Origin of the sequence: Streptomyces sp. BPTC-684 (assembly GCF_030028635.1) — a bacterium.
GTDB lineage: Bacteria > Actinomycetota > Actinomycetes > Streptomycetales > Streptomycetaceae > Streptomyces > Streptomyces noboritoensis.
Genome location: NZ_CP124863.1, coordinates 1,927,925 through 2,040,215, shown reverse-complemented (window position 1 = coordinate 2,040,215; position 112,291 = coordinate 1,927,925). Strand labels below are relative to the sequence as shown.

110 protein-coding genes (1 of these 110 only partly in view) are annotated in these 112,291 nt (G+C 71.1%); 56 read left to right on the top strand and 54 right to left on the bottom strand.

Translation table 11 applies throughout. From position 1 onward, the window contains the following. Positions 1–196 precede the first annotated feature (196 nt). A complete protein-coding gene (locus QIY60_RS09030) occupies positions 197–1,243 on the bottom strand; it encodes a DUF3987 domain-containing protein (protein WP_283141946.1) in 1,047 nt (348 codons plus the stop codon). 6 nt (positions 1,244–1,249) lie between these two features. On the opposite strand from QIY60_RS09030, the gene QIY60_RS09025 reads away from it, so the two are divergent. The 3 genes from QIY60_RS09025 to QIY60_RS09015 all read left to right on the top strand — a co-directional run bounded on the left by QIY60_RS09025 (position 1,250) and on the right by QIY60_RS09015 (position 3,772). Next, on the top strand, positions 1,250–1,651 hold the full coding sequence (locus QIY60_RS09025) for a hypothetical protein (protein ID WP_283141945.1): 402 nt from the start codon (positions 1,250–1,252) through the stop codon (positions 1,649–1,651). 328 nt (positions 1,652–1,979) lie between these two features. Next, complete coding sequence (locus QIY60_RS09020) at positions 1,980–2,621, top strand: RNA polymerase sigma factor (RefSeq protein ID WP_283141944.1); 642 nt, start codon at positions 1,980–1,982, stop codon at positions 2,619–2,621. Then, positions 2,621–3,772, top strand: a complete 1,152-nt coding sequence (locus QIY60_RS09015; protein WP_283141943.1) for a hypothetical protein — start codon at positions 2,621–2,623, stop codon at positions 3,770–3,772. The genes QIY60_RS09020 and QIY60_RS09015 overlap by 1 nt, the downstream gene beginning before the upstream one ends. A gap of 178 nt (positions 3,773–3,950) precedes the next feature. On the opposite strand, the gene QIY60_RS09010 is transcribed toward QIY60_RS09015, so the two are convergent. Next, a complete protein-coding gene (locus QIY60_RS09010; RefSeq protein ID WP_283141942.1) occupies positions 3,951–4,838 on the bottom strand; it encodes a L,D-transpeptidase family protein in 888 nt (295 codons plus the stop codon). Between the two features lie 95 nt (positions 4,839–4,933). On the opposite strand from QIY60_RS09010, the gene QIY60_RS09005 reads away from it, so the two are divergent. Next, a complete protein-coding gene (locus QIY60_RS09005) occupies positions 4,934–6,532 on the top strand; it encodes a methylmalonyl-CoA mutase family protein (RefSeq protein WP_283141941.1) in 1,599 nt (532 codons plus the stop codon). Between the two features lie 450 nt (positions 6,533–6,982). Here the strand turns inward: QIY60_RS09005 and QIY60_RS09000 are convergent, their stop codons facing one another. Beyond that, positions 6,983–7,621, bottom strand: coding sequence for a TetR/AcrR family transcriptional regulator C-terminal domain-containing protein (locus QIY60_RS09000; RefSeq protein WP_283141940.1), 639 nt, complete (start codon positions 7,619–7,621; stop codon positions 6,983–6,985). Between the two features lie 37 nt (positions 7,622–7,658). Here QIY60_RS09000 and QIY60_RS08995 point away from each other — a divergent pair, with 37 nt between their 5' ends. Next, positions 7,659–9,125 (top strand): FAD-dependent oxidoreductase, encoded by a 1,467-nt coding sequence (locus QIY60_RS08995; protein WP_283141939.1) that lies wholly within the window; start codon positions 7,659–7,661, stop codon positions 9,123–9,125. Position 9,126: 1 nt separating this feature from the next. On the opposite strand, the gene QIY60_RS08990 is transcribed toward QIY60_RS08995, so the two are convergent. Further along, a complete protein-coding gene (locus QIY60_RS08990; protein WP_283141938.1) occupies positions 9,127–10,446 on the bottom strand; it encodes an alpha-2,8-polysialyltransferase family protein in 1,320 nt (439 codons plus the stop codon). Beyond that, a complete protein-coding gene (locus tag QIY60_RS08985; RefSeq protein ID WP_283141937.1) occupies positions 10,446–11,432 on the bottom strand; it encodes a glycosyltransferase family 2 protein in 987 nt (328 codons plus the stop codon). Before QIY60_RS08985 ends, QIY60_RS08990 begins: the two co-directional genes overlap by 1 nt. Before the next feature lie 187 nt (positions 11,433–11,619). On the opposite strand from QIY60_RS08985, the gene QIY60_RS08980 reads away from it, so the two are divergent. From QIY60_RS08980 to QIY60_RS08925, 12 genes are all read left to right on the top strand, one after another. Next, positions 11,620–12,942: a DUF6716 putative glycosyltransferase gene (locus QIY60_RS08980; protein WP_283141936.1), complete on the top strand. Its 1,323-nt coding sequence runs from the start codon at positions 11,620–11,622 to the stop codon at positions 12,940–12,942. Continuing rightward, positions 12,942–14,156 (top strand): acylneuraminate cytidylyltransferase, encoded by a 1,215-nt coding sequence (locus QIY60_RS08975; RefSeq protein WP_283141935.1) that lies wholly within the window; start codon positions 12,942–12,944, stop codon positions 14,154–14,156. The genes QIY60_RS08980 and QIY60_RS08975 overlap by 1 nt, the downstream gene beginning before the upstream one ends. A 12-nt stretch (positions 14,157–14,168) precedes the next feature. Then, the gene (locus tag QIY60_RS08970) at positions 14,169–15,101 is read left to right on the top strand and encodes an N-acetylneuraminate synthase family protein (RefSeq protein ID WP_101389730.1); all 933 of its coding nucleotides are present in this window, start codon (positions 14,169–14,171) and stop codon (positions 15,099–15,101) included. Positions 15,102–15,115: 14 nt separating this feature from the next. Further along, positions 15,116–16,405, top strand: a complete 1,290-nt coding sequence (locus QIY60_RS08965) for a hypothetical protein (RefSeq protein WP_283141934.1) — start codon at positions 15,116–15,118, stop codon at positions 16,403–16,405. A gap of 260 nt (positions 16,406–16,665) precedes the next feature. After that, positions 16,666–17,898 carry an amidohydrolase gene (locus tag QIY60_RS08960; protein ID WP_283145868.1) on the top strand — a complete coding sequence of 411 codons (1,233 nt, stop codon included), beginning with the start codon at positions 16,666–16,668 and terminating at the stop codon, positions 17,896–17,898. 140 nt (positions 17,899–18,038) lie between these two features. Continuing rightward, positions 18,039–19,103, top strand: a complete 1,065-nt coding sequence (locus tag QIY60_RS08955) for a BMP family ABC transporter substrate-binding protein (protein WP_283141933.1) — start codon at positions 18,039–18,041, stop codon at positions 19,101–19,103. Between the two features lie 232 nt (positions 19,104–19,335). After that, complete coding sequence (locus tag QIY60_RS08950) at positions 19,336–20,871, top strand: ABC transporter ATP-binding protein (protein WP_283145867.1); 1,536 nt, start codon at positions 19,336–19,338, stop codon at positions 20,869–20,871. Then, positions 20,868–21,989 (top strand): ABC transporter permease, encoded by a 1,122-nt coding sequence (locus tag QIY60_RS08945; protein WP_283141932.1) that lies wholly within the window; start codon positions 20,868–20,870, stop codon positions 21,987–21,989. The genes QIY60_RS08950 and QIY60_RS08945 overlap by 4 nt, the downstream gene beginning before the upstream one ends. Then, complete coding sequence (locus tag QIY60_RS08940; RefSeq protein ID WP_283141931.1) at positions 21,986–23,272, top strand: ABC transporter permease; 1,287 nt, start codon at positions 21,986–21,988, stop codon at positions 23,270–23,272. Before QIY60_RS08945 ends, QIY60_RS08940 begins: the two co-directional genes overlap by 4 nt. Beyond that, on the top strand, positions 23,269–23,691 hold the full coding sequence (locus QIY60_RS08935; RefSeq protein ID WP_283141930.1) for a cytidine deaminase: 423 nt from the start codon (positions 23,269–23,271) through the stop codon (positions 23,689–23,691). The genes QIY60_RS08940 and QIY60_RS08935 overlap by 4 nt, the downstream gene beginning before the upstream one ends. A 117-nt stretch (positions 23,692–23,808) precedes the next feature. Next, the gene (locus tag QIY60_RS08930; RefSeq protein WP_283141929.1) at positions 23,809–25,086 is read left to right on the top strand and encodes a thymidine phosphorylase; all 1,278 of its coding nucleotides are present in this window, start codon (positions 23,809–23,811) and stop codon (positions 25,084–25,086) included. 36 nt (positions 25,087–25,122) lie between these two features. Beyond that, positions 25,123–25,434, top strand: a complete 312-nt coding sequence (locus tag QIY60_RS08925) for an STAS domain-containing protein (protein ID WP_283141928.1) — start codon at positions 25,123–25,125, stop codon at positions 25,432–25,434. Positions 25,435–25,613: 179 nt separating this feature from the next. Here QIY60_RS08925 and QIY60_RS08920 read toward each other — a convergent pair whose 3' ends face one another. Together QIY60_RS08920 and QIY60_RS08915 are read right to left on the bottom strand one after the other, a co-directional pair. Further along, positions 25,614–26,591 (bottom strand): sigma-70 family RNA polymerase sigma factor, encoded by a 978-nt coding sequence (locus tag QIY60_RS08920; RefSeq protein ID WP_190094057.1) that lies wholly within the window; start codon positions 26,589–26,591, stop codon positions 25,614–25,616. A gap of 92 nt (positions 26,592–26,683) precedes the next feature. Continuing rightward, the gene (locus tag QIY60_RS08915; protein WP_283141927.1) at positions 26,684–27,958 is read right to left on the bottom strand and encodes an MFS transporter; all 1,275 of its coding nucleotides are present in this window, start codon (positions 27,956–27,958) and stop codon (positions 26,684–26,686) included. A gap of 128 nt (positions 27,959–28,086) precedes the next feature. Between QIY60_RS08915 and QIY60_RS08910 the strand changes: the two genes are divergently transcribed. Further along, positions 28,087–28,974 (top strand): LysR family transcriptional regulator, encoded by an 888-nt coding sequence (locus tag QIY60_RS08910; RefSeq protein ID WP_283141926.1) that lies wholly within the window; start codon positions 28,087–28,089, stop codon positions 28,972–28,974. A 24-nt stretch (positions 28,975–28,998) separates the two neighbouring features. Here the strand turns inward: QIY60_RS08910 and QIY60_RS08905 are convergent, their stop codons facing one another. Next, positions 28,999–29,763 (bottom strand): alpha/beta hydrolase, encoded by a 765-nt coding sequence (locus tag QIY60_RS08905; protein ID WP_283141925.1) that lies wholly within the window; start codon positions 29,761–29,763, stop codon positions 28,999–29,001. Positions 29,764–29,877: 114 nt separating this feature from the next. On the opposite strand from QIY60_RS08905, the gene QIY60_RS08900 reads away from it, so the two are divergent. The 3 genes from QIY60_RS08900 to QIY60_RS08890 all read left to right on the top strand — a co-directional run bounded on the left by QIY60_RS08900 (position 29,878) and on the right by QIY60_RS08890 (position 32,349). Next, complete coding sequence (locus QIY60_RS08900; protein ID WP_283141924.1) at positions 29,878–31,032, top strand: adenosine deaminase; 1,155 nt, start codon at positions 29,878–29,880, stop codon at positions 31,030–31,032. Positions 31,033–31,166: 134 nt separating this feature from the next. Further along, positions 31,167–31,490: an ATP-binding protein gene (locus QIY60_RS08895; RefSeq protein ID WP_283141923.1), complete on the top strand. Its 324-nt coding sequence runs from the start codon at positions 31,167–31,169 to the stop codon at positions 31,488–31,490. Positions 31,491–31,629: 139 nt separating this feature from the next. Next, the gene (locus tag QIY60_RS08890) at positions 31,630–32,349 is read left to right on the top strand and encodes a hypothetical protein (protein WP_283141922.1); all 720 of its coding nucleotides are present in this window, start codon (positions 31,630–31,632) and stop codon (positions 32,347–32,349) included. Positions 32,350–32,353: 4 nt separating this feature from the next. Here QIY60_RS08890 and QIY60_RS08885 read toward each other — a convergent pair whose 3' ends face one another. Together QIY60_RS08885 and QIY60_RS08880 are read right to left on the bottom strand one after the other, a co-directional pair. Further along, positions 32,354–32,572 (bottom strand): PspC domain-containing protein, encoded by a 219-nt coding sequence (locus QIY60_RS08885; protein WP_283141921.1) that lies wholly within the window; start codon positions 32,570–32,572, stop codon positions 32,354–32,356. A gap of 76 nt (positions 32,573–32,648) precedes the next feature. Then, positions 32,649–33,113: a VanZ family protein gene (locus QIY60_RS08880; protein ID WP_283141920.1), complete on the bottom strand. Its 465-nt coding sequence runs from the start codon at positions 33,111–33,113 to the stop codon at positions 32,649–32,651. A 439-nt stretch (positions 33,114–33,552) separates the two neighbouring features. Between QIY60_RS08880 and QIY60_RS08875 the strand changes: the two genes are divergently transcribed. After that, complete coding sequence (locus QIY60_RS08875; RefSeq protein ID WP_283141919.1) at positions 33,553–35,295, top strand: recombinase family protein; 1,743 nt, start codon at positions 33,553–33,555, stop codon at positions 35,293–35,295. Between the two features lie 809 nt (positions 35,296–36,104). Beyond that, positions 36,105–36,539, top strand: coding sequence for an HNH endonuclease signature motif containing protein (locus QIY60_RS08870; protein ID WP_283141918.1), 435 nt, complete (start codon positions 36,105–36,107; stop codon positions 36,537–36,539). Here the strand turns inward: QIY60_RS08870 and QIY60_RS08865 are convergent. Beyond that, the gene (locus QIY60_RS08865) at positions 36,475–37,020 is read right to left on the bottom strand and encodes an Hsp70 family protein (RefSeq protein WP_283141917.1); all 546 of its coding nucleotides are present in this window, start codon (positions 37,018–37,020) and stop codon (positions 36,475–36,477) included. The genes QIY60_RS08870 and QIY60_RS08865 overlap by 65 nt on opposite strands. 679 nt (positions 37,021–37,699) lie before the next feature. Between QIY60_RS08865 and QIY60_RS08860 the strand changes: the two genes are divergently transcribed. Both QIY60_RS08860 and QIY60_RS08855 read left to right on the top strand, forming a co-directional pair. Beyond that, entirely contained in the window at positions 37,700–38,197 is a 498-nt protein-coding gene (locus QIY60_RS08860) for a phage terminase small subunit P27 family (RefSeq protein ID WP_283141916.1), read from the top strand. A 40-nt stretch (positions 38,198–38,237) separates the two neighbouring features. Then, entirely contained in the window at positions 38,238–39,173 is a 936-nt protein-coding gene (locus QIY60_RS08855; protein ID WP_349253909.1) for a major capsid protein, read from the top strand. An 84-nt stretch (positions 39,174–39,257) separates the two neighbouring features. Here the strand turns inward: QIY60_RS08855 and QIY60_RS08850 are convergent, their stop codons facing one another. Then, a complete protein-coding gene (locus QIY60_RS08850) occupies positions 39,258–40,610 on the bottom strand; it encodes a transcriptional regulator (protein WP_190089921.1) in 1,353 nt (450 codons plus the stop codon). Between the two features lie 517 nt (positions 40,611–41,127). On the opposite strand from QIY60_RS08850, the gene QIY60_RS08845 reads away from it, so the two are divergent. Together QIY60_RS08845 and QIY60_RS08840 are read left to right on the top strand one after the other, a co-directional pair. Next, positions 41,128–41,448 (top strand): hypothetical protein, encoded by a 321-nt coding sequence (locus tag QIY60_RS08845; RefSeq protein WP_283141914.1) that lies wholly within the window; start codon positions 41,128–41,130, stop codon positions 41,446–41,448. Positions 41,449–41,754: 306 nt separating this feature from the next. Then, a complete protein-coding gene (locus QIY60_RS08840) occupies positions 41,755–41,949 on the top strand; it encodes a hypothetical protein (protein ID WP_283141913.1) in 195 nt (64 codons plus the stop codon). A 44-nt stretch (positions 41,950–41,993) separates the two neighbouring features. Here the strand turns inward: QIY60_RS08840 and QIY60_RS08835 are convergent, their stop codons facing one another. Next, entirely contained in the window at positions 41,994–42,263 is a 270-nt protein-coding gene (locus tag QIY60_RS08835) for a winged helix-turn-helix domain-containing protein (RefSeq protein ID WP_283141912.1), read from the bottom strand. 542 nt (positions 42,264–42,805) lie between these two features. Here QIY60_RS08835 and QIY60_RS08830 point away from each other — a divergent pair. After that, positions 42,806–43,015, top strand: coding sequence for a hypothetical protein (locus tag QIY60_RS08830; RefSeq protein ID WP_283141911.1), 210 nt, complete (start codon positions 42,806–42,808; stop codon positions 43,013–43,015). Positions 43,016–43,079: 64 nt separating this feature from the next. Here the strand turns inward: QIY60_RS08830 and QIY60_RS08825 are convergent, their stop codons facing one another. From QIY60_RS08825 to afsQ1, 3 genes are read right to left on the bottom strand one after another with little or no spacing between them, the layout of a single operon-like run. After that, positions 43,080–43,727 carry a hypothetical protein gene (locus QIY60_RS08825; RefSeq protein ID WP_283141910.1) on the bottom strand — a complete coding sequence of 216 codons (648 nt, stop codon included), beginning with the start codon at positions 43,725–43,727 and terminating at the stop codon, positions 43,080–43,082. Beyond that, the gene (locus tag QIY60_RS08820; RefSeq protein WP_283141909.1) at positions 43,724–45,214 is read right to left on the bottom strand and encodes a HAMP domain-containing sensor histidine kinase; all 1,491 of its coding nucleotides are present in this window, start codon (positions 45,212–45,214) and stop codon (positions 43,724–43,726) included. Before QIY60_RS08820 ends, QIY60_RS08825 begins: the two co-directional genes overlap by 4 nt. Before the next feature lie 43 nt (positions 45,215–45,257). Then, on the bottom strand, positions 45,258–45,935 hold the full coding sequence (gene afsQ1, locus QIY60_RS08815) for a two-component system response regulator AfsQ1 (RefSeq protein ID WP_190094067.1): 678 nt from the start codon (positions 45,933–45,935) through the stop codon (positions 45,258–45,260). Positions 45,936–46,138: 203 nt separating this feature from the next. On the opposite strand from afsQ1, the gene QIY60_RS08810 reads away from it, so the two are divergent. Then, a complete protein-coding gene (locus QIY60_RS08810; RefSeq protein WP_283141908.1) occupies positions 46,139–46,888 on the top strand; it encodes a SigE family RNA polymerase sigma factor in 750 nt (249 codons plus the stop codon). A gap of 251 nt (positions 46,889–47,139) precedes the next feature. Here QIY60_RS08810 and QIY60_RS08805 read toward each other — a convergent pair whose 3' ends face one another. After that, entirely contained in the window at positions 47,140–47,850 is a 711-nt protein-coding gene (locus tag QIY60_RS08805; RefSeq protein WP_283141907.1) for a uridine kinase, read from the bottom strand. A 53-nt stretch (positions 47,851–47,903) separates the two neighbouring features. On the opposite strand from QIY60_RS08805, the gene QIY60_RS08800 reads away from it, so the two are divergent. Then, positions 47,904–48,248 (top strand): hypothetical protein, encoded by a 345-nt coding sequence (locus tag QIY60_RS08800; protein WP_283141906.1) that lies wholly within the window; start codon positions 47,904–47,906, stop codon positions 48,246–48,248. A gap of 188 nt (positions 48,249–48,436) precedes the next feature. On the opposite strand, the gene QIY60_RS08795 is transcribed toward QIY60_RS08800, so the two are convergent. The 3 genes from QIY60_RS08795 to deoC are packed head-to-tail and all read right to left on the bottom strand — an operon-like array spanning position 48,437 to position 51,727. Continuing rightward, the gene (locus QIY60_RS08795) at positions 48,437–49,336 is read right to left on the bottom strand and encodes an aldehyde dehydrogenase family protein (RefSeq protein WP_283141905.1); all 900 of its coding nucleotides are present in this window, start codon (positions 49,334–49,336) and stop codon (positions 48,437–48,439) included. Further along, positions 49,329–50,765: an aldehyde dehydrogenase family protein gene (locus QIY60_RS08790; protein WP_283141904.1), complete on the bottom strand. Its 1,437-nt coding sequence runs from the start codon at positions 50,763–50,765 to the stop codon at positions 49,329–49,331. The genes QIY60_RS08795 and QIY60_RS08790 overlap by 8 nt, the downstream gene beginning before the upstream one ends. A 5-nt stretch (positions 50,766–50,770) precedes the next feature. After that, positions 50,771–51,727, bottom strand: a complete 957-nt coding sequence (gene deoC / locus QIY60_RS08785) for a deoxyribose-phosphate aldolase (RefSeq protein WP_266988318.1) — start codon at positions 51,725–51,727, stop codon at positions 50,771–50,773. 243 nt (positions 51,728–51,970) lie between these two features. On the opposite strand from deoC, the gene QIY60_RS08780 reads away from it, so the two are divergent. Both QIY60_RS08780 and QIY60_RS08775 read left to right on the top strand, forming a co-directional pair. Next, positions 51,971–53,416: a hypothetical protein gene (locus QIY60_RS08780; protein WP_283141903.1), complete on the top strand. Its 1,446-nt coding sequence runs from the start codon at positions 51,971–51,973 to the stop codon at positions 53,414–53,416. 131 nt (positions 53,417–53,547) lie between these two features. After that, complete coding sequence (locus QIY60_RS08775) at positions 53,548–54,180, top strand: PH domain-containing protein (RefSeq protein ID WP_283141902.1); 633 nt, start codon at positions 53,548–53,550, stop codon at positions 54,178–54,180. Positions 54,181–54,226: 46 nt separating this feature from the next. Here the strand turns inward: QIY60_RS08775 and QIY60_RS08770 are convergent, their stop codons facing one another. The 4 genes from QIY60_RS08770 to QIY60_RS08755 form a co-directional block, all read right to left on the bottom strand. Further along, positions 54,227–55,273 (bottom strand): glycosyltransferase family 39 protein, encoded by a 1,047-nt coding sequence (locus tag QIY60_RS08770; protein ID WP_283145866.1) that lies wholly within the window; start codon positions 55,271–55,273, stop codon positions 54,227–54,229. A gap of 416 nt (positions 55,274–55,689) precedes the next feature. Further along, positions 55,690–57,330 (bottom strand): phospho-sugar mutase, encoded by a 1,641-nt coding sequence (locus QIY60_RS08765; RefSeq protein WP_283145865.1) that lies wholly within the window; start codon positions 57,328–57,330, stop codon positions 55,690–55,692. Between the two features lie 43 nt (positions 57,331–57,373). Further along, on the bottom strand, positions 57,374–58,198 hold the full coding sequence (locus QIY60_RS08760; RefSeq protein WP_283141901.1) for a purine-nucleoside phosphorylase: 825 nt from the start codon (positions 58,196–58,198) through the stop codon (positions 57,374–57,376). 302 nt (positions 58,199–58,500) lie between these two features. Continuing rightward, positions 58,501–58,938, bottom strand: coding sequence for a gamma-glutamylcyclotransferase (locus QIY60_RS08755; RefSeq protein ID WP_190094077.1), 438 nt, complete (start codon positions 58,936–58,938; stop codon positions 58,501–58,503). Between the two features lie 152 nt (positions 58,939–59,090). On the opposite strand from QIY60_RS08755, the gene QIY60_RS08750 reads away from it, so the two are divergent. Next, positions 59,091–60,530 carry an NAD(P)H-quinone dehydrogenase gene (locus QIY60_RS08750; RefSeq protein WP_101389761.1) on the top strand — a complete coding sequence of 480 codons (1,440 nt, stop codon included), beginning with the start codon at positions 59,091–59,093 and terminating at the stop codon, positions 60,528–60,530. Between the two features lie 143 nt (positions 60,531–60,673). Continuing rightward, positions 60,674–61,630, top strand: coding sequence for a DeoR/GlpR family DNA-binding transcription regulator (locus tag QIY60_RS08745; RefSeq protein ID WP_283141900.1), 957 nt, complete (start codon positions 60,674–60,676; stop codon positions 61,628–61,630). 73 nt (positions 61,631–61,703) lie between these two features. Here QIY60_RS08745 and QIY60_RS08740 read toward each other — a convergent pair whose 3' ends face one another. From QIY60_RS08740 to QIY60_RS08725, 4 genes are all read right to left on the bottom strand, one after another. Further along, positions 61,704–62,264, bottom strand: a complete 561-nt coding sequence (locus QIY60_RS08740; protein WP_283141899.1) for a TetR/AcrR family transcriptional regulator — start codon at positions 62,262–62,264, stop codon at positions 61,704–61,706. A gap of 26 nt (positions 62,265–62,290) precedes the next feature. Next, positions 62,291–63,310, bottom strand: a complete 1,020-nt coding sequence (locus tag QIY60_RS08735; RefSeq protein WP_283141898.1) for a hypothetical protein — start codon at positions 63,308–63,310, stop codon at positions 62,291–62,293. After that, a complete protein-coding gene (locus tag QIY60_RS08730; RefSeq protein ID WP_283141897.1) occupies positions 63,303–64,736 on the bottom strand; it encodes a hypothetical protein in 1,434 nt (477 codons plus the stop codon). Before QIY60_RS08730 ends, QIY60_RS08735 begins: the two co-directional genes overlap by 8 nt. Positions 64,737–64,823: 87 nt before the next feature. Further along, positions 64,824–66,578, bottom strand: coding sequence for a biotin carboxylase N-terminal domain-containing protein (locus QIY60_RS08725; protein WP_283141896.1), 1,755 nt, complete (start codon positions 66,576–66,578; stop codon positions 64,824–64,826). 429 nt (positions 66,579–67,007) lie between these two features. Here QIY60_RS08725 and QIY60_RS08720 point away from each other — a divergent pair, with 429 nt between their 5' ends. Then, complete coding sequence (locus QIY60_RS08720) at positions 67,008–67,445, top strand: hypothetical protein (RefSeq protein WP_283141895.1); 438 nt, start codon at positions 67,008–67,010, stop codon at positions 67,443–67,445. A gap of 87 nt (positions 67,446–67,532) precedes the next feature. On the opposite strand, the gene QIY60_RS08715 is transcribed toward QIY60_RS08720, so the two are convergent. From QIY60_RS08715 to QIY60_RS08700, 4 genes are all read right to left on the bottom strand, one after another. Further along, positions 67,533–68,153, bottom strand: a complete 621-nt coding sequence (locus QIY60_RS08715; RefSeq protein WP_283141894.1) for a nucleoside triphosphate pyrophosphatase — start codon at positions 68,151–68,153, stop codon at positions 67,533–67,535. Between the two features lie 39 nt (positions 68,154–68,192). Next, on the bottom strand, positions 68,193–68,321 hold the full coding sequence (locus QIY60_RS08710; protein WP_257583798.1) for a hypothetical protein: 129 nt from the start codon (positions 68,319–68,321) through the stop codon (positions 68,193–68,195). A gap of 115 nt (positions 68,322–68,436) precedes the next feature. Beyond that, a complete protein-coding gene (locus QIY60_RS08705) occupies positions 68,437–68,643 on the bottom strand; it encodes an acyl-CoA carboxylase epsilon subunit (protein WP_283141893.1) in 207 nt (68 codons plus the stop codon). Between the two features lie 9 nt (positions 68,644–68,652). Further along, positions 68,653–70,245 (bottom strand): acyl-CoA carboxylase subunit beta, encoded by a 1,593-nt coding sequence (locus tag QIY60_RS08700; RefSeq protein ID WP_283141892.1) that lies wholly within the window; start codon positions 70,243–70,245, stop codon positions 68,653–68,655. 135 nt (positions 70,246–70,380) lie between these two features. On the opposite strand from QIY60_RS08700, the gene QIY60_RS08695 reads away from it, so the two are divergent. From QIY60_RS08695 to hutH, 5 genes are all read left to right on the top strand, one after another. Then, positions 70,381–71,241, top strand: coding sequence for a biotin--[acetyl-CoA-carboxylase] ligase (locus QIY60_RS08695; protein ID WP_283141891.1), 861 nt, complete (start codon positions 70,381–70,383; stop codon positions 71,239–71,241). A 155-nt stretch (positions 71,242–71,396) separates the two neighbouring features. After that, positions 71,397–72,554, top strand: coding sequence for an adenylate/guanylate cyclase domain-containing protein (locus tag QIY60_RS08690; RefSeq protein ID WP_283141890.1), 1,158 nt, complete (start codon positions 71,397–71,399; stop codon positions 72,552–72,554). Between the two features lie 154 nt (positions 72,555–72,708). Beyond that, the gene (locus QIY60_RS08685) at positions 72,709–73,509 is read left to right on the top strand and encodes an enoyl-CoA hydratase-related protein (protein WP_283141889.1); all 801 of its coding nucleotides are present in this window, start codon (positions 72,709–72,711) and stop codon (positions 73,507–73,509) included. Positions 73,510–73,578: 69 nt separating this feature from the next. Then, a complete protein-coding gene (locus QIY60_RS08680; protein WP_283141888.1) occupies positions 73,579–74,733 on the top strand; it encodes a diguanylate cyclase in 1,155 nt (384 codons plus the stop codon). A 305-nt stretch (positions 74,734–75,038) separates the two neighbouring features. After that, on the top strand, positions 75,039–76,580 hold the full coding sequence (hutH, locus tag QIY60_RS08675; protein WP_283145864.1) for a histidine ammonia-lyase: 1,542 nt from the start codon (positions 75,039–75,041) through the stop codon (positions 76,578–76,580). 80 nt (positions 76,581–76,660) lie between these two features. Here the strand turns inward: hutH and QIY60_RS08670 are convergent, their stop codons facing one another. Next, entirely contained in the window at positions 76,661–76,936 is a 276-nt protein-coding gene (locus QIY60_RS08670) for a hypothetical protein (protein ID WP_283141887.1), read from the bottom strand. Between the two features lie 109 nt (positions 76,937–77,045). On the opposite strand from QIY60_RS08670, the gene QIY60_RS08665 reads away from it, so the two are divergent. From QIY60_RS08665 to QIY60_RS08655, 3 genes are all read left to right on the top strand, one after another. Continuing rightward, a complete protein-coding gene (locus QIY60_RS08665; protein WP_283141886.1) occupies positions 77,046–77,396 on the top strand; it encodes a hypothetical protein in 351 nt (116 codons plus the stop codon). A gap of 135 nt (positions 77,397–77,531) precedes the next feature. Further along, positions 77,532–78,797 carry an Ig-like domain-containing protein gene (locus tag QIY60_RS08660; protein WP_283141885.1) on the top strand — a complete coding sequence of 422 codons (1,266 nt, stop codon included), beginning with the start codon at positions 77,532–77,534 and terminating at the stop codon, positions 78,795–78,797. 177 nt (positions 78,798–78,974) lie between these two features. Continuing rightward, positions 78,975–79,688 (top strand): ATP-binding cassette domain-containing protein, encoded by a 714-nt coding sequence (locus QIY60_RS08655; protein WP_283141884.1) that lies wholly within the window; start codon positions 78,975–78,977, stop codon positions 79,686–79,688. Here QIY60_RS08655 and QIY60_RS08650 read toward each other — a convergent pair whose 3' ends face one another. Beyond that, positions 79,689–80,600 carry a helix-turn-helix transcriptional regulator gene (locus QIY60_RS08650; RefSeq protein ID WP_283141883.1) on the bottom strand — a complete coding sequence of 304 codons (912 nt, stop codon included), beginning with the start codon at positions 80,598–80,600 and terminating at the stop codon, positions 79,689–79,691. Between the two features lie 163 nt (positions 80,601–80,763). On the opposite strand from QIY60_RS08650, the gene QIY60_RS08645 reads away from it, so the two are divergent. Together QIY60_RS08645 and QIY60_RS08640 are read left to right on the top strand one after the other, a co-directional pair. Continuing rightward, positions 80,764–81,801 carry an NAD(P)-dependent alcohol dehydrogenase gene (locus QIY60_RS08645; protein WP_283141882.1) on the top strand — a complete coding sequence of 346 codons (1,038 nt, stop codon included), beginning with the start codon at positions 80,764–80,766 and terminating at the stop codon, positions 81,799–81,801. A gap of 103 nt (positions 81,802–81,904) precedes the next feature. Next, a complete protein-coding gene (locus QIY60_RS08640) occupies positions 81,905–82,252 on the top strand; it encodes a DUF1330 domain-containing protein (protein ID WP_283141881.1) in 348 nt (115 codons plus the stop codon). 309 nt (positions 82,253–82,561) lie between these two features. Here QIY60_RS08640 and QIY60_RS08635 read toward each other — a convergent pair whose 3' ends face one another. After that, positions 82,562–84,187 carry a hypothetical protein gene (locus tag QIY60_RS08635; RefSeq protein ID WP_283145863.1) on the bottom strand — a complete coding sequence of 542 codons (1,626 nt, stop codon included), beginning with the start codon at positions 84,185–84,187 and terminating at the stop codon, positions 82,562–82,564. Between the two features lie 242 nt (positions 84,188–84,429). On the opposite strand from QIY60_RS08635, the gene QIY60_RS08630 reads away from it, so the two are divergent. Next, on the top strand, positions 84,430–85,599 hold the full coding sequence (locus QIY60_RS08630; RefSeq protein ID WP_283141880.1) for an AAA family ATPase: 1,170 nt from the start codon (positions 84,430–84,432) through the stop codon (positions 85,597–85,599). A gap of 586 nt (positions 85,600–86,185) precedes the next feature. Here QIY60_RS08630 and QIY60_RS08625 read toward each other — a convergent pair. Genes QIY60_RS08625 through QIY60_RS08615 form a run of 3 tightly spaced genes read right to left on the bottom strand, consistent with a single transcriptional unit; the run spans position 86,186 to position 87,730 of the window. Further along, entirely contained in the window at positions 86,186–87,025 is an 840-nt protein-coding gene (locus tag QIY60_RS08625; protein ID WP_283141879.1) for a helix-turn-helix transcriptional regulator, read from the bottom strand. Beyond that, positions 87,022–87,537: a DUF6879 family protein gene (locus QIY60_RS08620; protein ID WP_283141878.1), complete on the bottom strand. Its 516-nt coding sequence runs from the start codon at positions 87,535–87,537 to the stop codon at positions 87,022–87,024. Before QIY60_RS08620 ends, QIY60_RS08625 begins: the two co-directional genes overlap by 4 nt. Continuing rightward, complete coding sequence (locus tag QIY60_RS08615) at positions 87,521–87,730, bottom strand: hypothetical protein (protein WP_283141877.1); 210 nt, start codon at positions 87,728–87,730, stop codon at positions 87,521–87,523. The genes QIY60_RS08620 and QIY60_RS08615 overlap by 17 nt, the downstream gene beginning before the upstream one ends. A 233-nt stretch (positions 87,731–87,963) precedes the next feature. Between QIY60_RS08615 and QIY60_RS08610 the strand changes: the two genes are divergently transcribed. Beyond that, entirely contained in the window at positions 87,964–89,409 is a 1,446-nt protein-coding gene (locus QIY60_RS08610; RefSeq protein ID WP_283141876.1) for a recombinase family protein, read from the top strand. Positions 89,410–89,543: 134 nt separating this feature from the next. On the opposite strand, the gene QIY60_RS08605 is transcribed toward QIY60_RS08610, so the two are convergent. The 4 genes from QIY60_RS08605 to QIY60_RS08590 form a co-directional block, all read right to left on the bottom strand. Continuing rightward, the gene (locus QIY60_RS08605; protein ID WP_283145862.1) at positions 89,544–90,914 is read right to left on the bottom strand and encodes a replication initiator; all 1,371 of its coding nucleotides are present in this window, start codon (positions 90,912–90,914) and stop codon (positions 89,544–89,546) included. A gap of 309 nt (positions 90,915–91,223) precedes the next feature. Continuing rightward, positions 91,224–91,421 (bottom strand): hypothetical protein, encoded by a 198-nt coding sequence (locus tag QIY60_RS08600; protein WP_283141875.1) that lies wholly within the window; start codon positions 91,419–91,421, stop codon positions 91,224–91,226. Further along, positions 91,418–92,719: an FtsK/SpoIIIE domain-containing protein gene (locus tag QIY60_RS08595; RefSeq protein WP_283141874.1), complete on the bottom strand. Its 1,302-nt coding sequence runs from the start codon at positions 92,717–92,719 to the stop codon at positions 91,418–91,420. Before QIY60_RS08595 ends, QIY60_RS08600 begins: the two co-directional genes overlap by 4 nt. Further along, the gene (locus QIY60_RS08590; RefSeq protein ID WP_283141873.1) at positions 92,719–93,072 is read right to left on the bottom strand and encodes a hypothetical protein; all 354 of its coding nucleotides are present in this window, start codon (positions 93,070–93,072) and stop codon (positions 92,719–92,721) included. The genes QIY60_RS08595 and QIY60_RS08590 overlap by 1 nt, the downstream gene beginning before the upstream one ends. 173 nt (positions 93,073–93,245) lie before the next feature. On the opposite strand from QIY60_RS08590, the gene QIY60_RS08585 reads away from it, so the two are divergent. Continuing rightward, positions 93,246–94,025 carry a GntR family transcriptional regulator gene (locus tag QIY60_RS08585; RefSeq protein WP_283141872.1) on the top strand — a complete coding sequence of 260 codons (780 nt, stop codon included), beginning with the start codon at positions 93,246–93,248 and terminating at the stop codon, positions 94,023–94,025. A 407-nt stretch (positions 94,026–94,432) separates the two neighbouring features. Here the strand turns inward: QIY60_RS08585 and QIY60_RS08580 are convergent, their stop codons facing one another. The 3 genes from QIY60_RS08580 to QIY60_RS08570 all read right to left on the bottom strand — a co-directional run bounded on the left by QIY60_RS08580 (position 94,433) and on the right by QIY60_RS08570 (position 95,906). After that, positions 94,433–94,723 (bottom strand): hypothetical protein, encoded by a 291-nt coding sequence (locus tag QIY60_RS08580; RefSeq protein WP_283145861.1) that lies wholly within the window; start codon positions 94,721–94,723, stop codon positions 94,433–94,435. A 294-nt stretch (positions 94,724–95,017) separates the two neighbouring features. After that, positions 95,018–95,263: a hypothetical protein gene (locus tag QIY60_RS08575; RefSeq protein WP_283141871.1), complete on the bottom strand. Its 246-nt coding sequence runs from the start codon at positions 95,261–95,263 to the stop codon at positions 95,018–95,020. Between the two features lie 223 nt (positions 95,264–95,486). After that, complete coding sequence (locus tag QIY60_RS08570) at positions 95,487–95,906, bottom strand: ATP-binding protein (RefSeq protein WP_283141870.1); 420 nt, start codon at positions 95,904–95,906, stop codon at positions 95,487–95,489. A gap of 116 nt (positions 95,907–96,022) precedes the next feature. Between QIY60_RS08570 and QIY60_RS08565 the strand changes: the two genes are divergently transcribed. Next, positions 96,023–97,315 carry a hypothetical protein gene (locus QIY60_RS08565; RefSeq protein WP_283141869.1) on the top strand — a complete coding sequence of 431 codons (1,293 nt, stop codon included), beginning with the start codon at positions 96,023–96,025 and terminating at the stop codon, positions 97,313–97,315. A 32-nt stretch (positions 97,316–97,347) separates the two neighbouring features. Further along, positions 97,348–98,067: a creatininase family protein gene (locus tag QIY60_RS08560; protein ID WP_283141868.1), complete on the top strand. Its 720-nt coding sequence runs from the start codon at positions 97,348–97,350 to the stop codon at positions 98,065–98,067. A gap of 30 nt (positions 98,068–98,097) precedes the next feature. Here QIY60_RS08560 and msrA read toward each other — a convergent pair whose 3' ends face one another. Together msrA and QIY60_RS08550 are read right to left on the bottom strand one after the other, a co-directional pair. Further along, complete coding sequence (gene msrA, locus QIY60_RS08555) at positions 98,098–98,799, bottom strand: peptide-methionine (S)-S-oxide reductase MsrA (RefSeq protein ID WP_283141867.1); 702 nt, start codon at positions 98,797–98,799, stop codon at positions 98,098–98,100. A 106-nt stretch (positions 98,800–98,905) separates the two neighbouring features. Then, the gene (locus tag QIY60_RS08550) at positions 98,906–100,012 is read right to left on the bottom strand and encodes a hypothetical protein (protein ID WP_283141866.1); all 1,107 of its coding nucleotides are present in this window, start codon (positions 100,010–100,012) and stop codon (positions 98,906–98,908) included. A 196-nt stretch (positions 100,013–100,208) separates the two neighbouring features. Between QIY60_RS08550 and QIY60_RS08545 the strand changes: the two genes are divergently transcribed. Then, on the top strand, positions 100,209–101,363 hold the full coding sequence (locus QIY60_RS08545; RefSeq protein ID WP_283141865.1) for a cystathionine gamma-synthase: 1,155 nt from the start codon (positions 100,209–100,211) through the stop codon (positions 101,361–101,363). A 54-nt stretch (positions 101,364–101,417) separates the two neighbouring features. Here QIY60_RS08545 and QIY60_RS08540 read toward each other — a convergent pair whose 3' ends face one another. The 3 genes from QIY60_RS08540 to QIY60_RS08530 are packed head-to-tail and all read right to left on the bottom strand — an operon-like array spanning position 101,418 to position 102,695. Further along, positions 101,418–101,669 carry a hypothetical protein gene (locus QIY60_RS08540; protein ID WP_283141864.1) on the bottom strand — a complete coding sequence of 84 codons (252 nt, stop codon included), beginning with the start codon at positions 101,667–101,669 and terminating at the stop codon, positions 101,418–101,420. Then, positions 101,666–102,160: a sigma factor-like helix-turn-helix DNA-binding protein gene (locus QIY60_RS08535; protein WP_283141863.1), complete on the bottom strand. Its 495-nt coding sequence runs from the start codon at positions 102,158–102,160 to the stop codon at positions 101,666–101,668. Before QIY60_RS08535 ends, QIY60_RS08540 begins: the two co-directional genes overlap by 4 nt. A gap of 31 nt (positions 102,161–102,191) precedes the next feature. Next, positions 102,192–102,695: a MarR family transcriptional regulator gene (locus tag QIY60_RS08530; protein WP_101389790.1), complete on the bottom strand. Its 504-nt coding sequence runs from the start codon at positions 102,693–102,695 to the stop codon at positions 102,192–102,194. Positions 102,696–102,850: 155 nt separating this feature from the next. On the opposite strand from QIY60_RS08530, the gene ilvA reads away from it, so the two are divergent. The 3 genes from ilvA (at position 102,851) to QIY60_RS08515 (ending at position 106,172) form a co-directional block, all read left to right on the top strand. Next, positions 102,851–104,080 (top strand): threonine ammonia-lyase, encoded by a 1,230-nt coding sequence (ilvA, locus tag QIY60_RS08525; protein WP_283141862.1) that lies wholly within the window; start codon positions 102,851–102,853, stop codon positions 104,078–104,080. 263 nt (positions 104,081–104,343) lie between these two features. Continuing rightward, the gene (locus QIY60_RS08520) at positions 104,344–105,324 is read left to right on the top strand and encodes an ATP-binding cassette domain-containing protein (RefSeq protein ID WP_283141861.1); all 981 of its coding nucleotides are present in this window, start codon (positions 104,344–104,346) and stop codon (positions 105,322–105,324) included. Then, complete coding sequence (locus tag QIY60_RS08515) at positions 105,321–106,172, top strand: ABC transporter permease (RefSeq protein ID WP_283141860.1); 852 nt, start codon at positions 105,321–105,323, stop codon at positions 106,170–106,172. Before QIY60_RS08520 ends, QIY60_RS08515 begins: the two co-directional genes overlap by 4 nt. 99 nt (positions 106,173–106,271) lie before the next feature. Here QIY60_RS08515 and greA read toward each other — a convergent pair whose 3' ends face one another. After that, complete coding sequence (gene greA, locus QIY60_RS08510; protein WP_101389794.1) at positions 106,272–106,769, bottom strand: transcription elongation factor GreA; 498 nt, start codon at positions 106,767–106,769, stop codon at positions 106,272–106,274. Between the two features lie 223 nt (positions 106,770–106,992). Then, positions 106,993–107,394 carry a DUF4307 domain-containing protein gene (locus tag QIY60_RS08505; RefSeq protein ID WP_283141859.1) on the bottom strand — a complete coding sequence of 134 codons (402 nt, stop codon included), beginning with the start codon at positions 107,392–107,394 and terminating at the stop codon, positions 106,993–106,995. A 127-nt stretch (positions 107,395–107,521) separates the two neighbouring features. Here QIY60_RS08505 and mca point away from each other — a divergent pair, with 127 nt between their 5' ends. Together mca and QIY60_RS08495 are read left to right on the top strand one after the other, a co-directional pair. Beyond that, a complete protein-coding gene (mca, locus tag QIY60_RS08500; RefSeq protein ID WP_283141858.1) occupies positions 107,522–108,403 on the top strand; it encodes a mycothiol conjugate amidase Mca in 882 nt (293 codons plus the stop codon). Next, on the top strand, positions 108,396–108,641 hold the full coding sequence (locus QIY60_RS08495; RefSeq protein WP_283141857.1) for a hypothetical protein: 246 nt from the start codon (positions 108,396–108,398) through the stop codon (positions 108,639–108,641). Before mca ends, QIY60_RS08495 begins: the two co-directional genes overlap by 8 nt. 139 nt (positions 108,642–108,780) lie before the next feature. On the opposite strand, the gene QIY60_RS08490 is transcribed toward QIY60_RS08495, so the two are convergent. Continuing rightward, the gene (locus tag QIY60_RS08490; protein WP_283141856.1) at positions 108,781–111,993 is read right to left on the bottom strand and encodes a tetratricopeptide repeat protein; all 3,213 of its coding nucleotides are present in this window, start codon (positions 111,991–111,993) and stop codon (positions 108,781–108,783) included. 256 nt (positions 111,994–112,249) lie between these two features. Continuing rightward, positions 112,250–112,291, bottom strand: partial view of a Uma2 family endonuclease gene (locus QIY60_RS08485; protein WP_283141855.1) — the 3' portion only. 525 nt of this gene lie beyond the right edge of the window; the window shows 42 of its 567 coding nt (coding positions 526–567); the start codon falls outside the window, past its right edge; the stop codon is at positions 112,250–112,252.

Here is a 112,291-nt window from a genome sequence, read left to right as displayed (position 1 = left end):
GGCTACTAGAAGCGCACCAGGCCCAGTCTGGGATGGTCTCCGGGCGGGGTCTCGCTGCTTCGTCTGCTGAGCGTCAATGGGGACGGACGGCGAACGTGGCTGGACACCCCAGGCAACATCATCAGTCCCTCACAGTTTCAGGTGCACAAGTTATGGAGCCCCGGTCACTTGACCGGGGCTCTTGTTGTTTATGCGACTACTGCCCCAGGTTGGCGCGCAGCACGGCCCAGGGACTACCGGCCGACTCTGTGACGGTCGCAGTAGCGGAATCCGCAGTGACCTCCCAGCCCTTGTCGCGCCTCTCGTGGAGTCTCACCACATTCATGTCCGCCGCCTGGACGTGAACCTCCCGACGCTGTGGTTCTCCGAGGCGTAGGACCGTGGCAGGCCGCCCCTTCGTGCCCTTCCGCTCCGCCGTCACGTCGTCCATGCCGGACAGCACAGCATCGAGTTCGGCGGCCGGAATCTTTGACGCCCGGATGAGGTCACCCCGCTTGATGGATCCCTGCCGTGCGATGACGGCCCGTACCTTGTCGGCCGCAGTCGCCGTACGGGTCTTGCTCTCGCCTGCCGCAACCAGGGTCGTCACGGACTGGACGCTGTAACGCACGAACGACAGTGCTGCCGACAACATGGCGCCCGTGATCACCGTCGAGCACTCAGAAGCCGCGAGGCAGGCCGCGACCCGCAACGTCTGTTCCTCGGTGCGCTGAACGAACACGGCCTGATGCTCCGGGAGGGAGGCGTTCAGGATGCGCCCGTACCGGCGTACCAGCCTCCACAACAGCTTCGCGTCCGGCCCGAGGGCAATGGTCCTGGGCTTGGCCGTCGCCCACGCGTACGCCTCTGACAAGTCATCGACGTCCGGCGCTGGAAACTCCGGAGCGTCGTCGTCGAGCATCGGCACGGCGCCGATCACGACCGGCAGGAACCGGTTGAAGGTACCGCCCGCCGCTTCCTTCACCGACACGTACTCATTCCAGTCAGACGGAGTGATGTGCCCGTGCATCACCAAAGCCGGTCCATTCACCTCCTGGTGCTCTTCCTTGGTCGTGTTCCGCAGAGTCTTCCCGTCCCACGCGATCCGCAGGTTGGGAGTGAAGGAATGATCCCGCCGGGCACGACGCAGAGACTCCGACCACTCCTCCTCAACCACTAAGGCCCTGACGTCTCGGCCGCTTTCCACTTCTTCAGTGGCTTGCTGGAGGATGGGGACGACAACGCGATCATCTACGTCGACCAAGCGCTGATGAGGGTTCTCAAGATCCAGTGGGAGCGGCAGCAGGCTTGGAAGTCTCAGCTCGGCTCACGCTGGAACGAACAGGGTCTCGTCTTCGCCCGTGACGGGTACATGCTCCGCAACGACGGGCTCAGGCCCGGTGATCCGCAGGACGCCGGACAAGTCAGCGCCAGGTGGCGGACCGTGCGGACTCGCCTGGACCTGCCGAAGGACTTCCGCGTTCACGACTGGCGGCACAGCAAGGTCACCAATGACCTGGAAGCGGGGGAGAACCCCGTAGAGATCTCCGCGAACGTACGGCACGCCTCGCCGGGCTACACCATGAAGCAGTACGGCAAGCGTCGCGTCGAGGGCGCTCTCAGGCTGGCATCTGGGACGGCTCAGCGGATCGGCCTGGGGAACGTCACATGAGGTTCCTGACCCGTTGGTCACGCTGTTGGTCACACGGACTCATCACACACAAGATCTGCGCAGGTGAGAGCGCTAGAGATCGGAAGGACGGCCGGGGCCGCCACCCCCCACAGGAGAGGCCCCGGCCGTCTTCCGTCGGGGCCGTGTGGCGACCCCGTACTCCTCTCAGCGCCATGGCTGCGTTTTCTGTCACACCGCGCTGTGTCAGTGAATTGTTGCGGGTTGTACAAGTAATGGACTTAACCGCCACCCAGGCCGTAGCGTGCTCCTTCGCGCCGGTCGGCGCGGCAGCGATGACCGGCTGCGACACCAGGGCAGGGTGCAGGGAGTGCAGGGGGAAGACGCGGAGCTGACCGCCGCGATACTCGCGGCACAGGGCGGCGACGAGAGCGCGTTCCGTGCTGTGTACCGCGCGGTGCACCCACGGCTGTTCGGCTACACCCGCACGCTCGTCGGCGAGGCCGACGCGGAGGACGTGGCGTCCGAGGCGTGGCTGCAGATAGCCCGGGACATCGAGCGCTTCAGCGGCGACGCGGACCGGTTCCGCGGCTGGGCCGCCACCATCGCCCGCAACCGGGCCCTGGACCACATCCGGATGCGCGGCCGCCGTCCCGCCGTGGGCGGCGACGAGACCGAGCTGACCGGCCGCCCCGCCGACTCGGACACCGCGGGCGAGGCGATGGAGTCCCTCGCCACCGGACGTACGATGGCGCTCATCGCGCAGCTCCCGCAGGACCAGGCCGAGGCCGTGGTGCTGCGGGTGGTGGTCGGGCTCGACGCCAAGAGCGCGGCCGAGACCCTCGGCAAGCGGCCCGGCGCGGTGCGGACGGCCGCGCACCGCGGCCTCAAGCGGCTGGCCGAACTGCTGGGTACGGAGAACGGCCCGGCGGATCTCGGCGGTGTGCCGCCGCAACGGAACCGGTCGTGCGGTGTGACGCAATCGGGCGCGCCGACGCAGAAGGACATGTGATGGCCGACGAGCGCCACGAATGGCTGGACGAGGACGCCGCGGAGCGGTTGCTGCGCGGCGAGAGCGTCGTTCCCGCCGACGACCGCGCCCGCGAGCAGGCCGAACGGCTCTCCGCCGTGCTGCGCGCGCTGGCCGGTCCTGACGTACGGCAGACCATGGATGTCACGGCCGCCCGTGAACTGCCGGGCGAGGCCGCGGCACTGGCCGCGTTCCGCGGCGCCCGCGCCGAGGCCGGCGTCCCCTCCGGCGCCCGGGCCGACACCGTCGTACGGGTCGGTCGCGCCCCCCGTGGCACCCGCGCGCCCCGACGGCTGCGGCCCGTCCGCTTCGGCCTGGCCGCGGCGCTCGCCGGGTGCGCCCTGGGCGGTGTCGCCGTGGCCGCCGGGACCGGTGTGCTGCCGGGGCTCGGCACCGCCGACCCCGAGCCGGTGTCGTCCGTGTCGGCCGCCGCGACCCCGGCGCCGATCGCCTCGGACTCGCCGTCCGCGCGCACCGGCGCCCCCGTCACCCCGCGGTCGCCCGCACCGGGCCGCACTCCGTCGGGCGAGGCCACCACTCCGGGCACCGCCACGCCGGGGTCCGCCGGGACCCCGAGGACGACGCCCGACCCGGCGGCCACCACCGAGGGCCCGAAGGGCGACTGGGCTTCCAAGAAGGTCGAGTACTGCCGCGACTTCCGCTCGGGACGCCTCGACCAGAACCGTCGGCAGCGGCTGGAAATCGCCGCTCTGGGCGCCGCGCGGGTGAAGCAGTTCTGCGACGCCGTGATCGAGGAGGCCGACCGGGGCGGCAAGGGCGGCTCCGGGGGCACGGGCGACTCGGGCGGCAAGGGCGGCTCCGGCGACGACAAGGGGGACGGCCATGGCGGCCGCGGCGGCACCTCCGGCGGCCGTGACGGCTCGGTCCTGAAGCTGCCCACCGTGAGCTGGTCGACGCCGCCCACGAGCGGCTCACCTGCGCTCCCTGGTCTGCCGGGCGTCCCGGGTGCCGGCGACGCCGACCAGAGCGGCGGCCCGGCCCTGCCGCCCGCGGTTCCGGTCGTCCCGCCGACCTCCCACGCGGTCCGGGAGCAGCACCCGCTCGCGCTGCTCGGCGCGGCCGTGACGGGCGCCCACCAGCGGCTCGCACACCGGCTCGACCGACTGGTGTGACACTTTTCGGCCCGCCGACGCAGTAGGAAGTGAGCCGACTGGTCATCGGCGGCGCACAGAGCCGGGGTTCCCCCCGTACCCAAGGCTCGGCGCGAAACGGCGCGGGCGGGACACGTTCCCCCGATCCCGCCCGCGCCCTCTCTCTTCTCGCCGGGCCCCCAGGGGCCCGGCGACCCGATCACCAGTAGATGACGACCTTGTCGTTGACCTTCACCTGGTCGAAGAGCTTGGCGATCTTGGCCTTGTCGCGGACGTTCACACAGCCGTGCGAGGCGCCCGCGTAACCGCGCTTGGCGAAGTCCGACGAGTAGTGCACGGCCTGGCCGCCGCTGAAGAACATCGCGTACGGCATGGGCGTGTGGTAGATCGACGAGACGTGGTTCCTGCTCTTCAGGAACACCTTGAAGGTGCCCTCGCGGGTCGGCGTGTACTGCGAGCCGAACCGCACGTCCATCGACGACAGGACCTTGCCGTTCACCACCCAGTTGAGCGTGCGGGTGGTCTTGCTGATGCACAGCACGCGGCCGGTCATACAGCGCTTGTCCAGCTTGGTCTTCGGCTTGTTGACGGCCTTCCCGGCGAGCTCGTCGCGGGTCGGCTTGGTCGTCATGTCCGCCAGCTTCTGCAAGGTGGCGGTGTCGGCGGAGCCCGTGGTGGGCAGTCCGCGCTTGCCCTGGAAGCCCTTGACGGCGGCGACGGTGACGCTGCCGTACGTACCCGTCGGCGTGTCGTCGAACCAGCCGACCTGGGCGAGCCGGGCCTGGAGCTCCTGGACCTGCGCGCCCTTGGCGCCGGTCGCCATCAGGATCTTCGGGGCGGGCTTGGCGGCGATGGACGGGGCGGACGCGGGGTCGGCCTCGGTGGCGCCGTTGGCGGTGCTGCCGTCGGCCTTGTTGTCGTTCGCGGTGTCGGCGGACGGCGCCGTCGACGGCGCTGCCGCCGCCGGCTTCTGGTCGGCGGCCCCCGACGCCTTGTCCGACTGGGCCCCGCACGCGGCCGTGACGGTCAGCACGGTGGCCGCGGCGAGCGTCCTGGCTATGACAGTGGTGAGATGGATCCGGCGCATCGTCGCCCCCCTGATGATTCCCTCTGGTTGACCCCAGAGACTGTTTCCCGGCCCGAACGGTTGCAAAAAGCCGTCGAGGAAGCGAGGCGGAGAACATGGCGCGCGAGTCGGACGGTGCCCGGCGCACCGAGAGCGGTCTGCCCCTCCACCCGGTGTACGGGCCGGACGCCCTGGACGGGTGGGACGCGGCCCGGCAGCTGGGCGAGCCCGGCGCGTATCCGTTCACCAGGGGCGTCTATCCGACGATGTACACGACACGCCCCTGGACGATGCGGCAGTACGCCGGGTTCGGCACGGCGGCCGAGTCCAACGCCCGCTACAAGCAGCTGATCGCCAACGGCACCACGGGCCTGTCGGTCGCCTTCGACCTGCCCACCCAGATGGGCCACGACAGCGACGCGCCGCTCGCGCACGGCGAGGTCGGCAAGGTCGGGGTGGCCGTCGACTCCGTCGAGGACATGCGGGTCCTGTTCGACGGCATCCCGCTGGGCGGGGTCTCCACGTCGATGACGATCAACGCGCCCGCGGCGCTGCTGCTCCTGATGTACCAGCTGGTCGCCGAGGAACAGGGCGTGCCCGCGAGCGAGCTGACGGGGACGATCCAGAACGACGTGCTCAAGGAGTACATCGCCCGGGGCACCTACATCTTCCCGCCCAAGCCGTCGCTGCGGCTGATCGCGGACATCTTCGGGTACTGCCGGGCCGAGATGCCGAAGTGGAACACGATCTCGATCTCCGGCTACCACATGGCCGAGGCGGGCGCCTCGCCCGCGCAGGAGATCGCGTTCACGCTGGCGGACGGCATCGAGTACGTCCGTACGGCGGTCGCGGCCGGGATGGACGTGGACGACTTCGCCCCGCGCCTGTCGTTCTTCTTCGTTTCCCGTACGACCCTGCTGGAGGAGGTCGCCAAGTTCCGTGCGGCGCGGCGGATCTGGGCGCAGGTGATGCGGGAGGAGTTCGGCGCGAAGGACCCCAGGTCGTGGATGCTGCGCTTCCACACCCAGACGGCCGGGGTGCAGCTGACCGCCCAGCAGCCCGAGGTGAACCTGGTCCGGGTCGCCGTGCAGGGCCTGGCGGCGGTGCTCGGCGGCACGCAGTCGCTGCACACGAACTCCTTCGACGAGGCGATCGCGCTGCCCACGGACAAGAGCGCGCGGCTCGCTCTGCGTACGCAGCAGGTGCTCGCGTACGAGACGGACGTGACGGCGACCGTCGACCCGTTCGCGGGGTCGTACGTGGTCGAGTCCATGACCGACGACGTGGAGGCGGCGGCGCTTGCGCTGATGCGGCGGGTGGAGGACCTGGGCGGGGCCGTGAGTGCGATCGAGCGCGGGTTCCAGAAGGGCGAGATCGAGCGCTCGGCGTATCGGATCGCTCAGGAGACCGACAGCGGGGAGCGGGTGGTGGTCGGGGTCAACCGGTTCCGGTCGGAGGCGGAGGAGCCGTATGAGCCGTTGCGGGTGGATCCGGCGATCGAGGCTCGGCAGGCGGCCCGGCTCGCCCGTCTGCGTTCCGAACGCGACTCGGTGGCCGTTGCCTCGGCGCTGGGCGAGCTGCGGTCCGCCGCGGGGGGTTCGGGGAACGTTTTGTACCCCATGAAGACCGCGCTGGCCGCTCGCGCGACGGTGGGGGAGGTGTGCGGGGCGCTCCGGGAGGTTTGGGGCAGCCATGTCCCTCACGAGGTGTTCTGAGGCCGTGGGTCGCCTGCGGGCCGGTGGGGGCTGAGCGCGCAGTTCCCCGCGCCCCTTTCGGGCCGGTGTCTGTCTGCGGGCTGTGTGTGGCTGGTCGCGCCGTTCCCCGCGCCCCTTAGGGGACTGGGGCTGGTCGTGCCCACGCGACGGAGCCGCACATGTCACACCCCCGCGCCCCGCAAGGACTGTGGCTGAGCTGAATTCTCCGGCTGCGGCGGACGACCTGAGGGGCGCGGGGAACTGCGCGAGCGAGCCAGCACGGTCCGCAGGCGGGAATCAGGGGCGCGGGGAACTGCGCGACCAGCTCCCACCGGCCCGCAGTCAAGGAACCGGCCGTGATCAAGGGGCGCGGGGAACTGCGCGCTCAGCCCCCACCGGTCCGCAGACGAAAACCAGGGGCGCAAGGGACTGCGCGACCAGCCGCACACGGCCCGCGGCCGAAACGCGCGCTCACCCCCCGCCCCGCCCCGCGAACACCGTCTCGATCCCCGCGATCACCACTCGCAGCCCCGCCTCGTAGCGCTCCTCGTACCCCCCGAAGAGGTCCGCGCCCGCCGCCGCGGCCAAGGGGTAGTCGCCCAGCCGGATCGCGCGGGCGTCGACGTCGAGGGGCTCGGGGCCCATTCCCTGTTCCTCGGCCACGAAGCCCATCGTGTAGGCGTACGCGGTCGTCCCGGCCAGCACCGCGTCGCTGACCGCGATGCCCGCCGCGTGCATCGCGGTCAGCAGCGCCTCCAGCGACTGGGCGTGGTCGGTGCCGGTGAAGCGGGCGCCCCCGTACACCTTCGCCCCGTCGCGGTAGCTCAGCAGCATGGCCCGCAACGCCCGGTTGAACGCGGCGAGTTGCTCCTGCCAGGGGGTGTCGGGGGTCACGCCCGGGACGCCGCCCGCCGCCATGCGGCGGTACATCACCGTCGCCATCTCGTCGAGCAGCGCCTGCTTGTTCTTGAAGTGCCAGTAGAGCGCGGGTGCCTGGACCTTCAGCTCCTTGGCGATCGCCCGGAGGGTGAGCCCGTCCAGGCCCACCTCGTTCAGGAGCCGCAGCGCGGTGTCGGTGACCTGCGCGCGGTCGATTCTCGTCGTAGCCACCTTGACAACTTAACACTGTTAAGCGGATGCTCCCGGCATGGCACTTAACAACGTTAAGCAAGCGCCCGGGTTCGCCGCCGACGTCCTCGTCGTCGGCGCCGGTCCCGCCGGGCTCGCCCTCGCGGTCGACCTCGCCCGGCGGGGCGTGTCCACGCTGCTCGTCGAGAAGTCCGACGCGCTCTTCCCCGGCTCGCGCGGCAAGGCCGTCCAGCCGCGCACCCTGGAGGTGCTGTACGACTTCGGGATCCTGGACGAGGTCCGGGCGGGCGGGTGCGAGTACCCGCGGATGCTCAACTGGGAGGGCCCGGACGGCACCGTACGCGGCCGTGAGTGGGACATCATGGAGTGCGCGGAGCCCACCGGGCAGACCCCGTTCCCCAACGCCCTGATGATCGGGCAGTCGCACCTCCAGGCGCTGCTCCACGACCATCTGCGCGGCCTCGGTGGCGAGGTCGTCTTCGAGGCCGAGCTGACCGGGCTCGACCAGGACGCGGACGCGGTCACGGCCCGGTTCGCGGACGGCCGCGAGGTCCGGGCCCGCTATCTGGTCGCGGCCGACGGCGGCAAGTCCACCGTGCGGCGGCTGCTCGGCGTCTCCATGCGCGGCGAGCGGGTCGACCCCAAGCCCATGCTGGTGGCCGATGTGATCCTCACCCCGGACGCGCCCGTCGACGAGGACCACTGGCACATGTGGCCGGGCGCGAGCGGCGGCGGCGCCTCGCTCTGCCCGCTGCCGGGCGTGCCCCGGCTGTTCCAGCTCTACGCGCAGTACGACGACGTGGACGCGGTGCCGGACGCCACTCCCGAGGGCGTACGGAAGCTGGCCGCCACCCGTACCCCGGTCACCGCCGACCAGATCGCCGAGGTCGTCTGGGCCTCGGAGTTCCGGCCGTGGGCGGCCCTGGCCGAGCGGTTCCGGGAAGGCCGGGTCTTCCTCGTCGGGGACGCCGCCCATGTGCACTCGCCGGCCGGCGCCCAGGGGCTCAACACCAGCGTCCAGGACGTCTACAACCTCGGCTGGAAGCTCGGCCAGGTGCTGCGGCACGGCGCGCCGGCCGAGCTGCTCGACACGTACGAGCAGGAGCGGCTGCCCGTCGCCGCCGACGTCCTCGGCATCAGCACCAGGCTGCACCGCGAGGCGAGGTTCGGGCAGCAGCCCCAGCGCGGCAACGAGGTCAAGCAGCTCGGCATCGGCTACCGCGGCGGCCCGCTCGCCTCGGGCCGCGCGGGCGCCCTGGAGCCCGGCGACCGCGCCCCCGACGGCGTCCTCCCGGAGGGCCGCCTCTTCGACCTCTTCCGGGGCCCGCACTTCACCCTGCTGGCCTTCGGCGCCGAGCCCCCGACGGACCTGGGCGACCAGGTCCACGTCCACGAACTGAGCCCGTACGCCACCTACGGCCGCGGCCTGTTCCTGATCCGCCCCGACGGCTACCTCGGCTGGGCGGGGGAGACGGCCGAGGGGCTGGGGGAGTACCTGGAGAGGACCGGGGCCGCCGCCGGGTGACCTACGCCGCCCTCGCCCGCCGCGCCGCCGCCCGGGCCCGTCGGGCCAGCTTCCGTACCGTCGCGTTGCGCGGGATGAAGGAGAGCTGGCCCGGGATGGCGCCCGGCAGGGCCAGGGTCGTCAGGCGGCGGCGTTTGAAGTAGCGCCAGGTGTGCGGGGTCAGATGGCGGGAGAGGTAGCGCTCGGCCGTGGGGCGCAGGTCGGGGCGGATCTCGGACTGCATCGCGTAGCCGACCGCCGCCACCAGCGCCGCCAGGTCGTGCGGCGGCTCGGGTGCCTCGCCCTCCAGCGGCGGCAGCAGCGCGTCCACCAGCGTCACCGGCACCCGGTTGCTGTTCTGGTACGGGGTGAGGCGGTCCAGGAGCAGATCGGTGCCGGTGCGGGCGACCGGGATGTCGTAGAACGCGGACGCGGTGAGCAGCGCGGTGGAGAAGCAGCCGACCACCAGGGCCGGGCGGATCCGCTCGTACAGCACCTCCGCCAGCAGCGGGGTCTCCAGGACCGTCAGTTCGACGCCCAGCGCCCGAGCCTCCGTGCGCAGCGTCTCGGACCAGGCGGGCGGCGCCGAGGGGTGCGGCTTGAAGACGATGCGGCGGTGGCCGCGCGCGGCGGCGCCCCGCACCATGGCGAGGTGCAGCCGCTCCTCCTCCGCCTCGGTGAGGATGGAGAGCGCGGCCAGGTACTGGCCGAGCAGCAGAGCCGCGCCCTCGGGCACGTCCAACTCGCTGTCCTGGGCGGCCAGTTCACTCACCACCTTGGTGAAGGCCGCCGTCGGGACCACCTCCGCGCGCACCCCGAACTCGCCGAGCAGCAGCGGCTCCAGGCCCGGCACCAGGTCCAGGTGCAGCACGCGCCGCACCCGCGAACCCACCAGCGGGTCCAGCTTGTTGCGGGTGGGGCCGTAGCTCATCAGCCCGTCCGCGTACACGTGCAGCGGCGCGTCCGGGAAGAGCTGGGCGATCGCGCCCGCCGGGTTGACCTGGATGGACTCGACGGCCAGCTCGATCCGGTCGTCCCCGAGGTCCCAGGCGCGCCGCAGCTGCCGCTCCCACAGTGGGACGTCGTCCGCGCGCGGCGCCCAGCCGCCCGGGTGCATCGGCGCGATGGTCTCGTTCCAGGAGAGCACCCCGTCGAAGCGCTCCCGCAGCGCCGCGAAGCCCGGCATCTCGTCGAGCGAGGGCGAGGTCTCCGGGACCGGGGCGTTGTTGCTGACCAGGAGCAGCCGCCGGTCGGCCGGGCCGAAGCAGTCGCTGTCGATCGCGGCGGCCAGCGTCGCCACCCCGTACAGCGTCGTCGCCAGGAAGATCTGAGTCGTACGCATCAGGCCGCGGCTCCCGCCGAGCCGAGGGAGGTCGTGCGTCCGCGCAGCCGCCGCAGCCGGGACGCGCGGCCCGAGTCCATCGAGTCGAGCGCCTCCTTGAGAATGTCCTGCGGCATCCTTTTCAGCGCTCCCGCACTCATTGTCCGCAGTTTCCGTGCCACGGCCGGTTCGAACCTTTCACTGTTTCCCAGGTGGTGGGAAATGATGGCGCAGTACGTCCGTACCGCCTTCGGCAGCAGTTCCGCGGAATTTGGATCTTGAGCTGTTTCCTCGATTACCTGGTCGAATGCCCGGATGAAATCGAGCTGGCGTACGTCACCGATCTGCGTCAGCGAAGTCGCCACTCCGCGCCGGTAGTAGACGCCGAGCAGACCCACCACCGCGAAGGATTCCGCCTCCCGGTGCAGCCGCCAGATCCACGGCCGGTCCTCGGCCGTGCGCAAACCGTCCGTGAAGTGCAGCAGACCCCGTTCCACCAGGCGCCGGTGGTAGATCCCGGCCCAGGCGAACGCGTAGTCCACCGAGGTCGAGCGGGTGGTCGGCAGGATCGCCGCGCGCGGGTCAAGCACCTCGCCGCGCCGCCCGTGCGGCACCCGCTGCACCGAGCGCTGGGTGCCGGTGCACTGCACGTGGTCGGTGCGCAGGAAGTCGCAGCCCAACTCCTCGATCTCCGCGACCAGTCGGGAGTAGTAGCCGGGCGCGAGCCAGTCGTCCCCGTCGAGGAAGGTGACGTACTCGCCGCGCGCCGCGTCGATGCCGGTGTTGCGCGCGGTGGCGAGACCGCCGTTCTTCTCGTGCCTGAGGACCACCGCCCCCGGCAGCTCGCGCTCCGCGCGGGCCAGGAGCGCGGCCGTACCGTCCGAGGAGCAGTCGTCGACCAGAAGGAACTCGAAGTCGTCACGCGCGTTGTCGCGCAGACTTCTCAGGGTGTCGGGGGCATAGGTCCGCACGTTGTAGAACGGCACGACCACGGAGAGCTTGACCACCCGGGTGACGCTAAGTGTCCCCGCGTCATTCGCCCTGTCCGTGCGAGGGATGTTGGGTGAACACTGGGCGACCGGCTTATTAACCGGTTCGCTTTGCGCGCTCTTTCTTCTTTCGTAGACGCGCTGTTAACCATCTGTTGCGGTCCAGTTGGGCCGCCAAACGGAATGGATTCCTAGCTTCTTCGACGTGCCATCACGTACGAACCCCACCGACACTCCGCCGCGGATCGCCGTTCTCGCCGATTCCGACACCCGGTGGAAATGGGGTGCCCTCACCGCCCGCCGGATCGCCGAGCGCACGCCCGAGCTCAGCGGCTTCCTGCTGCGCGGCCGGGCCACCCCCACCCCGCGCCAGCTCGCCGAGGTCGGCGTCGACGCCGACGCCCTGCGCGAGGTGACGATGGCCGCGTTCCTGCGGGCCGTCGAGCGCGAGCCGTACGACGTGGTGGTCCTCGCGCTGGTCGGCGGCGCGGCCCAGGCGGCCCTGCACGGCCTCGCCCGGCTGTGGCCGGCCGGCACCCGCAGGCCCGTCCTGGTCACCGGCTACGTCGGCGTCGTCTACGAGAAGCTCGCCGACGGCCTGCTGCTGCGCCACGGCGCCGACGTGGTCCTCGCCAACTCCCGGCACGACGCCGAGCGGTTCCGCGCGGTGTACGAGGGCGTGGGCGCCGACGCCTCGGCGGTGACCGAGGCCGCCCTGCCGTTCCTCGGGGGAGCGCCCTACCGGCCCGAGCCGGGCCGCGACACCGTCGTCTTCGCGGCCCAGCCGTCCGTGCCCGAGAGCCGCGCCGACCGCCTCTACCTGCTGCGGCGCCTGATCGCCCACGCCCGTCACCACCCCGACCGCGAGGTGCTGCTCAAGCTGCGCTCCAAGCCCGGCGAGCACACCACGCACATCGAGGAGCAGCCCTACCAGAAGCTCGCCCGCTCCCTCGATCCGCCGCCCAACTTCCGTCTGGTGTACGGGAACATGGGCGAGGTCCTGGACCGCACCGACCTGCTGGTCACGGTCTCCTCGACGGCCGCCCTGGAATCCCTGCACCGCTCGGTGCCCACCGCCGTCCTGACCGACCTGGGCGTGCGCGAGGGCCTCGGCAACCACCACTTCGTCGGCTCGGGCTGCCTCGCCTCCTGGGACCAGCTGGACGACGGCCACCGCCCGAGCCCCGACGCGGGCTGGCTCGCCGCCCAGGGAGTGGCCCCCGGCGACGCGTACGCCACCGCCTTCGACGCGGCCCGCGCCCGCATCGCGGAGCTCCTGGCCCGGCCCGGCCTGCCGCCCGTGCGCCCCTACTACACGCCCGCCACCGCGCCCGGCTATCTGCCCGGCATCCTCGCCCGCCACCACCTCGCCCCCGACGGCACCCCGCTGCCGGGCGCCGCACCCGAGGCGGAGGCCACCGGCGTACGCCGCCTGGTGCGCGACGCCGTACGGGACGCGGCCCGCGGGGCCTACCGCCACGGCGTGCAGCGCGTGGCCCCGGTCATCCGCCGGATGGGAGAACTCTGATGAACGACCGGCCTTCGACGAACGCGCGGCCCAAGGTCCTGGCCGTCATCCCGGCCCGGGGCGGCTCCAAGGGGGTCCCCGGCAAGAACCTCGCCGCGGTCGGCGGCGTCCCGCTGGTCGTCCGGGCCGTACGGGCCTGCCTCGCCGCGCGCCACGTCACCGACGTCGCCGTCTCCACGGACGACCCGGCGATCGCGGCCGCGGCCGCCGCGGCCGGCGCGCACGTCGTGGTGCGGCCCGCCGCGATCGCGGGGGACACCGCGACCAGCGAGGCGGCCGTGCTGCACGCCCTCGAAGGGCACGCGGACACCGACGTCGTCCTGCTGGTGCAGTGCACCAGTCCCTTCCTGACCCACGAGGACGTGGACGGGGTCGCCGCGGCCGTCGTCGTGGACGGCGCCGACACCGCCGTCACCGTCGCCCCCTTCCACGGCTTCGTCTGGCGCGACTCCGCACAGGAGGGCGGCGAGGGCCTGGGCCACGACAAGGCCTTCCGCCCGCGCCGCCAGGACCGCCCCCAGGACTTCCTGGAGACCGGCGCCGCCTACGCCATGGACGCCGACGGCTTCCGCACCCACCGGCACCGCTTCTTCGGACACACCGCGCTCGTACGGACCGATCCCGCGCGGGTCCTGGAGATCGACGACCCGCACGACCTGGCCCGCGCCCGTGCCCTCGCGCCGCTGCTCGACCCGGCCCGTACCCCCGAACACGCCGACGTCGACGCGGTCGTCCTCGACTTCGACGGCACCCAGACCGACGACCGGGTCCTCATCGACTCCGAGGGCCGCGAACTCGTCGCCGTGCACCGGGGCGACGGGCTCGGCGTCGCGGCCCTGCGCCGCGCCGGACTGAAGCTGCTGATCCTCTCCACCGAGCAGAACCCGGTGGTCGCCGCCCGCGCCCGCAAGCTCCGGATCCCCGTACTGCACGGCGTCGACCGCAAGGACCTCGCCCTCAAGCAGTGGTGCGAGGAGGCGGGGGTCGACCCGGCGCGGGTGCTCTACGCGGGCAACGACGTCAATGACCTGCCCTGCTTCTCCCTCGTCGGCTGGCCGGTCGCGGTCGCCGACGCCCACGACTCCGTGCGCGCCGCCGCGCGCGCGGTCACCGCCACCCCCGGCGGTGAGGGCGCGATCCGCGAGATCGCCGCCTGGCTCCTCGGACCCGAGCTCCACCACACCCCTTCGCTCCACAACTCCCCCGCCCAGTAAGGACACCCCCTCATGAGCAACCGTCTGCGCACCTTCGGCAGCCGTACCGCCGGACCGGGTCAGCCGGTGTACGTCACCGGTGAGATCGGCATCAACCACAACGGTGACCTGGGCAACGCCCTCGCCCTGATCGACGCCGCCGCCGACGCGGGCTGCGACGCGGTCAAGTTCCAGAAGCGCACCCCGGAGATCTGCACCCCGCGCGACCAGTGGGACATCGAGCGCGACACCCCGTGGGGCCGGATGACGTACATCGACTACCGCCACCGGGTGGAGTTCGGCGAGTCGGAGTACCGCACCATCGACGAGCACTGCAAGAAGCGCGGGATCGACTGGTTCGCCTCCCCGTGGGACACCGAGGCCGTCGCCTTCCTGGAGAAGTTCGACCTCCCGGCGCACAAGGTCGCCTCCGCCTCGCTCACCGACGACGAGCTGCTGCGCGCCCTGCGCGCCACCGGCCGTACCGTCATCCTCTCCACCGGCATGTCCACCCCGAAGCAGATCCGGCACGCCGTCGAGGTGCTCGGCAGCGACAACATCCTGCTCTGCCACGCCACCTCCACGTACCCGGCCAAGGCCGAGGAGCTCAACCTGCGGGTCATCAACAGCCTGATGGCCGAGTACCCCAACGTCCCGATCGGCTACAGCGGCCACGAGACGGGCCTGCAGACCACGCTGGCCGCCGTCGCCCTCGGCGCCGCGTTCGTCGAGCGCCACATCACCCTGGACCGCGCGATGTGGGGCTCCGACCAGGCTGCCTCCGTCGAGCCGGGCGGTCTGCAGCGCCTGGTCCGCGACATCCGCACCATCGAGGCCGCGCTCGGCGACGGCGTCAAGAAGGTGTACGAGTCGGAGCTCGCCCCGATGAAGAAGCTGCGCCGGGTCACCGGCGTCGTCGCCGAGGCCGAGGCGGCCGACGCCGACCGCGCGCCGGTCTCGGTCTGAGACGGCCGGCCGCCGTGCCTCGGGACACCTCCGCCACGATCGCCTTCGTGGAGAGCCCGGTCCAGCTGCTCAACGTGCTGGAGTGGGCCCATTCCACGCGCCCGTTGCTTAGGGCCTGTCCGGCGGATCTGGTCGCCCACAAGGTGCCCGACGCTTTCGGTGCTGGTGAGCGGGGGGCTGGTGCGTCCAGCTGCAAGGCGGAGGAGGGCGTCGACGCGGAGCGTCGGCAACCGACGACAACGCCGCAGATGGGCGTGCCAGCCCCCCGCGTCCCAGACAAGATCCGTCGGACAGGCCCTAACGGCGTGCCGGCCCAGCGGTCCGGGCCCCAGGACGCGGCGGCTGTCCACGACGACCTCACCGTCGTCGTCCTCTCGCCCACCGACCCGATGTCGCGCGGCCAGCTGCGCCGGATGGCGGAGCTGGCCCGCGAGGAGGGCATGCGGGTGCGCTGGGAGGAGGCGCGCGGCGGGCCCACCGCCCCGCTGCGCACCATCGGCGGGCTCTCCTCGCTGCTGCGCCGCGCCGACCGGATCGTCATCGGCGACCCGTTCTCGCGCTACGTCCAGCTGCTGCTGACCGTGGCCCGCGCCCGTGACCTGGTGGTCGTCGACGACGGCACCGCCACCATGGAGTTCGTCGCCCAACTGGGCAGCGGCGAGCGGCTGGTCCGCTGGCACCGGCGCGGCAGCCGGGCGGGGGCGCGCGATGTGCTCTTCGCCCCCTTCGCCGCCTCGGCGCGCCGCCGCCTCACCCCGTCGCGCGGGCGTACGGTCGAGGTGTTCAGTGCCATGCCCGTACAGGCCCCGGAGGCCGTCACGGTCACCTCCAACACCTTCGGCTGGACCCGGGCCCGGTTCGGCCCGCCGCGGATCACCAAGGGCGCCGACATGGTGGGCACTTCGCTGGTGGAGACGGGCGTGGTCGACCCGGACCGCTATCTGGAGGCGGTCGCGGCGCTGGCCCGCACCCACGGCGTGACCCGGTACTTCGCCCACCGCCGCGAGTCCCCCGAGAAGCTGCGCACCCTGCACGTGCGGACCGGCCTGGAGATCGTCCGGCCGGACCTGCCGCTCGAACTCATCGCCCGCCGAGGGCCCGTCGGGCGTACGATCCTCAGTTTTCCCTCCACGGTCGTGCACACCCTGCCGCCCGCCCTGGCGGGCACCGATGTGCGCCTGCTGGTCTGCGACATCGACCCCCGCTGGCTCACCGACAAGGCCTCCCCGCGCGCCCAGGGCTTCCTCGCGGACGTCACAGGCTCGGCCCGCGACGCCCACGGGCTGCGCATGGTCGCGGCGTGAGCGGGTGCCCGGGCCGGGGCGCCCCCGGGACCCCGGCGGCCCGTCCCCGCGCCCCGGCCTGAAACGGCGCTGAGAGCGCGCTGAGAGAACACTGCGAAACATCTGCGACACGCCTGAGAAACGGGCGGCGAGTTTACCCAGCCACCGAGGCCGACAACCGTCGGGCGGCCGGGTTTCTTTCCCCTATCGGGCTGAACTTTTGTTGATCGACGGTTAGTTGGCCCATGAAGGGGCCTACTCTTCAACAGGTGAACCAGTTGATGTCGCGCGCCTCCGACGAACCCGAAGCCGATCTGCCCGGGGAAGCCCCGCTGCCCGGGTTGCTCCCCGAGCCCCTGGGCGCCGAACTCATCGCCTTCCGCCGGGACTTGCACATGCACCCCGAGCTGGGAAACCAGGAGTTCCGCACCACCGCGGCGATCAAGAAGCGGCTGGAGGCGGCCGGGCTCAAGCCCCGGGTCCTCGACAGCGGGACCGGACTCCTGTGCGATGTCGGCACCTGGAAGGGGGGACGGCCCATGCTGGCGATCAGGGCGGACATCGACGCCCTGCCGATTCCGGACGCCAAAGTCAACACGCCGTACCGCTCGACCGTCCCCGATCGGGCGCATGCCTGCGGCCACGACATCCACACCACCACCGTGCTCGGCACCGGCCTCGTCCTGGCCGAGCTGGACCGGCAGGGCCTGCTGCCCAACCCGGTCCGGCTGGTCTTCCAGCCCGCCGAGGAGGTGCTGCCCGGCGGCGCCACCGACGCGATCCGGTCCGGCGCGCTCGACGGCGTGGGCAGGATCATCGCGGTGCACTGCGACCCGCGCGTCGACGCGGGCCGGATCGGGCTGCGGGCCGGGCCGATCACCTCGGCCTGCGACCGTCTGGAGATCACCCTGGACGGGCCCGGCGGCCACACCGCCCGCCCGCACCTGACCACCGACCTGGTCACCGCGGCCGCCCGGGTGGCCGTCGACGTGCCCGCGCTGCTCGCCCGCCGGATCGACGCCCGCGCCGGGCTCGCCGTCACCTGGGGGCGCATCGACGCCGGGCACGCCTGCAACGTCATCCCGATGCGCGCGGAGCTGGCCGGAACCGTGCGCTGCCTGGACCTGGACGCCTGGCGCGACGCGCCCGACAAGGTGCACGCCGCGATCGACGAGGTGGCCACTCTGCACGGCGCGAAGTCCGAGATCAACTACGTCCGCGGTGTGCCGCCGGTCGTCAACGATCCGGCGGTGGCCGAACTCCTGCGCGAGGCTCAGACGGCGCGCCGAGGGGCGGTCGCGATCGAGGACACCGAGCAGAGTCTGGGTGGCGAGGACTTTTCCTGGTACCTGGAGCACGTGCCGGGCGCGATGGCCCGCCTCGGCGTGCGCACACCGGGGTCCAACGCCCGTCTTGACCTGCATCGGGGTGATTTCGACGCCGATGAGGCCGCCATCAAGGTCGGAGTGGAGCTCTTCACTGCCGCAGCGCTGCTGGAAGGACACCGTTCGTAACCAGACACTTCATACTCTGTTCGCGGCGATTCGATAACGGCTTCCGAACAGGTCTTTACGCGACATCTACGCGCGTTACGATCCGACGCGAAACCAGCGCCGGTAGGGGCGCTCTCGGTTCGTTTTGAAGGGACCTCCTCGTGCGCCGGGTATCCAAGATCGCTGCGGCCGGTATCGCCACCGCCGCGCTCGCGCTTTCCGCCACCGCGTGTGGCAGCACGTCCTCCGAGAAGGACAAGGACACCTCCTCGTCGTCCAGCACGGGCGGCAAGGGCGTCAAGGTCGGTGTCGCGTACGACGTCGGCGGCCGTGGCGACCACTCGTTCAACGACTCCGCCGCGCGCGGCATCGACAAGGCCAAGGGCGAGTTCGGCGGTGAGATCAAGGAGCTGACCGCCAAGACCACGGACACCGAGGCCGACCGCGTCGAGCGCCTCACCCAGCTGGCCCAGGCGGGCTACAACCCGGTCGTCGGCATCGGCTACGCCTACGCCAACTCGATGAAGCAGGTCGCCGCCAAGTTCCCGAAGACCACCTTCGGCATCGTCGACTCGGTCGTCGAGGGCGCGCCCAACGTCGACAACATCGTCTTCACCGAGGAGCAGGGCTCCTACCTCGCGGGCGTCGCCGCCGCGCTGAAGTCGAAGACGGGCCACATCGGCTTCATCGGCGGTGTCGACGTTCCGCTGATCAAGAAGTTCGAGGCGGGCTTCGTCCAGGGCGTCAAGGACACCAAGCCCTCGGCCGACGTCAAGCCCCAGTACCTCTCGCACGGCTCGGACACCTCCGGCTTCGCCAGCCCCGACAAGGGCAAGGCTGCCGCGCAGGGCATGCTCGACAGCAACATCGACGTCATCTACACGGCCGCCGGCTCCTCCGGCAACGGCGCCATCGAGGCCGTCGCGGGCAAGAAGGGCACCTGGGCGATCGGCGTCGACTCCGACCAGTACAACCAGGCCTCGCTGGACAAGTACAAGGCCTCGATCCTGACCTCGGTCGTCAAGAACGTCGACATCGGCGTCTACGACCTGATCAAGTCGGTCAAGGACGGCAAGCCGCTGACCGGCACCAACAGCTACCCGCTGGCCAAGGACGGCGTGTCCCTCGCCACCAGCGGCGGCTTCATCGACGACATCAAGCCGCAGCTCGACGCGGCCAAGAAGAAGATCGTCGACGGCCAGATCAAGGTCAAGACGACCCCGTGATCCACGCCGTGACCCGGCCCCGTCAGCGGGGCCGGACCACGTCACGGCGCTGAAGCAGTGACGGGCTCGGCGGGGAGGGAGAGCCCCCTCCCCGCCGAGCCCATAACGATGTGTCAACTCTACGCGCGTAGGCGGGAGTTGGCGCGCTAGCGTCACCACGCCCTCTGCCCCCACCCCCCTCCTTCTCGTAGGAGAGTGCGCCATCAACGCGTCCAGCCCTCCCGCCGTCGAACTGCGCGGCATCACCAAACGATTCCCCGGCGTCGTCGCCAACAAGGACATCGACATCACCGTCAAGAAGGGCACCGTCCATGCCCTCTGCGGTGAGAACGGTGCCGGCAAGTCGACCCTGATGAAGATCCTCTACGGCATGCAGAAGCCGGACGAGGGAACCATCACCGTCGACGGCGAGCAGGCGGTCTTCCACAGCCCCGCCGACGCCATCGCGCGCGGAATCGGCATGGTGCACCAGCACTTCATGCTCGCCGACAACCTCACCGTCCTGGAGAACGTGGTCCTCGGCGGCGAGAAGCTGTACGGCATCGGTGCCAAGGCCCGCAAGAAGATCAAGGAGATCTCGGACGCGTACGGCCTGGGCGTCCGTCCCGACGCGGTCGTCGAGGACCTGGGCGTCGCCGACCGCCAGCGCGTGGAGATCCTCAAGGTCCTCTACCGCGGCGCCCGCACCCTGATCCTCGACGAGCCGACGGCCGTCCTGGTCCCGCAGGAGGTCGAGGCGCTCTTCGACAACCTGCGCGAGCTCAAGGCCGAGGGCCTGACCGTCATCTTCATCTCCCACAAGCTGGGCGAGGTGCTCTCGGTCGCCGACGACATCACCGTCATCCGGCGCGGCACCACGGTCGGCACCGCCGACCCGAAGAACACGACCACCAAGCAGCTCGCCGAGCTGATGGTCGGCAGCGAGCTCCCGTCCCCGGAGACCCGCGAGTCGACCGTCACCGACGTGCCGATGCTCAAGGTGGACGAGCTCAAGCTGGCCGCCACCGACCCCGACGGCGTGGTCCGCGAGGTGCTCTCCGGAGTGTCCTTCACCATCCACAAGGGCGAGGTGCTCGGCATCGCCGGTGTCGAGGGCAACGGCCAGGCCGAGCTCGTCGAGGCCATCATGGGCATGCGCGACCCGGACGGCGGTGTCATCACCCTCGACGCCGCGGACATCTCGCACGCGCCCACCCGCAAGCGCCGCGAGGGCGGCATCGGGTACATCCCCGAGGACCGCCACCGCCACGGCCTGCTCCTGGAGGCCCCCCTCTGGGAGAACCGCGTCCTCGGCCACGTCACCGAGCGCCCCAACTCCAAGGGCGGGCTGCTCGACAACAAGGCCGCGCGAGCGGACACCGAGCGCATCGTGCGCGAGTACGACGTGCGCACCCCGGGCATCGAGGTCACCGCGGCCTCGCTCTCCGGCGGCAACCAGCAGAAGCTGATCGTCGGCCGCGAGATGAGCCACAACCCCAAGCTCCTGATCGCCGCGCACCCCACCCGGGGCGTGGACGTGGGCGCACAGGCGCAGATCTGGGACCAGATCCGCCAGGCCCGCCGCGAGGGCCTCGCGGTGCTGCTGATCTCCGCCGACCTGGACGAGCTGATCGGCCTGTCCGACACCCTGCGGGTGATGTACCGCGGCCGCCTGGTCGCCGACGCCGACCCCGCCACGATCACCCCTGAGGAGCTGGGCTCCGCCATGACCGGCGCCGCCGCCGGCCATCTGGAGCACCACGACAGCACCGGGGGAGAGGACCGATGAAAAAGTTCACCCAGCGCATCGACAAGGAGAAGCTGCTCCTCGCGATCGCGGCCCCCGTGCTCGCGGTGGTGGCGGCGCTCGTCGTCACCGCCCTGGTCATTCTGGCCACCGGCAAGAACCCGATGCCCGCCTTCGACGACATGCTGTCGTACGGCTCCGCCAGCGACAGCCAGGTCTACATCCTCAACAAGGCGACGACGTACTACCTCGCGGGCATCGCGGTGGCCGTCGGCTTCCGGATGAACCTCTTCAACATCGGTGTGGACGGCCAGTACCGCATCGCGGCCTTCCTCGCCGCCGTCATCGGCGGCGCGGTCTCCCTGCCGGGCATCGTCGCCATCCCGCTGATGATCCTCGCGGCGATGGTGACGGGCGCCCTGTGGGCGGCCATCGCGGGCGTCCTCAAGGTCACCCGGGGCGTCAGCGAGGTCATCTCGACCATCATGCTGAATGCCATCGCGACCGCGATCATCGCCTATCTGCTCCAGCCCGAGCGGCTCGGCCAGCTCGACCAGGCGGGCACGCTCGTCTCCACCAAGCCGCTGCCCCACAGCTCCTGGTTCTTCACCATCGACAACGGTGACGCCGGCCAGATCTGGGGCTTCGTCGTCATCGCGGTGCTCGTCGGCCTGGCCTACTGGTTCGTGCTCGGCCGCACCCGCTTCGGCTTCGACCTGCGGGCCGTCGGCCAGTCCGAGTCCGCCGCCGCGGCCAGCGGTGCCAACGTCAAGAAGATGATCGTCACCAGCATGATCATCTCGGGTGCGGTGGCCGGTCTGGTCGGTCTGCCGACGCTGCTCAACGACAGCCACCAGTTCGACAACAGCTTCCCGCTCGGCCTCGGCTTCACCGGTATCGCCGTCGCGCTGCTCGGCCGCAACCACCCGGTGGGCGTCGCGCTCGCCGCGCTGGTCTGGGGCTACCTGGAGCGCACCACCGGCCACTTCGAAGTGATCGGCTACGACAAGGAGATCCTCGGCGTGATCCAGGGCGTCATCGTCCTGTGCGTCGTGATCGCGTACGAAGTCGTCCGCCGCTACGGCCTCAAGCGCCAGCAGCAGCGCGTCGGCGCCGAGCTCGCGGCCCTGGCCGCCAAGAAGCAGGAGGTGACGGCATGAGCGTCACGACGACCCCCGCCAAGACCCCGCCGCCCCCGGCCGGGCTCAAGGGCAACGCCAAGCGCAAGTTCTCCCTGGCGCAGATCCTGCTGATCATCGCGGGCGCGCTGATCCTGGTCTCCGCCGTGCGCGTCATCACCGGCGCCGACCAGCTGACCTCCACGGGCCAGATCAGCGCGGCCCTCGGCCTCGCGGTGCCGATCGGCCTCGCGGGTCTCGCGGGCCTGTGGTCCGAGCGGGCCGGCGTGGTCAACATCGGCCTCGAAGGCATGATGGTCCTCGGCACGTTCGGCGCCGGCTGGGTCGGCTGGCAGGCCAGCCCCTGGCTCGGCCTGCTCGCCGGCATCGGCTTCGGCGTCCTGGGCGGCCTCGTCCACGCGGTGGCCACCGTCACCTTCGGCGTCGACCACATCGTCTCCGGTGTGGCCGTCAACCTGCTGGCGGTCGGCGCCACGCAGTACATGGCGAAGCTCTTCTTCAACGAGGGCGACGCGGCGGCCAAGGGCGGCAACCCCAAGCAGTCGCCGCCCGCCGAATCCCTGCCCGGCTTCACGGTCCCGGGCCTGTCCTCCGGCCTGGAGTCGATCCAGAAGCACCACTGGTTCCTGATCTCCGACCTCGCCGGGATCCTCGGCGGTCTGGTCACCAACGTCTCCTGGGTGACGGTCATCGCGGTGCTGCTCTTCGTGGGCACCTGGTGGGTGCTGTGGAAGAGCGCGTTCGGCCTGCGGCTGCGCTCCTGCGGCGAGAACCCGATCGCCGCCGAGTCCCTCGGCGTCAACGTGTACACGTACAAGTACGCGGCGGTCGCCGTCTCCGGCGGTCTCGCCGGTCTCGGCGGTGCCTTCCTGGCGCTGGTCACCTCGCACATCTACCTGGAGGGCCAGACCGGCGGCCGCGGCTACATCGGCCTCGCCGCGATGATCTTCGGCAACTGGCGGCCGGGCGGACTCGCCATGGGCGCCGGCCTGTTCGGCTTCTCCGACGCGCTCCAGCTGCGCAACGGCGGCACCACCGTCCACGCCCTGCTGCTCCTGCTCGTGGTCCTGCTTGTCGCCCTGGCCGCCTGGAAGGCGTACAAGAAGGCCGTGCTCCAGGCCGTCATCAGCGCGGTCCTGGCCGCCGCGATCCTGGTCTGGTACCTGGTCACCGACGACGTGCCCGGCGACTTCGTCGGCGCCACGCCGTACGTGGTCACCCTGCTCGTGCTCTCGCTCTCCGCGCAGCGCCTGCGGATGCCCAAGGCCGACGGCATGCGCTACCGCAAGGGCCAGGGCAAGTGACGCCGGACGCCCCCGGCAGCTGCGCCGTCGACTGGGAGGCCCTGCGCGAGGCGGCCCGGGACGCCATGTCCCGGGCGTACGCCCCGTACTCGGGCTACCCGGTCGGCGCGGCGGCGCTCGTCGACGACGGGCGCACGGTCACCGGCTGCAACGTCGAGAACGCCTCGTACGGCCTGGCGCTGTGCGCCGAGTGCGGCCTCGTCTCGGCGCTGCGGCTCGGCGGCGGCGGCCGGCTGACGCACTTCGTGTGCGTGGACGGCCACGGCGCCGTGCTGGTGCCCTGCGGCCGCTGCCGGCAGCTGCTGTACGAGCACGGCGGACCGGAGCTGCTCGTGGAGACCCCGGACGGGATCCTGCCGCTCTCCGCGATGCTGCCGCAGGCCTTCGGGCCGGACCACCTCAAGCAGCCGCTCAAGTAACCACCGCGGCCCCTCCGTTGCTGATCAGCGAAGGAGGGGCCGCACCCGTCAGCCCTCTCTATGCGCGTAGAGTCGCGTGTACCGTACGGACGAACCGCACTTGCCGGAAGGAATGCCATGGACGTCATCTCCGTCATCCGCACCAAGCGAGACCGGGGCGAGCTGAGCCCGGAGCAGATCGACTGGGTCATCGACGCCTACACCCGCGGTGTGGTCGCCGACGAGCAGATGTCGGCCCTCGCCATGGCGATCCTGCTCAACGGCATGAACCGTACGGAGATCGCCCGCTGGACCGCCGCGATGATCGCGTCCGGCGAGCGCATGAACTTCGACGCGCTCTCGCGCCCCACCGCCGACAAGCACTCCACCGGCGGCGTCGGCGACAAGATCACGCTGCCGCTCGCCCCGCTGGTCGCCGCGTGCGGCGCGGCCGTGCCGCAGCTCTCCGGCCGGGGCCTCGGCCACACCGGCGGCACCCTCGACAAGCTGGAGTCCATCCCCGGCTGGCGCGCCCTGCTCTCCAACGAGGAGATGCTGAACGTCCTGGACACCACCGGCGCGGTCATCTGCGCGGCGGGCGACGGCCTGGCCCCCGCCGACAAGAAGCTGTACGCGCTGCGCGACGTCACCGGCACCGTCGAGGCGATCCCGCTGATCGCCAGCTCCATCATGTCGAAGAAGATCGCCGAGGGCACCGGCTCGCTGGTCCTCGACGTCAAGGTCGGCACCGGCGCCTTCATGAAGACCATCGAGGACGCCCGCGAGCTCGCCTCCACCATGGTCGCCCTCGGCACCGACAGCGGCGTCAAGACCGTCGCGCTGCTCACCGACATGTCCACCCCGCTGGGCCTCACCGCGGGCAACGCCCTGGAGGTCCGCGAGTCCGTCGAGGTCCTCGCGGGCGGCGGCCCCCAGGACGTCGTCGACCTCACCCTGGCGCTCGCCCGCGAGATGCTGGACGCGGCCGGGATCAAGGACGCCGACCCCGAGAAGGCGCTCGCCGACGGCTCGGCCATGGACGTCTGGCGCCGGATGATCGCGGCCCAGGGCGGCGACCCGGACGCCACCCTGCCGGTCGCCCGCGAGCAGCACGTCGTCACCGCCCCGCGGTCGGGCGTGCTGACCCGCCTCGACGCGTACGACATCGGCGTCGCCGCCTGGCGCCTGGGCGCCGGCCGGGCCCGCAAGGAGGACCCGGTGCAGGCGGGCGCGGGCGTCGAGCTGCACGCCAAGCCGGGCGACACGGTGACGGCGGGTCAGCCGCTGCTCACCCTGCACACGGACACGCCGGAGAAGTTCGAGTACGCCCTCCAGACGCTGGGCGCCTCGTACGACATCGCCCCGGCGGGCACGTCGTTCACCGCGAACCCGATCGTCCTCGACCGGATCGCCTGACGCCTCCGCACCACCCCGCAGACCCGCACTCGGCCGATGACTTTCCCGGCCGGGGCGGGTCTGTTCCGTGTGACCCCCACCGAACCCGCCCACCTGGTCGTCCCCGCCCCCGTCACCCTCGCCGACGTACCACCGCTCTGCGAGCGGTTGCGGGAGCTGTACGCGGCCGGGGCGCGGGAGGTGGTGTGCGACCTGCGGGAGCTGGTACGGGCCGACCTGGCGGCGGTGGAGGCGGTGGCCCGCCTACGCCTGACCGCGCACCGGGCGGGCGGGCGCCTCTCGATACGGAACGCGGGGCCGGGGTTGGTGGCGTTGCTGCACCTCGCGGGCCTGGCGGAGCTTCTCTAGGACCCGGTCTTCGTCTGCGGGTTGTCTGTGGCTGGTCGCGCCCACGCGGCGGAGCCGCAAATCGATACAGCCCCGCGCCCCTTAGGTAGTGGGCCGCAGCCGGAGAACTCAGCTCGGCCCCGAGATCTTTCAGGGGCGCGGGGAACTGCGCGACCAGCCCCCACCGGCCCGCACCGTCCCTACGACAGCCCGTCCGGCAACCCGAACATCGGAAACCACCGCGCCGTATCCAAAAACGCGTTGAGCCCGACTATCTTCCCGTCGGCGATCTCCACGACCTGAAGCGCCCACGGCTCATGCCGCCCGCCAGGGCCGGGCCGGTACTGCCCGAACGCGGGCGTGCCGTTGGCCACCGTCGGCACCAGGCGTGAGCCCCGGCACCCATGCCCCGTACCGAGATGCCACGCCACGATGTCCTCGGGACCCCGCAGCCACAGGTCGTACGGCGGCATGGACAGCGTCGCGTCCTCGTGCAGCAGGGACGTCAGGGCCGACATGTCGTACCCCTCGAACGCCGCCACATAGCGGGCCAGGAGCTTCTGCTGCTCCTCGTCGAGCGGGTCCGCCGCGTCCGAGGCGCGCGGCTCCGACTCCGCCAGCGTCGAACGCGCCCGCTGGAGCGCGCTGTTGACCGACGCCACCGTCGTCCCGAGCAGCTCGGCCACCTCGCTCGCCTTCCACGCGAGCACCTCGCGCAGGATGAGCACCGCCCGCTGCTTGGGCGGCAGGTGCTGGAGGGCGGCGACGAAGGCGAGCCGCACGCTCTCGCGGGCGACCGCCGTCTCGGCCGGGTCGTCCACCGCCGTCGGCAGCACCCGCGCGTCCGGCACCGGCTCCAGCCAGGTCACCTCCGGCCGCGAGCGCAGTACGGCCGAGGACGCCGTCTGCGGGGCCGTGAGGTCCATCGGGCGGGCCCGCTTGCCGCTCGCGGTCAGCATGTCCAGGCAGACGTTGGTCGCGATCCGGTACAGCCAGGACCGCAGGGAGGAGCGGCCCTCGAACTTCTCGTAGCTCCGCCAGGCCCGGACCAGCGTGTCCTGCACCGCGTCCTCCGCCTCGAAGGCCGAGCCGAGCATCCGGTAGCAGTACCCCGTCAGCTCGACCCGGTGCTTCTCCAGGCGGGAGTCCAGGTCCGTCGCCGTTGACAGATCACTCATCGCGTCCACCCCAGATCGACCGTGCGCTTTCAGTGCCCCAGCCCTTCGGAAGCTACCGGAGGCCACTGACAATCGCGCCCCGTGGTGGCGTTTCAGCAGGTCGCGTGGGTCGTGGCGAAGCGCCGCTCGACCCGGGCGGCGTGGCTGCCGTACAGCGTCACCGAGACGACGCCGAGGACGGCCAGCAGTCCGAGCAGCACCGTGGCGGGCCAGCCGCCCGCGTGGAAGGCGATCGCGCCGAGCGTGCCGCCCGCGCTGCTGCCCAGGTAGTACGCCGACTGGTAGAGCGCCGACGCCTGGGCGCGGCCCGTCTTCGCGGTGCGGCTCACCGAGGAGGAGGCGACCGCGTGGCCCGCGAAGAAGCCCGCGGTGATCAGCACCAGGCCCGCCAGGACCGCCGCCAGCGCGTCGAGCAGGCTCAGCACCAGACCGGCGGCCGTGGTCGACACGGCCAGGTAGAGCGCGCCCCGGCGGCCGAGCCGGGCGACCAGCTGCCCGGCCGCGGCCGAGGAGACCGTACCGACCAGGTAGACCAGGAAGATCGAGCCGACCACGCCCTGCGGGAGGTGGAAGGGCGCGGCGGTGAGCCGGTAGCCGATCACCGTGTAGACGGCGCCGAACACCGTCATGAAGAGCGCGCCGATCGCGTACAGGCGCACGAGCAGCGGATCCGCGAGGTGGCCGCGCACGGTCGCCGCCAGGGCCCGCGGGTCCAGGGACGCGGCCTTGAAGTGGCGGGACCGGGGGAGCAGCAGCCGGAACGCCACCGCGCACCCGGCGGCCAGCAGCCCGACCGCCGCAAGCGCCGCGCGCCAGCCCCACGCCTGGGCCACCCAGCCGGTCAGGATGCGGCCGCTCATGCCGCCGATGGAGTTGCCCGCCACGAACAGGCCGATCGCCGCGACCAGCGCCTTGGGCCGCACCTCCTCCGCGAGATAGGCCATCGCGGAGGCGGGCAGCCCGGCCAGCGCCGCGCCCTGGACCGCCCGCAGCGCCACCAGCCAGCCCACGTTCGGCGCGAACGGGACGAGCAGCCCCACGACGACCGCGACCACCAGGGAGACCGTCATCGTCCGGGACCGGCCGAACCGCTCGGACAGCGCGCTCAGCGGCAGTACGCACAGCGCCAGCGCGCCGGTCGCCGCCGACACGGTCCAGCTCGCCGCGGAGGCCGACACCCCCAAGTCGCCCGAGATCAGCGGGAGAAGGGCCTGGGTGGAGTAGAGGAGGGCGAAGGTCGCGACCCCGGCGGCGAAGAGCGCGAAGCTCATCCGGCGGTAGCCGGGAGCACCCGGGAAGAGCTGGTCGGGGGACGGCGCGGTGGAGGCACCCACGGTGGTGGGTGCCCCGGTACTGGCAGGAGGCATGGTTCGACCGTAGGCCCGGGAGATTTATGCGTCCAATGCGTGGCGCGCGCATAATCGATCCACATACGCATAAGCACAGCTCAGGCGGGTGTCTGTCATTGAACAGTAACGAAGAAGACATTGTCACGATGCTCGCGCCCCGCCTCGCGTACTTCGCCGCGGTCGCCCGCCACGAGCACGTCACGCGCGCGGCGCAGGAGCTCGGCGTGCCCCAGTCGACGCTCTCGCGGGCCGTGGTCCGGCTCGAAGAGGACCTCGGCGTCGCCCTGTTCGCCCGCAAGGGCCGTACGGTCTCGCTCACCCCGGCCGGGCGCACCTTCCTCGCCTCGGCCGAGCGCGCCCTCGACGGGGTCGAGCGGGCCGCCGAGTCGGTGCGCGCCGACGCGGACCCGGCCACCGGCAAGGTCGCCTTCGGCTTCCTGCACACCATGGGCTCCGAGACCGTGCCCGCCCTCATCCGGGCCTTCCGGGTCACCCACCCCCGGGTGCGCTTCACGCTCGTGCAGAACTACGGCGAGGCGATGATCGAGCGGCTGCGCGCGGGGGAGCTTGACCTCTGCCTCACCTCGCCGGTGCCCGACGCGCCCGACCTCGTGGCCCGGCGCCTGGACGAGCAGCGGCTGCGGCTCGTCGTCCCCGACGACCACCGCCTCGCGGCCCGCAAGCGGGTCCGGCTCGCGGAGGCCGCCGACGAGACGTTCGTGACCCTGGAGCCCGGCTACGGGCTGCGGCGCATCACGGACGACCTGTGCGCGCAGGCCGGGTTCACCCCGAGGGTCGCCTTCGAGGGCGAGGAGGCGGAGACCCTGCGCGGCCTGGTGGCGGCGGGCCTGGGCGTGGCCCTGCTGCCGCCGCCCGCGTTCGCCCGCCCGGGCGTCGTCGAGCTGACGGTGACGGCGCCGCGCGCGGCGCGCGAGATCGGCGTGGCCTGGCTGGACGGCCACCCGGACACCCCGCCGGTGGCCGCCTTCAAGGCGTTCCTGCTGTCGCGGCGCGGGCAGCTGCTGCCGGTGTGAGCCGTACGGGACCCACGGCCCGCCTCACACGTGCAGCGACTTCCCGAACCCGGCCGCCAGCGGCATCCGCAGCCCCAGCGGCGGCGGGGCGGCCAGGGCGTCGGCGACGGGACGCGCGTACGGGTGCGTGAAGAGCGACCCGTTCACGAAGTCGGCCGCCAGGGCCAGGACTTCGGCCCGGTGCTGGCGCAGCCCGTGCCCGTCCGAGTGGACCTCGAAGCGGCAGGTGTCGCGGTTGGTCTTCTTCGCGCGCGCGGCGAGCCGGAACGACAACTCCGGGTCGCTGCGGGCGTCGTTGGTGCCGTGCACTATCAGCACCCGCCGTCCCACCAGCTGCTTCACCGGCTCCGGCTCGGCCGCCACGTCCTCCTCGGGCAGCCAAGGTGCCAGTGAGAGCACGCAGTTGACGGCCGAGTGGCCCGCCGCCCGCAGCGCCGCCCGCCCGCCCATCCCGTGCCCGGCCAGGCACACGGGCACGTCCCCGTACCGCCGCACCACCTCCTCGGCGGCCCACTCGGCGTCGGCCGCGAGCCGCGCGTCGCCGCCGTTCCAGCCCCGCCCCCGGTAGTGGACGAGGTGTGCCACGAGCCCGTCGTCCCGCCCCGACCGGGCGAGCCGCCGGGCCAACGGCAGCGCCGAGGCGTACGAGACGGGCGAAGGGCGGCGCGCCGAGACGGGGTCGCCGTCCGGCAGCACCAGCACCACACCGCCGACCGAGGAGCCGGCGCCGGTCGCACCGACGGCCCGTCCGAGCCGGGCAGCAGGCAGGGAAGTCGCATGCTGTGCCATGGCAGAACAGTCTCAGAAGCCGAGGTGTACTCCACCCGTCCGCGCGGTCACTGTTACGTATCGGCAACCGGGCGACTCCCGGTGATCTACGCGCGTAGGGGCTAGCATGCGCAGATGACGAGCCAGACCACCGACGTACCGACCACGGACCAGATCCGCCGCGCCCCGAAGGTGCTGCTCCACGACCACCTCGACGGCGGTCTGCGTCCTGGCACCATCATCGAGATCGCTCAAGAGACCGGGTATTCCGGTCTGCCCGAGACCGAGGCCGACAAGCTCGGCATCTGGTTCCGGGAAGCCGCCGACTCCGGTTCCCTGGAGCGGTATCTGGAGACCTTCGCGCACACCTGCGCCGTCATGCAGACCCGCGACGCGCTGTTCCGCGTCGCCGCCGAGTGTGCCGAGGACCTGGCGGAGGACGGGGTCGTCTACGCCGAGGTGCGGTACGCGCCCGAGCAGCACCTGGAGAAGGGGCTGACGCTCCAGCAGGTCGTGGAGGCCGTCAACGACGGCTTCCGGGAGGGCGAGCGGCGCGCCCGCGCCAACGGGCACCGGATCCGCGTCGGGGCGCTCCTGACCGCCATGCGGCACGCCGCCCGCGCCCTGGAGATCGCCGAACTCGCCAACTCCTACCGGGACTCGGGCGTGGTCGGCTTCGACATCGCGGGCGCCGAGGCGGGCTTCCCGCCCACCCGCCACCTCGACGCGTTCGAGTACCTCAAGCGCGAGAACAACCACTTCACCATCCACGCGGGCGAGGCCTTCGGCCTGCCGTCGATCTGGCAGGCGCTCCAGTGGTGCGGCGCCGACCGGCTCGGCCACGGGGTGCGCATCATCGACGACATCGAGGTCGCCGAGGACGGCAGCGTGAAGCTGGGGCGGCTCGCTTCGTACGTACGGGACAAGCGCATCCCGCTGGAGATGTGCCCGACGTCCAACCTCCAGACCGGCGCCGCCGCTTCGTACGCCGAGCACCCGATCGGACTGCTGCGCCGGCTCCACTTCCGGGCCACCGTCAACACCGACAACCGGCTGATGAGCGGCACCAGCATGAGCGAGGAATTCGAGCGGCTGACCGAGGCGTTCGGCTACACGCTCGACGACATGCAGTGGTTCACCGTCAATGCGATGAAATCAGCGTTCATTCCTTTCGACGAACGCCTCGCCATGATCAATGACGTCATCAAGCCGGGCTATGCCGAGCTGAAATCCGAATGGCTGTTCAAGCAGACCGCTGCGACCAGCGGATCTACCCCACCCATGGGCTGATCGGGTAAATCGCCGGAACGGCCGGGAGAGGTAATTCCCGGCCGTTTTCCGTGGTTTCACGTGTTTGCGGGGCGAGTGGCGGCCTGACTAGCTTGCAGAGCCGCTCACATCCCCTTCCCTAGGATGAATTCCAGATGAAGCAGTCTGCCGTAAAGACACTCGGTGCCGCCGCTGTCGGTGCCGCCTTCGCCGCCGCTGCCGCGGGTACGGCCTCCGCCGCGCCCGCCGTTGCCGCGGTGCCCGAGCTCCCCGCCCTCTCGGGCCTGACCCAGACGCTGCCCGTCGAGGGCGTCGCAGACAAGCTCCCGATGGGTGGCCCTGAGTCGCTGGCCGCCGGTCAGAACGCCCTTGCCCAGGGCACGTCCGCCATCGGGGACCCCAACCCGGTGAAGGGCCTCCTCGGCGGCCTGCCGGTCGGGAGCGCCCTGCCCGGTGGCCTGTCGGGCCTCGGCGGCTGACGGCCGAAACGTACCGCCTGGCGGTGCTTTGAGGCGTTGTGGTGGGGCGCACACCCGGTCGCGGGTGTGCGCCCCACCGCGTCTGTGTCAGGATCGCGGCTCGTACGCTGGTAATTGACAGGTGAGTAGGGTTCCGACGATGCGTGTGAAGGCGACTGGACTTGCCGTACTGGTGACGGCGTCGGCGCTGTTCCTCACCACCGCGTGCTCGTCGGGCGGCGGGTCCGACGGCAAGGCCTCCGCACCCGCCTCGAAGGGCTCCTCGGCGGCCGCCCGGACCCAGCTCCAGCGGGCGGCCCTCGAACAGGGCGACGTGCCCGGCTACCAGGTCTCCGCCGACACCACCGCCCAGGGCCGGGCCCGCCCGCAGGCCGACCGCAGGCCGTGCCAGCCGCTCGCCGACGTCATGGGCGACCAGCCGAACCCGCAGGCGCGCGAGACGGTCAACCGGGGCCTGGGCTCCCAGCGCAAGCTCGGCCTCGCGGTCGCGGCGTCGCTCAGCACGTACGCGCGCGCCGACGCCGAGAAGCTGATCGAGGACCTGCGCGCGGCGGTCGCCGCCTGCTCCGGCTTCAAGGCCGAGCTGGGCGGGACGAGCTCCACGTACGCGCGCGTGAAGGCGCGGCCGTACCGCATCGGCGGCGACGAGTCGGTGAGCTGGTCCGCGTCGTCCACGCAGGTGAACGTGGAGACGCCGGTCCACATCGTCGTGGTGCGCCAGGGTGCCACGATCGTGCGGTTCATGACGATCAACCTCGGCGCGCCGGTCCAGGGCAGGGCGCAGGAGCTGGTGGAAGTCCCGAGGGACGTGGCGGACAAGCAGCTGGAGAAGGTGCGGCGGGTGCTGTCGGCCCTCTAGGGGGTCACCAGGCCGTGCTGGGGGTGCTCCGGGTGCCGGAGCCCTTCTCGTTCGGGAAGAGGATCCACAGCGCTATGTAGAGCAGGAACTGGGGGCCCGGCAGCAGGCACGAGAGCACGAAGATCACGCGCATCGTGGTGGCCGAGGTGCCGAAGCGCCGCGCCAGCGCCGCGCACACTCCGCCGATCATCCGTCCGTCGCGGGGGCGGGCAAGGGTGGCCATGAGGTGCTCCTTCGGTTCGGGGAGGCTGTGCTCCGATGCCTCGATCCTCCCGCCCCGAACCGGGCAAAGCGTCGGACTACGGGGCGATCCCGACCCTGGGAATCGTCGGGGTACGACCCTGAGCCGCCGGTACGGGGACGCCTTCGCCCCGGTCCTGGCGCCGCCGCAGCGCGGTGCGCCCGGCGGGGACGACGGCGATGTGGGCGAAGGCCGCGCCCGCGGTGTTCAGGAGCAGCGCGTCCACGTCGGCCACCTGCCCCGGCACGGATGTCTGCAGCAGGGCGATGCCGAGCGAGACGAGTGCGGCGGCGGCGGTCGTACGGAGCAGGGAGCCGACGGGGGAGACGTCGAGCCGCCCCCCGACGAGCGGCAGCAGCACGCCGAGCGGGGCGAGCAGCAGCAGCCCCTCCCCGATGCGGTGTGCGGCCTCCAGGGACCCCAGTGCCAGGTCGGCGCGGATTCCGGCGAGCGGGGTGAGGTTGGGTGCGGTCACCCACATGACGTCGCGGGGTCTCAGCGTGAGCCACGCGACGAGCGCCATGTGAGCCACGAGGATCGCGCAGCCCGCCACGCGGAACCGGATGGCGGCGCGGCCGCCTGCACCATGACGCTGTTGCACGTCCCCCAAGACGCGTGGGGTTGCGCGATCGGTTCCGTGTTCCCGGTGGCGGGGCCCCCGGACCCCTTCTCGGCCTGCGGCCGGGCGGCCGCTCGCGCATTCGTCTGCGGGCCGGTGGGCGCTGGTCGCGCAGTTCCCCGCGCCCCTGAAATGCCGCTGCGCGGCATCCGCTTCTAGGGGCGCGGGGAACCGCGCGAGCAACACAGCACGGTCCGCAGACGAACGGGGTGCAGGGGCCGCAGGCCCCGCCGGGGGGTCCGGGGGCGTAGCCCCCGGGAGAGCCGCCTTCACCCCCACCCACCCCCGGAGGGTTCAGGGAAGCCCCGAAGTTCCAGACTGACAGTTCTGGAGTCCTCGGGTCATGGCCGCATCAGCGCTGGTCAAGCACAAGACGAACACAACGGTCGGGGCCGCCCCGACCGAGACCCTGCGCGGGGTGCGGTGCATCCGGTTGTCGGTCCGTACAGATGAGACCACCAGCCCCGAGCGGCAGCGCGAGGCCGACGACATAGCGGCGGCAGCCCTCGGTATCGACTTCGGCTCGGGTGAGAAGCTGCGCGAAGCGGTCGACCTGGACGTGTCCGCGTCCAAGGTCGGCCCCTTCGAGCGTCCGCAGCTCGGCGCGTGGCTGAAGCGCCCCGACGACTTCGACGCCCTCGTTTTCTGGCGCTTCGACCGCGCTATCCGGTCCATGGGCGACATGCACGAGCTTGCGAAGTGGGCCCGCAAGCACCGCAAGATGATCGTTTTCGCCGAGGGTCTGGGCGGTACGGGTCGGCTCGTCTTCGACTTCCGCAACCCGATGGACCCCATGAGCGAACTCATGATGATGATGTTCGCGTTCGCGGCGCAGGTCGAGACGCAGTCCACCAGCGACCGCGTAACCGGCGCACAGGCAGCCATGCGGAAGATGCCGCTTCGGTGGCGTGGCGGCGGACAGCCCGCGTACGGCTACCTCCCCGCCCCGATGCCCGCCGAACATGGCGGGGTGGGCTGGACGCTCGTCCCGGACCCCGAAGCGGTCACCGTCATTGAGCGGATTATTGCCGCTCTGGTGGCCGGGCTCGCCCCGCTCACTATCGCCCGGATGCTGAACGCTGACGGTGTGCTGTCCCCGTCCGCTCACTGGGCCGCCTACCGGGCCCGCACGAAGAACGGCGGCGCGGAGCCCGAGGAGACGAACAGGCCGAAGCGGAAGCCCGCGCAGTGGCGGGACAAGACCATCGTCAAGATGCTCACCAGCCCCGCGATCATGGGTTGGAAGATGCACCGGGGGAACCCCGTGCGCGACGACCAGGGCGCCCCGGTCATGGCTGCCGAAAAGGGGATCCTCACCCGCGAAGAGTTCGACCAGGTGGGCGCGCTGCTCACCCCGAAGCCTGTCGCCGAGCGTCCGCCCGTCCGCAAGGACTCCGGGGCGCTGCTGCTGCGCGTGATCCACTGCGACGGCTGCGAGGGCCGCATGTACCTGAACAAGGGCTACTACCAGTGCTCTTCCTACAAGTACGGGGCGAACTGCCCCGCCCCGTCCACCGTGCGCGCCGACTGGGTGGACGAGCACGCAAGCAGCGAGTTCCTGCGGCTCGTCGGCCCCGTGCAGATCACCCGTGTCACGGAGATACCGGGCTATGACCCGCAGCCCGAGATTGACGCCACCGTGGCGGAGATGGAAGAGCACGACGAGCAGAAGGGCCGCCGTAAGTCCAAGGCGGGCATGGCAGCCTGGCAGAAGCGCGCCGACGCGTTGGAAACCCGGTTGGCAGAACTGGAAGCACGGGAGAAGACCGAGCCCCGCCGAGAAGTCCTGTCGACCGGCCGCACCTACGGCGACGACTGGAACAACGCGGACACCATGGCACGCCGCACCATGCTCATAGACGCGGGAGCACGGCTCATAGTCAAGCGCGGAACGCGGGGTGGGTGGCGCAAGCTCGACCTTCGGCGCGTGGAGTTCACCATCACCGGGGACCTCGACCCCGCCATTGAAGCGAACGTGACCGTGGCCGGTGAACTCGCCACCGAGAACAATCCGAACCACGCGCCCACGCCCGGAGCAACCGCACACCGCAACCTGACCCCGCAGGCACTCGCCACGGCTGCATAACAGGGCGTACGAGCCCGAGCATGTTCCGGTTGGCCACTGCCGCCGGGACTCTCGGCGTACCCCGAGTGGCGGATAGGCTTGCCCCACCCCACACCGAAATGGGCGTGTGGGTCAGGGGCGGTGCATGTCACGACTCACGAGCCGAGAATGCAGTACACCCGCCCTGTCTCGCCCCGGTAGTCCCCTTCGGACCGCCGGGGCTTTCCCACGTCCGCAGGCAGGCGCACAGCGCCCCTCTCGCCGCACCACTCCCCGCCGGCGAGGGCCACCAGCGGAGCGAGGGGTGGTGAGGTGGTGAGTTAGACCCTTTTCCTAGGTCGTATAAGAAAACTCTAGAGAAAACAGATTTTGGGCTCCGTCCACCACCTCACCACCCCGGGAAACCTCTGCCCTCCACTACTGGGGAAGACAGACGGTCCAGCGTCCGGAAGGACGTCGGGAAACCTCTGCCCTCCACTACTTCCGAGAGCAGGACTACCGCGCACCCGCCCTACAGGGGGACATCAGGCGGACTGAGTGCCCGACTCTCGGAACAAGCGTTGCCCGTGCACCACGCGCCCCGCGTTACCGGGGTGGCCGCAGGGGTCGTGAGGCAACGCGCGGGGACTGCACCGCCCACGAGTAACCCGCCCTTCGGGGTGTGCCGAAAGGGGTCGAAGCGCGTGCAGTCCCCACGGTCCCTGCCTCGCCGGCGGGGACGGCAAGCCCGCCTAGCCCAACGGCAGAGGCCCCGCGATTCAAACCCGCGGTGATCCCGGTTCGAATCCGGGGGCGGGCACTCGACAACAACGAACACCAGGCGGTGACTGATGACGAGCTGTATCGAGTGCAGTGAGGCGGCAACTCGCCGTGGACGCTGCGACGTTCACGACCGGGCGCACGAGAAGCGTCCCGCGGTGCGGTCCCGACGTGAGCGCGGTAGGCGCAGAGCGAAGCGGTACGACGCTGCGGCTCGACTCCGCAGACGGGTGCGGGAACGGGGCTCGGCCTGGTGCGACTGGTGCTTGGGCGACTTCCCCGCGGACGGGGTGGATGTCGACCACGTACGTCCGCTGTCCCTCGGCGGCGAGGACGTTGACAGCAACGTTCAGGTCTTGTGCCACGGCTGCCATGCCCTCAAGACCGCAACAGAGTTCGGGGCCGCTCGCATGATTGGAGTCGTAGGTTCGCCCAAGTTGGCTATCGCCGTTGAACCTCATCCGCTGGCATCTCGAACAATGCCAGAGGCGCGATGTTGTACTTGACGCGAGCGGTGAACATTGCACGTGGCTCACCGGAGTTGTCTACAACCGTCAGGCTCGCCGGAATGTACTTTCCGCCGCTGACGACAACGACGGGCTGGTCGTCGCGGTACTCGATCGCCAGCGTGCCGATGTCCTCGGGGTTGACCTCGGTTACCGGCATGATCCGGCCGGACTTTTGTTGGACCAGGGGCATCCGGGTTTGGCCGCCGACCAAAATCACGTCGTTGATACTGCCAGCGTCGATTCCGGCGTCGCGAAGCCGCCGCTCTGGCACCGACACCGACTCGAAGGCACGCACGAGTTCAACAAGTGCAGCCGATGACCGGCCTTCGGACCGCTCCGTGACGAGCTCGGCTTCGCGAGCAATGGCCGCGAGCAATGCGTTACGGGTCTCGGTGACGGCGCGGGGTTGAGTCACGGTGATCTGCGCCGAGATGGTGCTCCCGTCGGGCGCCTCGGAAATTGCCTGCTCGTAAGACATGGCTGTGCCCCTCCCAGGTCGGCCCCTTGCCGACCAGGCCAGAGCGTTGCATCACCAAACGTTACCGGGCAATGACTCTTCGCTAAACGGCTGGGAATCGACTTGGTGGCGCGAATGACATCCCCCATGTGGCCCTCGACTTCACTACCCCACCCCTCGGGAGGCGATCCCCCATACCCCGCAAGCCCCGCCCCCCTTGCTCTGTCCCCGGGTGCCCCGAGCTGACCTCTGGTGGCCGCTGTGAGGCTCACCGACGCGAGGCCGAGCAACAGCGCGGGACGAGCGCTGAACGGGGCTACGCGACGCGTTGGCAGCGCATCCGTAAGGCGTACTTGTACCGCAACCCGTGGTGTCTGCTGTGCGGTCGCACGGCCACGGTCGCGGACCATTTCCCTTTGTCTCGGCGTGAGTTGACAGCGCAAGGCGTAGCCGATCCGGACGCGTTCAATCGTCTCCGTCCGCTGTGCACGCACTGTCACAACCGCGAGACGGCGAAGCGGCAACCGGGCGGTTGGGCTGCCGCGAATGCGAAGCCAATTCGGACATAGAGCACCGCCGACCAGGCGGGGACTCCCCTCCTCCCGCCCAAAAGATCGGCAGGGAGGCAAAAAACTCGCGCCGGAGCTGCGGACGTTTTTGGAAGGCCCGAAACCGCCCCGGAAAGAGGAAGTGAGAATGCATGGCAGACAGATACCGGCCCAAGCCAGCCGTTCAACGGGCCCGCGAGGGCAACCCCTCAAAGGTAGCGATCAAAGAGGGGGTGATCGTGCCGCGTGCGATCCTCGCCGAGCCGGATTGGTCCGGGGTGTTCCCGCGCTCGTCCGATCCCGCTATTGAGTCGACGAACGTCCGATGCCGGGAAGTCGCCTCGGAGGAGTGGCGACGCATCGTCCCCATTCTCGAAGTCGCGGCCGGGATCGGCGAAGTGGATCACACCACGGTGAAAGACCTGTGCGTGTGCGTTGCCCGCATCGACCAGGCGGAGCGGGACCTTTCTGAACGCGGACTGATCGTGACGGCTGAGCGCGGGACCGTGAAGAACGGGGCCGCGACCATCGCCGGGCAGTACCGCACCCAACTAGCGCGCTACATACGAGAACTCGGCCTCTCACCGAGCGCCCGAACCGGCATCGTCCCGCCGGAATCCGAGGGCGACGACTCAGACATCTGGGACTGACCCCGAATGCCTTCTTCTCTATTTTCAGGAGTAAACAGTTATGTCTCTTACCCTTGCTGAATCTGCGAAGCTCTCTCTTGACCAGCTTCAGCGCGGTGTTATCGAAACGTTCGTTCAGGAATCGCCGATCCTGGACCGACTTCCACTGATACAGGTGGCGGGCAACGCCTACCGATACAACGAGGAATCCACCCTTCCCGGGGTTTCCTTCCGAAGTGTGAATGAGGCGTACCCGGAAAGCACTGGAACGCTGAACCAGCGAATCGAGACGCTCGCCATCCTCGGTGGCGACGCCGACGTGGACAAGTTCATCGTGCAGACCCGGGGCAACCTGAACGACCAGCGGGCCGTACAGACCGCTATGAAGGTCAAGGCCGCTTCCGTCCACTTCGCCGACCAGTTCTTCAACGGCGATGTGGAGGTGAACCCGAAGGGGTTCGACGGACTGCGCAAGCGTCTGCTCGGCGGTCAGATCCTGGATGCCAAGGGCGTCGGTCCAGTCGCCAACGGCCATGACTTCTTCGATGCGTTGGACGCGCTCGTTGCTCAGGTGCGGGGCATCAGCGGCACGAACGGAGCGCTGTACATGAACGCCGCGCTCCGGGCGAAGATCGAGTCCGGATTCCGGCGGCTCGGCGGTGCCGAACTCCTCTCGGCCGAGATCGCCGGGAAGCGCGCCCCGGTCTGGAAGGGCATCCCGCTCCTGGACGCCGGGCAGAAGCTGGACGGCACCGACGTACTCCCGCTGACATCCGGGACCGGAGGCAAGCAGACGGGTGACATCTACGCCGTGCGCTTCGGCTCCACCGAGGCCGACGCAGGAGTCACCGGCCTGACCAACGGCGGCGTACAGACCACCGACCTGGGCGAGTCCCACGACAAGCCCGTCTACCGCACCCGCATCGACTTCTACTGCGGTCTCGCCCTGTTCGGCGGAAAGGCCGCCGCACGACTGACCAACGCCCTCGCCGGCTGACCCACACCACCGAGCCCCCGCGCTCGTCACCCTTCGGGGCGGCGGGTGCGGGGGTTCTTGTCGTTGGTCTGGCTGGGCGTTCCGTCAGGCGGCCTGAAGGACGCGAGCCCGCTCGTTGAAGTCGGCGACGAGCGGGTGTTGCCCGAAGGGGATCATGCGCCGCTGTAGATCCTGAACGGCTTCCACGCTGCGGGACGACTTCACCCGGCGGGCAAGGTCGAGCGTCCGGACTCCCGCCGAATGCGCGGCCTCAAGGTCCCTGCGCTGCAAGTGGGTGACGGCGAGGGCTGCTTGGGACATGGCTCCGCGTCGGGCCCTGTTCTGCTTGCGTGCGTGGGCGATCGACGCACGGGCGTGTTCCTCTGCGTGCTTTGGCTCGTCGATGTCCCGGAAGGCGTTGGCCCATTCGCCGCCAAGATACGCAGGGTCGATGAACTTTGCCCATTCCGGCTCGCGTTGGGGGTCAACCTTGTCGAAGGCGCGTTCCGCGTTGGTGATGGCCTTGACCGTCGCTGGCTTGTCACCGAGAACGGCGAGCGCGCGCGCTTCGAGCGTCCAGAGGTCAGCGAGGCAGGCGTTCGACTCGGTACGCCCGAGGCCCTGTCGGCCGGACTGGGCGAGTCGCCGCCCCTCCTCCGGATGCCCAAGCAGTGTTGCTTGGTCTGCCATGCCTGCAAGCACGTGAGCCCCGAGGGCAGGGTCTTTCGACTCCTCGGCGAACCGCAAAGCCTGAACCAAGTACCGCTGCGCCGTGCCATGTTCGCCGTTGTCGAAGGCCATCCAGCCCAACAGGTAGACCTGTTCGGCAGTGGCTTGGCACAGGGCGTGACGAACCTCTTCGCTGTTCGTCCGGCGAAGCAGGGGATAGACATGCTCGTTCATGTACGCGGCAAGCGCGAGTCGGCCGCTCCCGCCCCCCTGGAAGATGTCCATCTCCTGAAACGCGCTGAACATGTTCTTCACGGATGCCACGTCTTCCAGGCGCACGTGACGACCCGGTTCGGGTTGCTGATCAAGGGCGTTGAGGAGCCAGTCACGGGACGGCCCGACTGCGGCCACCGCCGCGAAAGGCGCCCCCACAAGGAATGCTCGCCTGTCCACGTCCGCTCTCCCTAGCTCTGCGACTGCTTCGACCGTCACAGCAAACGATGAGTTGTAGGTCAGCGCCCGGTCAATGTCGGGCGACTCGCCTAGTCCCAGGTCGTCAGTCGTGACGCGGTACCCGAAGCGCGCCGAGAACAGATCGGCCAGGATCGCCGGGACAGGATGCCGGGGCGCCTCCCCAAGGGCCACCCAGCGGCGAACGCTGGACGTGTCCGAGCAGACGTGCGGGTGTCCCCATTCGGCCGCCATGGTCTTGACGCGTCGTCCGAGTTCGCCACGGCTCCACCCCGACCGTTCGAGCCAGTCAGCGAGCTTCGCATTTGGATCTTTCACCACGACCGCCCTTGATCAAAGGGTGAGCTGCATTCACCACTATTCACTACCTCTCATGAAGCTACCCGCCAGCGCACAGCGGATGTTGGCTATCTGATGAGTCGGCATTCCTCTTGGGGACGGTGAGACGCGATGGATGGCCCGCAGTACGTAGTGGACACCGCGAACGACAACAAGATCGGCGTGGTCCAGTGGCGCTACGCGGGGAGCGTGTACCTGCGACCGCCCGGCGGCGGGACCGAGTGGGCAACAGCGCCAGAAGCGTTGCGGCACCTCACCCCGGAGGAGATGGCACGGGCCCGCGTTTTCGACACTCCGATTGGGGGTCGGCGCTGATGTGGGCTGTCGTACCCGGACTGCCGTGGATTCCCGCTCCCGGCGTGCTGGTCAAGGACACAGCGCGCGGGCGGCTCGGGAGGGCCGTCGCGTGGGATGGCGAGACGCGCGTAGTCACGCTGGTGCCGCCGGACGGCGGGGAACCCTGGGAGACCGACGCGTTCCGCCCAGCGGTTCGGTCATGAGCGCCCGCAGCACGCTGCGCGCCGTGGTCTACAAGGTGCTACGACACCCGTCGAGCGAAGTGACCTTGTCGGCCCGCTGCATGTCCGGCGCCGATGGCGGATGCCTCTGGACGCTGGACGCAACGGCGGACCTCAAGGCCGGAAGCGTCGCCATGATCGAGCACACGGCCGCCACGGGTCACGCGATCTTCGCCCGCACTGTGGAAGACATGGCGTGTGTGGTGCTGAACAGCTCGCAGGAGCAGACGCGCCGACTGGCGGTCAACCAACTGGAACTGGCGGCCTCCGAGGAACACGCGAGGGCTGGCCACCCCTGAGACTCCCGGCCCCCGGCGAGGCGCCCCCGTGCATTGGGCAGCCCCGTTCCGGCCGGGGGTCGGGTTCAGCTCCCGCTGTCTGCGTCGTGATGTGAGGTCCAACGCGGGCAGCGGGGCGAGGTGTCCGCCCCATCGGCTCAGTGGGGGCTCAGGCGCTGGGGCGGACTGTTCGGCTCAACTCGCAACGACAGAACCGAAGGAGGCTCATTATGGGCAGGGACGAAGTGAACGGCTACGACGTGGCGGGCGAGGAGATCATCAGCGCCCCCGAGCCGGAGCCGGAGCCTGACGAGAACGGCAACGGAGATGACCAGTAGCACCCCTGGATCAGGTGACGGCAGCGCCCGCGCGACGGCCCGCAGGTTCCTGAAACGCGACTTCCCGGAGAACTCCGAACTGTCGTGGCTGTGCCAGACCCACAAGGACCCCGACGCCATGAAGCTGGTGCTGCGCACGGGCTACGTGTGCCAGCACTGCCAGCGTGAGCGCACCCGCACCTGACTTACGGCCCCGGTCGGCACGTTCCCCCGTGTGTCGGCCGGGGCCTACTCGTCGCCCTGATGCTCGCCCTCGGCGCTCCGATCGCGAACGTAGGTACCCCGCTGGGGCACGGTGTAGACGTAACCGAGTTCCCGCAGATGCTTGACCGCTCGCCGCGCGGTGTCCCGGGCCACACCCCATCGCTGGATGAGAGCGGACTCCGAGGGAATCGGGCGGTCTACCGCGAGCGTGCCCGACTCGATATCCCGGATGATCTCGGCCGCCATCTGCTGATACGGCGGAGTCGGGGCGTCGTAATCAATGGTCGGGCTCATACCGAAGAGCGTAGACAACCGGCCACGGCGGCGCCCGTTTCCATACGTGGGTAGACGAGGGTAGAGGAGTTCCCTTAACGTCGAACACGAAAGCGCCCCGACAGACCGATTAGGCCCGGTCCATCGGGGCTCCGCCGAGACAGCTATCTAGGAGCTGAACGACGTATGCGCGATGTTATCGCCCGTGCCCTGCTGTGGGTGCTGCGCCTATTACTGCCCGCCCGGGGGCGGCACTCAGCGGTTCCCGTCCCGGCCTCCGAGCCCGTCCCGCTCGTGATCTGTGCGCCCTGCACTCCCATTTCGTCGCATGTCCTCGCGCGGTCGATTCCCTCCCCGTGGGGGCACCGCATCGGACCGTGGTTCCTCACCCGGGAAGAGCCCCGAACCCTGTCCCGGCAGCGAGCCGACGACACGTTAGAACTCCGGATCAAGCACGAGCGGCGCCGGGCCCTCTACTACGCCACACAGGGTGTCGACATCCCGTACACCTTCCCGGGTGCCCCGTTCCCCGCAGAGTCGTTCCGTACGGCGGGGGTGGGCGCATGACCCGCGATGCGATCACCTCCGAGCCCGCGCCCGCCCGTAAGCCCATCCTGGCTCTCTGTGGATGCTGGACCACCGCGCCCGTCATCGTCGGCGACGTCCAGAGCATGAGCGGCGGGGCCGGGTTCACTCAGTACGCGTGCCCGGACCACGTCCACCAGTACCCGCCGCGTGCACGGTGGGGCGAGCTTCCCGCCGTACGCCCATGAACAGCTAACCCTCACGTCCTACGCCGTCCCGCCCGAGCCGACACCGCCGGGCGGGACAGAACCCCTACTTTGGAACTTCGGGAAGGGGCGGGGTGGGGGAGCTTCCCCCGGTGGGGTGGAGCGCGTCGCCCAGGGTTGGGGACGTGTCCGGGCGGGACTTCATCTCCGCCGTGCACGCGTAGCCCCGCGCCGGGTCCTCGCCAGGCCCGCCGAGCACCACCTGCTGTGTCCCCGACGACGTCGGCGTGTTCTCGGCGTACGTACAGACGATCTGCGACAGCGCCAGGGCCGGCAGATCCTCCGGGCGGCGCGAGAGACGGAGCGCGCCCGCCGGGTCCCCGCGGCGCGCCCCCGTCACCGTCAACGGCCCCCGCACATCCGTCGTGTACCCCGCCGCCTTCTCGTCCCCCGACGGCGTGACCTCCAGCTCCGTGAGCAGCGCCTCCGCGAACCGGAGGCGGTCGGCCGAGGCCCGGCCCTCCGGGATCCGCACCGACCGCTCGGCCGACACCAGCTGCGCCCCGCACACCAGATACACCCGGACCGTCACGCCCTCGAACTGCGGCGTCACCGAGTTCCCCGGCACCTCGCACGGCACCCGCGACGGCGCGGGCCCCGCGTCCACCGGGACCGCGGTGGGCCGGATGCCGCACCCGGTGAGAGCGGCACCCAGTGACACGAGCGCGGCGGCGCCCAGCAGCTTCGCCCTCACGCCTCCTCACCCCCACCGCGCGGCAGCCGCAGCACGAACACCGCGCCGCCCTCGGGCGAGTTCGCGGCCGTGATGTCACCGCCGTGGATGTGCGCGTTCTCCATCGCGATGGACAGGCCGAGACCGCTGCCCTCCGACCGGGGCCGGGACGCGCTCGCCTTGTAGAACCGGTCGAACACGTGCGGCAGCACCTCCTCCGGGATGCCGGGCCCGTGGTCCCGTACCGAGATCACCAGCTCCTCGCCCTCCACCCGCACCGAGACCCGCACCGGGGAGCCGCCGTGCTTGAGCGCGTTCCCGATCAGGTTGGCCAGGATCACGTCCAGGCGACGCGGGTCGAGCCGCGCCATGATGCCGCGTTCGGCGTCCAGGTCCACCGCGTCCAGCCAGGCCCGCGCGTCGATGCACGCGGTGATCTGGTCGGCGATGTCCACGTTGTCCAGGACGAGCCTGGCCGTACCGGCGTCGAAGCGCGTGACCTCCATCAGGTTCTCGACCAGGACGTTGAGCCGCCGCGTCTCGGAGACCACCAGCTGCACGGCCGGCGCGATCATCGGGTCGAGGCTGTCCGCCTCGTCCTCCAGGACCTCGGTGACGGCCGTCAGCGCGGTCAGCGGCGTACGCAGCTCGTGCGACATGTCGGCGACGAACCGCCGGCTCGCCTCCTCCCGCGCGCTCATGTCGCTGACCTTCTTCTCCAGGCTCTCGGCCGTCTTGTTGAACGTCCGGGAAAGATCGGCCAGTTCGTCCGTGCCCGAGACCCGCAGCCGGGTGTCGAGCTTGCCCTCGCCGAGCTGGCGGGCCGCGTCGCCGAGCCGCTGCACCGGCCGCAGCACGGTCGTCGCGGCGGCCTGCGCGAGCAGCGCGGAGCCGAGCAGCGCGAGCCCGGTGGCGATGCCGAGCGACCAGGCAAGGGAGTTGAGGTCCTGGCGCTCCTGGTCGAGCGAGGCGAGCATGTAGCCGGTGGCGCCGCCCCCGATGATCCTGGTGCCGCCCACCAGGTACGGCTTCCCGCGCAGGGTCCGGCGCTGCCAGAACAGGTGGTACGGATAGTTGTTGCTGTCCGTGACCTTCTGCTTCTTGTTCACCGCCTCCTGGAGCGACTCGGGTACGTCGTCCAAGGTGAAGCGGTCCACGTCGGACGCCCCGACGATCGGCTTGCCCGGGTCGCGCTGGTCCACCAGGAGAACCTGGTAGCCGGAGCTGACGTGGTAGCCGGAGCGGCTGCTGGCCGCCATCTGCTGGGCGGTGGTCTGCAGGTCGCGGGCGGTGGGCTGGAGCGGCAGCGAGGCCGCCCGGTTCTGCATCTCCTGCCGGAAGTCGCCGAGCGCCGCGTCCTGGGTGCGCACGAGCACGGCCTCGCGGTTGAGCCAGTACGCGATCCCCGACGCGGAGACGGCGGCGGTCAGCGCGACGAGCGCGAACACGACGACCAGACGCAGGCGCAGACTGGTCCAGCGGAGGCCGGCGAGTATCGCCTTCTTCACGTTCCGAATCGCTGCTTTCTTGGGTTCGTCCGCGAGGGCGGGGTCACGACGGGGTGTCGAGACGGTAGCCCACGCCGCGCACCGTACGGATCAGGGTGGGGGACGACGGCACGTCCTCGACCTTGGCCCGCAGCCGCTGTACGCACGCGTCGACCAGGCGGGAGTCGCCCAGGTAGTCGTGCTCCCACACCAGGCGCAGCAGCTGCTGGCGGGAGAGCGCCTGTCCGGGCCGCCGGCTCAGCTCCAGCAGCAACCGCAGCTCGGTGGGCGTCAGTTGCAGGTCCTCGCCGTTCTTGGTGACCGTCATCGCGGCGCGGTCGATCACCACGTTGCCGAACGTGGCCGAGTCGGTGGCCTCGCGCTCGCCCCGGCGCAGCACCGCACGGATCCGGGCGTCGAGCACCCGGCCCTGCACCGGCTTGACCACGTAGTCGTCGGCGCCGGACTCCAGGCCGACGACCACGTCGATGTCGTCGCTGCGCGCGGTCAGCAGGATGATGGGCAGCTGGTCCGTGCGCCGGATGCGGCGGCACACCTCGAAGCCGTCGATCCCGGGCAGCATCACATCCAGCACGACCAGATCCGGCCGCTGCTCACGGAGCAGCTTCAGGCCGTCCTCTCCCGTCGCCGCGGTGGCCACACGGTGGCCCTGGCGGGACAGGGAGAGTTCGAGCGCCGTGCGGATGGCGTCGTCGTCCTCGATCAGCAACAGGAAAGGCACGGAGGTCATTCTGACCCATGGGGGAGCGGAGTTCGACCTCCTGTGGACATCGCCCCTCCTCCGCTGTGCACAGCCGGCTTTCTCCACTGTGCACAGGCCGCTGTGACAGGCCTGTGACAGTCGTCGGACACCGCGATGAAACTGGCCGGGCAAGCTCTTCCTCGTACCGACCGAAACAAGACTCCACCGACGGGGGGCGCGAGATGAACGCACTGCACAGCACCACCTCAAGCGCAGTTGTCACGCGTCTCCACGACGTCGTGCGGAGCGAGAAGTCCGGTGCCGTGAGCGGACGGGGGTGCGCTCGCGGCACCGGGCGTCAGCACCAGACGTACATGACGGTGCTCGACGCGGTGCCGGTCTCGCCCCTCAAGGGCGTGGGGGCCAGCGGGGATGCGGCGTACGGGGAGGCCACGGGGGAGCGCTCCGGGTCCGAGGCGGAGTTCACCGCCTATGTGCAGGAGCGCAGGGCCTCCCTGTACGCCACCGCCTACCACCTGACCGGCGACCGGTTCGAGGCCGAGGACCTGCTGCAGAGCGCGCTGTTCTCGACCTACCGGGCCTGGGACCGGATCAGCGACAAGGCCGCGGTCGGGGGCTACCTCCGCCGCACCATGACCAACCTCCACATCAGCGCGTGGCGCCGCCGCAAGCTGAACGAGTACCCGACCGAGGAGCTGCCGGAGACGGCGGGCGACACGGACGCGATGCGCGGCACGGAACTGCGCGCGGTGCTCTGGCAGGCGCTGGCGCGACTGCCCGAACTCCAGCGCACCATGCTGGTCCTGCGGTACTACGAGGGCCGTACGGACCCGGAGATCGCGGACATACTGGACATCAGTGTCGGCACGGTGAAGTCGAGCATCTGGCGGTCGCTCCGCCGGCTGCGCGAGGACGACGTCCTCGCCTTCGGCCGTGACGAGGAAGAGTCCTTCGGCGAGCTGGTGGCCTGAAGGTCCGGCCCGGCGGTGGCAGCCGCCGGGGTGCGGGGATCAGGGGGGAGCGTACGGGGGCCGGCGTCTCGGGGGATACGTCGGGCGTACGGGTAACGGGGGAACAGGGCGGGACCGACGGGGCTGGGGGGCCCACTCGGTCCCGCTTTTTCTTTGGCGGAGCCCCCTAGGGGCGCGGGGCTGTGACATTTGCGGCTCCGCCGCGTGGGCGCGACCGGCCCCCACCGGCCCGCAGACGCCTGACGACGCACTCAGACCTGGGCGGTCGGCGCTTCCTGTGACGCGCGGCAGCGTCCCGCGGCCGCCGCCGCGAGGCGGCCGAGCGCCTCCTCCTTGCCGCACGGGTGCGCACCCAGAGAAGCCTGCCGGGCCACGATCCCCCGCTCGGCCCGCATCAGCCGCCACCCCCGCCGCAACAGGAACGGCACGGACTTGCGCCCCTCCTTGAGGTCCCGCGCGAGCCGGCGCCGGAACGTGGTCGAGGGCCGCCCGCGCAGACAGAGCGCGTCGGCGAGCACGCCGTGCTCCCGCACCCGCGTCACGATGTCGGCCGCGAAGATCCCCTCCGCGACGAACAGCGGCGTGCGGTCGATGCCGAACAGGCTCGTCCCGGTCCGCGAGCTGGTGGCGATGTCGTACTCCGGTACGGCCGTACGCCCCGTACGGCACAGCTCGACGACGGCCGCCACGGCCGCGTCGGCGTCCCAGGACCGCGGGGAGTCCCAGTCGATGTCCTCCGAGCCGGGCACACGCGGCAGGGTCGGGTCGTCGCCCTCCTTGTAGAAGTCGTCCAGGCGCAGCACGGGCAGGCCTGTGCGGGCGGCGAGGGAGGACTTTCCGGAACCGGAGGGGCCCGTGAGGAGAACGACGCGGGTGGGGATGGCGTGTGCGGTCACGGGACACCAGTCTGAGGCATCCACCCGGGAGGTGGACCACTCGGGGAGCCCGTTGGTATCGAGCATCACACCTCAACTACGCTGCGTGCGCGCATCGATACGCAGGAGAGTGGAACGACATGGCACGAAACCAAGCCGGCGGGGCCCGTCGCGGCCGTGCACTGCTGCGCGCCGCGCTCACCGCGACCGCCGCGGGCGCGGCGCTGGCCGGGGCCACGGGCGCGGCCCAGGCGGCCCCGGGCGACCTGCCGGCCGGGCTGAGCAACAGCCTCGCCCCGGCCAAGACGCTAAGCCTCAACCCGCTCGCCAAGACGCCGGTGGACCCGTTGGGCAACGCGGTGGGCACCCAGATCGCGGACTTCAAGCCGATCTCGACGGCGATCGCCACGGCCCCCCTCCACGAGAGCGGCGCCCTCAAGGACTTCCCGGCGATCGGCACGGCCACCCGCCTACTCCCGGGCTGACCAAAAAACCGAACGGCGCCACAGGTGGGGGCCCGGGGCGCCGTTCGGGGTACTGATGCAACCCCCTAAGGGGCGCGGGGAACTGCGCGACCAGCCAGAGTCGGCCCGCAGACAAACACCGGGCCAAGCAGGGGCGCGGGGAACTGCGCGACCAGCCCCCACCGGCCCGCAGACAAACCCCGGGCGGCCTAGTAGGCGGAGCCAGACGCGCCGAGCGACCCCGTCGGATGCCAAACCGTCTTGGTCTCCAGGAACGCCGTCATCCGGTGCGTACCGGGGTCGGCGGACCAGTCGGCCGCACCGGGGCGCAGCACGCGCTTCAGGTTGTCCGCAGCGGCAACCTCCAGCTCGCGCGCGAGCTCCGCATCCGCCCCGGCCAAGTCGATCGCGTTGACATCCTGGTGCGCGGCCAGATGCGGCCCCATCTCCGAAGCCCTGCCGGACAGGATGTTGACCACACCCCCCGGCAGATCGGACGTGGCCAGCACCTCGCCCAGCGAAAGCGCGGGCAGCGGGGCCTTCTCCGAGGCGATCACCACGGCCGTGTTACCGGTCGCGATCACCGGCGCGATCACCGACACCAGCCCCAGGAAGGACGAGTCCTGAGGGGCGAGGACGGTCACGACACCCGTCGGCTCCGGCGTGGACAGGTTGAAGTACGGCCCCGCCACCGGGTTCGCACCGCCCACGATCTGGGCGATCTTGTCGGTCCACCCGGCGTACCAGACCCAGCGGTCGATCGCGGCGTCCACCACGGCGGCCGCCTTCGACTTGGACAGGCCCTCCGCGTCCGCCACTTCCCGTACGAACTGCTCCCGGCGCCCCTCCAGCATCTCGGCGACGCGGTAGAGGATCTGGCCCCGGTTGTACGCGGTCGCGCCCGACCAGCCGCCGAACGCCTTGCGGGCGGCGACGACCGCGTCACGCGCGTCCTTGCGGGAGGACAGGGGAGCGTTGGCCAGCCACTTGCCCTTGGAGTCCGACACCTCGTACACCCGGCCGCTCTCGGAACGCGGGAACTTCCCGCCCACGTACAGCTTGTAGGTCTTGAAGACGCTCAGACGCGTCGAAGAAGAAGACTCAGACATCGAGGTAGCCCTCCAGGCCGTGACGGCCGCCTTCGCGCCCGAAGCCCGACTCCTTGTAGCCGCCGAACGGCGAGGTCGGGTCGAACTTGTTGAACGTGTTGGCCCACACGACACCGGCCCGGAGCTTGTTGGCGACCGCGAGGATCCGCGAGCCCTTCTCCGTCCAGATGCCCGCCGACAGGCCGTACTGGCTGTTGTTGGCCTTGGCGACGGCCTCGTCCGGGGTACGGAACGACAGCACCGACAGGACCGGGCCGAAGATCTCGTCGCGGGCGATGGTGTGCGCCTGGGTGACGTTGGTGAACAGCGTCGGGGCGAACCAGTAGCCCGCGGACGGGAGCTCGCACTCCGGGGACCAGCGCTCGGCGCCCTCGGCCTCGCCGGTCTCGGCCAGCGCCGTGATGCGGGCGAGCTGCTCCGCCGAGTTGATCGCGCCGATGTCGGTGTTCTTGTCCAGCGGGTCGCCGAGGCGCAGCGTCGAAAGGCGGCGCTTCAGGCTGTCCAGCAGCTCGTCCTGGATCGACTCCTGGACCAGCAGGCGCGAGCCCGCGCAGCAGACCTGGCCCTGGTTGAAGAAGATGCCGTTGACGATGCCCTCGACGGCCTGGTCGATCGGGGCGTCGTCGAAGACGATGTTGGCGCCCTTGCCGCCCAGCTCCAGCGTGACCTTCTTGTCGGTGCCGGCGACGTGGCGGGCGATCTTCTTGCCCACGGCCGTCGAACCGGTGAAGGCGACCTTGTTGACGTCCGGGTGCTCGACGAGGGCCGCGCCCGCGTCGCCGTACCCGGTGAGGATGTTGACGACGCCCTTGGGCAGGCCCGCCTGGCGGCAGATGTCCGCGAAGAACAGGGCGGTCAGCGGGGTCGTCTCGGCGGGCTTGAGGACCACGGTGTTGCCGGTGGCCAGCGCCGGGGCGATCTTCCACGCCAGCATCAGCAGCGGGAAGTTCCACGGGATGACCTGACCGGCGACGCCCAGCGGCTTCGGGTTCGGCCCGTAGCCCGCGTGGTCGAGCTTGTCGGCCCAGCCCGCGTAGTAGAAGAAGTGCGCGGCGACCAGCGGGAGGTCCGCGTCGCGGGTCTCCTTGATCGGCTTGCCGTTGTCCAGCGTCTCCAGGACGGCCAGCTCGCGGCTGCGCTCCTGGATGATCCGGGCGATGCGGAAGAGGTACTTGGCGCGCTCGGAGCCCGGCAGCGCCGACCACTTCTCGAAGGCCTTGCGGGCGGCCTTCACGGCCCGGTCCACGTCCGCCTCGCCCGCCTGGGCGACCTCGGACAGGACCTCCTCCGACGACGGGCTGACGGTCTTGAAGACCTTGCCGTCGGCCGCGTCGACGAACTCGCCGTCGATGAACAGGCCGTACGAAGGCGCGATGTCGACGACGGAACGCGACTCGGGCGCCGGTGCGTACTCGAATACAGATGCCATGGTGATCAGTCCACCGTCACGTAGTCAGGGCCGGAGTAGCGGCCGGTCGCCAGCTTCTGACGCTGCATCAGCAGGTCGTTGAGCAGCGAGGAGGCGCCGAAGCGGAACCAGTGGTTGTCCAGCCAGTCCTCGCCCACGGTCTCGTTGACCAGGACCAGGAACTTGATGGCGTCCTTGGTCGAGCGGATGCCGCCGGCGGGCTTCACGCCGACCTGGACGCCGGTCTGGGCGCGGTAGTCGCGCACGGCCTCAAGCAGGACCAGGGTGTTGGGGGGCGTCGCGTTCACCGCGACCTTGCCGGTCGACGTCTTGATGAAGTCGGCGCCGCCCATCATGCCGAGCCAGGAGGCGCGGCGGATGTTGTCGTACGTGGAGAGCTCGCCGGTCTCGAAGATGACCTTGAGGCGGGCCTTGTCACCGCACTCGGCCTTCACGGCCGCGATCTCCTCGTACACCTTGAGGTAGTGACCGGCCAGGAACGCGCCCCGGTCGATCACCATGTCGATCTCGTCGGCGCCGGCGGCCACCGCGTCGCGCACGTCCGCGAGCTTGACCGGGAGGGCGGCGCGGCCCGCGGGGAAGGCGGTGGCGACGGACGCGACCTTCACGTCCGACCCCTTCAGGGCCTCCTTGGCGGTGGCCACCATGTCGGGGTAGACGCAGACGGCCGCGGTGGCCGGGGTGGTGCGGTCGAGCGGATCGGGGTGGACGGCCTTGGCGGCGAGCGCCCGGACCTTGCCCGGGGTGTCCGCGCCTTCGAGCGTCGTCAGGTCGATCATCGAGATGGCCAGGTCGATGGCGTACGCCTTGGCCGTCGTCTTGATCGAACGGGTGCCGAGGGACGCGGCGCGCGCTTCCAGGCCCACCGGATCGATGCCGGGGAGCCCGTGGAGGAAGCGGCGCAGAGCCGCGTCCGACGCGGTCGCGTCGGCGAGGGCAGCTGCGGGTGCATTGGTGGGCATGGTCACCAGATGAGCATATCTACGCGCGTAGCGTCCTGTACAGGGCCTCTGACCTGGGCTGCTTCGGAACGCAAGCCTCCGGTCCCTGTCACGCCGCTGTGACAAGGAGCGGACAGCTCCGGCGAACAAGATCACTAAATTCATTGATGCAGCCCGCCGAAAGCTCAACGGCCCCACCCGAACGAGAACACAGCGGCATGCGGCTCTTCCCTTCCTCCACCACTTGTCTCCCTGGGAGTCGTCATGCGTAACGCCCTCCGCACCGCCCTCGCCACCGCCGTCGTCGCCGGTGTCGCCCTCACCCCGGTCGTCACCGCGACCACCGCGCTCGCCGCGCCGTCCATCGGTTCCCAGGCGGCCCCGTCGACCGCCGACCGCTACTCGGGTTCGCCGGTCTACATCGGCAAGGGCTACGTGGCCGTGCTGCGCAACGTGGTCTCCGACGGCAGCCCCGAGGCGTGGATCCGCTCCGTGGGCCCGGACTGGAAGCCCGGCGACAACTACATGTTCAAGGTCATGGCCAAGCTGGACCGCGAGCACGCCGGCGCCACCGTCGACGGCATCAGCCTCCGTCTGGAGCGGGCCGACGGCGACCTGCCGCAGCTGGTCGTCTCCGGCGCGGGCAGCATCAACACCACGGTCTACTTCCCCGAGCGCCGCAACGACGTGGACGGCGTGCTCGTGCGGACGGTCCCGCTCAAGGGCGGCCTGACCGCGATGGTCTACCGCTACGGCGACCAGCACGTCTACTACGGGGCCACCATCCTCAAGGGCAAGGACAACGAGGAGATCGGCCACCTCACGGCGGGCGGCGGCCACGCCCTCAAGGACACCAAGGTCTTCGCGGGCATCCAGGTCACCCTCGACTTCCAGGGCAACGTCACCTCGGTCCAGGACCAGGGCAGCGACGGCCAGGGCCCGGTCACCCCGGTCGGCACGGACCTCGGCAAGCGCAAGCTGGCCGACGGCACGTACGGCGAGCTGTGGAAGAAGAGCGCGGGCTGGTACGTCCTGGAGCTCTCCACCAAGGACGGCAAGCCGCGCGGCTCCGTCACCGCGGGCGGCCCGAAGGGCTGGGCCGAGAACGGCGAGCAGGTCGGCGGCATGTGGGTCGGCCTCAACAACGCGGGCAAGGTGGGCTCCTGGCTCAACAAGTCGGGCGGCTTCGACGCGGGCGACATCGAGTACACCAAGGGCTGCACGGCCTACCGCACCAGCGGCACCCCGTTCGCCGGACTGAGCCTGCGGCTCTCCAACGGCCCCAAGGGCGCGGTCGCCGAGGTCCTGAACGCCAAGGACGGCTCCGTCTACGACACCCTGTCCACCGCCGACCGCGAGGGCGTCCTGGGCGGTGCCCGGGTCAAGGACCTGGAGCCGGGCCGGCCCACCTTCCAGATGCGCGTGCACGGCGGCCGGATCCCGTGGGACACCGTGAAGTTCCCGAAGAAGCCGGTCAAGTGCGCGACCACCCCGGGCGCCAAGACCGCCACCGGCACCGGCACCACCACCCAGACCGCCGCCACCGGCGTGCAGATCGTCCCCCAGGGCGCCGTCGCCGCCGGGGCCGAGGTCGAGGACGGCAAGGGCGGCAACACCGCGCTCGTCGCGGGCGGCGCGGGCCTGGCGTCCGTCGGCGTGGCCGGGCTCGGCTTCGCCGCCCTGCGCCGCCGGGTGGGTGCCCGCCGCTGACGTCCGTCACCCACCGGGGGTGCCGCCACGGCCGTGGCGGCACCCCCGTGTGCGTGGGCCGTACCCGGTCGGCCGGGCGCGTCCGCGCCCTCTCTCGGCCCCGCTCGAACACGTAGTGCACAATCGGCCCCATGACGAGCCCCACGCCGCCCGCCGAGCCCACCTACGCCGACCGCGTCTACCGCTCTCCCGGCGGTATCGCCGGAGGCGCGCTGCTGCTCGCGCTCGGGCTCTGGCTCGCCGGGGACGCGATCGTACGGGGGCACGGCAGCGCACCCTGGCTGGCCCTGGCCGGGCTGCTCTGCGCCGTGCCGCTGCTCTTCGCGTTCACGATCCGCCCGGCCGTGTTCGCGGGCGACGACCGGATGCGGATCCGCAACCCGTTCCGGACCATCACCCTGCCGTGGGCGGCGGTCGCGGACGTACGGGCCGGGTACTCCAGCGAGGTGTTCGACCAGAGCGGCACCAAGTACCAGCTGTGGTCGATCCCCGTCTCGCTGCGCCAGCGCAAGCGCGCCGCCCGCGCCCAGGTGCGCGACTCCGCGTCCGACCCGTCCGGCCGCACCTCGCCGACCGCCGGCGCCGACGAGAACTCCCGCCTCGCGCCCGCCGACCGCACCATCCGCGAGCTGCGCGAGCTGGCCGAGCGCAACGCCGGGCGCGAGGGCGCGCAGGGCGGGCCGAGCGTGCGCTGGGCCTACGAGGTCATCGCCCCGGCCGCCACGGGCGCGGTCCTGCTGATCGTGCTCCTCGCCATCGGCTGATACGCCGGTACGGGCTGATACGCCGGTACGGTACGGGGCCGCCGCGTCACGGCGCCCCCGGCCACACCAGCAGCATGTACGCGCCCAGCCACGCCGACGACAGCGCCGCCGCGCCCAGCATCAGCACGGCCACGTGGCGCCGCGCCCGGGCCAGCGCCACCGCGAGCGGCAGCAGCAGCGGGAAGCCGGGGAGCAGGAAGCGGGCGCGCGGGAAGTAGACGCCGCCGCTGCCCAGGACGACGATCAGCAGCACGCCCGAGAAGACCAGCAGCGCCGGCGGCTGCCGGTCGGCGAGGCAGAGCAGGAACAGCACGCCCGCCAGGATCAGCACGAGCGAGACGACCACCAGGAACAGCGCAGGGGAGCGGTCGTAGACCAGCAGGGTGCGCAGCTCGCGCAGGGTGTCGGCGCCGCCGTCCCACTCGTTGCGCCACAGCCGCTGGACCGCGAAGTAGCCGTCCCAGCGGCCGAGCCGGGCCCCGACCCAGGCGACGAACCCGAACCAGCCCAGCGGGGCGAGCAGCGCCCCGGTCAGCGGGCCCCGGACGGATCCGCCGCGCCACAGCGCCTCCAGGGCCGCCGCCACGACGGCCGCCGCGACCGCGATGCCCGTCGGCCGGGTCAGCCCCGCCAGCGCGGCCAGCACCCCGGCCGCCACCCAGCGGCCGGTCAGGACGCAGTACAGCGACCACGCGGCGAGCGCCGTGAACAGCGATTCGGTGTAGCCCATCCACTCCACGACGGCCACCGGCAGCGCGCCCCACAGGACCGCGAGGACGGTCCCGGCGCGCCGCCCGTACAGCCGGTCCCCGACCGCGAAGACCCCCCAGGCCGCGGCCGACGAGCAGAGCACCGCGACGACGAGCCCCACGCTCGCGCGCGAGCCGGGCGTGACGGCGGCGACGGCCTTGACCACGGCCGGGTAGAGCGGGAAGAACGCGAGGCTGTTGTGGTTGAACCGGGTGCCGAGCTCGTGGTCGTAGCCGTGGTCGGCGATGCCGAGGTACCAGTGGGAGTCCCAGGAGGTGGCGAGCGTCGTCCACACGCCGTGGTGCTGGAGGTGTGCCCACCTGGTGAGGACCGCGAGGCCCAGGAGCCGTACGGCTAGGTGGCCGAGGAGGGCGGGGGCGGCCCTGCCGAACCCTTCCCGTGCCCGGTCGCGTAGACGCGGACCGTCCCCGCCGTGCCCTTGCGGGCTGCGGGCTGCGGGGACGGCACGGCTGCCCGTACGGGCCTCCGGTGAGGTGATCGGGGGCACGGCGGTGCTCCTGGGCTCGGCGAGCGGTTCCGGGCCACCCTTTCTCGGATGATCCGGAAAGGGCGCGGGCGGCTGCGCCGGACGCCGTAGGGGGTTCACGCTTTCGGGGTGCCGGGCCCCGGGCGGGGAGCGTGATCACTTCGGCTGCGGACCGTGCTGGGTTGCGCGCGCAGTTCCCCGCGCCCCTTATGCATCAGGGGCGCGGGGAACTGCGCGACCAGCCACGGACGGCCCGCAGACGAACTCCGGGCTCAGATACCCGCGGCCGCAGCCAAGTCCCGCTTGATGCCCGCCAGCAGCTCCGTCGCCTTCTCGCGCGCCTCGCCCAGCGCGTCGCGCGACGTCACCGGGACCACCACCTCCAGGTAGCACTTGAGCTTGGGCTCGGTGCCGCTCGGGCGGACGATCACTCGGGCGCCTTCGAGGTAGTAGCGCAGACCGTCGGTCGGCGGGAGTTCCTCGGTGCCCTCGGTGAGGTCCTCGGCCTTGGTGACCGCCAGGCCCGCCAGCGCGGTCGGCGTCTTCTCGCGCAGGCGCCGCATCGCGTCGGAGATGACCGACAGGTCCTCGACCCGCACCGACAGCTGGTCGGTGGCGTGCAGCCCGTGCCGTACGGCCAGGTCGTCCAGGAGGTCCAGGAGCGTGCGCCCCTGCTCCTTCAGGACGGAGGCGAGCTCCGCGACGAGCAGGGCGGCGGTGATGCCGTCCTTGTCGCGTACGCCGTCGGGGTCGACGCAGTAGCCCAGCGCCTCCTCGTACCCGTACCGCAAGCCCTCCACGCGGGCGATCCACTTGAAGCCCGTCAGGGTCTCCTCGTAACCCAGACCGGCCGCCTCGGCGATCCGGCCGAGCAGCGAGGACGAGACGATCGACTCGGCGAAGACGCCGCTGACGCCCCGGTCGACCAGGTGCTGGGCGAGCAGCGAGCCGACCTCGTCGCCGCGCAGCATCCGCCAGCCGCCCTCCACCGACGCGTCCGGCACGGCGACCGCGCAGCGGTCCGCGTCCGGGTCGTTGGCGATGACGATGTCGGGGTTCACCGCGCGGGCCGCCTCGAAGGCGAGGTCCATCGCGCCCGGCTCCTCCGGGTTGGGGAACGCCACCGTCGGGAACGCGGGGTCCGGGTCGGCCTGCTCGGCCACCAGCGCCGGCGGCGGGAAGCCCGCCCGGGCGAAGGCCGCCGTCAGGACGTCCTTGCCGACGCCGTGCATGGCCGTGTAGACGACGCGGGCGGTGCGCGGGGACCCGGGGGTCAAGACCGCGTCCGTACGCGCCAGATAGGCCTCCAGGACCTCGTCGCCCAGCGTCTCCCAGCCGTCCTCGGGCCGCGGCACGTCGTTCAGCGAGGCGACCGCGGCGATCTCGGCGGCGATCTCGGCGTCGGCGGGCGGCACGATCTGCGAGCCGTCGCCGAGGTAGACCTTGTAGCCGTTGTCGCGCGGCGGGTTGTGGCTGGCGGTGACCTCGACGCCCGCGACGGCGCCCAGGTGCCTTATCGCGTACGCCAGGACGGGCGTCGGCAGCGGGCGCGGCAGCACGGTGGCCTTCAGGCCCGCGCCGGTCATCACGGCGGCCGTGTCGCGCGCGAAGTCGGCCGACTTGTACCGCGCGTCGTACCCGATGACGACCAGGCCGTCGCCCTGGCCCTTCGCCTTCAGGTACGCGGCGAGCCCGGCGGCCGCGCGGATGACGACCGCGCGGTTCATCCGCATCGGCCCGGCGCCCAGCTCGCCGCGCAGTCCGGCGGTGCCGAACTGGAGCGTGCCCGCGAACCGGGCGGCCAGCTCGTCGAGCTGCTCGTTGTCGATGAGCTTGGCCAGCTCCTCGCGCGTCTCGCCGTCCGGGTCCTCGGCCAGCCAGGCCTTGGCCCGCGCGATCAGGTCCTGCGTCAGGTCCTGCGTCACGTCGATGAATCCCTTCCGGGTCGGAACAGGGTCAGATGCGGTCGAGTACCCGGGTCAGCAGCGAGCCCATGCGCGCCGCCGAGTCACGGCCGGCCTGGAGCACCTCTTCGTGGTTGAGGGGCTCGCCGGTCAGACCCGCGGCCAGGTTGGTGACCAGGGAGATGCCCAGCACCTCGGCGCCGGCCTCGCGGGCCGCGATGGCCTCCAGGACGGTCGACATGCCGACGAGGTCGCCGCCGAGCACGCGGACCATGTTGATCTCGGCCGGGGTCTCGTAGTGCGGGCCGGGGAACTGGACGTACACGCCCTCTTCCAGGGACGGGTCGACTTCCTTGCACAGCGCGCGCAGCCGCGGCGAGTACAGGTCGGTCAGGTCCACGAAGTTGGCGCCGATGATCGGGGACGCGGCCGTCAGGTTGAGGTGGTCGCTGATCAGCACGGGCTGGCCCGGGCGCATGCCCTCGCGCAGACCGCCGCAGCCGTTGGTGAGCACGACGGTCTTGCAGCCGGCGGCGACGGCGGTGCGCACGCCGTGCGCGACGGCGGCGACGCCGCGGCCCTCGTAGTAGTGCGTACGGCCCAGGAAGACCAGCGCGCGCTTCTCGCCGATCCGGTACGAGCGGATCTTGCCGCCGTGGCCCTCGACGGCGGGCGGCGGGAAGCCGGGCAGCTCGGTGACCGGGAACTCGGCCTCGGGCTCACCGAGCGCGTCGACGGCCGGCGCCCAGCCGGAGCCCATCACGAGGGCGACGTCGTGGGTCTCGGCACCGGTCAGCTCGCGCAGGCGGGCGGCGGCGGCGTCGGCGGCGGCGTGGGGGTCGCCCTGGATGTTGTCCGGAATAACAGATGCGTTCACGCGACGAGGGTAACCGTTGGATTCCTACGCGCGTAGATGACTGGCGCACAAGGGTTGGATCGTTGTCTTGTCGTTTCCGACGACAGCGCGAAACGCGGGTTTGTCTGCGGACCGTGCTGGGCTGGTCGCGCAGTTCCCCGCGCCCCTAGGGGGTTGGGGTCGCCGGGGTCGCAGGGATCGCCCCGCAGGGGCGTATTTAGGGGCGCGGGGAACTGCGCGAGCAACCAGCGACGGTCCGCAGACAAACACCGGGCCGAGAAGGGGCGCGAGCAACCACGCACGGTCCGCAGTCGAACAAGGACTCAGCAGGGCCGCTTCCGCAGTTCCATGACGTAGTCATGTGGGGCCCCTGCCGACTCGGCGGCATCGGCGAGCTCGCCCAGATAACGCGCGGACGGCAGCCCGCCCTCGTACGCGTTCAGGACGTACACCCACGCCGGCTCCTCCCCGTCCAGCGTGTCCACCCGCACCCGCATACGGCGGTAGATGTCGAGGCCGACGCCCTCCCAGCGGTCCATGGAGTCCTCGTCGAGCGGCGCGATGTCGTACAGGGCGACGAACACCTGCGAGCGCGGGGCCTCCACGATCGTGGCGAGCGCGCCCTCCCAGCCCATCTGCTCCCCGCCGAACGTCAGCCGCCAGCCGTTGAGCCAGCCGGTGCCGCGCAGCGGGGAGTGCGGTGCGCGGCGCGTCATCAGCCGCGGATCCATGTTGCCGGCGTACGCGGCGTAGAGCGACATGGTGTCGAGGGTACGACAGCGGCCCACGGGTCCCCGCGCGAGAATGGCACACGGGTGTGACAGCCGGATGGCGCCCCGGGGGGCGAAGCATCTTGAAGCGTGCGGGACAATGAGCTACGTACTGCATTCCACAATGCGAGGCGGAACTTTTCGTGACCCGGATCGTGATCATCGGTGGCGGACCCGGCGGATACGAGGCGGCCCTGGTGGGCGCCCAACTCGGCGCGGAGGTGACCGTCGTCGACTGCGACGGTCTGGGCGGGGCGTCGGTGCTCACCGACTGCGTACCGTCGAAGACTCTGATCGCGACGGCCGAGGTGATGACCACCTTCGACTCTTCGTACGAGGAGTTGGGCATCCTGGTCGCCGACGACACTCCGCCCGAGGAGCAGTCCGCCCGTGTCGTGGGCGTCGACCTCGGCAAGGTGAACCGCCGTGTGAAGCGCCTCGCGCTCGCCCAGTCCCACGACATCACCGCCTCCGTCACCCGGGCCGGCGCCCGCGTGCTGCGCGGCCGCGGCAAGCTCGGCGGGCCGCAGGGCATCGACGGCACCCGGGACGTCATCGTCACGGCCGCCGACGGCAGCGAGGAGATCCTCACCGCCGACGCCGTCCTGATCGCCACCGGCGGGCACCCGCGCGAGATCCCGGACGCGCTGCCGGACGGCGAGCGGATCCTGAACTGGACCCAGGTGTACGACCTGGACGAGCTGCCCGAAGAGCTGATCGTGGTCGGCTCCGGCGTGACCGGCGCCGAGTTCGCCGGCGCGTACCAGGCGCTCGGCTCCAAGGTCACCCTCGTCTCGTCCCGCGACCGGGTGCTGCCCGGCGAGGACCCGGACGCGGCCGCCGTCCTGGAGGACGTCTTCCGCCGCCGCGGCATGAACGTCATGGCCCGCTCCCGCGCCCAGTCCGCCAAGCGCGTCGGCGACCGCGTCGAGGTCACGCTCTCCGACGGCCGCGTCATAAGCGGTACGCACTGCCTGATGGCGGTCGGCGCGATCCCCAACACCGCCGGGATGAACCTGGAGGAGTCCGGGGTCAAGCTCCTTGAGTCCGGCCACATCTGGACCGACAAGGTCTCGCGGACGAGCTCGCCGGGCGTGTACGCGGCCGGTGACGTCACCGGCATCTTCGCGCTCGCCTCGGTCGCGGCCATGCAGGGCCGCATCGCGATGTACCACTTCCTGGGCGACGCGGTGCAGCCGCTCAACCTCAAGACGGTCTCCTCCAACGTCTTCACCGACCCGGAGATCGCCACCGTCGGCTACTCGCAGGCCGACGTCGACGCGGGCAAGATCGAGGCCCGGGTCGTCAAGCTGCCGCTGCTGCGCAACCCGCGCGCCAAGATGCAGGGCATCCGGGACGGCTTCGTCAAGATCTTCTGCCGCCCCGGCACCGGGATCGTGGTCGGCGGCGTGGTCGTCTCGCCGCGTGCCTCGGAGCTGATCCACCCCATCTCGATCGCGGTCGACAACAACCTGACCGTCGAGCAGATCGCGAACGCGTTCACGGTCTACCCGTCCCTGTCGGGTTCGATCGCCGAGGTGGCGCGCCAGCTGCACACGCGCAAGAAGGCCGGAGAGGCGTAAACCGGCGCGCGGGAGCGGGTACGGCGCGGGACAAGGCGCCCGGGAGGGCGCCTATACCACTTCGTGGACACCTCTGTGCACACCTTCTGTTATTCGGCGCAAACTGCTGAAAACAATCGGCCGCTCAGGTTACTGTCAGTTTCGTGTTCGCTGCAGAACGTCGCCAATTGATCCTCGAAATGGTGCGCGCCAACGGGGCGGTATCGCTCCGGGAGCTCGCCCGCGTCGTCCAGACCTCCGAAGTGACCGTACGGCGAGACGTGCGGGCACTGGAGGCCGAAGGACTCCTCGACCGCCGGCACGGCGGTGCGGTACTGCCGGGCGGGTTCACGCGAGAGTCCGGCTTCCCGCAGAAATCCCATCTCGCGACCGCGGAGAAGACGGCCATCGCCGACCTCGCCGCGGGCCTCGTCGAAGAGGGCGAGGCCATCGTGGTCGGCGCGGGGACGACCACGCAGGAGCTGGCCCGCCGGCTCGCCCGCGTCCCCGGCCTCACGGTGGTCACCAACTCCCTGCTCGTCGCCCAGGCGCTCGCCCACGCCAACCGCGTGGAGGTCGTCATGACCGGGGGCACCCTGCGCGGCTCCAACTACGCGCTGGTGGGCAGCGGGGCCGAGCAGTCCCTCCAGGGGCTGCGGGTCTCGCGCGCCTTCCTCTCCGGGAGCGGACTGACCGCCGAGCGCGGCCTGTCCACGTCCAACATGCTCTCGGCGAGCGTGGACCGGGCCCTGGTCCAGGCGGCCGCCGAGGTGGTCGTCCTCGCCGACCACACCAAGCTCGGCACCGACACCATGTTCCAGACGGTGCCGACGGACGTGATCACCCGCCTGGTCACCGACGAGCCCCCCGGTCACGACGACCGGGCGGCCACCGAGCTCCAGGCCCTGGCCGACCAGGGCGTGCAGATCGCGGTGGCCGGGACCGGGGCCGGCGGTGAGGGCGTCCCGCCGGGGCGCCAGCCCCGCCGGGACGTGCCGCTCCCCGGCCAGCGGCGCAGCCATGTGCCGGGCGCGGGACCGCAGTTGCGCAGCGCGGCCGCGCTGGGTGACCAGCAGGGTCCCGGAGAGCGGGCGAGAGTGGCCGATCTGCGCCGCCGCTAGACGGTATTCGGCCAGGCGCCGCAGTCGTGGCGGCGGACGCCGCCGCGGTGGTCGGGGCCCGGCACGGCCTCGGTCACGGCTGCAGTCCGCGCAGGGTCAGGGCGAGCAGCCGGTCGGCCAACTCCGGGTCGTCCGGCGCCTGTTCGGCCGCCAGGGCGATCGCGTTGGTGAGCTGCAGCAGATCGCCGATGGTCACGTCCACGCGTACGGAACCGGCCAGCTGGGCCCGTTCCAGCAGGGCGCTGCCCGCCTCCCGCATCGGCACGCTGCACTGCGCCAGGGCCGAACTGTCGTCGTGCGAGGCCGACATGAGGGCGCGGGCCACCCCGCGGTACTCACCTGTATGGGTGATGATGGCGCGCAGCCACTCCACGAGCGCCGTGCACGGCTGTTCGGCGTCGAGCAACTCCCGGGAGCGCGCGAGGAGTACGTCCACCTCGCTCTGGAAGATCGCGTTCATCAGCGCGTGCCGGTTCGGGAAGTGCCGGTAGAGGGTGCCGATCCCGACGCCCGCGCGCTTGGCCACGTCTTCGAGCGAGGCGTCCGTCCCGTGCTCCGCGAACGCGCTCCTGGCCACGCCCAGGAGCCGCTCGTAGTTGCGGCGCGCGTCGGCACGCATGGGCCTCGTCGTCATACCCCAAGGATGCCCGACCCGCGCGCTCAGGGGGCGGCCCGGTACCGGTCCAGTGCGGACGCCCGCTCATGGAAGGGGATGCGCGAGAACCGCGACACCAAGGTCCACATCCGGCGCTCCTCGGCGAGCTCCTTGGGCAGCACGAGCCCCAGCGACTCGGCGAGCGGCTTGCGGCCCGCGTTCACCAGGGCGCGCACGGCCGCCGCCCACTCGTCCGTCGCGGCCACCGCCGCCCGGTACCAGAGCGGCACCAGGACCAGCAGACCCCCGGCCGCGGTCAGCAGCAGCGGCACGTCCGCGGCGGCCGCCGGGAGGGTGGCGAGCGCGAGGACCGCGACCGCGGTGTGCCCGGCGAGCAGCGCCACGAAGAAGTCGACGCTGGTGCGCGCCAGCTCGACCTGGCGGCAGAGCTTGTCGGGCGCGGCGCCGGTCAGCTCGTTCGACAGGAGCTGGGTGTCCAGGCAGTACCGGTTCTGCCCGTACTCCTCGAAGCGGCGGATCGCGTTGCCGAGCCGGGTCGGGGCGATCTGCGCCGGATCCACCGGGTACCGGCTCAGCCGCTCCTGGAGCAGCCCGCGTTGCGCCGAGGTCCGCCGCCGGTCCTTGCGGACGGCCCGGGCGAGGTGCGGATCGCTGCGTACGCGTACGAGATCGGCGGACGCGAGCGGGCCGAGCGCGGTCCCGTCGCGGGCGCGCCGCTCCAGACCGAGCAGCTGCGTCCGGTCGGCGAGCGCGCTGCGGGCGGCCCGCGCCCGCCGGCACCCCGCCTCGTAGGCGCGGGCGGGCCACAGCGCGTACCCCTCCAGGAGCCGGTAGAGGAGGTTCTGCAGCGCGTTGAGGACCAGGCCGCACAGCAGGGTCGCGGTCAGCAGCACCAGCATCGGCCCGGGCGCCGCGTCCGGCCACAGCCGCCGGGCGACGGCGGTCCGGCGCAGACTGGGCGCGACGGCGAGCGCGAGGACCCCGAGGTTGAGGGCGGTCGGCAGTATCCACCCCACGAGCAACGTCCAGGCGCCCCCGAGCACCCCCTTGGCGATGTCACCCAAGATCGTCTTCCCAGGAGTCGTCGTCGGGGTTGGTGGTGGGGCCGGGGGAGGTGTGGCGGGTGATGTCTCCGGTGCGGGCGGGGGCGCCGGGGGAGATGTTGCCGATGTGGATGCCGCCCTCGAAGACCCGGGACGACTCCTGTTGCGGCTCGCCGAGGCCGGGCGCGGACAGCCCCCGGTCGCGCAGGGTGGCGCGCAGGGCGTCGAGGACCAGCAGGTGCACGGTCCGTGAGATCCGCCTGGCCTCGGCGGCGGCCAGCGGCGGGAGGTCCGGCTCGGCGGCCAGTTCGCGTACGGAGGCGTGGGGGCCGCTCGGGGGACGGCCGCTCGGGGGCGACGACAGCCGCCGCACCCGCCGGAGCGGCCAGGCGGCCAGCTCGGCCGGGAGGGCCGCGGGGGCCGCCAGTGCCGTGCCCAGCGGGACGAGCCGGGCCCCGGGCAGGTCCGCCGCCGTGAACTCCCGGCGCACCGGCGGCAGGGCGCAGGTGACCTGCTGGACGAAGAGGATCGGGCCGTCCAGCCGGATCTGTACGAAGACGGTGGTCAGCCGGGAGCCGAGGCCGCGCGAGGCGATCCGCAGCCAGCGGGTGGAGCTGGGGAGCAGGCCGGGGAGCGGGTAGGACGGCGACCGGGGAGACACCTCCTCCTCCGGCAGGAGGAAGCACTCGTCGACCTGGGTGGTGAGACCGGGCACGGCCTCCACGGCCCGCGCAACGCGTTCCAGCGCGTCGGACACCTCGAACGTGGCGGTGGCGCCGCGCACTTCGACCGCCAGCGCCAGCGAGTCCAGTACCGGCCCCGATCCGAGGAACGGGGTCGGTTCCCGGTGGACCACCAGCGGTGACATCTGGTCCGCATGGAGGAGCGCCCTGATCACGTTGAAGCGATGGGGCTGCGCCCGGCCTCTGTACGCGGCCGAGTCGATGAACCGCAGACGCCTTCCGACCGCCGCCCGGTGCGCCCCGGCCACCGCGGCCATCAGTACGGGACCCCCGAACGCGGCGGTGACCTCCGGCCAGTCGGCGGTCCGGGCGGTCGCCACGGCGAGTGCCGCGGAGGCGACCAGCACCGAGCCGCCCAACACCCGCAGGGCGCCTGCCGTGACCCGGCCCGCCGGGCGACGCACCGGGCGCAGGGCCGCCGCGCCGAACAGGGCCGCGCACCCGGCCGCGTACAGCGCGAACAGCCAGCCCGCGAAGAGGAATCCGGCGATCCACAGGAGTGCCATCGGCGCGGCCCAGCGCAGCGCCGTCCTGCGGGCGTCCAGCGCCTCGGCGAGCACGGCGGCCGTGTCGACGTCGTACGACGGCGCGCTGTACCGCTCCTCGTGCTCGTACAGCTCGTTGATGACGGCGTCGCGGTACCGGGCGTCCAGATGGACTCCGGCCAGCAACTGCCAAGTGAGAGACGGTGGTTGCTCCGGCACGGCCGAAGCGTACCGCCGTACGCAGCGGCGAGGCCCCCGTCGGAGTGATCCGGCGGGGGCCTCAACTGCTCATGCCGCTAAGGGAGTTCAGTCCTTGATCTCGCAGATCAGTGCGCCGGAGGTGACGGACGCGCCGACTTCCGCGGACAGGCCCTTGATGGTGCCGGAGCGGTGGGCGTTGAGGGGCTGTTCCATCTTCATGGCTTCGAGGACGACGACGAGGTCGCCTTCCTGGACTTCCTGGCCCTCTTCGACGGCGACCTTGACGATCGTGCCCTGCATCGGGGACGCCAGCGAGTCGCCGGAGGCCGCCGAGCCCGCCTTCTTGGCGGCGCGGCGCTTGGGCTTGGCCCCGGCCGCCAGGCCGGTACGGGCCAGCGACATGCCGAGCGAGGAGGGCAGGGAGACTTCCAGGCGCTTGCCGCCGACCTCGACCACCACCGTCTCGCGACCCGGCTCCTCGTCCGTCTCGGCGTCGGCCGGGGCGGTGAAGGGCTTGATCTCGTTGACGAATGCGGTCTCGATCCAGCGGGTGTGGACGCGGAACGGGTCGGCGGTGAAGGCCGGGTCGACCACGACGGCCTGGTGGAAGGGGATGGCGGTGGCCATGCCTTCGACCTTGAACTCGGCCAGCGCGCGGGCGGCGCGCTGCAGGGCCTGTTCGCGGGTGGCGCCGGTGACGATCAGCTTGGCGAGGAGGGAGTCCCAGGCGGGGCCGATGACCGAGCCGGACTCAACCCCGGCGTCCAGGCGCACGCCCGGGCCGGTGGGCGGGGCGAAGGTGGTGACGGTGCCGGGGGCGGGCAGGAAGCCCCGGCCGGGGTCTTCGCCGTTGATGCGGAACTCGAAGGAATGCCCGCGGATCTCGGGGTCGCCGTAGCCCAGTTCCTCGCCGTCCGCGATGCGGAACATCTCGCGCACCAGGTCGATGCCGGTGACTTCTTCGGTGACGGGGTGTTCGACCTGGAGGCGGGTGTTGACCTCCAGGAAGGAGATGGTGCCGTCGGTGCCGACCAGGAACTCCACCGTGCCGGCGCCGACGTAGCCGGCTTCCTTGAGGATGGCCTTGGAGGCGGCGTACAGCTCCGCGTTCTGCGCCTCGCTCAGGAACGGGGCGGGGGCCTCCTCGACCAGCTTCTGGTGGCGGCGCTGCAGCGAGCAGTCGCGGGTGGAGACGACCACCACGTTGCCATGACTGTCGGCCAGGCACTGCGTCTCGACGTGGCGCGGCTGGTCCAGGTAGCGCTCCACGAAGCACTCACCGCGCCCGAACGCGGCCACCGCCTCACGCACGGCGGAGTCGTAGAGCTCGGGGACTTCCTCCAGGGTGCGGGCGACCTTGAGGCCGCGGCCGCCGCCGCCGAAGGCCGCCTTGATGGCGATCGGCAGACCGTGCTGCTCGGCGAAGGCGACGACCTCGCCGGCACCGGAGACCGGGTCCGGGGTGCCCGCGACCAGGGGGGCGCCGGCACGCTGGGCGATGTGGCGGGCGGCGACCTTGTCGCCCAGGTCGCGGATCGCCTGCGGCGGCGGGCCGATCCAGACCAGACCGGCATCCAGAACCGCCTGCGCGAACTCGGCGTTCTCGGACAGGAAGCCGTAACCCGGGTGGATCGCGTCCGCGCCCGAGTCGGCGGCCGCCTGCAGGACCTTGCCCATGTCCAGGTAACTGGTGGCCGGGGTGTCACCGCCCAGAGCGAACGCCTCGTCGGCCGCCCGGACATGCAGAGCATCCCGGTCCGGATCGGCGTAGACCGCTACGCTCCCGATCCCGGCATCCCGGCAAGCACGGGCGACACGGACAGCGATTTCGCCACGGTTGGCGATGAGCACCTTGCGCACGATGGCTCCCTCCTTGAAAAACAAGCTGAGTTTAGGGAAGCCGTACACCGGCCCACGACCCGTCCCCCGTGGTGAGCTTGCCCACACGGAGTGTGATCCGCGGCTCGCTCATGTCGCGAAATCCCTTGTCGCACCACGGTACGCCGGGTCCCTGCTCGGCACATTAGCCTTCTGGTGTGGTCAAGGTCTCTGTCCCTGAGGCCAGCGGGTCCCTCACATTCTTTGTGGAGTCCCTACGAATGGCCGAATGATTCTTTGCGAGCGGAAGCGCGAGTGGAGGTGCGAGCGGACGATCGTGCTCACCGTGTCGTCGGGACCCTTGCCCAAGGGTTTACCGGTTAGTAGCGTTTGCGATGTCAGACGTACTACCGGTAACAGGGGCTGGCTGTAAGCAGGGGGTGGTGCGCCGTGGCGCGCAGACCGGTGGCTGTGGTGGCCGCGATCGTTCTTCTGGCCGAAGCCGTCGGCATCGTCCTGATCAACTGGTTCTTCGGGCACGCCGTCCATCGGCAGAACATGTCCCTCGGCGGGATCGACTCCGACACGATGTCGAACACGACGTACGCGATGGGCGGGGTCTTCGGGTTCTACCTGGCGGTGTGCGGGGTTGTCCTGCTGCTCACGGGTGTACGCGACCGGGCGCCCGGGCGGTTCGGGCGGATCGTGCTCATCACCTGTGCGGTGATGCACGGGGTGCTGGGGGCGTTGACGGTGGGGCTGGTGGGGTGGATCGCGTTCGCGTTCATGATGGTTGTGCTGGCGCTGATCGTGCTTGTGCTGCTGATGTACGCCCCGCGCCTGCCGGCGGAGCCGGCGGATGCCGCCCCGTCGGGTGATGGCAGCCCGCCTGAACCTGTTGCCGCCTGAGCGATTTCGTCTGCGGACCGTGCGTGGCTGGTCGCGCCCACGCGGCGGAGCCGCACAATGACACAGCCCCGCGCCCCTTAAAGGCCCCTACGGGGCCACCCACAGATCCGTGATCCCGATTCCCAGCTCCGCCAGCAGTTCGCGCAGCAGTGGCAAGGACAGGCCGATCACGTTGCCCGGGTCGCCGTCGATGCCGTTCACGAACGGGGCCGAGCGGCCGTCCAGGGTGAACGCGCCCGCCACGTGGAGGGGTTCGCCGCTCGCCACGTACGCGGCGATCTCCGCGTCGCTCGGCTCGCCGAAGCGGACCGTGGTGGACGCCGTCGCCGAGGCGCGGCGGCCGTTCGCCGTGTCGATGACGCAGTGGCCCGTCCGCAGCACCCCGGCGCGGCCGCGCATGGACTTCCAGCGGGCCGTGGCCTCCTCGGCGTCGGCGGGCTTGCCCAGCGCCTCGCCGTCGAGCTCCAGGACCGAGTCGCAGCCGATGAGCAGGGCCCCGGCGGCCTCGGGGCGGGCGGCGACCGCGTCGGCCTTGGCCTCGGCCAGGACCAGGGCGAGCTCGCCGGGCGTGGGGGCGGTGAGGGCGTCCTCGTCGACCCCGCTGACGACGACCTCGGGGGCGAGGCCGGCCTGGCGCAGCAGACCGAGCCGGGCGGGCGAGGCGGAGGCGAGGACGAGGCGGCGAGCGGGGGCAGTCATACGGGTCATCGTAGACAGCGCGGGACACCGCCCGGCCGGGGGCATACGTCAGTGCAGGCTGACCACGAACATCCCCAGCACCATGAGCAGCGCCAGCACCAGGCCCGCGCGCCGCATCATCGCCTGGGCGTCGCGCAGTTCCTTCGGCGGCTCGTTCTTCGGGTCGGACCACAGCATGCCTTCGATACTGCGGCCGCGAGGGCGGGGGCGCCTGAGTACGGGTACTCAAGCACCCCCCAGGGACCCCCAGGGGCGCGGGGCTGTGCCACTTGCGGCCCCGTCGGCGCAGTGCCTACGAGGGCCAGTACGACCGCGCCCATGACCGCGGACCCGGTCGCGGTACCGGGTGGCGGGCGATGCGGGCCGGGGTGGACCACTCCTCGGGGGGCAGCGGCGCACCGGACGACGCGGACGCCGTCGCCGCGGCGCGCGCCCGGACCACCGCCAGTGCGGCGGCCAGCTCCTCGGGGGTCGGATTGCCTCGTACGACCTTGATCACAGCGGCTCCTTACAGGGGGATGTTGCCGTGCTTCTTCGGCGGGAGGGATTCCCGCTTCGTGCGCAGCTGACGCAGGCCCCGCACGATGTGCGCACGGGTCTCGGACGGCATGATCACGGCGTCCACATAGCCGCGCTCGGCCGCGATGTACGGGTTGAGGAGCGTGTCCTCGTAGTCGGCGATCAGCTCCGCGCGGGTCGCCTCGGCGTCCTCCGCGGCCGCGATCGTGCGGCGGTGCAGGATGTTCACCGCGCCCTGCGCGCCCATCACCGCGATCTGCGCGGTCGGCCAGGCCACGTTGAGGTCGGCGCCCAGGTGCTTGGAGCCCATGACGTCGTACGCGCCGCCGAACGCCTTGCGGGTGATGACCGTGATCAGCGGGACGGTCGCCTCGGCGTACGCGTAGATCAGCTTGGCGCCGCGCCGGATGATGCCGCCGTACTCCTGGTCCACGCCCGGCAGGAAGCCCGGCACGTCCACGAAGGTGATCACCGGCACGTTGAAGGCGTCGCAGGTGCGCACGAAGCGCGCGGCCTTCTCGGAGGCGTTGATGTCCAGGCACCCGGCGAACTGCATCGGCTGGTTGGCGACGATGCCGACCGGGAAGCCCTCGACGCGGCCGAAGCCGGTGATGATGTTCGGCGCGAACAGCGCCTGGGTCTCCAGGAACTCGCCGTCGTCCAGGACGTGCTCGATGGCCGTGTGCATGTCGTACGGCTGGTTCGCGGAGTCCGGGATGAGCGTGTCCAGCTCCCGGTCGGAGTCCGAGACCTCCAGGTCGGCCTCCTCGGGGAAGGCCGGCGCCTCGCTGAGGTTGTTCGAAGGCAGGTACGACAGCAGGGACTTGACGTACTCGATGGCGTCCTTCTCGTCGCCCGCCATGTGGTGCGCCACGCCCGAGGTGGTGTTGTGGGTGCGCGCGCCGCCCAGCTCCTCGAAGCCGACGTCCTCGCCGGTGACCGTCTTGATGACGTCCGGGCCGGTGATGAACATGTGCGAGGTCTGGTCGACCATCACCGTGAAGTCGGTGATGGCGGGGGAGTAGACCGCGCCGCCCGCGCAGGGCCCGACGATCAGGGAGATCTGCGGGACCACGCCCGAGGCGTGCACGTTGCGGCGGAAGATCTCGGCGAACAGGCCGAGCGCGACCACGCCCTCCTGGATGCGGGCGCCGCCGCCGTCGTTGATGCCGATGACCGGGCAGCCGGTCTTCAGCGCGAAGTCCATGACCTTGACGATCTTCTCGCCGTAGACCTCGCCGAGCGAGCCGCCGAAGATGGTGAAGTCCTGGGAGTAGACGCACACCGGGCGCCCGTCGACCGTGCCGTAACCGGTGACGACACCGTCTCCGTACGGGCGGTTCTTCTCGATCCCGAAGTTGGTCGAGCGGTGCCGGGCGAACTCGTCGAGCTCGACGAACGACCCCTCGTCGAGGAGCAGGTCGATCCGCTCACGGGCGGTCAACTTGCCCTTGGCGTGCTGCTTTTCCACAGCCCGCTCGGAGCCGGCGTGCGTCGCCTCCCCGATGCGGCGCTGCAGATCCGCGAGCTTGCCCGCGGTCGTGTGGATGTCAGTCACGTCTTGGTGCTCCGGCTCGGACATCGGGATGCGGCTCCCTGCCTGGTCACGGGTTTCGGCTGGCTACTGACTCGTAGGGTAGTGGCGCGGATACCGTTCGGCAGTGCGTCGTTTGCCACACCGGGGTGCGCTTGCGCCCGCGCGCCTAACCTGGCTCGTATGACGCCCCAGGACGCATCCGAAAGCCGCTGGTCCGACCTCGACCGGCCCCCTCTCAACGCCTCAGCCCTGCGCCACGCCCTGGTGCGGCCGGGCGCCCTGTGGACCTCCCTGGACGTGGTCCAGGAGACCGGTTCGACCAACTCCGACCTCACCGCCCGGGCCAAGGAGCTCCCCGAGGGCGCGGTCCTGGTGGCCGAGGAGCAGACCGCCGGGCGCGGCCGCCTCGACCGCAGCTGGTCGGCGCCGGCCCGCTCGGGCCTCTTCTTCTCCGTGCTGCTGCGGCCCGGCGCGGGCGTCCCGGTGGACCGCTGGGGCTGGCTGCCGCTGCTCACCGGGGTGGCCGTCGCCACCGGCCTGTCCCGCGCGGCGGGCGTCGACACGTCGCTGAAGTGGCCCAACGACCTGCTGGTCACGGTCGGCGGCGAGGAGCGCAAGGCGGGCGGGATCCTGGCCGAGCGGGCGGGCGAGGACGCGGTGGTGGTCGGCATCGGCCTCAACGTCACCCTGCGCGCCGACGAACTGCCGGTGCCCGCCGCCGGGTCGCTGGCGCTCGCCGACGCGGTCTCGACCGACCGCGAGACCCTGCTGCGGGCCGTGCTGCGCTCCCTGGAGCAGTGGTACGTGGACTGGCGCGAGGCGGGCGGCGACCCGGCGGCGTCCCGGCTCCAGGAGACGTACGCGGCGGGCTGCGCCACGCTCGGCCGGACCGTGCGCGCCGAGCTCCCCGGCGACCGCGCCGTAATCGGCGAGGCGGTCGCGGTGGACGCGGACGGGCGTCTGGTGCTCGCCACGGAGGGGGGCGGACGCGAGCCCGTGGCGGCGGGCGACATCGTCCACCTGCGCCCGGCGGCCGGCTGAGCCGGTGGTTTGGCCTCCGCACCGCCTCCGAGTGACTTCGAGTGACAAGGCAATGGGTGCGAGGACGTGAGCTACGGCACACCTGCCGTATCGTGGAGCCCGATCCAGCGACAGATCGGCAGGGAAGTGCGCAGGGAACGGGCAGGAGGCGGCTGGTGACCGTCGACGACACGCAGTCCGGTGAGGGTGCCGGCCCCCCCTCGGAGCCGGCGCCCTCCGCGTACCCGACCCCGCACCACGTCGTGGACCACACCGCCGAGCCCACCGCCGATCCGCTCGCCATCCGCCTGGAGCAGCTGATCCTGGGCGCGGACCGCCGGTACACGCCGTTCCAGGCGGCCCGGACCGCCGGCGTCTCCATGGAGCTGGCCTCGCGGTTCTGGCGGGCCATGGGGTTCGCGGACATCGGGCAGGCCAAGGCGCTCACCGAGGCCGACGTGCTGGCGCTGCGGCGCCTGGCCGGTCTGGTCGAGGCGGGGCTGCTCAGCGAGCCCATGGCGGTGCAGGTGGCCCGCTCCACCGGGCAGACCACCGCCCGGCTGGCCGAATGGCAGATCGATTCCTTCCTGGAGGGCCTGACCGAGCCGCCCGAGCCCGGCATGACCCGTACGGAGGTCACGTACCCGCTGGTGGAGCTGCTCCTGCCGGAGCTGGAGGAGTTCCTGGTGTACGTGTGGCGGCGGCAGCTGGCCGCCGCGACCGGGCGCGTGGTGCAGGCCGCCGACGACGAGGAGATGGTCGACCGGCGCCTCGCCGTCGGCTTCGCCGACCTCGTCGGGTTCACGCGGCTCACCCGGCGCCTGGAGGAGGAGGAGCTCGGCGAGCTCGTCGAGGCCTTCGAGACGACCGCGGCCGACCTGGTCGCCGCGCACGGCGGCCGCCTCATCAAGACCCTCGGCGACGAGGTCCTGTTCGCCGCCGACGACGCCGGTACGGCCGCCGAGATATCGCTCCGGCTGATCGAGACGATGGGCCACGACGAGACGATGCCCGCGCTGCGCGTGGGCATCGCCTTCGGCACGGTCACCACCCGGATGGGCGATGTCTTCGGTACGACCGTGAACCTGGCCAGCCGGCTCACCTCGATAGCGCCCAAGGACTCGGTCCTGGTGGACGGCGCGTTCGCGGAGGAGCTGGCGCGTACGGGCGACGCGCCGGTGTCGGAGACGCAGGCCGCCGAGGAGGCGGCGAAGGCGGAGAAGGAGGGCGAGGAGGCCCCCAAGTACCGCTTCGCGCTGCAACCGATGTGGCAGCGGCCCGTGCGCGGCCTTGGCGTGGTCGAGCCGTGGATGCTGCACCGGCGTGGAGCCTGAGCCGGTGCGGTGATTCGTCCGCGGGCCGGTGGGGGCTGGTCGCGCCCACGCGGCGGAGCCGCATGTGTCACAGCCCCGCGCCCCTTTCGGGGCGCTGACGCGCCCACTTAGGATCTCCCGACGTAACGTTCGTTAACGTCGTCGGGAGGGTCTCATGGGCACGGATGAGCAGCGGTACGGGGAGTTCGTCGGCGTGAAGCGGCACGGGTGCGTCGCCGAGCTGGTGCTCGATCGGCCCAAGGCGATGAACGCCGTGTCCACCGAGATGGCCCGCTCGATCGCCGCCGCCTGCGACGCGCTCGCCGCCGACCCCTCCGCTCGGGCGGTCGTGGTGACCTCCACGCACGAGCGGGCCTTCTGCGTGGGCGCCGACCTCAAGGAGCGCAACTCCTTCACCGACGCCGAGCTGGTGCGCCAGCGCCCCACCGCGCGCGCCTGCTACACCGGCGTCCTCGATCTGCCCATGCCGACCGTCGCCGCCGTGCACGGCTTCGCGCTCGGCGGCGGGTTCGAGCTGGCGCTCGCCTGCGACCTGATCGTGGCGGACGCGACGGCCGTCGTCGGCCTGCCGGAGGTCTCGGTCGGCGTCATCCCCGGCGGCGGCGGTACGCAGCTGCTCCCCCGGCGCGTGGGCGCGGCCCGGGCGGCCGAACTGGTCTTCACCGCACGGCGGGTGGAGGCGTCGGAGGCGCGCGACCTCGGCCTGGTCGACGTGCTTGTGGGTGAGGGCGAGGACCGCGACGAGGCGCTGGCGCTGGCCGGGCGGATCGCCGCGAACTCGCCGGTCGGGCTGCGCGCGGCCAAGCGGGCGATGCGGCTGGGGCACGGGCTCGACCTGCGGGCGGGCCTGGAGGTCGAGGACGCGGCGTGGCGGTCGGTGGCGTTCTCCGGGGACCGGGCGGAGGGCGTCGCGGCGTTCAACGAGAAGCGGAAGCCGCAGTGGCCGGGCGAGTGAGCTGATCTTGTAGCCGGCCCGTGCCCGGCCAACTGATCAAAACGGGGCAAACCTCCCTAAGCTGGAGGGATGCGCGGTGAGGGCGAGGGTGTCGGCGGGACCGAGGACGTACGGCTGCGGGCCGTGGTGTCGCTGGCGCAGGCCATGGCGGCGGCGCACACCCCGCGCGAGTCCTGGCGCGCGGCGGCGCTCGGCGCGCGGGACGCGCTCGCCGGGAACTTCGCCGCGCTCTCCACGTGGGAGCGGGAGCTGGGGCGGCTGCGGGTCCTGGTGAACGCGGGCGAACGGGCCGAGGGGGAGGAGGAGTTCCCGGAGGACGAGACGTATCCGGTGCACCGGTTCCCCGAGATCACGGAGTTCCTGCACGAGCGGTGGGCGGGTGGGGGCGAGCCCAACGCCTGGGTGGAGACGGCCGCGGGGCCCGGGGACGCGGCGGGCTACTGCCACGAGCGGGTGACCGCGCTGCGGCGGCGCGGGCGCGGCTGCTGCGTGGTCGCGCCGATCGTGCTGCACGGGCGGGCGTGGGGCGAGTTGTATGTGGCCCGGCCGGTGGGCGCGCCCGTCTTCGACGCGGCCGACGCGGACTTCGCGACCGTGCTGGCGTCGGTGGCGGCGGCCGGGATCGCCCAGACGGAACGCCTGGAGGAGGTCCGGCGCCTCGCCTTCACCGACCCGCTGACGGGGCTGGCCAACCGCAGGGCGGTGGACGTACGGCTCGACGAGGCGGTCGAGAGCCATCGCCGGGACGGGTCGGTGGTGAGCCTGGTCGTGTGCGACCTGAACGGGCTCAAGCGGGTCAATGACACGCGGGGCCACGCGGTGGGGGACCGGCTGCTTGAGCGGTTCGGGTCGGTGCTGTCGCTGTGCGGGGCGAAGCTGCCCGGCGCGCTGGCGGCGCGGCTGGGGGGTGACGAGTTCTGCCTGCTGTCGGTGGGGCCGCCGCCGGACGACGTCGTTCGGGTGGCGTCCGAACTGTGCCTGCGGGCGGGCGAGTTGGAGCTGGGGGAGGGGGTCGCCTGCGGAGTGGCCTCCACGGGCGACCCCATCGGCCCGGTCCGCTCGGCCCGCCGCCTGTTCCGTCTCGCGGACGCGGCGCAGTACCGGGCGAAGGCCGCGCGCTCGGCGACGCCGGTGGTGGCGGGGCGGGACGGGGCGGTCGTCCAACTCGCGGATACGCCGCAGCCGGAACGGGCGGAACGACGCCGGTTCCGGGGCCGGGGGTGACTTCCCCGTTGCGGGGCTGCGCCCCGGCCCCGTTCGTCTGCGGACCGTGCTGTGTTGCTCGCGCAGTTCCCCGCGCCCCTAAAGGTGCCGCTGCGCGGCAATCCCCTGGGGCGCCCCGAAGGGGCGCATCTCAGGGGCGCGGGGAACTGCGCGACCAGCCCGCCACGGTCCGCAGACGACGAGCCCGGCCGCCCGCCGGAGGCCACGCGGCGGAGCCGCAAATGTCACAGCCGGGAAGGGGCGGGGTGGGGGGACTCCGGCTAGTGACACATGCCGATTCAATCCGTACGCTGCTGAATATGGATATGCACACTGTCGTGGTGGGGACGTCCGGGACGACCCCGGAGGACGTCGTCGCCGTCGCCCGCCAGGGCGCCCGCGTCGAACTCTCGGCCGAAGCCCGAGACGCCCTCGCCAGAGCCCGCGAGATCGTCGACGCCCTCGCCGCCAAGCCGGAGCCCGTGTACGGCGTCTCCACCGGCTTCGGCGCCCTCGCCACCCGGCACATCAGCCCGGACCTGCGCGCCCAGCTCCAGCGCAACATCGTGCGCTCGCACGCCGCCGGCATGGGCCCGCGCGTGGAGCGCGAGGTCGTGCGCGCGCTGATGTTCCTGCGGCTGAAGACCGTCGCCTCCGGCCACACCGGCGTACGCCCCTCCGTGGCCCAGACGATGGCGGACATCCTGAACGCCGGCATCACCCCGGTCGTCCACGAGTACGGCTCGCTCGGCTGCTCCGGCGACCTCGCCCCGCTCTCGCACTGTGCGATGACCCTGATGGGCGAGGGCGACGCCGAGGGCCCCGACGGCGTCGTACGGCCCGCCGGTGAGCTGCTCGCCGAGGCCGGCATCGAGCCCGTCGAACTGCGCGAGAAGGAGGGCCTGGCCCTCCTCAACGGCACCGACGGCATGCTCGGCATGCTGGTCATGGCCCTCGCGGACCTCAAGAAGCTCTACACCTCCGCCGACATCACGGCCGCGCTCTCCCTGGAGGCGCTGCTCGGCACCGCCAAGGTGCTCGCGCCCGAGCTGCACGCCATCCGCCCGCACCCCGGCCAGGGCGCCTCCGCCGCCAACATGCTGGCCGTGCTGAAGGGTTCGGGCCTGACCGGGCACTTCCAGCAGGACGAGGCCCCGCGCGTCCAGGACGCGTACTCGGTGCGCTGCGCCCCGCAGGTCGCGGGCGCCGGCCGGGACACCATCGCGTACGCCCTCACCGTCGCCGAGCGCGAGCTCGCCTCGGCCGTCGACAACCCGGTCGTCCTGCCGGACGGACGCGTGGAGTCCAACGGCAACTTCCACGGCGCCCCGGTCGCCTACGTCCTGGACTTCCTGGCGATCGCCGCCGCAGACCTCGGCTCCATCGCCGAGCGCCGCACCGACCGCCTCCTCGACAAGAACCGCTCGCACGGCCTGCCGCCGTTCCTCGCGGACGACGCCGGCGTCGACTCCGGCCTGATGATCGCCCAGTACACCCAGGCCGCCCTGGTGAGCGAGATGAAGCGGCTGGCCGTCCCGGCGTCCGCCGACTCGATCCCGTCCTCCGCCATGCAGGAGGACCACGTCTCCATGGGCTGGTCGGCCGCCCGCAAGCTGCGGACCGCGATCGACAACCTGACCCGGATCATCGCCGTCGAGCTGTACGCGGCGACCCGGGGCATCGAGCTGCGCCACGGCCTCACCCCCGCGCCCGCCTCCCGGGCCGCCATCAAGGCCGCCCGCGAGGCCGGTGTCGGCGGCCCCGGCCCGGACCGCTTCCTCGCCCCCGACCTGGCCGCCGCCGACGCGTTCGTGCGCAGCGGGCAGCTGGTCGCCGCGGTGGAGCCGGTGACCGGCCCGCTGGCCTGACCCGTACGCGGTACGCGAAGGGGCGCCCGGGAACTTCCCGGGCGCCCCGATTCGTATACGTACTGCGTACGTCGGTTACGTCAGTACTGCTGCCGCGCCCGCCGCACCGAGAAGGCGACGAACCCGGCGCCCAGGCCCAGGAACAGCGTGCCGCCGAAGAGGTACGGGGACGTGTCCACGGTGCCCGTGTCGGCGAGCGCGAGATCCGCCTCCGTGCCCGCGGCGGCGGCCGTCGAGTGGGCCGGGGCCGACGGTGGCTTCCCGTCCGTGGCGTTGGCTGACGGGACGAACCACAGAGCGCAGAGCAGCGAGCCCGCCGCGGTGGCGGTGAGCAGAGGCCGGCGAGCGACGGACACCTAGTCGATCCCCCTTGTGGATACGGCGAATTGGTGGTGTGGACCGATGCTAGTGAAAGCAGCGGGTCGCAGGAAAGTCGCGGAGGTCCCGAGCCCTACGCTCCGTCGCATGACGACAGAAGAGACACCGCGCTATGTCCGCCTCCGGGTGGATTTGGTACTGGAGATCGAGGACCCGGAGGCGCTGACCGGCGCGGCCCTGGAGCGCATCGCGGCGGACGAGCTCCTTCCGGACCGGGAGCGCGCGCATGCGCAGTCCGCGGTCCGGGAAGACGAGGCGGAGGCCCTGGCGTATCTGGTCGACCCCTTCGACCTGGTCGCCGAGGTGCCGGGGGTCGAGCTCGCGCAGGCCTCCTGGAGCAGCGAGGAGATCGAGTACGACCCCGACGACGAGGACTGGGACCTCGACGAGGAAGATGAGGGCGACGAGGAGGACGGAGACGACGGCCCGAGGCCGTGACGTCCGAGGAGCCACGGGGCCGGTTTGTCCGGCCCGGGTGGTGTTTCCCACATCTCCTCCGCAAAAGGAACCACAGCCTCAGTGGCTATGTTGTTCAGTCGACGGCTTGGTCGATGGCTTGGGGGACCGGCAACGATGGAGAAGCGTGTGATAACGGAGAGTAAGCGTCGCAAGGGTCTCGTGGCCGCGTCCGCGGTGCTCGGCGGCGTACTGCTGCTGTCGGCATGCAACGACGACGGCAAGGACAAGGGCGGCGCCGACGCCTCGAAGACGTCGCAGTCCCAGGTCGACAAGGCGGCCGAGAAGGACACCTCCGACGCGAAGATCACCATCACGCCCAAGAACGGCGCCGACAACGTCGGCATCAACAACGACACCAAGGTGTCCGTCGCCGACGGCAAGCTGACCTCGGTCGTCATGACGTCCGCCGAGGGCACGCCGGTCGCGGGCAAGATCTCCGCGGACGGGCTGAGCTGGGTGCCGGACAAGCAGCTCAAGCGCTCCGCCAAGTACAAGATCGCGGCGACCGCGCAGGACGCGAAGGGCCGCGAGGCCCACGAGAACACCTCGTTCGCGACGGTCTCGCCCGCCAACAGCTTCATCGGCAACTTCACGCCGGAGTCCGGCTCCACGGTCGGCGTGGGCATGCCGGTGTCGGTGACCTTCGACAAGGCGGTCATCAACAAGAAGGACGTCCAGTCCCACATCTCGGTGACCTCCAGCAGCGGCCAGGAGGTCGTGGGCCACTGGTTCGGCGCGCAGCGCCTGGACTTCCGCCCGCAGGACTACTGGAAGTCCGGCTCGACCGTCACCATGAAGCTCGACCTGGACGGCGTCGAGGCCAAGCCCGGCGTCACCGGTGTCCAGGAGAAGACGGTCACCTTCAAGATCGGCCGCAACCAGGTCTCCACGGTCGACGCCCAGACCCACCAGATGACCGTCACGCAGGACGGCAAGACCGTCAAGACGATCCCGATCTCCGCGGGCGCGCCCGACCACAAGACGTACAACGGCACGATGGTGATCTCCGAGAAGTTCAAGGAGACCCGGATGAACGGTGCGACGGTCGGTTTCACCGACGGTGACGGCAAGGGCGAGTACGACATCAAGGACGTTCCGCACGCGATGCGGCTCTCCGCGTCCGGCACGTTCATCCACGGCAACTACTGGGGTGCGAAGTCCATCTTCGGTAGCGCGAACACCAGCCACGGGTGTGTGGGGCTGTCCGACACGAAGGGGGCGGGTGACTCGGGTACCGCGGGCGCGTGGTTCTACGAGCACTCGATCGTCGGTGACGTTGTCGTCGTCAAGAACACCGGTGACAAGACCATCGCGCCTGACAATGGGTTCAGTGACTGGAACATGAGCTGGGCGGCTTGGAAGGCCGGTTCTGCGGTCTGAGGTTTGTGCCGTCGGCCGGCTGCGGGTTGTCCGTGGCTGGTCGCGCAGTTCCCCGCGCCCCTAAAGGCGCGGCACCACGAGGGGGCGTCCCGTACCGGGGGCGCCCCCTTCGGCGTTCTCATTCGCCTCTCATCGTCGCCGTAACCCACCATCACCGCGCCCCCCTACCTTCGCGCCATGTTCCTCACCTACCTCGGCGCGAGCTGCGCCGCCGCGGAAAGGCGGCGCAGGTCGTCGCCTCGGGGTTGGCGGTCAGCCGCCGGGTGCGGGAGTTCGGCACGCTCAAGGCGCTCGGCTGGAAGAGCGGCCGGGTCACCCGCCAGGTCGTCGGAGAAGCCGCTCGCCGGAGTCGATCTGACCATCGAGGACGGCGGCCGCCTGGTCATCCAGGGCCCCACCGGCGGCGGCAAGTCCACCCTGCTCCAGATGCTCGGTGGGCTCGACCGGCCCACCGAGGGCAGTGTCGTGCTCGACGGAGTCGACCTGGCGAGCCTGCCCGAGGTGCGGCTCACCAAGGTGCGGGCCGAGTCCATCGGCTTCGTCTTCCAGAGCTTCAACCTGATCCCGACGCTCACCGCCCAGGAGAACGTCGAGACCGCCCTCGTCCCGCTCGGCCTGAAGGCCGCCGACCGGCGCGAGCACTGGGGGAGGGTGGCCATCGCACGCGCGGTCGTCAAACGCCCCAAGGTCCTGCTCGCCGGCGAGCCCACCGGCAACCTCGACGAGGGCATGCGCGACGAGATCATGGAGGTGCTGGAGGGCCTGTGGAAGGAGCACGGGCTGACCTTCGTCATGGTCACCCACGACACCGCCCTGGCCCGCCGCGCCCCGCGCATCGCCGTCATCCGCAAGGGGAAGGTGACGATCACCGAGAACGCGTCGGCGGCGTGATCACGAGGACGGCCGGGAGCGCGTCGGCGGTGTGACGGGGGCCGGGCGGCCGCCGGGACCGGAGGGGTCCGGGGCGGCCGCCCAGCTCGCGAGCAGCCGCAGCGAGTCCGCCGAGGGCGAGCCCGGCTCCGCGTAGTACGTCACCAGCGACAGGTCGTGCTCCTCGGGCAGCTTCAGCGTCTCGTACGACAGCGTCAGCTCGCCCACCACCGGGTGGTGCAGCCGCTTGGTGCCGTGGCCCTTCTGGCGGACGGTGTGGGCGGCCCACAGCGTACGGAACTCGTCGCTCTTGACCGAGAGTTCACCCACCAGGGCCGTCAGCAGCGGGTCGTCCGGATAGCAGCCCGCGCACAGCCGCAGCACGCCCACCACCTCGACCGCCTTGTCCTGCCACTCCACGTACCGCTCGCGGGCGGTCGGGTCGAGGAATATGTGGCGGGCGAAGTTCCGCTCCTCCGGCGGGAGGTCGACGAAGTCGCCGATGAGGGCGGCGGCCATCCGGTTCCAGGCCAGCAGGTCGAGCCGGCGGCCCAGGATGTACGCCGGGACCGCCTCCATCGAGTCGATCAGATGGTGCAGCTGCGGCCGCACCGCCGCCTGCCGCCCGGCCCCGGCCTTCTTCTTCTTGGCAGCCGTCGGCTTGGCCAGGTGGGTGAGGTGCTGCTGCTCGGCGTCGGTCAGCCGCAGCGCCCGGGCGATCGCGTCGAGCACCTCGGCCGACACGTTCTGCCCGTTCCCCTGCTCCAGACGCGTGTAGTACGCGACCGACACCCCGGCCAGCTGGGCCAGCTCCTCCCGGCGCAGCCCCGGCACCCGGCGGTGCCGCCCGAAGTCGGGCAGGCCCACGTCCCCGGGCTTGAGCCGGGCCCGGCGGGAGTGGAGGAATTCGCTGAGTTCGGCACGCTGGTCCATGACACCCCAGTATCCGCTGTCGTACGACCGTCAGCCTGACCCTGCCAGTAGTACGCACGCGAGGCGTACGCACGGCGGACGTACGCAGAACAGGGGGCTGGGTGGCGGGCTGCGGCTGCGGCACCGTGGACGGCGTACCCGAGAATCCCGAGGAGTCAAGGCAATGACCACCGTCGCCGCCTACGCAGCCCCCGCCGCCAAGGCCCCGCTGGAGCGCACCACCATCGAGCGCCGCGCCGTCGGCACGCACGACATCCTGATCGAGATCAAGTACGCCGGCATCTGCCACTCCGACATCCACCAGGCCCGCGAGGGCTGGGGCGAGGCCATCTTCCCGATGGTCCCGGGCCACGAGATCGCCGGTGTGGTCACCGAGGTGGGCCCCGGCGTCACCAAGTACGCCGTCGGCGACCGGGTCGGCGTCGGCTGCTTCGTCGACTCCTGCGGCGAGTGCGCGCAGTGCGCGGCCGGGCAGGAGCAGTTCTGCGCCCGGGCCGTCGGCACGTACAACGCCGTCGGCCGGGACGGCGAGCCCACCTACGGCGGCTACTCCACCCACGTCGTCGTCTCCGAGCGCTTCGCGGTCCGCATCCCCGACGCCCTGTCGCTGGACGCCGCCGCGCCGCTCCTGTGCGCGGGCATCACCCTCTACTCGCCGCTCAAGCGCTGGCAGGCGGGCCCCGGCAAGAAGGTCGCGATCCTGGGCCTGGGCGGCCTCGGCCACATGGGCGTCAAGATCGCGCACGCGCTCGGCGCCGAGGTGACCGTGCTCAGCCAGACGCTGCGCAAGCAGGAGGACGGCCTGAAGCTGGGCGCCGACCACTTCCACGCCACGAGCGACCCGAAGACGTTCGAGCAGCTCGCGGGCTCCCTCGACCTGATCGTCTCGACGGTCTCGGCCCCGCTGGACCTCGGCGCGTACCTCTCGCTCCTGAAGCCGGGTGGCGCGCTGGTGAACGTGGGCGCCCCCGAGGAGCCCAACGCGCTCAACATGTTCGGTCTGATCGGCGGCAACAAGATCCTGGCCGGTTCGATGATCGGCGGCATCGCGGAGACCCAGGAGATGCTGGACTTCTGCGCGGAGCACGGCCTGGGCGCGGAGATCGAGCTGATCCGCGCGGACGAGGTGAACGAGGCGTACGAGCGGGTGCTGGCGAGTGATGTGCGGTACCGGTTCGTGATCGACACGGCGACGATCTGAGGGGTTTGGGTTGGGGGGCGCTTACCTGCCGGGTAATCGACCCCCCTCCCCGCCCCCGGCAGGATCAAGGCATCCCAACGGCATCGCTGACCCGGAGGCTGTCATGACCGCTTACGCCATAGCCCACCTGCGCCCCACCGACGGCCCCGTCCCCGAGGACGTTTTCGTCTACATGGAGCGCATCCAGGAGACCTTCACCCCGTTCGGCGGTCGTTTCCTGGTGCACGGGACGACGGTGGAGGTGCGCGAGGGGGAGTGGCCGGGCGCACTGGTCATGGTCGGCTTCCCGGGAATGCCGGAGGCCCGCGCCTGGTACGAGTCACCGGCCTACCAGGCCCTCCTCCCCCTCCGCACGGCCCACATCCCGGGCGACCTGGTCCTGGTCGACGGGGTGGGCCCGGACTACGACGCGGGGGAGACGGCGAGGCGGTACCGGGAGGCGGCGCTTTAGGACCGCGGGGCTGTGCCGTTGTGTGGCTCCGCCACGCGGACGCGACCAGCCGGTCGGCTTAAGGGGCGCGGGGAACGGCGCGAGAACCACGCACGGTCCGCAGGGGCCAGGGGGTTTAGAGGGGCGCGGGGAACGGCGCGAGACCAGCCACGCACGGTCCGCAGACGACCGGGGGTTTAGGGGCGCGGGGAACTGCGCGACTAGCCACGCACGGTCTGCAGATGACAGAGGGTTTGGGGGCGCGGGGAACGGCGCGACCAGCCCCCACCGGCCCGCAGGCGAAGTCACCGCACCCCCAGCCCGACTCGCTCAACACCCGCCCCCACGGGGCCACCGGTAAGGCGAGTCCAACCGGTACACCCCAGGCCGCCGCACAGTGAGCCGCGTCCACTCCCCGTCCCGCGCCACACACGCCCCCTCCGCCCGCAACCACGGCGAGTAAGCGACCCGCACAGTCGCAGACCCCGCCCGCGACATCCGAACGACCAGCGCCGCATCATCCCCCCGCACCACCACACCCGGCGCAGACACCAACGGCACAGCCCCCCGCACCCGGTAGACAGTCCAGTGCGCATCCCCCCACACCCGCTCCAGCCACGGCACCCCGCTCCGCACGAGCGCGGCCTCGGCCGTGGCGGGCCCGTCCGGCAGCCCGTCGTGGACGGCGACGAGCCCGACGGCCCACCGGTCGAGCCACGCCCGGTACGCCCCCGCCGAGAACGACCCGTCGTAGAACAGACGCCCCCGCTCGACGTCCAACTGCCGGTTCCAGCCCCGCGCGTTGTTGACGTACGCGCCGAGCACCGCCGCCTCCCGGTGGTTGCGCGCGGGCACCACCTCCACCCGCGTCCGGTCGGCCCCGAGCCGGCGCAACTCGTCGACGAGCCCGTCGGTGTGCGACGCCCACGCGGGCGTGACCGTGGACACCCCGGTGTCGTCGAGCGTCTTGTCCCGCAGCCAGTTGACGGAGATGAGGAGGACCACGGCCAGCACGACCCGCCGCGTACGGTCCAGCCCGGGCGCGAGGAGCGCGGCGAGCAGCACGGGCGGCCCGGCAAGCCCGACGAGCCGCTCCACGTTCGACCCGATCGGGGAGGCGACGACGTACGTGAGGACGACCCCCACCGCGTACACGGCGGCCCCGGCGCGAACGACCCGCCACGTACGGGACGGGGGCGCGGCGACCAGCAGCGCGGCGCAGACGCCGAGCGGCATCCACAACTTGCCCACCGCCATGGGCTGTTCGCCCTCGAACGGGAAGAGGAGGGTGGTGGCCGTGACGATCACGCACGGCGGCACGCTCAGAACGGCGGCCTTGCGCCACTGCCGATCGAGCCCGTACGCGGCGCCGACGACGAGCAGGAAGAGCCCGGCGACGGGGCTGGCCATGGTGGCGAGAGCAGTGCTCACGGATGCGAGCGACAGCCTGGTTATGGATCGCCGCACCGAACCAAGAGCGGCGCTCTCGATCGGGGCGGCCGTCGCCCCCACGGGCCCCTGCGCCACCAGACACGCCGCCAGCGCGAACGCGATCCCCACCGCGAACGTGGTCCGCCCTGACACGACGTTGCACCACAGCGCCGCCGCCGCGAGCAGCGCGGGCCACACCCCCCGCCACGGCCCGTCGCCCCCGAGCCGCCCGCCCCGCGCGCCCTCCGCCCGTACGAAGAGGAGGGCCATCAGCCACGTACTGGAAACACCCGCCACGACCGACACCGTGCGCACCCCGAACGCCGCCATCAGCCACGGCGTCAGCAGGCTGTAGTTGGCGGTGTGCGCGCCGCCGTACCAGGACAGGTTGTACGCGGACCCCGGGTGCCGGGACGCGAAGCCCGCCCAGGCGAGCTGGGCCGCGAGATCGCCGCCGCCGGTCGCGAGGACGAGCGCCCACACCACGTACAGCGGAAGGACCGTCAGCGTCACGACCGCGGGCACGCGCGACTCGGGCCGCAGCCACCTCCCGCGCAGTGGCGAGGCGGCTACGTCGCTGGCGGTGTCGGTCCCGTCGGTCCCCAGGACCTGGCTGCTGGTGCCCACCCGCCCACCCTACGATCCCGCACTGACACACCCGGTGAACAATTTCCGCCGCCGGTCGATCGCCGGTCGATCGCCCGGCGACTGGCAGACGGGCGATCGTCAGACGGCGATTGTCAGACCCCTTCCCTACGCTCGAAGGCATGATCACCACACTCGCCGTCGAGAACTACCGGTCCCTGCGGCACCTCGTCGTGCCCCTCGACCGCCTCAACGTGGTGACGGGCGCCAACGGCACCGGGAAGTCGTCCCTGTACCGGGCCCTGCGGCTGCTCGCGGACTCCGCGCGCGGCGGCGCGGTCGCCGCCCTCGCGCGCGAGGGCGGGCTGCCGTCGACGCTGTGGGCGGGCCCGGAGAAGACGAGCCGCGCGGTCCGCGAGGGCCTGCGCCCGCTCCAGGGAACGGTCCGCACCGAACCGGTGAGCCTGCGGCTCGGCTTCGCGGGGGACGAGTTCGGTTACGCGGTCGACTTCGGGCACCCCGGAGGCGCGGCGGGCGACCCGGACTCCCTGTTCACGCTCGACCCGGAGATCAAGCGCGAGGCGATCTGGAGCGGCCCGGTGCTGCGCCCGGCGTCGGTGCTCTCCGAGCGGGCGGGGCCGGCGGTGAAGGTGCGCGCGGCGGACGGCACGTGGCACCGCTCGTCGGGCGAGATCCGGCCGTACGACTCGATGCTGGGCGAGCTGGCCGACCCGCAGCGGGCGCCGGACGTGCTGGCGGTGCGCGAGCAGATCCGCGCCTGGCGCTTCTACGACCACGTCCGCACCGACGCGCACGCGCCCGCGCGGGGGACGCACATCGGCACGCGCACCCCGGTCCTGAGCGGGGACGGCGCGGACCTCGCCGCCGCGCTCCAGACGATCCGGGAGATCGGGGACCGGGAGGCGCTGGACGCGGCGGTGGACGCGGGCTTCCCCGGCAGCCGGGTGGAGATCGACCTGGTGGGCGGCCGCCTGGAACTCCGGCTCCGCCAGCACGGGTTGCTGCGCCCCCTGACGGCGGCGGAACTCTCCGACGGCACCTTGCGCTACCTGCTCTGGGTGGCCGCCCTGCTGACCCCGCGCCCGCCGGCCCTGATGGTCCTCAACGAGCCGGAGACGAGCCTGCACCCGGACCTCCTGGACCCGTTGGCCGACCTGATCCGTACGGCGACGGCCCACACCCAGCTGGTGGTCGTCACCCACGCCCGCCCCCTGGCCCAGGCCCTGTCGCGCCGGGCGAACGTCATAGAACTGGTGAAGGAGTTCGGCCGCACGGTGGTGGAGGGCCAGGGAATGCTGGACGAGCCGCTGTGGCACTGGCCGAAGAGGTGAGCGGGGGGTACTCATCCGGGGGCGGGACGGGAAGCAGGAGGCGGCGCGAGCCGCTCCCCCGGCGTCCCCGCGATCCTCACGGAAGCGTCCCCGCGCCCGGCCCCCTCAGGGCGCCCCAGCCGCCACGGCCTCCGCGATCCGCACGGCCACGTGCGCCGGGACCATCCCCACGTCCACCCAGGGCGTACCCCGGCCACTCACGCTGGGCCGCAGCCGAACAGCCTGCCCCTCAGGCACCCCCAACCCCTCAAGAGCCACCTTCAACGCCTGCGTGGCTTCCTGAGCCCGATCCCAGCCACCGCGCCATTCCTGCATCTCCATCAGTGCGCCGCCTCTCGATGCTGACGCAACTCCACATTGCGGTCGGAGACTCCGCTGTAGTCACCCCGCGAGCGCGCATTCTCTCGCGCGACCACGACGGACAGGCAATGGGAACAGCCGGGTGCGGCAGAGGGTTCGGTCGGTGGTTCCGTCAGTCCGTATCCCTGCGGTTGCTGCGTTTTCATGTGGTCTCCTTGCCGTTGTCTCTGACACGGCAATGATCCGCCCGGCCATAACGGCATCCCAGCTTCATTCACGTTGTGGACTAAAGATCATCGCGGCAAGCCGCCGACCACTCCCGCAACTTCCCCCTGGCTGCTTCATCGAAGAGGGTCCGCTCTTCGTATCCGGCGAACTCGTCGAGATAGGTCCTGATGTCCCGTGCGTCCCTGAACACTATGGACCCAGTGGTCAGCTCGGCCGTGACCATCCTGTCGTCATAGATGGTGAACGTATTCAACGGGAGTCCTGGCGTGCGTGTACCGACAGGGATGACTCCCAGCCGCACGTTCGGCAGGTGGGTGAGTGAGGTCAGCCGGTCAATCTGTACGGCCATGGCGTGAGGGCCGACGAGTGGGAACCGTACGGCTTGCTCGGTCAGGATGAACGTAAACCGTTTCGACGTGTCGTAGAGAATCTGTTGGCGCTCCAATTTCCCCGCGACGGCCTTGCTGGTATCGGCTGGTGAATGGGCCAAGCTGGCCCGGACGTATTCCGGAGTGGCGAGCAGACCAGTGATCATTGATAGCAGGAAGTACCGCATGTGCGCGGAGGAGGCTTCCAGCGCCTTCAGCTCCGCTTGCCGAGTCCCCAGCCCTGTGCGTCGCAGATTTCGCAGGTTCCGCCACTCGGTGTTCGCGAGCCGAGCCAGGGACAGGGCCCGGTCGATTGCTTCCGGCGGAGCGTCGACGCCCCTCAGGTACTGCTCCACGTCCACGATGGACGGCCGCACCCTGGCTTTCTCGATCCGGCTCACCTTGGACTGAGAGATGTTCATTCGCTTGGCAAGCCGGTCCCCGGAGAGACCGGCCGCTTTGCGCAACCCTTTCAGCGTGGCCGCCAACTCTTCTGTTGACCGGCCGAGCTGTTCAGGCTCGAACGTCACCCGCTCACATACTCCGAGAAGGGCGCCGACTCGGCTACCGCGATCTGCTGGTACTCGATGAACGGCGCGGGATCACCCTCGTACAGTTCGCGACTGATCTGCCTGTCGTTCGGCGCGTAGTTCATGAGCACCACCGTGGAGCGATCGAAGAGCCAGAAATCCTGAACGTCGGCCAATGGGTTCTCTCGGTCGGTCACATCAAGGATACGAATATCCTCTCCGGCCAAGACGTGAGGCTCGTAGTATCGAGAGAACTCAAACCGCAGATACTCGGAGAGCGGGCGGGTGAGGATGCGAACGCGTCCGTTCGTCCTGCCTTCCGCGCGCTGCCCCTTAATGCGGTCGGTGTAGCTGGACCTGTAGGCCTGTGGGTAGATTCGCTTACCGTCCCTGAATGCCTGGATCTCTGTCTCTTCCTGTGGCATCAGGTATTGCGGAAGTGTTTCGAGTCGCCAGGCTTCCGTGTGGAAGTCACGGAACATCGCTCGCCACTCATCACCATCCAAGAGCACGCACGGCCTCCCGCAGTACCTCTTCCGGGATCTCGACGAGACCTTCCCCGGCCGGTGGTGTGAACGTTCGGGAGAGGTCGCCCTGGACGACGATGGAGCCGGAGGCGGTGCGGTGGACATTCGGGCAGTCCTCTTCTCCGCACGGGCCGCCGTTGCCGTTACCGGTGAGCCGGGTCAGTTCTTCGCGCGCCATTGCCAAACCCCCTGTGTCGGGGCCCTGGTTGGGGCCTGCTCACCACGACGGTACGAGGGGCGGGCACAGCCGTCCATGCGCGAACGCGACTATGCGCGTCTTGGCATAAACCCGTGTCGTGCACAAGGGCCTAGCCGCTCGGTTGCCACTGGCTCAGCCCGTCAGCCGTCCGCCTTCGCCACCCCGATCGGGCAAGAAACCCCCGTCCCTACGAGGGTGTAGCAATGTGACCCATGACGCGACGAGCCGGAATCTATGTTCGGATCAGTCAGGACAGGGGCGGCGCCGGGCTTGGCGTCGCGCGCCAGGAGGAGGACTGCCGGGCGCTGTGTGCGCGCAAGGGGTGGGACGTGGTGGCCGTCTACCCGGACAACGACGTGAGTGCGTACTCGGGAGCTCCCCGGCCGAAGTGGCAGGAGCTGCTGGGGGACATCAACGGGGGCGTGGTCGACGCGGTCGTCTGCTGGCACGTCGACCGTCTTACCCGATCTCCCCGCGAACTGGAAGACGTCATTGATCTCGCGGACCGGTGCGGCCTCGAACTGGCCACTGTCACAGGTGAGATCGACTTGGCCACGCCGACCGGTCGCATGATCGCGCGCATGCTGGGGGCTGCCGCGCGACACGAGGCGGAGCACAAGTCCGAGCGTCAGAAACGCCAGAGGCGCCAGGCCGCCGAGGCGGGCAAGGTCGCCGGAGGCGGTAAGCGGCCGTTCGGCTATGAGGACGACCGGATGACGATCCGGGAGAAAGAGGCCAAGTACATACGCGAGGGAGTGAGGCGCGTACTGGCGAACGAGAGCCTGGCGAGCATCTGCCGGGACTGGCAGGAGCGGAAGATCGTCAGTGTGGCGGGCAAGTCGTGGAAGCCCAGCGGGTTGCGGCGCTTGCTGGCATCGGCCCGGATCAGCGGGCGCCGGGAGCACACGCCGCGTAGTTCGTGGGAGAGCACCAAGCCCTTACTGGGGGAGATCGTTGCCGATGCGGTATGGCCGGGGATCATCAGTCATGAGGACTCGGACCGGGTGCGCAGGGTCCTGAGCGACCCGGCCCGCCGGACGACTGTCGAGGGCTCGACGAGGCGAAGCTACCTGCTCTCCGGTGTACTCCGCTGCGGGAAGCCCAAGGCAGATGGCAAGCCGTGCGGGTGGGGGATGATCGGCCGCCCGAGGAGCGGAGTTCGGCGCTACGTCTGCCCCAACACCCCTGGCACAGACGCCTGCGCCGGTACGGCCACCAACACCGAGCGTACGGACGATCACATTCGGGACATGGTGCTCGCGGCTCTGGAGTCGGGCGCCCTCATGGAGCGACTGCGGGGGCAGGACACGGCAGGCAACGACCTGTACGACGAGATCCGGACCGATGAGCAGGAACTCGAAGAACTGGCCCGGGACATGGGGGAGCGGCGTATCAGCCGCAAGGAGTGGATGATCGCACGCGAACCGATCGAGGAGCGGCTGGAGCGGAACCGCGCGAAGCATGCGAAGGTCTCGCGGGTAGCTGTGCTCATGGGGTTCGTCGGTAGCTTCGAGGACATGCAGGCTCGTTGGAAGAGGATGAACAACTCCCAGCGACGGGCGATCATCAAGGCGTGCGTCCGGTCGATAGAGGTACGTCCGGCGAACCCGCACAAACGGTGGGACCCCGACCGTTTCGTCTTCGACTGGGTCGCGTAGCGCGGTCAGTCCCGACGGGCCGCGCGGGGTTGATGAGGGTGAAGACCTGTGCGACTTTCTCGATCACGGCAAGGTCCTCGATCACTGGCGGAAGCCCTTGCCTGGCGCGAGAGGCCGTGACTCGCTCTCTGAGCTCATCCGGCACCAAGGGCGCCCCCATCCGGTGTGCCGATGGCATCCCGCGCCGCTTCCCTGCTCGCGGCCAAGTCCTCTGCGGTGCCTGCGGCAATGAGGGAGGCGCCGGGGGTGTGGCCGGAGCCGGTGTAGCGCCACTGGGCTTCGGTGATGCCGTCCGGCATCTCGTGGTGGCCCTGGTGTTGGGCGCGGTCGGCGCGTAGGGCGGTGTAGGTGGTGGAGTAGGTGCGGGATTTGGTGAGGATGTGGCCTCGGTAGCCGAGGGTGTGGGTCCAGGGGCGTAGGCGCAGGGGTGCGTATTCGGGGAGGCTGCCGAGGTGCCAGCAGGTGTGCATGAGGGTGCGGACGTGGTCGGTGACGCGGGCTGTGTCGATGTCGTGCCGGGTGGTGAGCGGGTAGTCGGTTCCGGCTCCGGTGTCGCTGGCGCTCTTGGTGACGTACTTCGCGATGTACGCGGCCACTGCGTCGTCGTCTGGTCCGCCGCCGTCGGCGCGTAGCGGGCGGATGTCGATCTGGACGCCCCAGCGCAGGGCGAGTTCACCGACGGCAGGGCTGTACGGGGTGCGGACCACGACCCGGTGGACAGAGGCGCGTACGGCGTCGGCCAGGCGGTCGGCGGTGCCCCAGGGCGGGGGTTCGTCGGCGGGTCCGGCCGGGCCGTCGAGGCGCACGACGGCGTGCACGTGGACGGCGGCGCGCTTTTGGTACTCGGCGACGCAGGCGAAGGACAGCCGGGCGTGCTGGGGGAAGTGGGACTGTACGAGCCCGGCCGAGGTGGCGAGGCGGCGCCGGACGTCGCGGGTGAACCGGTCCCACAGCATTCCCGCGTGCGCGTGCCACAGCACGTGGGCGGGGTAGTCGTAGCAGTCGGCGCAGAGCGGTTGGCCGACCTGGGGAGCGTCCGTGTCGTGGATGGCGCCGCAGCCGAGGGGGTGCCCGTGTTCGCAGGTGCTGCCGTCGCGGCGTGGTCGGCACCGTTCCCCAGCGCGGTGGACGGGCCCGAAGGACGGGGCGGTCAGGGTGATGAAGAGGCGCGGCCGGTCGCGGACCGCCGGGGGAACGTTCTTGCCGCCGACCAGGCCCGCGCGCACCAGGTGGAAGGTGTCTCCGGCGTGGAGTCGGGAGCACGGACCGCAGACGGTCGCGCGGCGGTTGCGGCAGCGGATCAGGAGGCGTCCGCCGGGTTCGGTGCGGGTGTCGTAGTGGTGCAGGATCTCGCCGGTCGCTTCGTTCCATGTGGTCGTGGAGCCGGAGAGGTGGATCGGGTGGGCACAGCCGCCGGTGGCGCGTACTTGGTCGAGCCAGCGGGCGAACTGGGGGTCTTGGGCGAGGCGTATCGCGTCGCGGTCTGCTTCGGAGAGCTGACGCAGGCGCGCCGCACGGTTGAGGTGGGCGCGCCTGTCAGCCGGGTTCGGGGTGGACTCGGGGGTGATGGCGGGGACCTTCCGCAGGGGGCCGCCGTGGCGGCCGGGTGGATGGTGGGCGGGGTGGCGTTGTCCATGCAGGTGCTCCTTCGGGTGGTCAGGTGGGGTGTGGGGTGGTTCAGCGGATGGTGCCGGTGCCCCGGCAGACGCGGCATCGGCGGCGTCGTCCGGTCCACGTGGTGCGGGCCCCTTCGCCCTTGCAGGCCGGGCAGCGCACGCGGCTCATGGGCATGACGTAGCTCCTTCCTGCTCGGGTCAGGGTGAGGTGAAGCCGTGCAGGAACCAGGTCACGAGCCCGTCGATGGTGAACAGGACCGGAGTCTGACCGAGGTACATGCCGAACAGGCCGATGCAGACCGCTTCCCAGGCCCGCACATCGCGGGAGCGCACCAGCAGGACGCTGATGATCCCGAAGACCACGACGAGCGGCAGCGCGGATGATTCGCTGATCATCGGGCGCCCCCTGCCTGCGCGGCGAGGGCGCGGTCGAAGGCGGGCAGGTGAGGCGTCATGGCCGCGTACTTGCGTGCGGTCGCCGTGGCTTCCTCGGTCGGCGTGAGGTGCGAGCGGGCCCGGGACCAGCCGCCGTCCGGGGCGGTGCAGACGGCCACGCCCTGTTCTTCGGCGGTGATGGACTGGGCGACCGCGACAGCGTCCTTGTTGAGGTCCCCGAGGGTCATTTCCGCCGTGCCGGGGTCGTTGACGCGGTGGCAGATGCGTCCGGCGAGTTGGGCGCGCAGTGCGGTGACGCCGGGGCCGAGGTCGGAGCCGACGCGTTGTCCGGCGACGACCAGGTGCATCCCGAGCGCGGCCCCGAGCTGGGCGATGCGCAGCAGCAGGACGGAGCACTGCTCCGCCTCACTCTTGCTTTCGCGGGTGCCGTCTGAGAGGTAGAGCTCGGCCAGTTCGTCGACGATCACGACGACGGGGGCGGGCCGGAGCTTGTCGGGCAGTTCCCAGATCGAGCGGGCCCCCGCCGCCCGGCAGATCAGCATGCGCTCCTGCATGTCGGTCACGAGCGCGGCCAGCACGGCGACTGCCTCACGTCGGCACGTCGTCAGGGCACTCAACCTGGGGGAGAACAGACCGAGTTCCATGCCGCCCTTGCAGTCGATACCGACCAGGGCGACCGGCTGCGGCGCGAGCTGCGTGATCAGCCGGGCCAGCAGCGTCGACTTGCCGGACCGGGTGGCGCCGGTGATGAGCCAGTGCGGCACCAGGCGCAGGTCCATGACCCAGGCGCCGCCACTCTCCAGTGCGCCGATCAGCGCCGACAGCAGGACTGCGGGTGCCGTTGCCAGGCCCGGCCGCTCCAGAGGATCAACAGCCGTTGCGGTCAGCAGCACGCGGCCACGTTCGGGCGAGGTGACGCGTACCGCGTGGACCCTCCAGGCGTGCATCAGCGCGTCGGCCGCCTTCAGGTACGTGGCGGGGGTCTGCCCCGGATGCAGGCGCACGATCACCGTCAGGCCCATGCGGGTGGCGCGCGGGAAGGAGAGGCGCGGCGCGATGGGCCGCAGCGGGTCACCCTTGACCACGATGTCACCGATCAGGCCGCGCGGCGGACGGCGGGAGACGGACAGGTCGTTGAGCATCGCGACCTTGCGCCAGGTGAAGATCACCCGGCATGCGGTGAGCGGGTAGCCGGTCACGTACCAGTGCCAGGCTGGACGAGTCCGCCGCAGCAGATCACCGAGGACCAGCGCCCAGGCGAGTGCGGCGAGCGCCAGCGCGAGCAGGATGGCACCCATCACGCACCACCCGCCTTCGGTAAGGCACTCGGAGCCGAGGCAGGGACGGGCGTGATCGCATCGGCCCGGAAGCTGATCCCGTGCCGGTCACCCATCGACCAGGCGAACGCGAGCAGCCCGGTGACCTTGACGATCATTCCTTCCTCGATGCCCTTGGGCTCGCCGCTCATCGCGATCTCGATCACCGAGATCCTGCGGGCGTCCTGGCGGACCGTGACGGCCACGGTGTACATCGGGTTGCCGTCGCGGTCCCTCTTCACCTCCCCGGTCTCGGAGTTGGTGATCTTCTTCTCGGGTGCGATGGCGCACCGCAGTACGCCGAGTCGTGTCGTGTCCACGGGAATGGACTGCATGATCTTGGCCTCCTAGGCCGCTCACGACGCCAGCCAGATACTGACGTCACTTGTCCTTACGAGTGATGACTATGAGGCTCTGTACGGCGCAGGGTCAAGTACTTATGCTGACGAGTGATGTCGCGCGTGCGACGTGCCTATGTCCCCACCACACCCACGACAAAGGTGTCCAGATGAGCGAGATCCAGCGCCCCGGAGCCCTCTACCAGCAGGTCGCCGCCGCCATCCGCGAAGCGATCCTCTCCGGCGAGTTCACCCCCGACGCACCGCTCCCCTCCGAGGCCCAGCTCATCGAGCGCTACCAGGTCTCGCGCCCCACCGTCCGCAACGCGATTGCCGCACTGCGCGCGGAAGGCTTGATCGACGTCCGGCACGGCAAGGGCAGTTTCGTCCGCTCCAGCGGCCTGCCCGCCGTGACGATCGAGCGCCGCATCAGCCGCACCACCGGCGGACGGTTCACCACCCACAACGGCGAGGCCTGGGACGAGGCCGAGGAACCCAAGACCTACCGCTCCCACACCACCAAGGCCACCGGCGCCCTGCTCGAACTCGGGGAAGAAGAAGCCCTCTTCGGCTGCGACCGCCTGCTCACCGACCCGGCCACCGGCACCCGCACGATGCACCGCACCCTGATCCCCTTCGCGACCGCCGAGGCGATCTCTGGCCTGGCCGACGCACCGGACACGCCCCCACCGACGATCTACGCCCTGCTGACGAAGGCCGGGCACAAGCTGTGGTGGTCCGAGACGGTGCGCGCCCGCATGCCCCTGCCCGACGAGCGCGCCGCCCTGCACCTGCCTGACGCGACCCCGGTCCTGCACACCAGCCGCGTCACGCACGGCACCGACGACCGGCCCCTGATCCTCGAAGAGCTGCGCGTCGGCGCGGACCGGGCCGAACTCGCCTACAAGATCACCGCCGACCAGCAACCCGCCCGGCGCACCCGCACCTGAGCGCCAACGGCCATCGGTCGAAACAGTCTTCACTTCCTCAAGGGCGCGCCTGCGGCGCGCCGGGCCGCCCGGCCGCCCCGGCCGGGCATGCGGCGTGACCGCCGGTCCCGGCCGGACGCCCGACGCCCCACACCACACGCCCAAGGATGTAGAGCGCCGACCGGCCGACGAGGGCCGGTGTCCACGGGGCTGGGGGTCGACGGCCTCCGAGACTTTAGGCAGCTCCCATGGGGCGAGCCTCGAAGAACAGGGGGCCCATCGGGCGCAGACGCGGGCAGGGCAGGTGCCCGCCCGATTCGCCGGGCCAGCGTAGGGCCCCCTGTTCACTCGCCCCATGGCAGCTACCGCCCAAAGTCTCTGCGGTCGGCGACGTGCCCACGCGCGCCACCCACCAGGCGAAACGCCCCTCACGGCGCCGCGTCACCATCATCGTCGGCGGCCCGCTCCAGGCACCGCGCCAGCCGGTCCACCACACCCGGCCAGCCCGCCAGCCGCACCACCCCACGCCCGTCCCCGGTCGTCGTCGCACTCGCCCGCAGCTCCGACAGCTCGAACCCCGCCGCCAGCAGCGCCCGGTTCAACCGGTCCGCCGCCACCCGCGCCTCACGCCAGCCCGCCAGGTAATCCACCCCCGGCGACCACAGCCCGACGTCCATCTCCACCGCGTCCAGGCCGTCGTACAGACCCTCGCCCTCCATGCCGCTCACGACAGTCCACCTCTGTCCAGTCTCGGGTAGTACCGGATCAACTCCCTTGTGTGCCAAGACAGAAGCGCAGCACAGCGGCCCCGGATACCATCTGGCACCGGGGGCCGCAGTGTCCCCAACCGGGCCACCCTTCGCTTACCAGGGCATGGGGTGGCCCGGCCCACTTCTGGCCTCGGAGGGCCAGAAGTCATCAGCCGTGCAAATGCGGATCGCTGATCACCGCCAACGGCACATAGACAGTGATCCAGAAGATGACGATCCCGAAGGCGAACAGTCGCTGACGCATCAGCCCGCCCCGTCGCGCTCAAGTAACGTCGCCCTGAAGAACGACGTCGCCACGGCCCGGAATCCGGTGTGGCCGGTGGCGCCCGCGTGCCGCAGGCACCACAGTTCGGGCACCTCCTTGCCGTCCGAGGCTTCGGACGAGTCGTTGCATGTCGTGCACTGGCTCTCGAAGATCGGCCTGCTACCCGAGGTGTCGAGCTGCAACACCCAGTCCGCGAACCGCCAGACCGCCCGAGGGGTCGTCATGGCCGCCCCCTTCTCGACTTCCCTCGCGCAGCCGGGCCGCTCCGGCTCACCGTCAGCACGTCACGAGCCTTCACCCGTAGCGCTGGGCCGGAGCGGAAGAGCAACACCACCTGCGACCCGCTGGAGGGGTGTCGGTCGGCGCGGATCGACTTGACCTCTCGCCACTGACCGCGCGTGTGGACCAAGTCACCGCGCTGAACCCGCAGCGCAAGCACCCGAGCCATCACGCCTCATCCCCTGCCGCGTTCACCACGGCCCACACCGACTTGCCGATCCCGTCCCGGTCGTCGACGCCCCAGCGAGCGGCGAGGCTGTCGACGAGGATGAGTCCCCATCCGCCGGTCTCTCCCGGTACGCGCGCCGCGGGAAGCTCGTCGTCCGCGTCGTGGACCTCGATGCGGACGCCGTCTCCTTCACGCTGATACCGCGTCTGGATCTGGCTCCCAAGTGGCACATGTGTGTGCCGGACCGCATTGGTGATCAGCTCGGAGAGCACCACCAGCGCCGTGTCTTCGACGACGCCCAGGTCCCAACCGGCCAGGGTCTCCCGTAGCACGGACCGCGCCCTACCGACGCTGCGAGCGCTACGGGCCCAACGGCGAACTACCGTCGTCCCGTTCGTCACTGCCGCATTCGTCTTCATGGCACCAGAGTTGCGGCGAGCAATCGCCCGAACGACCTCAGCGCGATTACCCACGGTGGGTAACATCACTGGGACACGCCACAGCGATCCACGGAGCCGATCCCGGAGCGTCGCTCATGTCCAAGACCGAGGCGTCACAAGATCTCCCGGTGCGCTTGTTGAATGACGCCGAGATGATCGAAGCCTGCCGCGAACGCGACTTCTCGGAGATCTTCAAATTGGTGAAGCGGGCCGGTATCTACCCCGCTCTCATCGCCCGTCGCTGCGAGCTGACGCCGAGCCGTGTCGGTGAGGTGATCAAAGGGCAGCGGGTCATCAAGGACATAGCGGTGATCGAGCGAGTTGCTGACGGCCTGCGCATCCCTGGCCACATGCTCGGCCTCATGCGGCGGGGGTGGGAGGGCGACGAACGGGCTTCCCTGTCCACGTCGTTGACAGTCGGTGATTCGAGTCTGGCCCCGACCCCGGACGAGCTTTGGGTGGCGTCCCCGGGCGAGGACATCACGGACCCTCAGTTCGCCACGACTCTCATCGAGAGCCAACTCCCGCTGCATTACAAGAGCGCCAACTACTTCGGCGCACGTCAACCACTTGCCACGGTCGTCCACCATGCACAGACGATCGACCGCCTGTTGCGGGATGCCAATGGTTCAACCCGGGACGAGTTACTTCGGCTCGGCAGCCGGATTGCCGAATTCCTCGGCTGGCTGTACCAAGATCTCGGGGACTTCCCCACAGCGGGATACTGGTCTGACCGGTCGATGGAATGGGCCCAGGAGGCGGCCGACGATCACATGCAGTCGTACGTACTCTTCCGGAAGAGCCACCAGGCCGCCTCGCAGGCGAACGCTGAACGGGCGATCGGATTGGCGCGCGCGGCCCAGCGGGTGCCGAACCTGACGTCGGGAATCACCGCGCTGGCCGTTCAACAAGAGGCCGCGGGCTACGCGTTGCAGCACAACCCCAGAGCGGCGCTGGCGAAGTTCGACGAGGCACACGAGTACGCGTCACAGCCCACGGTGAACGACCCACCGACCACGCTCGACACCTCGTACTGCACCCCTACGTACATCGAAATCCAGCGGGCCAACTGCTGGATCGATCTAGGCGAACCCCTGCGTGCCGTCCAGCTCTTCGAGGACGAGATCGCCGCCCTGCCGCAGATCTACCGGAACGATCGAGGTGTCTATCTCGCGCGGCTCGCCCGTGCGTACGCCAAAGCCGGTGAGCCCGAACAGGGAGCCAAGGCCGCCACGAAGGCTCTAGCGATCGTCACTCAGACCGGGTCGGCACGAACGCTCGCCGAGTTGGAGGCCGTGACCCACGCTGCCGGGCCACAGCGGAACGTGCCCGCTGTGGCGACGTTCATCGAGCGCTTCGAGATCGTTCGCGACCGACTCGCTACCTAGTCGGACCGCAGACGATGAGGGAAGCTGGGGGCATGGACGAACTGATCACGCAGGCGACGTCCGGAGACGAGCGCACCAGAGGACCGGCCGTCGCCGTCCTCCCTGTGGGGAGCTTCGAGCAGCATGGCGATCACCTCCCACTGATCACGGACACGGCGATCGCCTGCCTGATCGCGAAGCGGATCGCAGACGATCACGGTCTCTTCCTCCTGCCACCGATCACGATCTCCTGCTCCCACGAGCACGCGCCGATGGCAGGCACAGTGAGCATCAGCGCGACCACCCTGTACGCGATGGTCAACGACATCTGGCGATCGCTGAAGGCGTCCGGTGTCCCCGGCCTACTGATCGTCAACGGCCACGGCGGCAACTACGTCCTGTCCAACGTCGCCCAGGAGCTGAACGTCGACGGCCCCCGCGTCGCCCTCTTCCCCGTCTCGGAAGACCGAGCGCGGGCCCGCGCTGACGCCGGGCTGGAGAGCACCGGAGCCGATGACATGCACGGTGGAGAGTTCGAGGTCTCGCTACTCCTGCACGGCGCGCCCCACTTGGTCCACGACGGCATCGAGCAAGACGACCACTCAGCCCCCCGCCGCCCGCACCTGCTGACCCTGGGCATGGCCGGGTACACGACGAACGGGATCATCGGCCAGCCGTCACTGGCCAGCGCCACCAAGGGCAAGGCGATCTTGGACAGCTTCTCGGAGTCGGCCCGAGCTCACCTTTCCGTGATCGGTCGCAGAGCGAGCTGACCGTGGCGGTCCGGCGGGCACCCAGCCAGGTCAGTCCTCCGCAGGAGCGATACCCGTCGGGCAAGACGCCCCCCAGTTCGTCTCGAACGGGTCGTCTAGCTTGACCCCCGTCCCCCCGATCCCGCAATACCCGCCCGGGTTCTTGTCCAGGTACTGCTGGTGATAGGCCTCGGCCGGGTAGAAGACGCGCCCCTCCGCCGGCAGGACTGTTGTCGTGATCTCGCCGTGGCCCGAGGCCGTGAGGACCTTCTGGTAGGCCTCGCGGGACGCGGTGGCCGCCGCCTCCTGCGTGGCGGAGTGGGTGTAGATCGCGGAGCGGTACTGCGTGCCCACGTCGTTGCCCTGGCGGAAGCCCTGCGTGGGGTTGTGGGACTCCCAGAAGAGCTTCAGGAGGGACGCGTACGAGACGACCTTCGGGTCGTAGACCACGCGGACCGCTTCCGTGTGGCCCGTCAGGCCCGAGCAGACCTCGTCGTACGTCGGGTTCTGCGTGTAGCCGCCCTGGTAGCCGACCAGGGTCGTCCACACGCCCTCCGTCTGCCAGAACTTGCGCTCGGCGCCCCAGAAGCAGCCCAGGCCGAAGTCCGCCACCTCCAGGCCCTCGGGGTAGGGGCCTTGCAGCGGGTTGCCCAGGACCGTGTGGCGGTCGGGGACGGTGAATTCCGGCTCGGGGCGGCCCTTGAGGGCCTCCTCGGGCTCGGGGAGGACGGGCGTGCGGCTGTTCAGGAACATGCTGGGCTCCGATGGCAGTGGTACTGGCGGTGGCGGCGGCTGTTCGGGTCCACCCCCTGCAACGTTCGGGGGCAGAGTGGGATTCCCCCGGCCTCGAAGCCCGCCCTCAGCGCGGCAGCGTCGCCGGGTTCCCCCCGTTCGCCTCGTACCCGGCCACCGCCAGCGCCCGGTATATCGCGTACTGCTCCGCCGGGTCCTCGGACAGCGTCCACGGCAGGGCGCCCACGAAGCCGTCCAGGTGGACGAACTGGTCCATCGACTCCGACCAGCGCTCCGCGCGGACCAGGAAGAACGCCAGCAGATGGCGGACGTGGGCCAGGACCGGGTCGTCGGGGCGGGCCGAGTGGACCGCGTGCAGGGCGCCCTCCAGGGCGCGGCTCACCACCATCGTGCGGTGGAAGTCCGTGACCAGGACGATGTCGGGCATGTGCTCGTACACCGCGAACAGCGGCAGCGCGGCGAGCAGCGAGCCGCGCGGCGCCCGCGCCGCCGCCGACGTCGCGAACTCGTCCGCCAGCGCGCGCGAGCCGTGCCACTTCTCGCACCAGTAGTGGAGGGCCGACAGGTGCGCCCCCATGTGGTGCGGGGCGCGGTCGATCACCTTGGCCCAGAGCTGCTCGAATTCGGGGTGCGGGTAGGCGAGTCCACGGGCCACCGCCAGTTCGGTGATGTACGGGACCGGGTCGCCCGGGGCCAGCAGCGCCGCCTCCGCGCAGACCGCGCGGGCCTCCTCCAGGATGATCCGGAAGTCGTCCTGCCCGGCCGACGACGAGCGCCACGCCTGCTGGACCAGGAACTCCGCGTGCACCTGCGCCGCGCCCGCGTCCTTGGGGGACTCCGAGCGCCACTTGCGCAGCCACGCGCCGCCGACGCCGGGGCGCTGCGCCAGCTCCAGCGAGGCCGCGCCCGCGAAGGCCTGGACGCGCTGCCAGCGCAGCTCGCCCTCCTTGGGCGTGCCCGCGAGCAGCTGCGCCGCCGCCCGCCACTCCTGGGTCGCCTGCACCACGTCCAGTACGTCCAGGAGGTCCTGGTCCGGGCCCGGCAGCCGTACGTCCAGCTCCTCCTGGCGCGCGAAGCCGTACTCCGCCGGGTCCGCGGCGTCGGGCGCGCCCGGCTCGGCCAGCTGGATGCCGGCCCGGCGGCGCCGCATCACCCACGGGCCCAGGGCCATCGTCAGCATGCACGCGGCGATCAGGATCCAGAGAATCTCCATGCCTCAAGCGAAGCAGACCCCACCGACTTCTGGCCAACCCGCGCCGGGACCTGTGGATAACCCGCGTCGGCCGCGCACCCCGTTCCGCGGTCGGCCCGACCGCCGAGGCCGCGTCCGGTCTCACGAAGCGGCGACCCGGATCTCAGGAAACGGCGAGCGCACCCCACCCCGCCACCGGCGAACTAGGCTCTGGACCATGAGCCACGAGCACCTCGACAAGAGCTTCGAGACCATCGCGATCCACGCCGGTAACACCGCGGATCCGCTGACCGGCGCGGTCGTACCCCCGATCTACCAGGTCTCCACATACAAGCAGGACGGCGTCGGCGGGCTGCGCGGCGGCTATGAGTACAGCCGCAGCGCCAACCCGACGCGCACCGCCCTCGAAGAGAACCTGGCGGCCCTGGAGGGCGGCGTCCGCGGGCTCGCCTTCGCCTCCGGCCTGGCCGCCGAGGACTGCCTGCTGCGTACGCTGCTGGCCCCCGGCGACCACGTGGTCATCCCCAACGACGCGTACGGCGGTACGTTCCGCCTCTTCGCCAAGGTCGTCTCCCGGTGGGGCGTGGAGTGGTCGGTCGCCGACACCTCCGACCCGGCGTCGGTACGGGCCGCGGTCACCGACCGTACGAAGGCCATCTGGGTCGAGACGCCCTCGAACCCGCTGCTCGGCATCACCGACATCGCGGCCGTCGCGGCGGTCGCCAAGGACGCCGGTGCCAAGCTGGTCGTCGACAACACCTTCGCGAGCCCCTACCTCCAGCAGCCGCTCGCGCTCGGCGCGGACGTCGTCGTGCACTCCCTGACGAAGTACATGGGCGGTCACTCGGACGTCGTGGGCGGCGCCCTCGTCACCAACTCGACCGAACTGGGCGAGGAGTTGGCGTACCACCAGAACGCGATGGGCGCGGTCGCCGGGCCGTTCGACTCCTGGCTGGTGCTGCGCGGCATCAAGACGCTGCCCGTCCGCATGGACCGGCACAGCGAGAACGCCGGGAAGATCGCGGAGATGCTGACCCGCCACCCCAAGGTGTCGCAGGTGCTCTACCCGGGGCTGCCCGAGCACCCCGGCCACGAGGTCGCGGCCAAGCAGATGCGCGCCTTCGGCGGCATGATCTCCTTCCGGGTCACCGGCGGCGAGCAGGAGGCGGTCGACCTGTGCGCCCGCACCAAGGTCTTCACCCTCGGTGAGTCGCTGGGCGGCGTCGAGTCGCTGATCGAGCACCCGGGCCGGATGACGCACGCCAGCGTCGCCGGGTCCGCCCTGGAGGTGCCGGGCGACCTGGTGCGGCTCTCGGTCGGCATCGAGAACGTGGACGACCTGCTGGCCGACCTCCAGCAGGCGCTGGGCTGAGCTCCGTAAGCCACGCTTACGACCCCGTAGGGGTCCCGGGTCGCCCGGGGCCCCTCACAGGCCCTCCACCGGTGGCGCCACCGTCGACGGCGGCGCCACCCACGGATGCACCCGCGCGGCCCACACCGTGAAGACGACCGCCGCCGCCACGATCACCAGCCACATCAGCCGCCGCGCGGCCCGGCGGCGGCGCAGCAGCCGCAGGCCCAACTCGGCCGCGCGTACGGCGAGTTCGGTCGGCACCGGCGGGTGCGGGCCCGCAAGGAGGCGGCGGACCTCCGCCTCCTTGCGGTCGGGCAGGCTCATGACACCCCCTCCGCGGTCGTGCGGGGGCGCGGGTGGCGGGCGCCCGCCGGGGCGCTGCGCATCGTCGCGATCGCGCGCGTGCAGATCACCCGGACCCGCTCGCACGGCAGGCCGATCAGCGCGGCGACCTGCTCCTCGGCGACGCCCTCGGACAGCCGCAGCACCAGCACGAGCCGCTCCTGCGGGGTGAGCCGGGCCAGTACGCCCGTCGCCCGGTCGCGGTGGCGGTGGTAGCGCCAGGCGGTGCTCGCGAACCTGGCCACCAGCTCCTGGCGGGTGCGGTCGTACGGGTCCTCGCCGTGCTCGGGGTCCCAGCGCGCGTACGTCCGCGCCAGGGCGGCGGTCAGCAGGCGCCGGGCCCGGTCGTTGCGCTCGGGCGGCTCGCCGGTGAGCAGGGTGGCCGCATGCAGCAGCCGGCCCCCCGCGCCCGCCACGAACGCCTCGAACTCGCGGGCGCTGCGGCGCTGCCGTTCCGTCTGCCGCTCGCGCATGGCCTCATATGAAGCCCGTGCGAGCGGCAGGTCAAGAGGTCGGTGCGGCCGGGTCCTGGGCGGCCGACTGGCGGGCCGACAGAGCGGAGTTGAAGCGGGTCAGGAGGGTGCAGAAGGACTCCCGTTCCTCCTCGGACCAGCCGTCGGTCACCTGCGCCATGAGCTCGCGGCGCGAGGAGCGCACCTCTTCGAGGCGGGTCTGGCCGCGCGGGGACAGCTGGAGCACGACCGCGCGGCCGTCCTCCGGGTGCGAGGTCCGTTTGACCAGGCCGGTGTCGACGAGCGGGGCGACCTGGCGGGTGACGGTCGACGAGTCGATGCCCATGCCGGCCGCGAGCGCCTTGACGCCCATCGGGCCTTCCTGGTCCAGCCTGTTGAGCAGCAGGTACGCCGCGCGGTCCATCGAGTTGCGGACCTGGCCGACGCCGCCGAGACGGGTCTGCTCCGCGCGGCGCGCGAAGATGGCCACCTGGTGCTGGAGGGCATCGAGGAGGCCTGGGTCGAGATGGGAAGTCATGTCCTGAGTAGTGGGCATGGCCGGGGCTCTCTCGTGCGGCGGTCGGTGTGGTGGGGGACAGAGTACGCGGCCGGGCCGGTACGCGTACCGGCCCTGCACAAAGCTGTGGACAACTGCCGGGAGGATCCGGCGCGGAGCGGCCGCCGGGCCCATGAGCTGCGAGACTTGCGGTCATGAGCTTCAGTACGCCTGACCCCTTGCGTCCCCTGATCCTCGATGACGTCCGCGGCGCGCAGAAGATGCTCGCGGGGGTCGCCAGGATGACCGCGATGGAGGGCTCCCGGCATCTGACGCAGCTGGTCGGCGCCCCGGTCCACCTCAAGTGCGAGAACCTCCAGCGCACCGGCTCCTTCAAGCTCAGGGGCGCCTACGTACGGATCGCCGGGCTGCGCCCCGAGGAGAAGGCGGCCGGGGTGGTGGCCGCCAGCGCGGGCAACCACGCGCAGGGCGTGGCACTGGCCTCCTCGCTCCTGGGCGTGCGCTCCACGGTGTTCATGCCGGTCGGCGCGCCCCTGCCGAAGGTCGCCGCGACCCGGGAGTACGGCGCGGAGGTCGTCCTGCACGGCACGGTCGTCGACGAGACGCTGGAGGCGGCCGAGGCGTACGCGCGCGAGACGGGCGCGGTCTTCATCCACCCCTTCGACCACCCGGACGTCATCGCGGGCCAGGGCACGGTCGGCCTGGAGATCCTGGAGCAGTGCCCGGAGGTGCGCACGATCCTCGTCGGGATCGGCGGCGGCGGCCTGGCCGCGGGCATCGCGGTCGCGGTGAAAGCGGTCCGCCCCGATGTGAAGGTGATCGGCGTGCAGGCGGCGGCCTCGGCGTCGTATCCGCCCTCGCTGGCCGCCGGGCACCCCGTGGCGATCGACCCGGCGCCGACGATGGCCGACGGGATCAAGGTGGGGCGGCCCGGGGACGTGCCGTTCGCGCTGATCAGGGAGCTGGTGGACGAGGTCCGCACGGTCACCGAGGACGAGCTCTCCAGCGCGCTGCTGCTCTGCCTGGAGCGGGCCAAGCTGGTCGTGGAGCCCGCCGGGGCGAGCCCGGTGGCGGCGCTGCTGAGCGATCCGGGGGCGTTCCGGGGCCCGGTGGTGGCGGTGCTGTCGGGCGGCAACGTGGACCCGGTGCTGCTCCAGCGGATCCTGCGGCACGGGATGGCGGCGGCCGGGCGCTATCTGAGCCTGCGGCTGCGCCTGCCGGACCGGCCGGGGGCGCTCGCGGCGCTTCTCGGGTCATTGTCAGTGGTCGACGCTAACGTCCTCGATGTGAGCCACGTACGGACCGATCCGCGGCTCGGACTCACGGAAGTGGAGGTGGAGTTGCACCTGGAGACGAAGGGGCCGGAGCACTGCCTGGAGGTCGGGGCGGCGCTGCGGGAAGAGGGGTACCAGGTCATCTCCTGATCGGGTACGAGGCCATCTCCTGACCGGGGGCCGGGTGATCCCCGGCCGGTCGGCGGGGCCGCTCCGGACCGGGGGCCGGGTCACTCCGGATCGGGCGGCGCCAGGCCTTTCCCGATGCCCGCACCGAAGCCGTCGTACCTCTTGAGTAAACGCGATACATCGCGTTAGTCTGTGTTCCGCGCCACAGCTCCACCGGGCATCACATGCCCGGCAAATCTAGGATTTGTGAACGAAGCGACACCCAAACTCTGGGGGTACCCAACATGCCAGGCGCCATCTATGCCGAAGGCCTGGTGAAGACGTTCGGCGACGTAAAGGCTCTGGACGGCGTGGACCTCGATGTCCCCGAGGGCACGGTTCTGGGCCTGCTCGGCCCCAACGGCGCCGGCAAGACCACCACCGTGCGCGTCCTGACCACCCTGCTCCAACCCGACAGCGGCCGGGCCACGGTCGCGGGCATCGACGTTCTCAAGCATCCCAACGAGGTACGCCGCGCGATCGGTCTGTCCGGTCAGTTCGCGGCGGTCGACGAGTATCTGACCGGCCGCGAGAACCTCCAAATGGTCGGCCAGCTCTACCAGATGAAGGCCAAGGAGGCGAAGGCCAGGGCGGGCGAGCTGCTTGAGAAGTTCAACCTCGCCGACGCGGCCGACCGCCCCGCCAAGACGTACTCCGGCGGTATGCGCCGCCGGCTCGACCTGGCCGCCGCCCTGGTCGTGTCGCCGCCCGTGATGTTCATGGACGAGCCGACGACCGGCCTCGACCCGCGCAACCGCCAGCAGCTGTGGGAGGTCATCCAGGAGCTCGTCGCGGGCGGCACCACCCTGCTGCTCACCACGCAGTATCTGGAGGAGGCCGACCACCTCGCGCACGACATCTGCGTGGTCGACCACGGCCGGGTCATCGAGCGCGGCACCGCCGACCAGCTCAAGGCCCGCACCGGCGGCGAGCGCGTCGAGGTCGTGGTGCACCAGCACGAGGAGATCGAGCCCGCCCGCGCGGTGCTCGCCGGGTTCGGCAAGGGCGAGGTCGCCGTCGCCGAGCACACCCGCAAGCTCACCGTGCCGGTCACCGGCGGCGCCAAGCTGCTCGCCGAGGTCATCCGCGAGCTCGACAACCGCGGAGTGGAGATCGACGACATCGGGCTGCGCCGCCCGACCCTCGACGACGTCTTCATCTCCCTCACCGGCCATGTGGCCGAGCAGAAGGACGAGGACGAGAACGAGAAGGAGGGCTCCAAGTGACCGCCGTCGTCGAAACCCCGCACCTCATAGCCCCGCAGCCGCGCGGCGGCCTCGTCCAGTCGGTCAACGACTCGCTGGTCGTGGCCAAGCGCAATCTGATCCGGATGATGCGCATCCCCGAGATGATCATCTTCGGCCTGATCCAGCCGATCATGTTCGTGGTGCTGTTCAGTTACGTGTTCGGCGGCTCGGTCAACATCGCCGGGTCCACCGACCCCGCCGCCTACCGAGAGTTCCTGATGGCGGGCATCTTCGCCCAGACCGTCACCTTCGCCACGGCCGGCGCCGGCGCGGGCATCGCGGACGACATGCACAAGGGGCTCATCGACCGGTTCCGCTCGCTGCCGATGGCCCGCGGCGCGGTCCTCACCGGCCGCACGCTGGCCGACCTGGTGCAGACGGCGCTGACCGTGGTGGTGCTCGCCGTCGTCGGCCTGCTGGTCGGCTGGCGCGTCCACCACGGCATCCCGAAGGCGCTCGGCGCGTTCGCGCTGCTGCTCCTGCTTGGGTACGCGTTCTCCTGGATCGGCGCCCTGATCGGCCTCACGGTGCGTACGCCGGAGGCGGCCACCTCCGGCGGGCTGATCTGGCTCTTCCCGGTGACGTTCGTGTCCAACGCGTTCGTCGCCACCTCCGGGATGACGCCGTGGCTGCGGCACGTCGCCGAGTGGAACCCGTTCAGCGCCACCGTCCAGGCCTGCCGGGACCTCTTCGGCAACCCGGGCGTGGTGCCGTCCAACGCCTGGCCGATGCAGCACCCGGTGATCGCCTCGCTGCTCTGGTCGCTGCTGATCATCGTGGTGTTCCGGACCCTGGCGGTGCGCAAGTACCGCTCGGCGACGGCCTGAGGCAACCCGGACGTACGCACCCGGCCCCGCCGCACACGGCGAAGCCCCCGGCCGCCCTTTCCAGGGCCGCCGGGGGCTTCGTTCACGTACGGAAAGGGCTCAGCCCGTGTACGGCGTGGCCGCGAGGATCTTCACCGAGGCCTTCCTGCCGTTCGGCAGCTCGTACTCGGCGTCCTCGCCGATCTTCTTGCCGTTCACGCCGGAGCCGAGCGGGGACTGCGGCGAGTACGTCTCGATCTCGGTCGACGCGTACTCGCGCGAGGCGAGCAGGAACTCCAGGGTGTCGTCCTCGTCGCCGTCGAAGGCGATCGTGACGAGCATGCCGGGAGCCACCACGCCGTCCGCGGCGGGCGCCTCGCCGACCTTGGCGTGCTCAAGGAGCTGGGTCAGCTGGCGGACCCGGAGCTCCATCTTGCCCTGCTCCTCCTTGGCCGCGTGGTACCCGCCGTTCTCCCGGAGGTCACCCTCCTCACGGGCCGCCGCGATCTTTACGGCGATCTCCGTGCGCGCGGGACCAGACAGATACTCCAGCTCGGCCTTGAGCTGGTTGTACGCCTCCTGGGTCAGCCAGGTGACGTTGTCGCTGGTCTGGGTCACAGGTGCTCCTCGTCGGTACTGGGAATACAAGCGCATCGCCCTACCCAGAAGGATGTGCCTTCTCGGGCGGGCGAAACCACGAGCCTAACAATTCAGGGCGCCAAGGGGGAGGACGAAAACCGTAGGGAAATCGTCGGCGCAGGTCAGCGCGGGCGAGGCGGGGTCGTCGACCGGCGGGGCCGCCGGGCGCGCGGTGCGGGACCGAGCCGGGCCGAGCGCTGGGTCAGACCGACTTGCAGCCGACGAGGTCGACGGCGGTCGCCCGCGAGGTGGTCTGGACCGTGATCAGCTCGTCGATGCGGCCCTTCCGCTGCTCGAAGCGGACGTCCTTGCGGCCCACCTCGTCGCCGCCGGTCTCCAGGGCGCGCAGGGTGCAGACACCGGTCTCGCCCTTGTCCTTGCGCACTTCCAGATGGACCTCGACGGCCTTGGCGGAGACCACCTTGAACTTGATGACCTCGGCCGACACGGACTGGCCGCCCACGTAGTCGTAGCCGATCCAGCCGACCACGCCGAGCAGGCCGACGCCGAGGACCGAGCCGATGATCTTCAGCTTGCGGTCGGCGCGCTGGTCCGCGGTGCGCCCGTAGCGCCCCTCGGGAAGCGGTTGGCTTGCCGCGGCCATGGTCGTCCTCCTGCTGCTGGGGGTGCCCGGAATTTTCCGCCCCCCGATTCGGTCACTATAGAAGCCGCCCATCGCGCCGGATCACAGAGGGCAACACCCAGGGCGCCGAATCACTGAGGATCTTGTCTTGACTGAGCAGCTGCGACTGATGGCCGTGCACGCCCACCCCGACGACGAGTCGAGCAAGGGCGCGGCCACCATGGCGAAGTATGTGTCCGAGGGGGTGGACGTGCTGGTCGTGACCTGCACGGGAGGCGAGCGCGGCTCCATCCTCAACCCGAAGCTCCAGGGCGACAAGTACATCGAGGAGCACATCCACGAGGTGCGCAAGAAGGAGATGGACGAGGCCCGCGAGATCCTCGGGGTCAAGCAGGAGTGGCTGGGCTTCGTCGACTCCGGCCTGCCGGAGGGCGACCCGCTGCCGCCGCTGCCCGAGGGCTGCTTCGCCCTGGAGGACGTGGACAAGGCGGCGGGCGAGCTGGTCCGCAAGATCCGCGCCTTCCGTCCGCAGGTGATCACCACGTACGACGAGAACGGTGGCTACCCGCACCCCGACCACATCATGACCCACAAGATCTCCATGGTGGCGTTCGACGGGGCGGGCGACACCGAGAAGTTCCCGGAGTCCGAGTACGGCCCGGCCTACCAGCCGCGGAAGCTCTACTACAACCAGGGCTTCAACAAGCCGCGCACCCTGGCGCTGCACCACGCGCTGCTCGACCGGGGCATGGAGTCCCCGTACGGCGAGTGGCTGGAGCGCTGGAAGGAGTTCGAGCGCGTCGAGCGCACGCTGACCACGCACGTTCCGTGCGGGGACTTCTTCGAGATCCGGGACAAGGCGCTGATCGCGCACGCCACCCAGATCGACCCCGACGGCGGCTGGTTCCGGGTCCCGATGGAGATCCAGCAGGAGGTCTGGCCGACGGAGGAGTACGAGCTGGCGAAGTCGCTCGTGGACACTTCCCTCCCCGAGGACGACCTCTTCGCGGGCGTACGCGAGAATGCCTGATATGAGCGCAAGCCTGGCACTGACGCACTTGGTCCCGCTGGCCAAGGACATCGACAACGACAAGGTGACGCCCGGCGTCCTCGGCTTCATCGTCTTCGCGGCGCTGGCCGCGGGGGTGTGGCTGCTGATGAAGTCGATGAACCGGCACATGGGGAAGGTCGACTTCGAGGAGGTTCCCGAGTCGGGACAGACTTCCCCGGCGGCGGCCTCCGGCGAGGGCAACCCGAAAAGGGCGTAGGCGCCCCGCCTGGGGTGTCGTGATTTGTCTGCGGGCCGGTGGGGCTGGTCGCGCCCGCGCGGCGGAGCCGCATATGTCACAGCCCCGCGCCCCTAAGGGGTAGGGGCCCGGCCCCGAAGAGGGCCCGGGCCCGACCGGGTCACCGGCCCGCGCCCACCGGCACCCCCATCACCTCTCGGGAGTGGCGGGTCGGGACCATGCCCAGGTGCCAGGCCTGCCAGCCGTCCTCCAGCTCCACGCCGCGCTCCAGCATCAGCGCGTACGCCTCCGCGCAGTCCTCCAGTTTGCTGTCGCGGGTGGCGTGGTGGGCGCGGATGAGCTGGGACAGCTCCTCCTGGGCCACCGCGACCCCGATCTCCGAGCCGCCCGCCGAGGCGTACGGCAGCAGGGTGCAGCGCAGGAAGCGGGCCCAGTCGCCGCCCCTGCGGTCCCCGTACGAGTCGAACAGCTCGACCGCCTCGTCGCACAGCCGCAGCGCCTGGGGCGCGCGGTTGTTGCCCGCGTCGATCAGGGCCAGCTCCAGGCAGGTCCAGCCCTCGCCGTGGGCGACCCCGATGCGGTGGAAGTCGGCGCGGGCGTCGACCAGGAGCTGGCGGGCGAAGCCGGAGTTGCGCAGGTTGCCGGTCTGGGCGGCGCGCTGGTCCCGGGTGACCCGGCCGGAGTGGTGGCGGGCGCAGGCAAGGCCGTACACGTCCCGCATCCGCGAGAACATCGTGCGGGCCCGCTCCAGCTCGCGGACCGCCTGGTCGCGGTCGCCGCGCTCCTCCAGGGCCTGGCCCAGGTAGTACAGCGTCCACGCCTCGCCGCGCGCGTCCTCCATCTCCCGGTGGCGGGACAGGGCCTGGCGCAGCCCGTCGACGGCCGGGTTCGGGTCGCCGTCCACGAGGCGGGCGCGGGCCAGCTGGGTCAGCGCCCAGGCCTCGCCGCGGCCGTCGCGGGTGCGGCCGTACAGATCGAGCGCGGTGCGCAGCTCCTCGTCGGCGCGCGGCACGTCGCCCATCCGCAGACACACCTGGCCGAGCTGGAAGTGGGTCCAGGCCTCGCCGTGCAGCGACTCGCCCTCGCGGTGCAGCGTGAGTGCCGTGTCCAGCAGGGTCAGCGCGCCCGCCAGGTTCGCCCGGTCGCGCTCGACCGCCGCCAGCGCGTGCAGCGACCACGCCCGGTCCTCGTCCTGCGCGGGAGAGGACTGCAGCTCGATCGCCTCGCGCAGCCTGGCGGCGGCCTCGGTGAGGTTGCCCTGGTGGTGCAGGGTGATGCCGAGCGAGCAGAGCGCGAGTGCCGCGCCCGCGTCGTTCTGCGCCTCCCGGTAGAGGCCGACGACCGACGACAGCGTCGTACGGGCCGTGTCGAGCTCGCCCAGCTGGCGGGCCGCGATGCCGGTGCGCCACCGTACGGAACGTTCGAGCAGGCCCTGGTCGACGGCCTGGGACAGCTCGCTGATCTCGCCCAGGCGGTAGAGGTCGCCGCGCAGCAGGCAGTAGTCGCACAGCGCGCCCAGCAGATTGAGCACCGCCTGCTGGTTCACGTCCTCCGCGTCGCGCAGCGCGGCCGTGATGAAGCTCGACTCGTCGTCGAGCCAGCGCAGGGCCGCGTCGAGCGAGGTGAAGCCGTGGCCGCCGAACTGCCCGGCGCGGGTGGAGAGTTTGCCGTCGACCATACGGATCACCGCGTCGGCGAGGTCCGCGTAGTTCTGGATGAGCCGCTCCTGGGCGGCCGTGCGCTCGGCGGCCTCCTCCTCGTCCAGGAGCCGGGCCCGCGCGAAGGTCCGTACGGTGTCGTGCAGGCGGTAGCGGTCGGCGCGGACCTGGTCGATCAGGCCCGCCCGCGCCAGGTCCGCGAGCAGTCGGCCCGCCTCCGCCTCGCTCGTGGCGAGCAGGGCGGCCGCGGCCGCCGCGCCCAGCGAGGCGCGCCCGGCGAGCGCCAGGCGCCGCAGCAGGGTGCGCGGCTGCTCGGACTGGTCGGTGTAGCGCAGCCACAGGGCCCGCTCGACGGGCGCCACCGGGCCGTACGCCCCGAGGTCGGCGGCGAGCGCCCGGGCGTCCCGCGACCCCAGCGAGGAGCCCGCGATCCGCAGCGCGAGCGGCAGCCCGCCGCACAACTCCCGTACGAGAACGGCGGCTTCACCGTCGTACGGTTCCTTGAAGTCCTCCTGGGCCGACGCGCGCAGCAGCTCCTCCGCGCCCGCCTCGTCCAGCGGCTCCACCGCCAGCTGGTGCACCCACGCCGGGAAGTCGTCGGGCAGCTCCAGCGGGCGCGCGGCCGTCACCAGGACCAGGCTGTCGGACCGCTCGGGCACCAGGGTGCGCACCTGCTCGGCGTCGTAGGCGTCGTCCAGCACCACCGTGACCGGAAGGCCCGTCAGATGCTGGTGGTAGAGATCGGCGAGCCGGCGCACCTGCTGGTCGGCCGAGGAGCGCTCGCGGAAGAGCAGCTGCTCGCGGGGCGCGCCGAGCCGGTTCAGCAGGTGCAGCAGCGCGTCCCGGGTGGGCAGCGGCGTCTGGGCGCCGCCTCGCAGGTCCACCAGGCACGCGCCCCGGAACTGGTCCCGCAGCTGGTGCGCGGCCCGTACGGCCAGCGTCGTGCGGCCCACGCCCGCCGGGCCGTGCAGCACCACCACCGTGGGGCGGGTCTCGGTCGCGGCGCGCGCGGACTGCACCCATTGGGTGATCCTGCCGAGTTCCGCGCGCCGCCCCGCGAACACCCCCTGCGGCTCGGGCAGATGGCCGAACGACTGCTCAAGCACCGAACGGCGCCGGGCCGCCGCGCTCTTGTCCGTGCCGCGCAGCTGGGCGGGCACGGAGGCGCTGGTCTTCTTGCCGGTACGGGCCGCCGGGGCCGTCATGCGCTGCTGGTCCAGGAACGGGCGGATGCCCCGTACGTCCAGGGCCGTCAGCCACTGCAGGCGCAGCTGCTCGGCGCCGCCCGGACGGCCGAGCTCGCCCGCGCGCCGGTGGGCGGCGGGCCAGTGCGCCGCGGTCACCCGTACGACGGTGGTCGCGGCCCCGGCGACGGCCACGGCCGCCCCGGCGCCGACGGCGGGCCCCGCGCCGGTCCCGAGCGCCGCGTCCGCGACGGCGGCGGCGACCGCCGCGACCCCGGTCACCAGGAACGCCGTGCCCGCCTTCTCGCTCGCGAACCGGGCGCCCAGCGTGGGCTGCCCGGCCGCCGCCTCGTCCAGCGCCCGGGTGTACGCCGCGTACTCCTCCTCGGCGCTCGCCGCCAGCGCGTCCAGTGCCGCCCGTCCGCGTGTCAGCAGCGCGTTGGCGTCGGCCCGGCCGCCGGAGCGCCGCACCTCCTCCTCGACCGCGCGCACCAACAGCCGCTCGGCCTCCGCCCGATGGCCGTCCCGCATGTGCGTCCCCCTCCGAGAGCGTCCGCTGCGACTTGAGTCCTGGTCGAGTGTGCCGTCGGTGTCAAGTGTCCTGCGTGCTGCGCGTCGGCGCGAGGGAGTCGGCGGATCATCTCGCCCGAGGCACGCGAGCGGGGGCTTTTGGTGCTGCTCGGCGTCGGGGCGTAGCTCAGCGATCAAGTGTGACGACGATGCGGTGGCAATGGATGCCCGGCCCCGGAGTGGATGTTCCTGTTGAGGAAATGGTCTTCCAGCGCTGTCAGATGGCGCCCAGGTCGATGCTGACGGAGAAGGGCGCGGC

Coding starts and splice junctions, on each gene's coding strand:
- QIY60_RS09025 (WP_283141945.1), top strand. CDS start 1,250: ATGAGGGTTCTCAAGATCCAGTGGGAGCGGCAGCAGGCTTGGAAGTCT.
- QIY60_RS09015 (WP_283141943.1), top strand. CDS start 2,621: ATGGCCGACGAGCGCCACGAATGGCTGGACGAGGACGCCGCGGAGCGG.
- QIY60_RS09010 (WP_283141942.1), bottom strand. CDS start 4,838: ATGCGCCGGATCCATCTCACCACTGTCATAGCCAGGACGCTCGCCGCG.
- QIY60_RS09005 (WP_283141941.1), top strand. CDS start 4,934: ATGGCGCGCGAGTCGGACGGTGCCCGGCGCACCGAGAGCGGTCTGCCC.
- QIY60_RS08995 (WP_283141939.1), top strand. CDS start 7,659: ATGGCACTTAACAACGTTAAGCAAGCGCCCGGGTTCGCCGCCGACGTC.
- QIY60_RS08990 (WP_283141938.1), bottom strand. CDS start 10,446: ATGCGTACGACTCAGATCTTCCTGGCGACGACGCTGTACGGGGTGGCG.
- QIY60_RS08975 (WP_283141935.1), top strand. CDS start 12,942: ATGAACGACCGGCCTTCGACGAACGCGCGGCCCAAGGTCCTGGCCGTC.
- QIY60_RS08970 (WP_101389730.1), top strand. CDS start 14,169: ATGAGCAACCGTCTGCGCACCTTCGGCAGCCGTACCGCCGGACCGGGT.
- QIY60_RS08960 (WP_283145868.1), top strand. CDS start 16,666: ATGTCGCGCGCCTCCGACGAACCCGAAGCCGATCTGCCCGGGGAAGCC.
- QIY60_RS08945 (WP_283141932.1), top strand. CDS start 20,868: ATGAAAAAGTTCACCCAGCGCATCGACAAGGAGAAGCTGCTCCTCGCG.
- QIY60_RS08940 (WP_283141931.1), top strand. CDS start 21,986: ATGAGCGTCACGACGACCCCCGCCAAGACCCCGCCGCCCCCGGCCGGG.
- QIY60_RS08930 (WP_283141929.1), top strand. CDS start 23,809: ATGGACGTCATCTCCGTCATCCGCACCAAGCGAGACCGGGGCGAGCTG.
- QIY60_RS08925 (WP_283141928.1), top strand. CDS start 25,123: ATGACTTTCCCGGCCGGGGCGGGTCTGTTCCGTGTGACCCCCACCGAA.
- QIY60_RS08920 (WP_190094057.1), bottom strand. CDS start 26,591: ATGAGTGATCTGTCAACGGCGACGGACCTGGACTCCCGCCTGGAGAAG.
- QIY60_RS08915 (WP_283141927.1), bottom strand. CDS start 27,958: ATGCCTCCTGCCAGTACCGGGGCACCCACCACCGTGGGTGCCTCCACC.
- QIY60_RS08910 (WP_283141926.1), top strand. CDS start 28,087: ATGCTCGCGCCCCGCCTCGCGTACTTCGCCGCGGTCGCCCGCCACGAG.
- QIY60_RS08905 (WP_283141925.1), bottom strand. CDS start 29,763: ATGGCACAGCATGCGACTTCCCTGCCTGCTGCCCGGCTCGGACGGGCC.
- QIY60_RS08900 (WP_283141924.1), top strand. CDS start 29,878: ATGACGAGCCAGACCACCGACGTACCGACCACGGACCAGATCCGCCGC.
- QIY60_RS08895 (WP_283141923.1), top strand. CDS start 31,167: ATGAAGCAGTCTGCCGTAAAGACACTCGGTGCCGCCGCTGTCGGTGCC.
- QIY60_RS08890 (WP_283141922.1), top strand. CDS start 31,630: ATGCGTGTGAAGGCGACTGGACTTGCCGTACTGGTGACGGCGTCGGCG.
- QIY60_RS08885 (WP_283141921.1), bottom strand. CDS start 32,572: ATGGCCACCCTTGCCCGCCCCCGCGACGGACGGATGATCGGCGGAGTG.
- QIY60_RS08880 (WP_283141920.1), bottom strand. CDS start 33,113: ATGGCGCTCGTCGCGTGGCTCACGCTGAGACCCCGCGACGTCATGTGG.
- QIY60_RS08875 (WP_283141919.1), top strand. CDS start 33,553: ATGGCCGCATCAGCGCTGGTCAAGCACAAGACGAACACAACGGTCGGG.
- QIY60_RS08870 (WP_283141918.1), top strand. CDS start 36,105: ATGACGAGCTGTATCGAGTGCAGTGAGGCGGCAACTCGCCGTGGACGC.
- QIY60_RS08865 (WP_283141917.1), bottom strand. CDS start 37,020: ATGTCTTACGAGCAGGCAATTTCCGAGGCGCCCGACGGGAGCACCATC.
- QIY60_RS08860 (WP_283141916.1), top strand. CDS start 37,700: ATGGCAGACAGATACCGGCCCAAGCCAGCCGTTCAACGGGCCCGCGAG.
- QIY60_RS08855 (WP_349253909.1), top strand. CDS start 38,238: ATGTCTCTTACCCTTGCTGAATCTGCGAAGCTCTCTCTTGACCAGCTT.
- QIY60_RS08845 (WP_283141914.1), top strand. CDS start 41,128: ATGAGCGCCCGCAGCACGCTGCGCGCCGTGGTCTACAAGGTGCTACGA.
- QIY60_RS08840 (WP_283141913.1), top strand. CDS start 41,755: ATGACCAGTAGCACCCCTGGATCAGGTGACGGCAGCGCCCGCGCGACG.
- QIY60_RS08835 (WP_283141912.1), bottom strand. CDS start 42,263: ATGAGCCCGACCATTGATTACGACGCCCCGACTCCGCCGTATCAGCAG.
- QIY60_RS08830 (WP_283141911.1), top strand. CDS start 42,806: ATGACCCGCGATGCGATCACCTCCGAGCCCGCGCCCGCCCGTAAGCCC.
- QIY60_RS08810 (WP_283141908.1), top strand. CDS start 46,139: ATGAACGCACTGCACAGCACCACCTCAAGCGCAGTTGTCACGCGTCTC.
- QIY60_RS08805 (WP_283141907.1), bottom strand. CDS start 47,850: ATGCTCGATACCAACGGGCTCCCCGAGTGGTCCACCTCCCGGGTGGAT.
- QIY60_RS08800 (WP_283141906.1), top strand. CDS start 47,904: ATGGCACGAAACCAAGCCGGCGGGGCCCGTCGCGGCCGTGCACTGCTG.
- QIY60_RS08795 (WP_283141905.1), bottom strand. CDS start 49,336: ATGTCTGAGTCTTCTTCTTCGACGCGTCTGAGCGTCTTCAAGACCTAC.
- QIY60_RS08790 (WP_283141904.1), bottom strand. CDS start 50,765: ATGGCATCTGTATTCGAGTACGCACCGGCGCCCGAGTCGCGTTCCGTC.
- deoC (WP_266988318.1), bottom strand. CDS start 51,727: ATGCCCACCAATGCACCCGCAGCTGCCCTCGCCGACGCGACCGCGTCG.
- QIY60_RS08780 (WP_283141903.1), top strand. CDS start 51,971: ATGCGTAACGCCCTCCGCACCGCCCTCGCCACCGCCGTCGTCGCCGGT.
- QIY60_RS08775 (WP_283141902.1), top strand. CDS start 53,548: ATGACGAGCCCCACGCCGCCCGCCGAGCCCACCTACGCCGACCGCGTC.
- QIY60_RS08755 (WP_190094077.1), bottom strand. CDS start 58,938: ATGTCGCTCTACGCCGCGTACGCCGGCAACATGGATCCGCGGCTGATG.
- QIY60_RS08740 (WP_283141899.1), bottom strand. CDS start 62,264: ATGACGACGAGGCCCATGCGTGCCGACGCGCGCCGCAACTACGAGCGG.
- QIY60_RS08715 (WP_283141894.1), bottom strand. CDS start 68,153: ATGACCCGTATGACTGCCCCCGCTCGCCGCCTCGTCCTCGCCTCCGCC.
- QIY60_RS08710 (WP_257583798.1), bottom strand. CDS start 68,321: ATGCTGTGGTCCGACCCGAAGAACGAGCCGCCGAAGGAACTGCGCGAC.
- QIY60_RS08700 (WP_283141892.1), bottom strand. CDS start 70,245: ATGTCCGAGCCGGAGCACCAAGACGTGACTGACATCCACACGACCGCG.
- QIY60_RS08695 (WP_283141891.1), top strand. CDS start 70,381: ATGACGCCCCAGGACGCATCCGAAAGCCGCTGGTCCGACCTCGACCGG.
- QIY60_RS08685 (WP_283141889.1), top strand. CDS start 72,709: ATGGGCACGGATGAGCAGCGGTACGGGGAGTTCGTCGGCGTGAAGCGG.
- QIY60_RS08680 (WP_283141888.1), top strand. CDS start 73,579: ATGCGCGGTGAGGGCGAGGGTGTCGGCGGGACCGAGGACGTACGGCTG.
- hutH (WP_283145864.1), top strand. CDS start 75,039: ATGCACACTGTCGTGGTGGGGACGTCCGGGACGACCCCGGAGGACGTC.
- QIY60_RS08665 (WP_283141886.1), top strand. CDS start 77,046: ATGACGACAGAAGAGACACCGCGCTATGTCCGCCTCCGGGTGGATTTG.
- QIY60_RS08660 (WP_283141885.1), top strand. CDS start 77,532: ATGGAGAAGCGTGTGATAACGGAGAGTAAGCGTCGCAAGGGTCTCGTG.
- QIY60_RS08655 (WP_283141884.1), top strand. CDS start 78,975: ATGTTCCTCACCTACCTCGGCGCGAGCTGCGCCGCCGCGGAAAGGCGG.
- QIY60_RS08650 (WP_283141883.1), bottom strand. CDS start 80,600: ATGGACCAGCGTGCCGAACTCAGCGAATTCCTCCACTCCCGCCGGGCC.
- QIY60_RS08645 (WP_283141882.1), top strand. CDS start 80,764: ATGACCACCGTCGCCGCCTACGCAGCCCCCGCCGCCAAGGCCCCGCTG.
- QIY60_RS08640 (WP_283141881.1), top strand. CDS start 81,905: ATGACCGCTTACGCCATAGCCCACCTGCGCCCCACCGACGGCCCCGTC.
- QIY60_RS08630 (WP_283141880.1), top strand. CDS start 84,430: ATGATCACCACACTCGCCGTCGAGAACTACCGGTCCCTGCGGCACCTC.
- QIY60_RS08615 (WP_283141877.1), bottom strand. CDS start 87,730: ATGGCGCGCGAAGAACTGACCCGGCTCACCGGTAACGGCAACGGCGGC.
- QIY60_RS08610 (WP_283141876.1), top strand. CDS start 87,964: ATGACGCGACGAGCCGGAATCTATGTTCGGATCAGTCAGGACAGGGGC.
- QIY60_RS08600 (WP_283141875.1), bottom strand. CDS start 91,421: ATGATCAGCGAATCATCCGCGCTGCCGCTCGTCGTGGTCTTCGGGATC.
- QIY60_RS08595 (WP_283141874.1), bottom strand. CDS start 92,719: ATGGGTGCCATCCTGCTCGCGCTGGCGCTCGCCGCACTCGCCTGGGCG.
- QIY60_RS08590 (WP_283141873.1), bottom strand. CDS start 93,072: ATGCAGTCCATTCCCGTGGACACGACACGACTCGGCGTACTGCGGTGC.
- QIY60_RS08585 (WP_283141872.1), top strand. CDS start 93,246: ATGAGCGAGATCCAGCGCCCCGGAGCCCTCTACCAGCAGGTCGCCGCC.
- QIY60_RS08580 (WP_283145861.1), bottom strand. CDS start 94,723: ATGGAGGGCGAGGGTCTGTACGACGGCCTGGACGCGGTGGAGATGGAC.
- QIY60_RS08575 (WP_283141871.1), bottom strand. CDS start 95,263: ATGACGACCCCTCGGGCGGTCTGGCGGTTCGCGGACTGGGTGTTGCAG.
- QIY60_RS08570 (WP_283141870.1), bottom strand. CDS start 95,906: ATGAAGACGAATGCGGCAGTGACGAACGGGACGACGGTAGTTCGCCGT.
- QIY60_RS08565 (WP_283141869.1), top strand. CDS start 96,023: ATGTCCAAGACCGAGGCGTCACAAGATCTCCCGGTGCGCTTGTTGAAT.
- QIY60_RS08560 (WP_283141868.1), top strand. CDS start 97,348: ATGGACGAACTGATCACGCAGGCGACGTCCGGAGACGAGCGCACCAGA.
- msrA (WP_283141867.1), bottom strand. CDS start 98,799: ATGTTCCTGAACAGCCGCACGCCCGTCCTCCCCGAGCCCGAGGAGGCC.
- QIY60_RS08550 (WP_283141866.1), bottom strand. CDS start 100,012: ATGGAGATTCTCTGGATCCTGATCGCCGCGTGCATGCTGACGATGGCC.
- QIY60_RS08545 (WP_283141865.1), top strand. CDS start 100,209: ATGAGCCACGAGCACCTCGACAAGAGCTTCGAGACCATCGCGATCCAC.
- QIY60_RS08540 (WP_283141864.1), bottom strand. CDS start 101,669: ATGAGCCTGCCCGACCGCAAGGAGGCGGAGGTCCGCCGCCTCCTTGCG.
- QIY60_RS08535 (WP_283141863.1), bottom strand. CDS start 102,160: ATGCGCGAGCGGCAGACGGAACGGCAGCGCCGCAGCGCCCGCGAGTTC.
- QIY60_RS08530 (WP_101389790.1), bottom strand. CDS start 102,695: ATGCCCACTACTCAGGACATGACTTCCCATCTCGACCCAGGCCTCCTC.
- ilvA (WP_283141862.1), top strand. CDS start 102,851: ATGAGCTTCAGTACGCCTGACCCCTTGCGTCCCCTGATCCTCGATGAC.
- QIY60_RS08520 (WP_283141861.1), top strand. CDS start 104,344: ATGCCAGGCGCCATCTATGCCGAAGGCCTGGTGAAGACGTTCGGCGAC.
- QIY60_RS08505 (WP_283141859.1), bottom strand. CDS start 107,394: ATGGCCGCGGCAAGCCAACCGCTTCCCGAGGGGCGCTACGGGCGCACC.
- QIY60_RS08495 (WP_283141857.1), top strand. CDS start 108,396: ATGCCTGATATGAGCGCAAGCCTGGCACTGACGCACTTGGTCCCGCTG.
- QIY60_RS08490 (WP_283141856.1), bottom strand. CDS start 111,993: ATGCGGGACGGCCATCGGGCGGAGGCCGAGCGGCTGTTGGTGCGCGCG.